Here is a 115,343-nt window from a genome sequence, read left to right on the forward strand (position 1 = left end):
GGAAACGTCAATATGGGCCACCGGGCAATTCTCCCACGCCCCGCACGCCGGAGTTTTTGTCCAGATATCGTGCCCAAACAGGCCTGGAGCCCGCGACAACTGGACAAAAACTCCGGGGTGGGAGGTATCAGCCGGCGGCGGTCAGGAATTTCTTCAGGAGCGGGCCGGAGGTGGTGGCGCCGAGGCCGCCGTCCTCGACAAACACGGCCACGGCAAGGTCCCCGTGCACGGCAATGATCCATGCGTGGGTCTTGGGCGGGTTGGCGTTGCCGAACTCGGCGGTTCCGGTCTTGGCACCAACGGGTTCGCCGGGGACTTCTGCCAGGAACCCGGCGTGGCCGGAGGTGACCACCGCACGCATCATGTCCGCGAGGGCCGCGGCTTCCGCCTTGGTGACCGGCGTCTGCGCGGTTTTCGCGGGTGCCTCCGCTGTGACGGTCGACGACGGGGCGGAACCTTCCGTTGTCGGCGCCGGGCTGGCCGACGATGCTGCCGGATCGGTCTCTTCCACCAGAACCGGGGACACCGGTGCGCCCTTTGCCACCGAACCCGCCATCACCGCTGCCGACAGCGGTGACATCAGTACCCTGCCCTGGCCGATCATGGCTGCCGCGTGTTCGGTGCCCTCGGCTTCACCGGGGACGGAGCCCAGGAATGCCTCGGCTCCCAGCTTCGGGGCCTCCACGGCTACCCCAAGGGAGGTGGCGGCCGACTCCAGCTGCGCCTGGGTGACCTTGTCCCGGGCGGCAATGAAGGCGGTGTTGCACGAGTGGGCGAATGCGTCACGCAGGGTCACGGATCCGAGGGAGTCCTTGGGGTAGCCCTCGGCATTCTTGAATTTCCTGCCGTCGACGGTGAGCGTGGGGGTGCATTCGACGGTGGAATCGGGGGTGAATCCGTTGCGGATCATGGCGAGGGAGTCCACCACCTTGAAGGTGGATCCCGGCGCGTACTGGCCGAGCATCGCGGTGTTGTAGCCGTTGCTTCCGGGTCCGGACGCGGCGGCGAGCACCGCTCCCGTGGACGGCCGGAGTGCCACGATGGCTGACGCCGGCTTGATGTCGGCAAGGGTGTCCTCGGCAAGCTGCTGCAGCTTCGTGTCGAGGGTGGTCTGCAGCGGTTTGCCGGGAACAGCCTGCACCTCAAAGACGGTGCGCCGCGGGTCGGTGGGTGCGGCCTGGATCTCTTCCCGGGTCAGGTCGGCGCGCTGCACGCGGACCACGGTGCCGTCCGTTCCGCGGAGCTGGGCATCGTACTGCTGCTGAAGTCCGCCGGTGCCGATGACGTCGCCGGCGGTCAGGGTGCCGTTGGACTTTTCAATCTGCTCCGCGCTGGCTTGGCCGACGGTGCCAAGGACAGCCCGGGCGAAATTCCGCGTCGGTGCCAGCGGCAGTTCGTCCGGGATGGCCCGGCCTCCCGGGATGGCTTCGATCTCGGCGTCGGTCACGGCACGGTCGCTGGTGTTGCGCAGGGTGATGGCGGGAACGAATGCCTCAGCCCCGGATGCCTCCACCTGCTGCACGTAGGCCGCGGGGTCCACGCCCACGAGCTTGGCGAGCCTGGTGGCGGAATCTGCGGCATCGGCGCCGTCCAGCTGCGGCTTGTCGATGCCCACGTTGACCACCGGGCGCAGCGTCACGAGCTTCTGGTTGCCGGCACCGAGAATGTCGGCCCGCGGGGACGACTGCGTGGCCTTGCTGAGGATCTCCCCTTCGGCCAGGTTCGGGACCAGCAGCCCGGGCGACCAGACGGTGAGCCACTTGTCGCCGGATTTCCGCAGGTCGGCCGAGACCGTGTATTTCCACTCGCCGGTGGATATCTTCCAGGTGTAGTTCAAGGGGATCCGGGCGGTGTCGCCCTCGAGGGTCAGCTCGCCCGCTTCGACGGAGGGCTTGGCCGGCGCCAGCGCCTTGAAGACCTGGTTGAGCTGGTCGTTGGCCACCGTCGAATCGCGCCCGTCGAAGGCCACCGGGCGGAGGTCCAGGCCGGCGACGGCGGAGGCCAGCTGCTTCGCTGCGGCTTCCGCGCCGCCGCGGCCGTCGTCGCAGGCCACCAGTGAGCCGCTGAGTATTAGACCGGCAAGGACAAGTGAAAGTTTTTTAGTGTTCCCCACCGCGTTATTATCCCCCGGCAGCGGCCCGGCGCCAGCCACGCCACAGCCGCGCCGCAGCGCTGTTCCGCTCCGGCACGGCAGGCAGGCATTAAAGGCCCGGTCCGCCCGCGGCGAAGCGGGCGCGGGCGGGCCGGCCGTGCTGACGGTTAAAAGCGGGCTAAAGGCCCAGTGCGGGGACGTCCAACCCAAATATGTCCTTGAGCGCATATTCGGCGGCGCGGAACCCAGACATGCCCGTGACGCCGGGTCCTGGCGGCGTCGAGGAGGAGCACAGGTAGACCCCGCGCGCGGGAGTGCGCCACGGAACGGGTGAGACGACCGGCCGCTGGATCAGCCCCCGGGGATCCAGAAGTCCGGCGCTGAAGTCCCCGCCGACGTAGTTCTCGTTGTAGGCGGCCAGCTCTGCCGCCGTTGTGACCTTGTGCCGCAGCACCAGGTCACGGAACCCCGGCGCGAAGCGTTCCAGCTGGTCCATGACGGCCTGGCCCATGTCCACGGTGGACCCCGCAGGCACATGGCAGTAGCTCCAGAGGATATGCCTGCCCTCCGGCGCGCGGCCGGGATCAACCACGGACGGCTGCGAAACCAGGACGTAGGGCCGCTCCGGGTGCCGGCCTCGGGACACGGCGTTCTCCGCCTCCGTCATCTCCGCCCGGGTGCCGCCCACGTGCACTGTTCCGGCCCCGGCCAGCCCGGCAGCGGTCCACGGCACGGGACCGGACAGGATGAAGTCCACCTTGCACGCGCCGTTGCCAAACCGGAAGGACTCCAGCGCGCGGCGGTAGGAGGCGGGCAGGCGGTCACCGGCAATCCGCGCGAGGGCGGGAGGCGCCACGTCCAGCAGCACTGCCTTCGCCGGCTCCAACTCGGCCAGCGACGTGACCCGGAATCCTGTCTGGAGCACGCCGCCGTGGGCCTCAATGTCGTTGGCCATCGCATCGGCGATCGCGGACGATCCGCCCACCGGAATGGGCCAGCCCCCGCTGTGCGCCAGGGCGTTCAGCAGGAGGCCCGCTCCCGCCCCTGACAGTGACGGCAGGCGCCCGACGACGTGGGCTGCCACGCCGCTCAGCAGCGCAGGTGCCCTGTCCTGCCGGAAGCGCAGGTTCCAAATCCGGGAACCCTGTTCGAAGGTCCGCAGTCCCAGGACGGCGGCGGCCAGCGGGTCGCCGGGAACGCGCAGCAGCTGGTCGGATGTGGTCTGCACAATGCCGTCGATGTGCCGCACCAAGGGAGCGAGAAGCCGGCGGTAGGCGCGGCCGTCCCGGCCCAGTTCGTCAGCGGTCCGGTCGAGCGACCGGTAGGCCAGCGCCGACCTCCCACGATCCAGCGGGGAGCCGAACTGCACTGGCGGAAGTTGCAGGTCCACCCGCCGCGACAGTTCGAACGCCCGAAAAAAGGGCGAGGCCAGCGCCATGGGATGCACTGCCGAGCAGATGTCGTGCCAGTGCCCTTCCTCGATGACCTGGGACGTCCGGGACCCGCCGCCGAGCTGGTCCGCGGCCTCGTATACGTGCACCTTAAGCCCCGCCCGCGCCATGACGACGGCGGCGGCGAGTCCGTTAGGGCCGGAGCCAACGACGGCGACGTCAGGCATCTCGGGCGGCCGTCCGCCACGGGAGCAGGGAAGCAGAGGGCCGGGGCAGATCAATCCGCAGCCTGTCCGGGGCGTTATCGAAGGGGCCGCCGTGGGGGTCGTCCATAGCGTGCCGCCGGATGGGATCGTAGTGGGAGTCCCAGACGTCCCAGGCGACCCGGAGCATGAGATAGGCAGTGGCGAGCATGTGGGCGGCGACGGCCAGGACGTAGTACGGCATGTCGATGTTGTGCTGTGAGACACCGCCGCTGGTCACTTGGCCAAGATACATCCAGATGGCCGCCCAGTGCAGCCCCTCGATGCCCTGCCAGATCAGGAAATCACGCCACTTCGGCCGGGCGAGGGCCAGCAGCGGCACGAGCCACAGGACAAACTGGGGCGAGTAGACCTTGTTGGTGAGGATGAAGGCCGCCACGATCAGGAAGGTCAGCTGCGCAATCCGCGGCCGCTGCGGGGCTGTCAGGGCAAGGACTGCAATGAGGACGCATGCAAGCAGGAACACGTTCAGGGCCAGCGTGTTGATGGCCTCCGGCGTGAGAAGCGTCCAGCGCACCCGCCCGGCAACCAGGTTGTAGGCAAACCAGGGCGAGCTGTAACCGGCCGGCCGGTCCTGCGTGAACTCGAAGAAGTACTTCCAGCCGGCCGGGTCCCGTGCGGCAATGGGCAGGTTGACGGCGAGCCAGGTTGCTGCGGCGGATGCTGCCGGGACTACGAAGGCACGGATCTTGCCTGTGCGCAGGGCCAGCAGGAAGATGGCGCCGAAGACCAGGACGGGGTAGAGCTTGGTGGCAGTCCCCAAACCGATCATGACGCCGGCCAAGACCAGCCGCTCCCGGGAGAGGAAATACATGCCAAGGGCCAGCATGGCCACGGCCCACATATCCCAGTTGATCACTCCGGCGAGGATGATGCCGGGCGCCAGGGCCACCATGGCTGCGTCCCAGGGCCGGCGCCGGGTCATGCGGGCCGTCGCCAGCACGGTGACGATCCAGACGGCGGCGATCAGGGTGGCGTTGACGTCGAAGTAGCCCAGGATCCTGGCGTCCGTGACTCCTTCGCCGGGCACCAGGCGGGCCGTGATGCCCGCAATCAGGCCCATGAGGACGGGATACTCGAAGAGGGCACCGGGGGTGAAGAACGGGAAGGCCCCGTCGCCCAGTCCCCGGTTGCGGAACAGCTCAGGGAAATCCGAATAGCAGGTCGCGTAAAACTGCGACGGCGTCTCCCAGCCGTTCACCCGGCAGTAGTCCTTGATGGCGATGGCAGCGAGGGCGGCGATCACGGTCAGGATGATCAGCACGCGTTCCACTGTGAAGAAGCCGGGCGCGACCAGCCCCGGTGCGGACCGCTGGCCCAGGGGCCCGCCGATGAGTTCGGTGAAGTTCCGCAGGAGCCGGTCGCTGCGGCTCGGCACCACCAGGCGCGCGAGCTTTCGATCGGGCGGCGGCTGTGTCTCCTGCATGGTCTCGAGCTTACCGGTGGGTCCCCTGCTTAAAAGGCGGGAGCCCGCGCGTAGCCGTGCGGGCTCCCTGCGGAGATGACTGACCGATGTGGCCCATCAGATCCTCCTGGTTAGTTCGAACGGGTGGATCCAAACCGCGAAGGGCCGGTGGTTCAGCGCAGGCTGCTCATCTGCTGATGCATGAGTGCGTAGACGTCCTCCCGTTTCCGGTCCAGCAGCCGGCCATCGAACTGCGGCTGGGCCGATGAGGAATCGAGCCCGGAAAGGCCGGCATCACCGCTGGAATCGCGGCCGGAAAGAAGCGCCTGGAGTTTGCGGAGCATGGTTTTCACCTCCTTTCAGGAAATGAGGAAAAGAATCCGGGCATGACAATTAAAGCCATTGGAGCATGCAAGGAAATGGCCGTAAAAGGACAAAGGAATGCCCGGTAAGGTAATGGAATCCGCAAAAGCGGCAATGGGTCCCGGTAGCGGCAGCGCGGCAACCCCAACAAGAAGCAGGGTTCCGAATTATGGGGAGTTGCGCAACCGCGTGGTTCCGCTACATCAGACCGCCGGCGTCAGACTTTCTGAGAAAGCGGCAGAATCATCTGCCGCTGTCCAGCCTGCCCTCCCGATAACTGCGGGAGAGTAGCTGGGGAGCCGGAATTAGACTCGGGCGAGTCCGAAAAGAGGGCGCGGGCCAGTAACGAAGGCCGGGAACGCGGTGATGGTCATCTTCCATCCGCTAGTCAAAGTAATCATTTTCCCAACCTCCTTTTCTGCTATGCCATTGCCGGCTGACTGGCCGGCCAACGTGCGCCATGACCCCGGCAGGCCGCTCTGGGGTCAGGAATAAAAGTACACCAGGAATGACGGGGCTGACTACTAATTCCAGCGAAATTCTGAAAATAAAGCCAAAAAGTGCTTTTACAGACCCCAGCGGACAATGGCAGGCGTCCTTTTGTCCCAGCCCAGGGTACACACTTTGGCTGTCCCCAGGATGAAGTGCCGGCCCTCTTCGGGTTCGAGCTCGAGCCAGCGGGCGGTAAGGATGCGGGAAAAGTGGCCGTGCGCCACGATCAGGACATTGTCCAGCCCGGACTCCAGGACCCGGGCCACGATCTTGTCTGCCCGGGCAGCCACATCATGAAGCTTCTCGCCGTTGGGAACACCGTGCGTCCAGATGAGGTAGTCGGGGTTGTCCTTGCGGATCAGGTCGGAGCTGATGCCCTCGTAGTCGCCGTAGTCCCATTCGACGGCCAGCGGTTCATGGACAGCATCGGGGAAACCGGCCAGTTCCGCGGTCCGCCGGGCACGGCGCAGCGGAGAGGTGAGGACCAGGTCGAAATCGACGGTGTCCAGGATCCTGCGCGCCTCGACTGCCTGCTGCTCGCCCTCCACCGTCAGGGGAAGGTCCGTCAGTCCGGTGTACTGGCCGCTCTTGGACCATTCGGTTTCGCCGTGCCGCAGGATCCAGAGCTGGGGGCGGGCGAGGTTGGCGGCGTTCACTTGGACTCCTCGGTTAGGGAAGATTCGACGTCGGCGGGAGAGGCAGGAGGAACAGGAGAGGTGTGAGAGTCGGGAGAAGAAGCAACTGACTCGGGCTGCTCAGCCCACCAGGCACGGAGCCGGGACTCGGCGTCGGCGGGATCGAGCGGGCCGTTCTCCATCCGTTCCTCCAGCAGGAACTTGTACGCCCTGCCCACTACGGGCCCGGGCTTCAGGTCCAGCAGGGCCATGATCTCGGCGCCGTTGAGGTCCGGCCGGACGGCGTCCAGGGATTCCTGTTCGCGGAGGGCAGCAATCCGGGCCTCGAGGTCATCGTAGGCGAAGGACAGCCGGTCGGCCTTGCGCTGGTTGCGTGTGGTGACGTCGGAGCGGGTCAGGCGGTGCAGGCGTTCCAGCAGGGGACCGGCGTCGGTGACGTAACGGCGCACTGCGGAATCGGTCCAGCCGGCGTCTCCGTAGCCGTAGAAGCGCATGTGCAGTTCCACGAGCCGGGCCACAGCCTTAATGGTGTCGTTGTCGAAGCGCAGGTTCTTCATCCGCTTCGTCGTCAGTTTGGCCCCCACCATGTCGTGGTGGCGGAAGCTGACCGCACCGCCCGGTTCGAACCGGCGCGTTGCCGGCTTGCCGACGTCGTGCATCAGCGCCGCAAACCGCAGGACAAAATCGGGGCCGGGGACGGCGCCGTCAGAGTCCGTCTCCAGGGCGGCCGCCTGCTCGAGGACCTGAAGGGAGTGCTGGTAGACGTCCTTGTGGCGGTGGTGCTCGTCGGATTCCAGCCTGAGCGCGGACACCTCGGGGAGCACGAACTCGGCGAGGCCGGTGTCCACCAGCAGGTCGATGCCCACGCGGGGGTGCCGCCCGCAGACGAGTTTGACCAACTCATCACGGACGCGTTCAGCGGAGATGATGCTGATCCGCTCGGCCATCCGGGTCATGGCAACCCTGACGTCGTCCCGCACAGCCACCCCCAGCTGGGAGGCGAACCTCGCTGCCCGCATCATCCGCAGCGGATCGTCGGAAAATGATGCCTCGGGAGCGCCCGGCGTAGCCAGCACGGAGGCGTGCAGGTCGCGGACCCCGCCGAAGGGATCCACCAGTTCCATCGAAGGCAGCCGCAGGGCCATGGCGTTGATGGTGAAGTCGCGGCGCAGCAGGTCGTCTGTGAGCGAGGACCCGAAGGCCACCACGGGCTTCCGGGACTCGGGGTCGTAGGCTTCGGCGCGGTAGGTGGTGATTTCGATCTGGAAGCCGGCCTTTCGCATGCCGATCGTTCCGAAGGCGCGGCCGATCTCCCAGAAGTTGTCCGCCCACTTCTTGATCAGCGCCACGGTCTGGTCCGGCGTCGCGTCCGTCGTGAAATCGAGGTCGGGGGAGGTGCGGCCCAGGAAGAGGTCCCGGACCGGGCCGCCGACGAGCGACAGCTCATGACCGGCATCCACGAACCGCTGTCCGAGCTCCAGGACCACCGGGTCCACCTGGAAGTCAACGGTGTGAAGATCAGTCTTTTGATGTGCGTGCGCCATAGTTACTTAAGCTTGTCAGAAAACCAAGCCCCACCGCACCAAATCCCGTCATTGTGCGACGGCCCCGGCCGAAGCCCGTCACATGCAGTCCACCTGCAAGCCATGTCCCGGTCATCACGTCGGGGCAAGAGTCGTTAGAGTGGACTGCATGGCCCATCCAGTACCGAGCGCTCCCGGCAGGAGGACGAACCCACCGTTGCCGTCGGCAATCGGTGCCCACGTCGCGCCCGCACCGCACTCGGCCCCGGCCTCGCTCCCCACCGTCGAGGAGGTCTCCGCCGGAGGCGTCGTGGTGGACACGTCCGACGACGAACTGAGGGTTGCGATTATTGCCCGCCTTAACAGGGGCGGACGGCTGGAGTGGTGCTTGCCCAAGGGACATCCGGAGGGCCGGGAGAACAATGAGGAAGCCGCGATCCGTGAGATTGCCGAGGAAACCGGCATCGACGGGAAGATCCTGGCTCCGCTGGGCAGCATCGATTACTGGTTTACCGTCAGCGGGCACCGCGTCCACAAGACAGTCCACCACTACCTGCTGCGGGCCACCGGCGGTGAACTCACCATCGAAAACGATCCTGACAAGGAAGCGGTTGATGTTGCCTGGGTTCCCATCCACGAGCTTGCCCGCAAGCTTTCGTTCCCGAATGAACGCCGCATCGCCGACCTGGCACGCGAAGTCCTTCCCGAGCACCTCTGACCGTCCGGCAATGGCTGCCGAATGCCCCCTTGCGTGCCGCAATATCAGCGCCCGGGTGAGACGATGAAGACGATGTCAGCAGCCAACCCGTCCTCCGACCAGCCCGCACAGCCGGGCGAAACACCACCCGGTGTGACGCCCGCCAGCGAGGCAGCCTCCAGCGCAGCGCAGCCCGGCGAGGCCCGTTCCAGCGCCATCATGGCAGCAGGAACCCTCGTTTCGCGTTTTCTGGGCTTCGGCAAGACCTGGATGCTGGGCGCCGCCCTCGGCCTGGGCTCCACCGTCACTGACACCTTCATCAACGCCAACAACCTGCCCAACCTGATCTTCCTTCTAGTGGCTGGCGGGGTGTTCAATGCCGTGCTGGTGCCGCAGATCATCAAAGCGAGCAAGGCCCCGGACAGGGGAGCGGACTACATCAGCAGGCTGCTCACGCTGGCCGTCCTGGTGCTGCTGTCCCTGACCCTGCTGGTCACGCTGTTTGCGCCGGCCGTTATTGAACTCACCACGCAGGGCTACTCGCCGCAGCAGAAGTCGCTGGCCGTTGCCTTCGCCTTCTGGTGCCTGCCGCAAATCTTCTTCTACGGCCTGTATGCCCTGCTCACCCAGGTCCTCAATGCCAACGGCGCATTTGGGCCTGCCATGTGGGCGCCCATCCTGAACAACATCGTGGCCATCGCGGGCCTCGGCATGTTCATCTGGATCTTTGGCGCCAACAGAGCCAATCCGCATTCGCTGGACAATTGGGGCGGGTCCCAGACGTTCTTTGTCGCCGGTTTCTCCACCATCGGCGTGGTTGCCCAGACCGCCATCCTGCTGATTCCCGTGTTCCGGCTGAAGCTGGGACTGCGGCCGCGGTTCGGCTGGCGCGGCGTGGGACTCGGCCACGCCGCAAGACTGAGCGTATGGACGCTCCTGACGGCCGCCGTCGGGCAGCTCGCCTTCCTGTACGTCATGCGCATCGCCACCATTCCCGGTACGGAGCGGCTTCGCCTGGAGAAGGCGGGTGACCACGGCGCCGCCGCCATGCTGCCCGGCAACGCGGTCCTCGAGGTGGCCAGCCAGCTGTACCTGCTGCCGCACTCGATCATCGCGCTCTCCCTGGCCACCGTGCTGTTCAACAGGATGACCAGGGCCTCCCAGGACGGGAACCGCGCAGAGCTCCGCGAGGCCCTGTCCCACGGGCTGCGGACCATGGCCGTGGCAACAGTTTTCGGAGCCCTGGCGCTGTTCGCCCTGGCAGGTCCGCTGGGCATGTTTTTCTCCGGCGGCCGCCCCACGGACGGCATCCTGCTGGCGCAGACCCTCACCATCCTGGCGCTCAGCACCCCGTTCATGAGCGCCAACTTCATGATGTCCCGGGTCTTTTACGCCAACGAGGACGCACGCACGCCGTTCTACATCCAGCTGGTGCTGGCCCTGGTGAATGTCGTGGCCGCGTTCTTCATCCAGTTCCTGCCGTTCGACCAGATCATTTTCGCCATCGCCGTTCTTTACACCGCGGGTAACATCCTCTCGGTGGTCGTCTCCGCCATCTTCCTGCGCCGCCTGCTGGGGCACCTGGACGGTCCCCGGATCGTCAGCTCGTACATCCGCATGGGCTACGCCGCCCTTGGCTCGGCCGTTGCCGGCGCAGGGGCATTGTGGCTCATGGGCAGCTACAGCCCGGTCGGCTTCGCCTGGAGCAGCCGGCCCGCCGCCCTGGTGACGATCGTCGTCGTCGGCCCGGTCATGCTGGCCGCGTACCTGCTGCTGCTGAAGCTGTTCCGGGTCACGGAACTGCGCGATCTGCTGCGCCCGCTGCTGGGGCGCCTGGGCCGCGGTTCCGCCGCACCGGCGGCTGCTCCGCCTGCCCCTGCAACCGCCGGGGCTCCGGCGGCCGATGCCTCCGCTGGCACTGCATCGCGGCGGCATCCGACGCCGGAACGCGCCACGGTCTCGTCGGACACCGGCCTGATTCCCCGGATTTCCGGCGAATTCGATTCTGCCTCCTTCCGTGCCGGGCCTGCGCCCCAGCCGGAACCGGAAAATTACCACGGCGCCACTTACCTTCCCGAGGAGGACGTCCCCGGGACAGCCCGGGGGAACGCCCTGCGCGGGGAGATCCCGATTCCTGGCCGCCGGACCTATCAGGGGACCCCCGGCCACAACCCGCATTTCCCGTCCCGGCGGCGGAGGAAAAAGTAGGCCGGACGGGAGTCGGCCCGCCCCGTCTTCCGCGGCCGTTGCACAGCATCGGCTAGGATCGAGGGGAACAAGGGTAGTTGCAGACCACGGGGTCCGCCGGTTCGCCGGAGGCCCTTTCTGGCGATGCACCGCCAGGGCCAGAAGCAATTCCCGGACAGGCTAGGAGGAACACGTGTCCCACCCGATCGATGTCGGATCAGTACTTGGCGGCCGCTACAAGGTTACGGCCACAGTGCTGAGTTCGCATGACCAGGATCTGGTGCTGGACGGTGTGGACCAGGTACTGAACCGCCCGGTCAGCATCCTGGTGGCAGGCCCGTACAACGCGGACCAGGTGGCCCAGAGCGCCCGCGAAGTGGCCACGGGGGAGCGTCCGGGGAACGTGCAGATCCTGGACCTCGGAGTCAGCGACGCTACGACGTACCTGATCACCAACCACACCTCTGCCGCTGACCTGCTGGACCTTGTGGTTGCCTCCAGTCCGCCCTACGTGGAGCCGTTCTTCACAGACACCCTGGGCAGCGAGATCTTCGGCCAGGCCCGCTCCCACGAACCCGAAGCCTACGACGAAGACGACGAGGTCGAAGCAGGGTACATCAACTACAACGACGGCCAGTCACGGCCGGGCGGGCAGTACCCCGCCACCGCCCCGGCGCCCGCCGCCAGCCGGTCCAGCCATGTTGCATCGGCTCCGCAGGGGCGCGGGCAGCAGGCTCCTGCACAGGCACCCACGGCGCCGGTGCGGAAGGCGCCTGTCGTGCCGCCGCTTCCTTCAGCCCGTCCCGCCGCAGGTGCGGCTGCCGGTGCCGCGGGTGCTGCCGCCGCGGGTGCGGCTGGGTCGCGTGGCAACGGGCAGGGCGTTCCGGAGAACACTGCGCCGCAGCCTGTCCAGTCGGACAGGGGTTACGAGCAGGACGCCGTACAGCACGACAACGTCGAGCAGGCACTTCTGCAGCGCGAGAACAACCGCTCCGGAAACGCTGCCCGGGGGGCAGCCGCTGCAGGTGCGGCAGCCGCCGGTGCTGCCGCCGCTTCCGGTGACGGCCACAACTCATCCAAGGTGTCGTTGTGGAACGAGAACGACTATGACTACGTCCCCGAAGACGACCACGACGACGAGGCCGGCAACGCGCACGAGCAGGACCGCCGTGCCGGCAATTTCCCTGCCGCCGGTCACACCGGCATCGCCCCCGCTACCGATTATTACGACGATGAAGACGACGAGCCGCAGAAGGAACCGCGTTCCATGCGCTGGCTTGTCGGTGGCCTTCTCGCGGCCGTCCTGATCGTCGGACTCATCTTCGCCGTGACCAACCTCGGCAGCCTCTTCAAGAGCGCACCGCAAACTGGAGCCGCCCCCGTAACCACGGCACCGCCGTCGGCCGCTACCCAGCCGAGTACCGGAACGCCGACCAAGAGCACCGCTCCGGCGGCAGGGCCTCCGGCAATCGAAGGGATCACCCGCCAGGGCAACTTTGATTTCGCTGCGACGTACGACGACGACCTCGTCAAGGCGTTCGATGGAAATGCGGCCAGCTACTGGTCGGACATGGAGTTTGCCACCGAGGACTGGGGTGGCCTTGCTCCCGAGGGTGTCCCGCTGGTGGTAAAGCTCAAGAGCCCATCCCAGGTCGCTTCGATCACTCTGAACCAGTTGGGTGCCTCGGGCGGAAGCATCACGGTCTACACTAACGACCGCCCGTCGCTGGACGGTGCCAAGCAGGTGGGAACCAACAGCTTCACTTCGCCTGACCTCACCATGCCGCTGGCCGAGCCGGTGACCGCCCAGTACGTCATCGTCTCGATCAAGAACCTGCCCAAGCTCGCAGCTCCGAAGACCCGCTTTGGCTACGGCCTGCGGCTCGCCGAGATCAAGGTCCAGTAGGGGGCGCTGCCGCCCAGCGGTCACGTTCCTCCTGGGCGTAACCGGCATGCCTTGGGATTGCCGGAGGCGGTACCCTTGTGGAGAGTCCCGTGGCGGTTCCGTGCAGGCACGGGCGTTCCCGCCTGCCTCCAAGCACGTTTGGAATATTCCACACTGCCAATCAGTTGTGCCATGTGGCCGGCCGGAAGGCTGGCGCATCGACAAAGGAAGAGGTTCACCGTTCAGTGAGCACCGCAGAAAACACCGCGTCAGAAGTACGTGATGTCATCATCGTCGGCTCCGGCCCCGCAGGCTACACGGCCGCCGTGTACACGGCCCGCGCCAACCTGAAGCCGCTGCTGCTGGCTGGCTCCGTTACTGCGGGCGGTGAGCTTATGAACACCACGGACGTGGAGAACTACCCCGGCTTCCCCGAGGGCATCATGGGTCCGGACCTGATGGAGAACTTCGAAAAGCAGGCTGCCCGCTTCGGCACCGAGATCCAGTTCGAGGACGTCACGGCCCTGGATCTCGACGGCGACATCAAGACGGTCACGATCGCAACGGGGGAGACCTTCCGCGCCCGCGCCATCATTCTTTCCACCGGATCGGCATACCGCGAACTCGGCCTGGCCAACGAAAAGCGGCTCTCCGGCCACGGCGTGAGCTGGTGTGCAACCTGTGACGGTTTCTTCTTCAAGGACCAGGACATCGCAGTGATCGGTGGCGGCGACTCTGCCATGGAGGAAGCACTCTTCCTCACCAAGTTCGCCAAGTCCGTGACCGTGGTGCACCGCCGCGACACGCTGAAGGCATCCAAGATCATGGGCGACCGCGCGCAGGCCCACGAGAAGATCAACTTCGTGTGGAACACCGCTGTCGAGGACGTCCTCGGTGGAGACAAGGTCACCGGCCTGAAGCTGAAGAACCTCGTCGACGGCACCGAGTCCGAACTCGCCGTGACCGGCGTCTTCGTGGCCATCGGCAACGACCCGCGCACCGAGCTCGTCAAGGACAGCCTTGAGATCACGGATGCGGGAACCATCGCCGTCGAAGGCCGCAGCTCCCGCACCAGCATCAAGGGCGTCTTCGCCGCCGGCGACGTCGTGGACCCGACCTACCGCCAGGCGATCACTGCATCCGGCTCCGGCTGTGTTGCAGCGATCGACGTCGAGCACTACCTGGCAGACCTTCACGCCTGACCGGCGCTGAAAAAATCATTCGAAGAGAGAGACAAGGGTTATGAGCAACGCAAAAGACGTAACTGACGCAAGCTTCAGCACTGACGTACTCGCCGCTGACAAGCCGGTAATCGTTGATTTCTGGGCCGAATGGTGCGGTCCGTGCCGGAAGCTGGGACCCATCCTGGATGAGATCTCGGTTGAATACGGCGAGAAGGTCAATGTCGTCAAGGTGAACGTCGATGACAACCCGGCCATCGCCGCGGAGTACGGCATCACCTCCATTCCGGCCGTCTACCTGTTCCAGGGCGGCGAAGTGAAGAGCACGGTCATCGGCGCCAAGCCGAAGCAGTTCTTCGAGAAGGAATTCGCGGACGTCCTCTCCTAGCCGTGTCAGGCCTGGACGGGAAACCTGACGGGAACCGCTGACGGTAGGCATTCAAGGTGGCCATCACTCCCAGGGGAGTGGTGGCCACCTTTTGTTCCCCAGTTGGATCCGCCCGCGGTGGGACACCAGCGAAGCAAGCGTCATCTCCGTCTTGGGATGCCGAGCCGCCCGGCGGCCAAACTGCTCCGGTGCTTCCAGTGGTCCGCGCGCGTCCGGCCCAAGTTCGGCACAGGTTCACCGCAGCCCGGCGGAGCCGAAACGCTCGTGCCGCATCGCTCAGGATTTCGGGTCTAATCTCAGCCGCAGTGCTGCTAATGGCGGCTGGCTGCGCGTGCGGATAGATTAGCTCTGTAAAAAACCGCCTTCGATTTTGTTCCGCGTTCCTATTCGCTGAGAATGGTTGAGACGACGCAGGATCGTGGCTCCGGCTTCCCTTGCCGGCACGCCCAGCAGAACCACCGTTGCTTCTGTCGTTGCCTCTTCAGGTCGTGCGTAGTCGATATGTCGCATGGCCGGCCGCCGGTTCCTCAAGTGGAGCATTCCCGGTGTGCCAGGTTTCACGTGAAACGAGCGACTCTGCAGGCCTACCTCGAGGGCAGCGGACCTCCATCAGGCAATAGGTGGCATCAAGGTATGCACTTGGGGCTGCTTAGATTCTTGGCTCGGCAAGGAACGAATCAGCAGCTGGCCAAGTCACCGCCCGATAGCGCAAGGTGAGTCGCGGTTGTACGTTCACGCCAGTCATCAGGAGTAGCCCACCTCCGTAACGAGCCGGGGTCGTGTGCGGGCATTTGGGCTCATCAGTCATGTGGGCGAGTAGTAGAAACGACTGCCCTCGCGGCAACTCGTCCGCACAGACCTGGTCGCCGGCATGAAGAACTATTCTCGTCACCAACTTGATTCACTCCCGGCGCCCGTTCCAGCAGTGTGACATGAATGCCAGACGATCAATGTGCCTTCCTCCGATCTTCCCGCAGCTTCCCGGTTGGCGGTGGAGGAAGGGAGCAGCAGGGGAAGTGGGTAAACGTATCCTCACTTTAAGCGCGAAATCCAGGCCTAGGAAGTAGGTGGAACCGGGCGTGTTTCACGTGAAACATGACCCGCGTGAAGCACATGATTGACGGCTTGATCGCTCATGACTTGCTTTCATCATCGGTCCAGCCATTGGGAAAGGGGTGGCTGAATGCAGGCGACTGCTTCTACTCGGTCAACCCTGCCGCGCCAGCCGTCCGCGCATCCTGGCCGGAGTGCAGCGACAGTACACAGCACGCCGTGTCAGGTTGTGAGCACCGTACCCCGGGACAGTGTCCTTCGTGCGTAGGGGCGTCCGGTTTCCGATCATAACCGCTTCTTGCCCGAGGGCTGGCAGACCGCACTGCCCCTGGCAGCCGTGCAGCAGTTCCCGATGGCGCGGCAACAATAGACCTGAAATTCGCTAGTCTCTGTTGTCAGGTTGCTAGAGTGATCTCACAAAAATCTCCATACAACCTTTTCAGTCGATTTTGGAGGTAACGGCCACCGATGCTCTGACGCCCGGACGAATCCCCAACACGCGCTAGTTGCCGGAGCTCGAAGAGCTCGTGGGGGACTAGTTCGCGGGAACATCCATTCGACCACCCGAACGCTGGCAAGGCATCGCTAAACCTACAACGAAGCACAAGCTCCAGCTCACTCAAATCCCGAGGCGGAGGGGGCGCGCCTGCGAAAGGAATGCAGACCGCCAAGAACGCACCCCTGCATCCGGTTGAACACTGCCTCAAAACCTAGTCCGCGTCATCCTTCCGCCGGTGACTCAGAAGCACGACGCGTGCGAAAAAATCTTTGCCCTGGTCAATTTGTACCATCAGTCGCCCTTCAGGCTTTCACTGGAGTTCGCAATGCTGCACGCCAGGTCAGAATGACTGTGAGCCCCTAGTCGTTCGCGAACTGCCTAGCCCACTGCGCGGCGCATTGCTCCCAGGACCGTCCCTGGCAGGCCGCCTTTGCTGCGTGGCAGCAGTCTGGGCCGCGCAGTACGAGTGTTGCACGCGCGGCACGACTTTTCAGCCTCTCGAGAGACATGAACAGTCGCGGCGGCGTTCACACGTTCCATCCGAGGTGCGTGTTTCACGTGAAACGGAGAAGCGGGCACTGTGGAGGCCGAGGCTGCAAGGCCACACAAGCGAGGGGACCCTACTCGGCAAGACCGTAGCCTAAGGACGCTGCTGACGCCCTTGACGTCTCCCCGTTCACGCAAGGCGATTTGCTCCTTTGCCAAGATCTACGTACAGACACGTTGCACATTCCAGGCAGCACCTAAAGGCGGCGTCTTGTTGCATGCAGCCACCGTGCCAGCCAAGGATGGCGACTAAGCGAGCGACCACGAGCCGCCGAGAATCCGCATCCGGCTCGATGCGAGTCAGTAGCACTGATCGTCACTGACTGAGAAAACCAACGGTCTGAGCTCGCACCACCGTTTCACGTGAAACCAAAGGACCGGGACGAACGACACGCCCCGATGCTTCACACGACAAGCACGCCATGGCTCGCCGTTTGGCGCACAGGTTCGCGCCCCGGCGCAGCACCCGCGGGGTGGGCCACAGAACACGGCCGATCGGGTCACCGATGATCAACGACTCGTCGCTGCTAGACAGGACACCACAACATGGTCGCAGGCTCTTCTTCCTAGTGAACCGTGCAAAGCGCTGCACAGCTCATGATGCCCGAACGCCCTACGTCGGCCGCAGTACGTGCGTGGGACGAGAGACTTGAGCGCCAAAGGCACCCCGAGGGTCTGTCCGTCCGCACACACTACCCCTACAGCCGGTCCAAGCCTCGCACTGGTGGGCTCGGCATGACTCACAGACGAAGGACACACTCAGCGCCATTGTTGCCACCCGCCGAAATGTGGAGGGGACAGACTGCCCGACGCTGCCTCCGTACCATGGCTCGAATGTGACTAGGGGGAGAACATTCCCTGCCACGCCCAGCAACATGCGACTGGCAAGCATTCGCCTGGAGATAGGCGTGGACGGGCCAAGTCAGATGCAGCGGCGTCCACATAGGCCGCAGCGTTGCCGAGCGTGCTCATCTCGTCGCCACAGCATCACCACATCGGCAACAACAACAGGCCGCATCGCACGCCGTAACTTGGCAACAGAAACAGCCTGCGGTCAAATTCACCATTGTGTCGGTAGGAAAAGCACATCTCGGCACAGGTGCCGGCCAGCTGCCGCATAGAAGCACCGGATTGTTGACCCGAGCCCTGCATCGCCTGCCGGGGTGATCACACATCAGTTACCGCCCCGACGTGACGGCAGCTCGATGCACTATTCGCAGTTCTCCACGCTGCCCTCTCTCAGGAGTATTACGTCCGTCACCCGGCCCAGGGGACAAGCGTACCGATGAGTCTGGGAGTCCCGTTGTTGAACCTGCCCTCGAACACCGCCGCTCATCCGGCCTAAACAACGGACGCGATCCATGGACACTTCATACTCCGAGTGGGCGAGCCAGCGCGGCTCCAGTTGAACGTGCGGGCCTACCCCCGTAGCTTGGTGGGATGCGCGCTCGACCGCATCGCTGCGGGATGGCCTGGGCTCGGATGAGAGCTGGGCCGGTATCGAAGAATGCCGCTCCGTTGCTCCCGGAACCGGCTAAAAGGTACGCGCCGGGCTCCGGCATCTGACAGCCCCTGAAGCAAAGCAGGGCCTCGTCATATGCCGATGTATCGAGACTCACAATGACATTATTCACAGTCTTATCCACAGTCGAATCCACAATGTTATCCACAGATACCTACGCGGTCCTGTGGATTGTGGCAGGCGGTCTGTGAGCAGGTTCACAGTTCGACGTGCACCGAACGTCGGCCTCCTAGAAGAAGCGCAGCACGTCACGGGGCTCCGTCCATCTCATTGTCCAGCGAGGTTCGGTGATAAGACTCGAGTCTTGAAACCAATTTCCTTCAATTTCGCGTCCGTAGAGCGGCATTGGCGGGTCATCGCGAGGGTGCCCGGGATCATGAGCGGCGTTTCACGTGAAACGCGCTAAGCAGTGACAGCGCTTGTGCACAACAAATAGACGAGGCGAACCCGGCCGACATATCAGGACGCTCCAGTCGCTGCTGCATATCCCCAGCCTTATCCACAAAGTTATCCACAGCTTTATCCACACAGTTATCACCAGTGGAAAGAGCCGGAAGAACCGGGGCACACAGGACGTTCACCGCCACCCGCACAGCTCCCAGCAGCGGAGTGGGTCCGAAACCTGCGCTTGGAAAATTCTCACGAGATACATCGAGGGTGTTGTCGCCTGGTGCCATGACAGGGCTAGCAGTCAGCTACGGCGGCCGCTGAATGGCTTGCACCGGCAGCTCCGTCGAATTCGGCATCGGCCTAGAGCAAGGACTGAGCTCAGCGAGAGCCTGGCAATTTCGTAACGGTGGGGGAGTCGACATGGGCGTGGCGTCAGGATTTTGCTCACGAGAGCGGATGTGGTCATGTCACCGCGGTGCGAGGGACGTTTCACGTGAAACGAGGCGTGCCCGATTGTGGGGAGCGGCGCACGTCGCTGTTCACACCAGACGCCGGCCCCGCAACAAGCCGGTCAGCAGGTCGATGCAGGAGTCCGTCTGCACGCGAGTTGCCTTTGAGCATCGACTGTCAGCCACCGGTGACACACATATCCAATGAGCGTGGGCGTGGAAGAGAGACATCGGAGGGACACCGGCCGTGCCAAGTGTGCTCAGCTTTCGACCAGGATGGACATCGCCCTGTTGCCACGGCGGGGGTACAAATAGTCGCTGCGGCATGGCAGGAACGGAGGCAACAACTAGCCTTGAGCAGCGCCGTCGCAGTCTCGTCAGAGCACTGGTCATGGCGACCGGCTCTAGCCCGAGCGCCTGTTAGGGACCACGTACACGGCACTGGCTGACGAAGACAGAACCCATCGCAGCAACCGCGCGAGCGGCCACAAACGCGTCCTGCCGGGACACGACCGCGTGCGCAGCGAGCTTCACCAAGGGATGTATGGGCTCCCAGCGGCTCCACTCGTCCACTGGTCGGATGCCATTCTTGGCGCTTCGCGGTTCGAATATTGCCCCTGCGCCCTTTCCCCACCCCGCGCTGCATCTCGTATCCACCGGTGAGCAACGCATGCGCATCATCGTGATCCTTTTGCGGGCGCCGGTACCTTGCAGACTGCAAGCGCACGTTGGCTCAGCTACAACACACTTGACGATCAAAATTTCGATTCCGCGCGGAGCAGTGGCGTCCGTGGGAGGAGACAAAAGCGTCAGTCCGCGTCAGTTGGCCGAGCGTACGACTACGGCCGCGCCTGGGCTGGTTTCACGTGAAACAGATACGTCCCAGACCCAGCGCTCTCGCTACCAGCACCGACTCACCAGGGCGCCAAAGGCAGGTAGGAAGATGTCTCACGTGAAACGGGAACCAGCACCTTTGACGTCCAGCCTCTGTTCGCGGCACCCGAACTACAGCGTGAGCGCATCCATGAGTGCCAGGGGGCAGCTGATCTTCTAAAAGCCAGACTTAGATGGTTTTCTAATACTCAGACCGAGACCTGCCAGATGTAGCGGATGCAGGCGGTGCAGCCGGGAGCCGTGCGCTAATGGCACTTCGCTGCAGCGGAAATGGAATTGCCGCGACCATGCAAGCTGTGGTGGACCAGGTGCGAGGAGGCGCTAAATTCAAGGCGATAGATGAGGAAGTAGAGCGTATCGGGCCCTGGTAGCCAGGGGGTCCGCGACATGTGCGGCCTAAACGTCAACATTTCGCCTGCTTTTGGTGTCCGTGGCTGATTCACAGACCGGGTGCGACCGCGGGGATGCACCGGATGGTTGCTGAAAACCTGACATCCGCTACAGCGGACAACCGGGGGATAACTCCGGTCGCGTTTCACGTGAAACACAGTGACTGGCATAGGGATAACTCCTCCCACCATGGCCGCCGCCGCCCACGCCCACCATCCGACGCGTCGCACCGCGCGCCACTATCTCAGGCGCAGCACCGCGCCAAACCTATGAAGCCCACTGCATGAGGATAGAACGCACAAGATTCCCTCATGGGGTTTTTTGTTTACGAGCGAACTCAACCCTCATGTAGCCCCTCGATAAACAGCTTAGCCCTTGCCATCGCGCGTTTACGCGATCTGGAGAGGCCTGGCGGGCCCCCATCGACATTGAAGAGCGTACCGCCTCCCCGTGCTCTAGCAGCCAGGAATGCGCAGCCAGACCCGTCTCAAAGGGAGTTCAGCGCGCCCTGGCAAGGAAAGCCGGGTTGGCAGCAGTCTTCCGCGTGGAGTTCCCACAGATCGCTCTGCAGCCCCATCGTCGAGCCGCCCAATTGGCCGCTGCAGAAGCGATGCAGGTGAGCAGCAATAGCGGCCGAGGCGCTACAAGGCCACTGCGAACGCCTGAGATTTCGTCTGAATCCAGCAGCTGGCAAGATGAATCCGCCGTCGCGTCCTTCCATGCTCATGGCACCGGTACCCCTCGGGACAGGTCATCTTATTCGACGAAACCATCCATCCGAACACCAGCACCACAAGGCAGCCACAACACGTACAACGAGTTGCACGTGCCAAGACGCGCAGCGGCTTTCATAGAGGCACTAAGGTCGCCAATACTCACCCGATCCGGTCCTGCACAACAGCCGGCCACCAGCCCGAGGGCCACAAGGCAATCGAAGGTGGCTGCGAGATCATTACTGGAGCGGCCGTGACCGACAACAAGCCGACAGCCGCCGTCCCCAGCATCCGCGTACAGGAACAGAAAAGGGCCCGTTCAGATGAACGGACCCCTATCTTCGAAGAAAGAACACTAGTTGTCGGACCCTGGTGCGAGGACGTCCATGATGCGGTTCAGGTCCTCGACGCTCGCGAACTCGATACTCACGCGTCCCTTGCGCGCTCCAAGCGAGATCTTCACGTTGGTGTCGAGCCTGTCCGAGAGCGAGGAAGCGAGGTAATCCAAGCGCTCGTGCCGTGCGCCCGGGCGGGGGATGTTGTTCTTGGCCGGCGTTGCGGTTTCACGGTGCAGCGTGACAGCTTCCTCGGTGGCGCGCACCGACATGCCTTCTGCCACAATCTTCTGGGCCAGGCGTTCCATGGAGGCCGCGTCAGGAAGCGAGAGAAGAGCCCGGGCGTGGCCGGCCGAAAGCACATTGGCTGCCACGCGGCGCTGAACCAGCGGAGGGAGCTTGAGCAACCGCAGGGTGTTCGAAACCTGTGGGCGCGAGCGTCCGATCCGGTCAGCAAGCTGCTCGTGCGTTGTGCCAAAGTCCTCCAGCAGCTGCTGGTACGCGGCGGCCTCTTCCAGCGGATTGAGCTGGCTGCGGTGCAGGTTCTCCAAAAGAGCATCACGAAGCAGGTCGTCATCCGTCGTGTCACGGACAATCGCCGGGATCGTGGGGAGTCCGGCGGCCTGGACTGCCCGCCACCGGCGTTCACCCATTACCAGCTCATATGGTTCTCCACCCGTTTCGGTTGAAGTACGCACCACAATTGGCTGAAGGACGCCTATTTCCCGAACTGAGTGAACAAGCTCCGCCATGTCGTCCTCATCGAAGACGGTGCGGGGCTGTTTGCGGTTGGGATGAATGTCGGTAACCGGAATTTCGGCGAAACGGACGCCCGGAACCTCCACGAGTTCGACGTCATAACCCCGGGCAGCAGCGGAGTCTGCTTCCTGCCCTCTGGCCACAGCCGGAGACGACGAATCTTCGTCACCCTGGGGCTCAGCCGCTGCGGGTGTCCCCGCGCCTTCGGACTTCTCAGCGTCCTTGGCACCCTTAGCGGCATCACCATTCTTGACGGCATCCGCACCCGAAGCGGCAGTCTTCGCCGTGGACTTGGCAGGAGAGGACTTCACTGCATCTGAAGAATCAGCTTCGGCCGACTCCGGAGCTTCAGCCGGTGCCGCAGCCTTCCGGCCGGAGCGGCGTGCCGGTGCCTCATCGAGAACAGACGTGTCCGGCTCGGCGGCCGTGACGGGTTCAGCCGTCTTCCGCGCCTCCGGGAAGAAGAGATCCACAGGGCGCGACGGAGCTGCTCCGTTCCCCGAAGCGCCTGCGGAAGCGGAACTTGGAATGAGTGCGCCAAGACCGCGACCGAGCCCGCGTCGCTTATCGCTCATGGATGATTCCCTCCATCGGAAGAGCCCGGCTATACCGGGCTCCGGCTGTTGCTGTGTTTGGAAAATTCTAACGCTCAGCGATTTCCGCTGCGGCTTCCAGGTAGGACAACGCGCCGCTGGATGATGGATCGTAGGTCATGACAGTCTGCTGGTAGCTCGGCGCCTCGGAGATCCGCACGGAGCGGGGAACAACCGCCCCCAGCACCTGGTCCGGGAAGTGCTGCCGGACTTCAGCGGCGACCTGCGCGGCCAGGTTGGTCCGGCCGTCGTACATGGTCAGCAGAATGGTGGAGACTTCCAGATCAGCATTCAAGTGCTTCTGGATCATCTCGATGTTCTTCAGCAGCTGGCTCAGGCCCTCGAGTGCGTAGTACTCACACTGGATGGGGATGAGCACCTCGCCTGCAGCGCAGAAGGCGTTCACCGTCAGCAGGCCAAGGCTTGGCGGGCAGTCGATGAAGATGTAGTCCAGCCGTTCCTCGCCCTTCTTCTGCCGGGCTTTGGCATAGACGTCGATGGCACGGCGGAGGCGCTGTTCCCGTGCCACGAGGGACACCAGTTCAATTTCCGCGCCGGCCAGGTGAATGGTGGCAGGAGCGCAAATGAGGTTGCTGATGTCCGGGCACGGAGCCACGACGTCTTCCAAGGGCAAGTCGTTGATCAGCACATCGTAGATGCTGTCGACGTCGGCATGGTGCTCAATGCCCAGAGCTGTGGACGCGTTTCCCTGCGGGTCGATGTCGATGACCAGGACGTTCAGGCCGGCGGCAGCAAGCGCCGCTGCGATGTTGACAGTGGTTGTGGTTTTACCCACCCCACCCTTTTGGTTTGAAACCGTGAAGATTCGCGTCTTCTCCGGTTTCGGCAGATTACGGCCGAGGAGCCGCTCACGCCGCCTGTTCTCGTGCGCGAGTTCCCGGGCGATGGGGCTCGAGTCGTCTAAGGTGTCCAGGACATTGCTCCGGGTGGCAGTTTCACGTGAAACCTTGGCGGCATTCGTGCCCGCAACCGGATTGAACTGATTTGCCGTTGTAGCGACCGGAGATACGCCAAAGGCACGCGCCGACCCCAGGGACACGAACGGGGGGATCCGCTGCGTGGAGGTTTCGCTACTGGTCACTGGGACACACTCACTCTCGTTCGGCTTTCACTGCCGTTCTCTAGCCTAACCGCTACACCCTAAGGACCCGCGGCACCTTGCGGGGCTAGGCGCTCTTTTGGGTCTTCTTAACTACGATCCGGACCACCGTGGTGGGTTCCTCGAGCAGGTCCTGGCCCACGGTGACCACCGAGGTCTCCACACCGCCAAGCTTCCGGATGGCCTTGGCCGCCTTCTCGATCTCCTCGGCGGCACTGCGGCCCTTGATAGCCACGACTTCACCCTCGCCGCCGAGCAGCGGGATGGTGAGGCCGGCAAGGTTGCTCAGGGCGGACACTGCCCGCGCGGTCACGACGTCGGCGGTGACCATCCCTACGGCAAGTTCGGCACGCGTGCGCATGACCGTGACGTTGCTCAAACCCAGATCGTCAACCACTTCCTGCAGCCAGATCACGCGGCGTTCCAGCGGTTCGATCAGCGTCAGTTCGAGATCGGGGCGGGCAATGGCCAGGCAGAGGCCCGGAAGGCCTGCGCCGCTTCCGACGTCGGCCACGTGGCTGCCCTGCGGAATCTCGCTTTCGATCACCGCACAGTTCAGGACGTGGCGTCCCCAGAGCCTCGGGATTTCCCGAGGACCGATGAGGCCGCGCTCGGTCCCGGACGTCGCCAGGTGTTCGACATACCGTTCCGCCAGGCCCAGGCGGTCGCCGAAGATCTTCTCCGCCGCCTGGCGCTCGGCAGCCGTAAATTCAACCATCAGTAAGTCAGCCAACGGCTCAGTCAGCGGAAACGACGATGTGCCGGCCTGCACCCTCGCCTTCGGATTCGCTGACAAATCCAAGGTCGGCAACGGCATCGTGGACGATCTTCCGCTCGTAGGCGCTCATGGGCTCCAGCGCGACGGCCTCACCGGTTTCCTTGACGGTGGCGACGGCGTCCTCGGCGATCTTCTGCAGGTGGCCGGCGCGTTCCTTGCGGTAGCCATTGATGTCGAGCACCAGGCGTGAACGGTTTTCCGTCGCGGAAAGAACCGAAAGCCGGGTCAGTTCCTGAAGGGCTTCGAGCACCTCGCCGTCGCGTCCCACGAGGCTTTCCAGCCCGGCGGACTCTTCCTCGGTCACGATCGAGATGTAGGTGCGTCCGTTCCGGACCTCAATGTCAATGTCGCCGTCGATGTCGGCAATGTCGAGCAGTTCCTCAAGGTAGTCGGCGGCTACGTCGCCCTCTTCTTCCAGGCGGCTTGCCGACGTGCCCTTGCCCGCGTTCACGGTACCGGCAACGGAGTCCTGGTCTTCGCTGGCCTCAGCGGAAAGTGCGTGTTCAGAGCTCTCAACAGACATTACTTCTTCTTCCTGTTCTTACGTTGTGGCTGAGTGCGCTGCGTCCGGGCCTGCGCAACCGCAGCGGCGGCAGCTGCTTCCGCTTCGGCGTCGGCCTTCTTGCCTCCCAGAATGGGCAGGGCCGGAAGGCCCTTGGCGGCACGGCGCTCGGCGAGGGCCTTGGCGGCGGGGGATCCCGGCGTCGGCATGCGGCGGATGACAAAGAACTGCTGGCCCATGGTCCACAGGTTAGTGGTGGTCCAGTAGATCAGGACACCGATGGGGAAGTTGATGCCGCCCACACCGAAGACGATGGGCAGGATGTACAGCATCATCTTCTGCTGGCGCATGAACGGGCTGGCCATGGCCTCTTCGGACATGTTCTTCGCCATGATCTGCTTCTGCGTGATGAACTGCGAGGCCGTCATGGCCAAGATCATGAGGATGGAAAGGATCCAGACCGCCACGACGTTGCCGCCAGGGGGCGTGCCGTGCAGCAGGGTGGCAGACAGCGGGGCACCGAAGATGGTGGACTTATCGAATTGCTGCACCTGGGCGGCGCTCATGGCACCAATGCCCTGGCCGCTGGCGCTTGCATTGGAAACGCCGGACAGCACCGTAAACAGCGCAAAGAAGAACGGCATCTGGATGAGCATGGGTAGGCAGGCCGAGAACGGGTTGGTGCCGTGCTTCTTGTACATAGCCATCTGCTCCTGCGCCATGGCCTGGCGGGAGAGCTGGTCGGTCTTGCCCTTGTACTTGTCCTGCAGCTTCTTCAGGTCAGGTTGCAGCAGCTGCATGCCGCGCTGTGCCTTGATCTGCTTGACGAAGACGGGAATCAGGGCGGCCCGGATCACCAGCACCAGACCGATGATGGACAGGGTCCAGGTCCAGCCGGACGCCTGAGGCAGCCCGATGGCAGTCAGGCCCTCATGGAAGCCCACCATGATGATGGACACAAGCCACTTGAACGGAAACATGATTGTTTCAAAGAAGTCCATACGATATCCCTATTCGTCAGGCCGCAGCGCGGCCTTCTCCATCAGTCTGAGCAGCCAGGTACTTGTCCGGGTTATTCAGCACAACAATTCTGGGGGTCTGGTTTTCAGGCCAATCCCGGTGGCCGGCGGGGACATGGTCCACGCCGCCGGCGTTCCACGGGTGGCAGCGTGCCAGGCGCCTGGCCGCGAGCCAGCTGCCCTTGACGGCGCCGTGGACGGTGACTGCCTCAAGCGCATAGGCCGAGCAGGAGGGAAAGAAGCGGCAGACCTGGCCATACAAGGGCGAAACCACCTTGCGGTAGGCCAGGAGCAGAAGAATGAGGATATTGCGGGGCAGGTTCCAGATGAAGCTGCCCGCGGCCGCTGCTGCGGACTTCGGGGAATGGACGACGGCGGCAGTCGGGTCAAGCACGCTGTGTCCCTTCCTGTGTTGTTGCGTCCTGTGGCGTTTCAGCTGGCCTTTTTCCGGTCGCCGCCGGAAGGCGGCCAGCCAGCCGCCGCATGGTGTTTTCCAAGGCGGCGTTGTAATCCGCCAGGAGTTCATCCCAGCTGGCTGTTGCCGAGGCGGGCAAAGCACGCACCACAATAGCGAATCCGGTGCCGTACTCGCGCAGCGAAACAGCGCCGGCTTCTCTAAGTCTCCTCTTAACGAGGTTCCTGGCAACAGCGTTCCCGACAGCTTTGGAAACGATGAAACCGATGCGGCTGGGTTCGTCGGCTCCAATAGTTGCCGTATATAACACTACGTTCCGGCGTCCATTGCGGACGCCGGAACGTACAGTTGTTGAAAAATCGGTTGAAGTCCTCAGGCGGTTCCGGGTGGCAAGCACCGCTAATCTCGCAGAAGGAAGAAGACCGACAAGTCAGTATTTAGGCCGACAGTTCGGTGCGACCCTTGCCACGGCGGGCGGCCAGAATGGCACGGCCGGCACGGGTGCGCATACGAAGGCGGAAGCCGTGCTTCTTGGCCCGACGGCGGTTATTCGGCTGAAAAGTCCGCTTGCTCACGTTAGTTACTCCAGTGGATCAAAGGTGCGCCCACCCGATCAGTAAGGGGAAGAACTGGCCGACGCTAAGTTTTGTATGTGTCTGCTTCCCCTGAATTTCCCGGAACACGCGGAGCGTCCGGAAGTCCAAAATGGGTTCAGAAAGCAGGCACAAAGGACTCCACAACGTTAGGGCAAAACGCCTCAGGGAGTCAAACCAGCAGGATACCCGGCGTGTTTCCCCAGCTGTGGCTAACGGGGTGCCTGACCTGTGGATGAAGCGGCTCACAACGGCCGTTTTCGAACCACAACGGTGTAATTATCCACAAGGCACTTCCCAGCTATCTTCTAGGCTTTTGATCACCTAGAGTGTCCCAGTAGCCGATTATCCACGGACTGTGCATAACCCTGTGGATTAAGCCGGGCCAGGACCCTGGTTCCGGGCTTGCGGCTGCATGTAATGCAGGCAGCAAGCTTTGAGGAACCAAATTTGATGACAGTAGACGAAGCCAACCACGCCAACACTGTCGGAAGTTCCTGGCGGCGCGTGGTGAATCTTCTCGAACAGGATGACCGCGTTTCGCCGCGGCAACGCGGCTTTGTCATCCTCGCGCAGGCCCAGGGCCTCATCGGTTCCACACTTCTCGTCGCGGTGCCAAACGAACTGACCCGGGAAGTGCTCCAGACCCAGGTCAAGGACGCTCTCGATGATGCGCTCCGCAACGTCTTCTCGGACGACATCCGCTGCGCCATCGACGTCGACACCGATCTGGTGCCGATCCACAAAGAGCCGGAACCCGCCGTCGAGCTTTCCCTCGTGAACGATCCGTCCGTTGAGCAGAAGCCGCAGCCCATGCTGCCGAGCACGTCGCACGAATTCGGCCGGCTCAATCCCAAGTACGTTTTCGACACCTTCGTGATCGGATCCTCCAACCGATTTGCCCATGCCGCCGCCGTCGCCGTGGCCGAGGCCCCTGCCAAGGCCTACAACCCGCTGTTCATCTACGGCGACTCGGGTCTGGGCAAGACGCACCTGCTGCACGCGATCGGCCACTACGCCCGGCGCCTCTACAGCGGAATTCGAGTCCGGTACGTCAACTCCGAGGAATTCACCAACGACTTCATCAACTCGATCCGTGACGACGAGGGCGCCAGCTTCAAGACGACCTACCGCAACGTCGACGTCCTCCTGATCGATGACATCCAGTTCCTGGCCGGCAAGGACCGGACGCTGGAGGAGTTCTTCCACACATTCAACTCGCTGCACAACAACAACAAGCAGGTGGTCATCACCTCCGACCAGCCACCCAAGCTGCTGGCAGGTTTCGAGGACCGGATGAAGTCCCGCTTCGAGTGGGGCCTGCTGACGGACATCCAGCCGCCCGAACTGGAAACCCGCATCGCCATCCTCCGGAAGAAGGCCCTCAGCGAAGGCCTTTCCGCCCCGGACGACGCCCTGGAGTACATCGCTTCGAAGATCGCAAGCAACATCCGTGAACTCGAAGGCGCCCTCATCCGCGTCACGGCATTCGCAAGCCTCAACCGCCAGCCGGTGGACGTGGCCCTCGCGGAGATGGTGCTCAAGGACCTCATCACCGACGACGGCGCCCAGGAAATCACGTCCAGCCAGATCCTGCAGCAGACGGCGGACTACTTCAAGCTCAGCATGGAGGAGCTCTGCAGCAAGTCCCGGACCCGGACGCTGGTGACCGCGCGCCAGATCGCCATGTACCTGTGCCGCGAGCTGACCGACATGTCGTTGCCCAAGATCGGCCAGGAGCTCGGCGGACGCGACCACACCACCGTGATCCACGCCGACCGCAAGATCCGTGAACTCATGGCCGAGCGTCGTGTGATCTACAACCAGGTCACCGAGCTCACCAACCGGATCAAGCAGCAGCAGCGGGACTCCTGATCCAAGATTCTTAACCTTATTAACAGGTGCGTGTGGATAACCCTGTGGACAGTTAAGGGGACAACCGCGGTTAATGGGCTTAAAACCCTTAAGGCGTCTGTGGATCACCGAACCAGGCCAAAATCTTGTCAACATCCACAGCCTGTTTAAAACCTGCTGAACCCACAGCCCATGAACAGGGCTTAACCGCGGATCCGAGCCGTGAAACCGGGTTATCCACAGTTTCCACAGCAGTTATTAACACTACTAATCCCAAAAAATTGAAGTCCCTCAAATAACAATCTCCTTCCCACGCCCCCACGCACCGGCCAAAGCACCGGCCACTCGGCCGCCGGCAGAGCCGGCAGCACTGGCGGGGATGGGGAAATCCTTGTAGTTCCGGCTAAGCTGTCTGCAGCGCTCCCATCCCTGGGTTTGTTTGCGGTCGGCCATGCACGGACCATGCAGGTTCAGGGAGATGGGGGCACCGGTCTTGTGGGCTCCCTGCGAGTTCCCGTTCAGAAAATGGCAGCAGCAATGAAAGGCGGCACCCTTCCGTGAAGTTCAGAGTCGAACGGGACGTCCTGGCAGAAGCCGTCACATGGACAGCCCGGTCGTTGTCTCCGCGGCCGCCCGTACCGGTGCTCTCCGGCCTCCTCCTCAAGGCCGAATCCGGAACCGTCAGCCTGTCCAGTTTTGATTACGAGACCTCGGCGCGGCTTGAAATTCCTGCCGACATCAGGGAAGAAGGAACCATCCTGGTCTCCGGCCGGCTCCTGGCGGACATCTGCCGCAGCTTGCCCTCCGCGCCGGTCGACATCGAAACCGACGGCAACAAGGTGACACTCACCTGCCGCCGAAGCAGCTTCCACCTGGCCACCATGCCCGAGGCTGAGTACCCGCCGCTGCCCGCGCTGCCCACCATCACCGGAACCGTGGCCGGCGACGCGTTCGCCCAGGCTGTGTCCCAGGTGATCATCGCCGCCAGCAAGGACGACACCCTTCCCATCCTCACCGGCGTGCGGATGGAGATCGAGGACGACCTCATCACCCTCCTGGCCACGGACCGTTACCGGCTCGCCATGCGGGAAGTTCCCTGGAAGCCCGTCACTCCGGGCATTTCCACCAGTGCCCTGGTCAAGGCCAAGACGCTGAACGAGGTTGCCAAGACCTTGGGCGGCAGCGGTGACATCAACCTGGCCATTGCCGACGACGACAGCCGGCTCATCGGCTTTGAAAGCGGCGGCCGCACCACCACGTCGCTGCTGGTCGACGGCGACTACCCTAAGATCCGCTCGCTCTTCCCGGATTCCACGCCCATCCACGCCACCGTCCAGACCCAGGAGCTGGTGGAGGCAGTCCGCCGCGTCTCACTCGTGGCAGAACGCAACACCCCGGTCCGGCTCGCGTTTACACAGGGCCAGCTGCACCTCGACGCCGGAACCGGCGAGGACGCCCAGGCATCCGAAGAGCTTGAGGCGCAGCTGTCGGGCGACGACATCACCGTTGCCTTCAACCCGCACTACCTGGTTGAGGGCCTCAGCGTAATTGAAACCAAGTTTGTGCGCTTCTCCTTCACCACGGCGCCGAAACCCGCCATGATCACCGCGCAGAACGACGTCGACGGCGAGGACCAGGACGACTACCGCTACCTCGTGATGCCCGTGCGCCTGCCCAACTAAGCCACCGCCATCCCTACACCATCCGCGCAGAAAAGAGTTCACACGGTGCATATCGGACTGATCGGCCTTGGAAAAATGGGTTTCAACATGCGCGAACGGCTGCGCAAGGGCGGGATTGAGGTCACTGGCTTCGACCGGAACCCCGAGGTCACCGATGTTGCCTCCACGGACGAACTCATCGCCGCCCTTCCGGTGCCACGCCTTATCTGGGTCATGGTTCCGGCCGGCGACATCACCGACGCTGTCATCACCGAACTCGGAGCCAAGCTGCAGCCCGGCGACATGGTGATTGATGGCGGCAACTCCCGCTTCACCGAGGACCAGAAGCACGCCGCCGCCCTCGCCGAAAAGGGAATCCGGTTCGCCGACTGCGGCGTCTCCGGCGGAGTCTGGGGCCTTCAGAACGGTTACGGGCTCATGGCCGGCGGCGCCGCCGAGGACATCGAACGTGCCCTTCCGGTCTTTGACGCGCTCCGTCCCGAAGGCGACCGCGCGGACAGCTTCGTCCATGTGGGCGGCGTCGGCGCAGGCCACTACGCCAAGATGGTGCACAACGGCATCGAGTACGGCCTGATGCAGGCCTACGCGGAAGGCTACGAACTCCTCGCCGCCAAGGAAATCGTTACCGATCTTCCCGGCACTTTCCGCGCCTGGCAGAAGGGGACCGTTGTCCGGTCCTGGCTTTTGGACCTCATGGTGAAGGCTTTGGATGAGGATCCGGGCCTTGCCTCGATCGACGACTACGTCGAGGACTCCGGCGAAGGCCGCTGGACCGTGGAGGAGGCCATCGCCAATGCGGTCCCCGCCCCCGCGATTACCGCTGCGCTGTTTGCCCGTTTCGCCTCCCGCGAGGACAACTCGCCGGCAATGAAGATGGTGTCCGCGCTGCGCCACCAGTTCGGCGGGCATGCCACCCGTCCGGCCAAGTAACTCCGTGTCCGGGTCCCGGCCGGTTTCCGGACCGACGGTTCCCGAGAATTTGAAGATCGCGTGTACCTAGAACACCTGTCCCTGACCGACTTCCGCAGTTATGCCCAGGTGGATCTCCGTTTCGATCCGGGGGTCACGGTCCTGGTCGGTTCCAACGGCATCGGCAAAACCAACCTGATGGAAGCCATCGGTTACCTGGCGACCCTCAGTTCGCACCGGGTCAGTGCTGATGGCCCTTTGCTCCGTTTCGGAACCGACCGCGCCCTGATCCGGGCAAAGCTGGTCCGGGGCGAGCAGTCCACCATCCTGGAGCTGGAGATCAACGGCGGCCGGGCCAACCGGGGACGCATCAACCGCAGCAACCCCGTCCGGGCGAGGGACTTGCTGGGCATCTGCCACACCGTCCTGTTCGCCCCGGAGGACCTGGCGCTCGTCAAGGGTGATCCGTCGAACCGCCGCCGCTTCCTGGACGAGCTCCTGGTAAGCCTGGTTCCCCGGCACGCCGCCACTCGCAGCGACTATGACCGCGTGCTGAAACAGCGTAATGCACTGCTCAAGTCGGGACGGGCCGGCAAGTTCACGGCCGGCCACGAGGCCACCCTCGATGTCTGGGACCAGCACATGGCACGCGCCGGAGCGGAGCTCCTCCATGCCCGGCTGGAACTTGTCGAGCGCCTGCGGCCGCACCTCAACAATGCCTACGCCCAGCTCACCGATGGCTCCAAGACGGCGGACGCGGTCTACCGCTCAACTCTGCAGAACATGATGGACGACGACGGCGAGCCCGCCAGCTCTTCGGCAGCACCATTGGGGCCGGGAACCCCGGCCGAGGATCTCAGGCTGCTGTCCGTGGATGAGCTCGCCGAACGCTACGTCCAGGCCTTCGCGGCGTCCCGCCGCAGGGAACTCGAACGGGGCATCTCACTGGTGGGTCCGCACCGCGACGAGCTGGAACTCGTGCTGGGGCAGGCCCCGGCCAAGGGCTACGCCTCGCACGGCGAAACGTGGTCCATGTGCCTGTCCCTGCGGCTGGCGTCCTACTACGTCATGCTCGACGACGCCCGCACCGGAGGCTCAGCGCCGATCCTCATCCTGGACGACGTTTTTGCCGAACTTGATGTCCAGCGGCGGCGTAAACTGGCCGCAATAGTAGCCGGCGCCGAGCAGGTGCTGGTGACCGCCGCCGTCGACGCCGATATTCCGGACGAGCTTACGGGCCGGCGGGTGAAGGTAGTCCCGGGAGGAATCGATGAACAGGGATAAGGACGGCGGCCTGCAGCCGGGCCGCGATCCCGATGAAATCGATGCGGCCCAAGCGGCCCTGAACAGGATGCGTGAGGCAGCGGCCGCACGCGGGGAGGTACGCCGGAAAGCGCCGCGGGCCGGCGGCAGCCAAAAACCACGCACCGGAGCCCAGGGAACGCGGGGCTTCAGCCAGTTCCACTCCACCGGACGCGATCCCCTGGGGCTGGGAAAAGTCGTAGGACGGCTCGTCGCCGAACGCGGCTGGACCTCCCCCGTAGCCGTGGGCTCGGTCATGGCCGAATGGCCGGCGCTTGTGGGACCGGAAATCTCCGCGCACTGCACGCCGGAAAGCTTTACCGACACCACGCTCCATGTCAGGTGCGACTCGACGGCCTGGGCGACGCAGCTCAGGCTGCTCAGCATGAGCCTGCTCGAAAAGTTCCGAACCGAACTCGGTGACGGCGTGGTTACCAGCATCCAGGTGCTGGGGCCGGCGGCGCCGAACTGGCGCAAGGGTGGGCGTACGGTCATGGGCCGCGGGCCCAGGGACACCTACGGATAACGGCCACAACTGCGGACTACCGGGACTGAATCCGCCGGGTGTGGCCCCTTCCGATTGCGCCTTCCGGGAACAAAGCTGGAACGGCGTGCAGGGCGCTCAAACCGCCGTCGGCCGTATAGGAGTCCAAAAAGGGGACTGCTGGAGCCTTGCAGGCGGGGCCAATGGCCAGCGAGAGGCACATCGGGCCGCGTCGGCGCCCCGCCAATGCAGGGTTCAACCATGTTTCACGATAGAATTCCTCTAGATAACTGGGCGCCGGTGAAACGTTGACTGAGTCCGTTTTCCCGCGCTCTTTCGGCGCGGGAACGGTTCCGCAGGCAATCACGCAGCTGGCGCTGGCAGTGACGTGCCTTTTGGCGGACGCCCTTTTTCCCGGCGGACGGCGGAGGCCGGCCATCATCGAACAAAGAGGAGTCGAAAGCGCCTGTGGCTAACGACAATGCAGATATCGAGGCAGTGGAGCCTGTAATGGAGGATGTCCGGACGTCCGGCTCCCCGGAAGAGGATGCCACACCGCGGGGCTACGGCGCCAGCGACATCACCGTTCTTGAGGGCCTCGAGGCCGTACGGAAACGGCCCGGCATGTACATCGGCTCCACCGGTCTGCGCGGCCTGCACCACCTTGTTTACGAGGTGGTGGACAACTCAGTGGATGAGGCCCTCGCAGGGTACTGCACGCACATCGAAGTTGTCCTGCAGGCAGACGGCGGCGTCAAGGTTTCCGATGACGGCCGCGGCATCCCGGTGGACATCCATCCCACCGAGGGCAAGCCCACGGTGGAGGTGGTCATGACCATCCTGCACGCCGGCGGTAAGTTCGGCGGTGGCGGCTACGCCGTGTCCGGTGGCCTCCACGGCGTGGGCATTTCCGTGGTCAACGCCCTCTCCACCCGCGTGAACACCGAGGTCCGCAGGCAGGGCCACGTCTGGCGCATGTCCTTTGCCGACGGCGGCAAGCCCCAAGGCGCCCTGGTTCAGGGCGAGGAAACCGACGAGACGGGGACCACCCAGACCTTCTACCCGGATCCGAGCATTTTCGAATCCACCGTGTTCGACTTTGAGACGCTCCGGGCGCGTTTCCAGCAGATGGCCTTCCTCAACAAGGGGCTGAAGATCACCCTGACGGACGAACGCCAGGCTGCGGCCGGCACGGACGAGGCCGGTGACCTGGACCTGGACGGCGTGCTGACCGAGGGCGAGGTCCTCGCAGAGCACCGTACCGTGGTGTACCAGTACAACGACGGTCTCCTTGACTACGTCAAGCACCTGAACTCGAGCAAGAAAGTGGATGTTGTCCACGAGGACGTCATCGCCTTCGAGACCGAGGACACCGAGCGGCACATCGCCGTCGAGATGGCAATGCAGTGGACCACGGCGTATTCCGAAAGCGTCCACACCTACGCCAACACCATCAACACCCACGAGGGTGGCACCCACGAAGAGGGGTTCCGCGCCGCGATGACCTCGCTCATCAACCGCTATGCGCGCGAGAAGGCCATCATCAAGGAAAAGGACGAGAACCTAACCGGCGACGACATCCGCGAAGGCCTGACGGCCGTCATCTCCGTGAAGCTGTCCGAGCCGCAGTTCGAGGGCCAGACCAAGACGAAGCTCGGCAACTCCGAGGTCAAGGGTTTCGTGCAGCGCGTGGTCACTGACCAGCTCGGCGACTGGCTGGAGCGCAACCCGGGCCCCGCCAAGGACGTCATCCGGAAAGCCATCTCGGCCGCGCAGGCTCGCATGGCCGCACGCAAGGCCCGTGACAACGCGCGCCGGAAGAGCCCGCTGGAGTCCTTCGGCATGCCGGGCAAGCTCTCCGACTGCTCCTCGAAGGATCCCTCCAAGTGCGAGGTATACCTGGTGGAGGGTGACTCGGCAGGCGGTTCCGCCAAGCGCGGGCGCAACCCCGAAACGCAGGCCATCCTGCCGCTCCGCGGCAAGATCCTGAACGTCGAGCGGGCACGCCTGGACAAGGCGCTGGGCAACAATGAGGTCCAGTCCATGATTACGGCGTTCGGCACGGGCATTGGCGAGGACTTCGACCTCAGCAAGCTGCGTTACCACAAGATCGTGCTGATGGCCGATGCCGACGTCGACGGCCAGCACATCACCACGCTGCTGATGACGCTGCTGTTCCGCTACATGCGACCCCTGATCGAGAACGGTTACGTCTACCTCGCGCAGCCGCCGCTGTACCGGATCAAATGGTCCAACGCACCGCACGACTACGTCTTCAGCGACCGTGAGCGCGACGCCGTCCTGGTTTCCGGCCAGGCAGCGGGCCGCCGCATTCCGAAAGAAAACGGCATCCAGCGGTACAAGGGTCTGGGCGAGATGGACTACACCGAACTCTGGGATACCACCATGGACCCGGACCGGCGCACGCTCCTGCAGGTGACCATGGAGGACGCAGCCGCCGCCGACCAGATTTTCGCCGTGCTGATGGGCGAGGACGTCGAGTCGCGCCGAAACTTCATCCAGCAAAACGCCAAGGACGTCAGGTTCCTCGATATCTAGCGGTTTCCGCTCATGATATTCCAGAACTGACATATACCTGAAACGGAAAATACAGACTATGAGTGACGAAACACCCGAGGTTCCGGCAGAGTCACCGGACGGCACGGAGCCGGTGCTGGAGGGCGACGTGCTGGTCGACCGCGTGGAGCAGGTGGACCTGCAGACGGAGATGCAGCGCTCCTACCTCGACTACGCGATGGCCGTTATCGTTGGCCGCGCGCTGCCGGATGTCCGTGACGGGCTCAAGCCTGTCCACCGCCGCGTGCTCTACGCGATGTTCGACGGCGGCTACCGCCCGGACCGGGCCTTCAACAAGTGCGCCCGTGTGGTGGGCGAGGTCATGGGCCAGTACCACCCGCACGGCGACACGGCGATTTACGATGCCCTCGTGCGCCTGATCCAGGACTGGACCATGCGGTACCCGCTGGCCCTGGGCCAGGGCAACTTCGGCTCACCCGGCAACGACGGCGCTGCTGCCCCGAGGTATACGGAAACCAAGATGGCACCGCTCGCCATGGAAATGGTCCGTGACATCGACGAGGAGACCGTCGACTTCCAGGACAACTATGACGGCAAGAACCAGGAACCCACGATTCTCCCGGCGCGGTTCCCCAACCTGCTGGTCAACGGGTCCTCAGGCATCGCCGTCGGCATGGCCACGAACATCCCGCCGCACAACCTCCGCGAGGTGGCGGACGGTGTCCAGTGGTACCTGGCCAACCCGACCGCCAGCCGCGAGCAGCTCCTCGAAGAACTGCTCAAGCGCATCAAGGGACCGGATTTCCCCACCGGCGCCACCATCCTGGGCCACAAGGGCATCGAGGACGCCTACCGCACCGGCCGCGGCTCCATCACCATGCGCGCCGTGGTGAACGTCGAGGAGCTGCAGGGACGGACCTGCCTGGTGGTCACCGAACTGCCCTACCAGGCGAACCCGGATAACCTGGCCATCAAGATCGCCGAACTGGTCAAGGACGGCAAGGTCCAGGGCATCGCCGACCTCCGCGACGAGACGTCAGGACGTACCGGCCAGCGCCTGGTCATCGTCCTGAAGCGCGACGCCGTCGCCAAGGTAGTGCTGAACAACCTCTACAAGCACACCCAGCTGCAGGAAAACTTCGGCGCGAACATGCTGGCGATCGTGGACGGAGTGCCGCGTACCCTCAGCCTCGACGCCTTCATCCGGCACTGGGTCACCCACCAGCTGGATGTCATCGCCCGGCGCACCCGCTACCGCCTGCGCAAGGCCGAGGAAGAAGCGCACATCCTGCGTGCGCTCCTCAAGGCATTGGACATGCTGGACGAGGTCATTGCCCTGATCCGCGCCTCGAGCACCACCGAGGCGGCACGGGATGGCCTGATGCAGCTGCTGGACATCGACGAGATCCAGGCCCGCGCCATCCTGGACATGCAGCTCCGCCGGCTGGCTGCCCTGGAACGCCAGAAGATCCAGGACCGCCACGCCGAGCTCGAAGCGATGATCGCCGAATACAACGCGATCCTCGCATCGGAGGAACGCCAGCGCTCGATCATCAGCGAGGAACTCGCCGAGATCGTGGCCAAGCACGGCGACGACCGCCGCACCCAGATCCTGATGGGCTACGACGGCGACATGTCCATGGAAGACCTCATTCCCGAAGAGGAAGTGGTGGTCACCATCACCCGCGGCGGCTACGTCAAGCGCACGCGGAGCGACAACTACCGGTCGCAGCAGCGCGGCGGCAAGGGCATCAAGGGCGCCCAGCTGCGCGGCGATGATGTGGTGGAACACTTCTTTGTCACCACTACCCATCACTGGCTGCTGTTCTTCACCAACTTCGGCCGGGTGTACCGGGCCAAGGCCTACGAGCTCGCCGAGGGCGGCCGCGACACCAAGGGTCAGCACGTGGCAAACCTGCTGGCCTTCCAGCCGGACGAGCACATCGCCCAGGTGCTGGACCTGAAGGACTACCAGCACGCGCCGTACCTGGTGCTGGCCACCAAGCGCGGCCTGGTCAAGAAAACCCGGCTGGAGGACTACGACACCAACCGGTCGGCCGGCGTCATCGCCATCAACCTCCGGGACGAGGACGAACTGGTCTCCGCTCAGCTGGTTTCCGAGACGGATGACCTCATGCTGGTATCCCGCAAGGGCCAGTCGATCCGCTTCACGGCCACCGACGACGCCCTGCGCCCCATGGGCCGCGCCACATCCGGTGTGACCGGCATGAAGTTCCGCGAGGACGACGAACTGCTCGCAATGAACGTGGTGGCAGAGGGATCCTACGTCTTCATCGTGACGGAAGGCGGCTACGCCAAGCGCACCGCCGTCGAGGAATACCGGCTGCAGGGGCGCGGCGGCCTGGGCATCAAGGTCGCCAAGCTCGCCGAGGAACGCGGGGATCTTGTGGGCGCCCTGGTGGTCCAGGAGGAAGACGAGGTCCTGGTGGTCATGGGCGGCGGCAAGGTGGTCCGGTCATCCGTGGCAGGCGTCCCCGCCAAGGGCCGCGACACAATGGGCGTCATTTTCGCGAAGCCGGACAAGAACGACCGAATCATTGAGGTTGCCCGAAACACCGAACGGGGCCTCGAAGCCGAAGTTGAAGCCAGCGCCGAGCGGGAGTCCGAAGCCGACCACACGGATGAACCGAGTGCGTCAGAAATCTTGGCTATCGCCGCTGATGACGTAACGTTGGCTGAAGATGCCGGACCAGACGAGGAATCCGCAGAGGCGGCTTCAGGACTGGCCGATGAAGCAGAAGAAACGTCCGGCGATGCTGAGGCGAACGAAGACAACACCGGAGGTAACGAGTGAGCAATTCCGACTCATTTCCCAAGCCGAGCAGTAATGGTCCCGGCGGGATGCGTCAGCCGGCATCCGCTCCCCGGGTGAACGCCCCGGTGCGTCCCCAGCAGAGCCCGGCCGCGCCGTCGGGCCTGCCCGGCCAGCGTCCTGCAGGTGCGGGTCAGCGCCCGGCGCCCGCAGGGCAGCCTCCGCAGGGCCAGCGGCCGGCCGCGCCGGCACAGCGCCCGGCAGCCCCCGGACAGCGGCCCCCGGCCGCGCAGGGTGCGCCGGGGCTGGTCAAGCCCGCTCCCAAGGCCAAGGTGCGCCGTGCCCGGCTCCTGGTCAGCAAGGTTGACCCCTGGTCCGTCCTGAAAATGGCATTCCTGCTGTCCGTCGCGCTCGGCATCGTCACGGTCGTGGCAGCCATCGTGCTGTGGACCGTGCTGGACCTGACCGGCATCTTTGACCAGGTGGACAGCCTGCTGGGAACGCTCGCCGGTTCCGAGGGCGGCGGGTTTGAACTGAAGAAGGTCGCCTCGCTCGGCCAGGTGGCATCGTTCGCGACGATCATCGCCGTTGTGAACGTGGTGCTGCTGACCGCCCTGTCCATGCTGTCAGCCGTGCTGTACAACATTTCGGCTACCCTTGTCGGCGGCATCGGCGTGACCCTGACGGACGACTGAAATCCCTGTATTTCCGCGGGAAACCCCGCTGGAAAGCCTCGATTTGAGATCGGGCCGGGATGTGCTGTAGAGTCTTGTCTCGGCCCGATGAGGCATCGGGGCGTATAGCTCAGGCGGTTAGAGCGCTTCGCTGATAACGAAGAGGTCCCAGGTTCAAGTCCTGGTACGCCCACGGAACCTGCACAGGTTCAAGTAGAGGTTTAGGCCGGATTCCACTGGAATCAGGCCGGAACGGGGTGCGTGTGAAGAAGTTGCTGGTTATTGCAGCTGCGGTCGCAGGCGCCCTCCTCTACAAGAAAAAAGTGCAGGAATCCGAAGCCCGGAAAACAGTCTGGAGCGAATCAACCGACAAGGTTGAATAGCCCGGAACCCGGTGCGGAGGCTGGTCAGACAGGCTCCGGAACTAGGGTATGATTGACGGGTTGCTTCTTATGGGGGCATGGCGCAATTGGTAGCGCACCTGCTTTGCAAGCAGGGGGTTCGGGGTTCGAGTCCCCGTGCCTCCACCATAAGGAAGGTCCCGGTCGGAAACGGCCGGGACCTTTTGCTTTGCCCGCACTTGCCCCGCCGGCACTTGCTGATGCCGGCAGTTGCTGTGAAGGCGGCCGCCGTTCCAGGGCATTCTTTCCGCCCCACTACTGTGGAAACGTGAATCTCTTCATTGCTGCCTTAGGTGTCCTGGGCGTGGCTTCGTCAGGACCGCTCATCGCAGCCACGCTCGGCGCCACCACCGTCACGGCCCTCGCCATAGCCTTCTGGCGCAATGCCATCGCGGCAGCCGTCATGGCCGCCCCCACCCTGATCCGTGAGCCGCGCCAGTTCGGCAGCATCTCGCGTTATGAGTTCCGCTGGTCGCTCGTAGCGGCCGTAGCCCTGGCCCTGCACTTCGCGTGCTTCATCACGTCCCTGCAGCTGACTTCCGTGGCTGCCGCCACGGCCCTCGTCTGCCTGCAGTCCGCCTGGATCGCCGTCATCCAGCTGTTCCGCGGCGTGCGGCACCGCTGGCAGGTCCTGCTGGGCCTGGGCATCTCCTTCGGCGGCGTAGTGGCCATCACAGGCTTCGACATGGGCACCTCCCCCGACGCCCTGCTGGGTGACCTCCTGGCCGTGGTTGGCGGATTCCTTGCGGGAATCTACACCCTGGCAGGAGGCCGGGCCCGCCAGAGCATGACCACCGGAACCTATACGGCCCTTTGCTACGGCATGTGTGCCGTCCTGGTAGCGGTACTGGCAATCTTCAGCCGCCAGCCCCTGACCGGGTTCGACGCCGGCGGCTGGCTGGGGATTCTGGCCATCACCGTGTGCGCCCAGCTCGTGGGACATACGGCATTCAACCATCTGCTGGCCACAATGAGCCCGCTGCTGGTGTCCATGATCATCCTGCTGGAAATACCCGGAGCAGCCCTGCTGGCCGCCGTATTCCTGAACGAGACACTGCCGGCAGGCACCTACGCCGGACTGGCGCTCATCCTTGTGGGCCTCGCCGTCGTGGTGGCCGGGCAGCGGAACGGCAGAAGCCGGCGGCGTAAGCCGCCCGAGGAACGCCCGCTGGCGGAGCTGGGCGCTGACTGACGAGGGCTACTGTTCCCGGCCGGTTACTGGCCGCCGCGGCGGACCGGCTGGCTGGTGTTGACGGTGTGGATGGCGCGCAGCAGCTTGGCCGGGAAATACACCGAGAAGAACACCACCATGGGAGCCTTCAGGGCCATCTTCTTCACGTTGTGGGCCTTGTACGTGCGGTCGAAACGCGTCACGTAATACCGGTAGTCGCGGGGCGAATCCTCCAGCCGGCGGGCCGACATTCCGGACACCATCTGCGGCCAGTACTGGACTTTGAGATCGTGGTCCGCCAAATGCAGGGACAGGTCGATGTCCTCGTGCATCTCGTCCTTTTCGTCCCGGCAGGTTTCGCTGCGGATGGTCTCCCACGCAGAGCGGCGGAGTGCCATGTTGGACCCGAACAGGAAGTGGTACTGGTGCTTGGCCAGCTTCAGCATCAGCTGGCGCATCTTGTCGTCCGCCTTGAGGCCGAAGCGCCGCATCGGCATATCGTAGTAGACCACAGGCCCGGTGGCGGCCGACGTGGACAGGTCCTCGAAGGCCTTCTGCACCTGCTCCACCCAGTCAGGTTCAACAACGGAATCGGCGTCGATCCGGCCCAGGATGTCCCCGGTGGCGTTGTCCAGGCCGAAATTGCGCGTGGGAATCAGTCCCTGTTCCCTGTCCTGGCGGAGCAGGACAATGGGGCTCTCCGGATATTCCTGCTGCATCTGCGTGACGATCGACGCCGTGCGGTCCTTGGACATGTTGTCCACCACGATGATCTCGTGCGCCGGAACCGACTGGTACACCGCCGCGATGAGGCACTGCCGGATGACACTTTCCTCGTTGTAGGCCGGGATAACAATCGATACGCGCAAGTCAGTGTCAGTCAAGGCATCCTCTGCGGATCTATCGGGTGACATCACCTCAAACTTAGCACCGATGCTTTCCATCCCGGCGGCACCGTGCCTGTCGGGCTGGGACGTTTGTGGAAACGTCCGCAAAAACGCCAAGAGGGGCCCCGCGGCTGCGGAACCCCTCCTGCTACTGCCTTGCGGGCGCTTGATTAAGCCTTCTTGTCGGCAACGGCGTCGGAATCCGCATCCTCGGCTACGTGCTTTGCCTTGTCGAGGCCTTCAGCCTTGTCCTCCTCCAAGGAGGCCAACTCTTCCAATGAAGTCGACGTGGTTGCTGCGGGAACCGGGGCCGGCGTCTCGGCGGCCGATCCAACACCGGTAGCGGACGCTGCCGGGGTGGTTGCAGCCGGCGCCGACGGTGCAGGCGTCACCGGGGCGGGGGTCTTCCAGGGGTCCTCGACGGGCTTTGAAGCCTTCCACGCTGCAACGCCGGCGGCAACGGCCGCGGTGATCACGCCGAAAATGAGGAGACCGCGCTTCTTCGGCTTCTGCGGTTCCACCACGAGCGCCTTACCCGTCGCTGCCCGGCTGGCCTCGTTGGCGGCTGACTTCAGGTGGCCGCCGGCCACGTGGGCCTGTTCCTGGATGGCGTGGATGATGCCGACGTCGCCGAGCTTCTGGGCCACGGCGTCCACGCGGGCCGGAGTGCTCTCGAGCGTCCGGTGGACGGCCTCGGAGGCGGTACCGATCTGGTCGGAAAGCCGGGGAAGGTATTCCACCACAACGCGGTCGCGGGCATTGGCAATAACCGGGGTGGCCCGGTCCAGTGCCTCGTGCAGCCGGGGCGGTGTTCCCTCCACGACGTCGTGGATCTTGGGGGCAAGCTGCGCCAGGCCATCCTGGAGCCGCGGCGTGACCGTGGCTACGCCGTCGGCAAGGTTGTGGGCCGCCACCTTGAGCCCCTCCTGGATCTTGGGGGAAGCGGTATCAATGCCGTGCTGCAGGCGCGGAACTGCCCAGTCCACTGCTGCTTCCACGCGGTCTTTGGCGTTCTCGACTGCAGAACTGACCGACAACTCCAGTTCACGGGCAATACGATCCGATTTCTTCACAACTACCTCCCGATTAATGTGACGGTTCTGTTGTTAGCCTACGGGTACGGATAGCCGGGCTGCTATCGTTCCGGCGGATTCACGGTGGATTTCACCGAGCGCGGAACTGTCTTTTCCGCCCGCGTCCGCGTTGACCCGCCGTGAAAGAATGGCCGTATGACTGCCTCAGCAACTGCAAAAGCAACCATCCACACCAGCCTCGGCGACATCGTCGTCAACCTTTTCGGCAACCATGCGCCCAAGACGGTTAAGAACTTCATCGGCCTGGCCACCGGCGAACAGGCCTGGACCCACCCCGAAACCGGCGAGGACAAGACGGGCACGCCGCTCTACAACGGCACCATCTTCCACCGCATCATCAAGGACTTCATGATCCAGGCCGGCGACCCGCTGGGCCGCGGCACCGGCGGACCGGGCTACCGCTTCGACGACGAGATCCACCCGGAACTGAGCTTCAGCGCTCCCTACAAGCTGGCCATGGCCAACGCCGGCATCCAGATGGGCAAGGGAACCAACGGTTCACAGTTCTTCATCACCACCATCCCCACCGACTGGCTGCAGGGCAAGCACAGCATCTTCGGTGAAGTTGCCGACGAAGAGTCCAAGAAGGTCGTGGACGCCATTGAAGCCGTCCGCACCGGCATGGGCGACCGCCCGGTTGAAGATGTGACCATCAACAGCATCGACATCGAGCAGCTCTAGCCACATGAGTTACGGAACCCCGGCGGCGGAGCCGTCAGCGAAGGTACCCGTGTGCCCCCGGCATCCGGACCGGCCCTCGTATGTCAGCTGCCAGCGTTGCGGGCGGCCGGCATGCCCCGAGTGCCAGCGCGCGGCCGCCGTCGGGTTCCAGTGCGTTGACTGCGTCAACGAGGCAAGGCGTACGACGCCGACGGCACGGACCGTTTACGGCGGTGCCATTGCGTCCGGCAAGCCTTTGGTGACGTACGCCATCATCGCCGTGTGTGCCCTGCTGTTTGTTCTGCAGTGGGTGCTTCCCGGAAACGCGGTGTTCCGCACCCTGGCCTACGCGTCGGTGTACGCAACGCCTGAGTACGGGGTGTTCCAGCCGTGGCGCATGCTCACCTCTGCCTTTCTGCACTCCCAGGGCTTCCTGCTCCACATCGTCCTGAACATGTACACGCTGTGGATTTTCGGCCAGGCGCTCGAACCGCTGCTGGGCCGGATCCGCTTCCTTGCTGTTTACCTGCTGTCCGCCATCGGCGGGTCGGTGGGATACCTGCTCATGACACCGATCCTCCCCGAGGGCGGCCCCGTGGGCCTGGTTGGTGCTTCCGGCGCGATTTTCGGGCTGTTTGGCGCCATGCTCGTGGTGCAGCGCCACCGCGGGGGCGAGACGAGGCAGCTCTGGGTACTTATCGCCATCAACGGCGTCATCGGCTTCATGGTTCCGCAGATCGCTTGGCAGGCACACCTGGGCGGCTTCATCACCGGCGCCCTGTGCGCAGCCGCCATCGCGTATGCCCCCCGCGGCCCGCGCCGCAGCCTCACGCAGTCCGGCGGACTGGCGCTTGTTCTGGCGCTGCTGGTCGCGGCTTCCTGGTACCGCGTGCTCGTGGCGTCCTGACGACACCCCCACCGCAACACCCCCGCTTTCCGAAGCGGGGGTATTTTTTGCCTTAGCAGCCGGCAGACCTGTACGCACGTCGCCCGTTGTGTTGCGCCCGACGCCGATCCGGTTCGCCACCGCTCCCGCGCCGGACTCACTACGGCGGGTTTTCCACAGAGGTTATCCACACTGTTAATAACTTACATAGTTGTAAGTCGCTGGCTATGCCCCGCGATCCCCGGCTCCTAGGCCATTTCCAAGCAAAATCCACGCGTCCGTCCACACCTGTGGATAACTCTTGCGGACGACGCTGTGGTTAAGTGGACAACTTCACCTAAATTTCCCCGTCTCCGGGTGTGCTGTGCATAAGCAGACACCTGCAGGCGCGCAAAGGCGTTTTGATGATGCCCTTTCAACAGACTTATTCACACTGTTAATAACCCACAGCGGTGTCGTTCTGCTGGGCACGTGCCCAGGAACGCCTAGATTCTCCCGCTTAGGCCCACGATGCCCACAAGTTTTCCCCAGTTGTGGATAACTTGTGGGTAGCCGCCTGTTGCTAAGTGGATAACCCTCCGTGTCCACACAGTCCCCATGTAGTCTCTGACTGACAGGCACGAGGTGAAGCCGTCCGGAACCCAAGGAGCAACGACGTGAGTACCCACAGGCACATCTTCCTGGACAAGCACCACCAGGCAGCCTGGCGGGCACTGAACGGGCTGGGGCTTAAGGCCAAGGAAGCGATGATTGAGTCGGGCCTGGACGCGAAACTCATCGAGCTGATCAATGTCCGCATATCCGCCGTTTTCCACAGCCATTTCCACAACTGTTAATAACTTAGGAGATGCAAGTTTCAGCCATCCGGCGGCGTCAGCCGGGCATGCAGTGCCTTTTCGCGGGGCCCGCAAGCATCGAAGTTATCAACAGTGTGGATATCTTTACCAACACGTGTGGACCGTTGGTGCGCGGAGGCAGAGTGCCCGGCAGCGGTTACGCCCAGACGCCTGAGGTTCCGCGGCGGTGGCTGTCCACAAGATGTGTGTCCACCATGCCGATGGCTTCCATCAGGGCGAACATGGTGGTGGGCCCGACGAAGGCGAAGCCCTTCTTCCTCAGCGCCTTGGAAAGGGCGATGGACTCAGGGGACGTGGTGGGCACGTCGGCGTAAGTGGTGGGGGCAGGGGTGGAGGTCGGCTGGAACTTCCAGACAAAATCAACGAGCCCGCCCTCCTCCCGCAGCGCGATAGTGGCCTGGGCGTTGGTGATCGCGGCACGGATCTTGAGGCGGTTGCGAACGATGCCGGGGTCCTGGAGGAGGCGCTCGACGTCGGCCTCGGTAAAGGCGGCCACGGTTTCGGGATGGAAATTGGCGAAGGCAGCACGGAAGGCAGGGCGTTTGCGCAGGATCGTTGCCCATGACAGGCCTGCCTGGAAGGCCTCGAGGCTGATGCGCTCGTAAAGGCCCTGCTCGTCCCTGACGGGCAGGCCCCATTCAGTGTCGTAATACTCGCGCAGAAGGGGGTCGGTGGAGGCCCACAGCGGACGGGCCAGGCCATCCTCGCCGATGATGATGCCTTCTGCGGTCATGGCCGTCGGCTCAGGAGCGCCAGCGCGTGGTCATCAGGAAGCCGACGATCGCAATGCCAAACCCGGCCAGGATGTTCCAGGACTCCCATGCCTGGACGGGCAGCTGGCCCTCGCTGATGTAGAAGGTGATGATCCAGAGCAGCCCGATGATCATCAGGCCGAACATGACCGGTTTGAACCAGACAGGGTTCGGCTTGTAGGCCTGGGTGGAAACGGGCTCGGCCGGGCGGGCAGGCTTCTTACGTGGCTTTGACTCGGGCACATGTCCTCCTTGGCGGCTGAATCAAGAGGAGGGACCGGGGCTTGATATCCTGCTGTGAGGGGATTGCCGGCGGTCTGCACACTCTTGGTCAGGTCTGAAGTCTTACTAGCAGCCAATTCTAGCTGTAGTTCAGTCCGCGCCGGTGCCCCGCAACCGCCTTGGAGGAGATCGAGTGGTAGTGCAGGAGAAGGTGACGGCCACCGCCAAGCCGGCAACCGGCGTCGTAATCCTGCGAAAGGCTGTCCAGATCTTCGGCGAGCTGCTCATCACCGCCGGCATAGTACTGCTCCTGTTTGTCGCGTGGCAGCTCTGGTGGACCAACGTGGAGTCCGACGCCAAGCAAAGCGCCGCGGTCAAGGACTTCGCCCGGGATCTGGGCGGACCCGTGACCCCCGCGCCCACCGCGGCTCCGACCGGCGGCGCGGCCGCTGCCGGGCCGAAGGACTACGGGGCGCCCGTTGTGGCAGAGGCTCCCGGGCACGGCGGCACCATCGGGATCGTCTACATCCCCCGGTTCGGCGAGAACTACACCCGGCCCATCGTCGAAGGCACCAGCGGCGACGTCCTGGACACCCTGGGCCTCGGCCACTACGGCAACACCGCCATGCCCGGGGCCGTGGGCAACTTCGCTGTGGCCGGTCACCGCCAGACGCACGGCGCCGTGCTGGACAATATCCACACCCTGGTGCCCGGGGACAAGATCTACGTCCAGACCCGGGACGGCTACTATGTCTACGTTTTCCGCAACAACCGCATCGTCATGCCCTCCGAAGCCGATGTCCTCCTGCCGGTGCCCAACCAGCCCGGAGTGCGCCCCACCGAAAGACTTCTCACCATGACGAGCTGCAATCCACGCTTCGGCTCCGAGGAACGGATCATCGCTTACTCGGTGCTGGACCACTGGCAGCCGGCCTCGGCGGGGCCGCCCGCCGAGATCGCAGCCCAAGTGGCACGAGCCCGAGGAGAAGGCTAGGCATGTACGGCTGGATATTCCGTCACCTCCCCGGTCCGCTCTGGCTCCGCGTCCTCACCTCGCTGGTGCTGGTCGCCGCCGCCCTGTTCCTGATGGTCGAGTTCCTTTTCCCCTGGATGTCCCAGTTCACCCAATTCACCGACTCAACGATTGGTGCACCAAGAAACCCATGAGCACAGCAAAGATTCTCGTCGTGGACAACTACGACAGCTTCGTCTACACCCTGGTGGGCTACCTCCAGGAGCTGGGCGCCGAGACAACAGTGGTCCGCAACGATGATGTGACGCTCGCCGAGGCGATCGAAATGGCGGAAGCGCGCGACGGCATACTCATCTCACCCGGCCCGGGCTCGCCGTCCGAAGCGGGCGTCTGCATCGAGCTGATCCGCTGGTGCGGCGAGAAGACAAAGCCGATGTTCGGCGTCTGCCTCGGGCACCAGGCGCTGGCCGAGGCCTACGGCGGAACGGTGACCCACGCTCCGGAACTCATGCACGGCAAAACTTCCCTGGTCCAGCACGAAGGGACCAGCGTTTTTACCGGTCTGCCCTCCCCCGTGACAGCCACGCGCTACCACTCCCTGGCCGCGGTGCGCGACAGCATTCCGGAGATCCTTGAGGTGACGGCGGAAACCGCCAGCGGCGTCATCATGGGGCTGCAGCACCGCACCGCGCCGCTGTGCGGTGTCCAGTTCCACCCGGAATCCGTGCTGACCGAGGGCGGCTACCAGATGCTGGGCAACTGGCTCGAGTCGCTGGGCATGAAGGGTGCGGCCGAACGGGCAGCCAAGCTCAGCCCCCTCATCCAGCACTAGCCTGACCGGCACCCGGCAAGCCCAGAGTAAAGAAACGGGCACCAGAGCAAAGAAAAGGACCAGATAGCTTGCTGTCTGGTCCTTTTGCATTTCTTTTTGCGTTCCGTCGGCGGACTTACTTGCCCTTGGTGGGGCTCGGCGTCGGGCTCGGCGTCGGGGTCGGGGTCGGGGTGGCTGTGGGTGTGGGCTCCGGAACGGGGGCCGGGGCCGTGGCCACCGTTACGGTGATGGCCTTGCCCTGTTCCACCAATGAGTTGAGCGGATCGCTCTGGCCGGTCACCTTGCCGGGCAGGACCTGCGAGTTTTCCATCTCACGGATGATGGGAACCAGGCCGAGTTGCTTGAGCGCTGCCTCGGCCTCGGCGCGTGTCATGCCACGAAGCTCCGGCATGGCCACCTTGCCCGTGGACACCAGGATCTCAACGGTGCTCCCCACCGCCACCTGCTGGCCCGGCGCCGGCTTGGTGGTGATCACCAGGCCGGCCGGAACGGTGGCGCTGTTGGCCATGGTGGTGGACGGAGCGCCCACCAGTCCCGCCTGCCGCAGGATGTCACGGGCTGCCGCCTCCGTCCGTCCCGGCAGCGTCTCCGGGATCTTGACGGCACTGGGGCCAGCGGAGATGTTTAGGACTACTTCCGAGTTCGGCTCCAGCGACGATCCTGCCGGCGGCGCGGTGCCAATGGCAGTGCCCTTGGCGACCGAGTCGTGCTGCACCCGCTTGATCTGCGGCCGCAGCTTGGCGTCGTAGAGCGTCTGCAGCGCCTCTGATTCGGAAAGCTTCTCCACCGAGGGAATGGCGACGCGCGCCGGCTCGGCCGGCGGCTGGTTGAGGAAGTTGTAGAACCACAGGCCGCCGCCGGCCAGCACCAGCAAAGTAAAGATCACGAACGTCGTGATCCAGGCCCGACGGCGGGACTTCTGTAGGCCTGATCGCTCCCGTTCGCGGGGAAGTCCGAGCGGAAGTTCATCGTGCTCGGCCGTCTCGTAAACCGCCGCGGCCTCGGCGGGCAGCACGGATTCATCATCGTCACGGTCCCGGGTGCGGCGCAGGCGGCCAGCGGGGGCATCGTCAAGGAAGCTGGCCCCGGTCATGGAAAACGCTTCCGTGGGTGGCGTGCGGTGCGGCTCAGGAATGTCATTCGGGTCCGTAGGCGCTTCGCTGGCCGACAATGCCGGGACGGCGATCCCGTTCCGGGCCGCCCGCAGCGCGCGGCGGAAGGCTGCAGCGTCCTGGAACCGGTCCGCCCGGTTCTTCTGCAGCGCCTTCTCCAGCACGCTGTCCAGTGCCTCGGAAACGGCCGGATTGAAATTGCTCGGCGGTTCGGGCCTCTCGCGGACGTGCTGGTAGGCCACGGATACGGGGCTTTCACCCACGAAGGGCGGGCGGCCGGTCAGTGTTTCATACAGCAGGCAGCCTGCCGAGTACAGGTCACTGCGGGCATCCACGGCCTCGCCCCGGGCCTGCTCCGGCGAGAGGTACTGGGCGGTGCCCACCACGGCCTGGGTCTGGGTCATCGTCGCAGAGGAATCGGCCACTGCGCGGGCTATGCCGAAGTCCATGACCTTGACCATGTCCGAGTTCTCGCAGTACATCACGTTGGCCGGTTTGATGTCCCGGTGCACGATTCCGGCCTTGTGGCTGTATTCCAGTGCAGACAGGACACCCAGGGTGTAGTCCACCGCCTGGTCAATGTTGATCTCACTGGCCCTGATCAGGTCCCGAAGGGTCTTGCCGGCCACGAACTCCATGACGATGTAGGGAACCCGGACCTGATCGTGCCCGTCGCCCGGCACGGTGTGCTCGCCGGTGTCGTAAATGGCCACGATCGACGGGTGGTTCAGTGCCGCGACGGCCTGGGCCTCGCGCTTGAACCTGGCCTGGAACTGGGGGTCCCGGGCCAGGTCGGGGCGGAGCAGTTTGATGGCAACCGTCCGGCCCAGCCGGGTGTCCAGGCCACGGTGCACATCAGCCATGCCCCCGCGGCCGATGAGTTCCCCGAGTTCATAGCGTCCGTTCAGGACGCGCTGACTGGTCACCGGGATGTTGTCCTCCCGGTGTGACGGAGTTCGTGGCGTGGTCACGGCTTATCTTCCAGTCGGCGAGCCGCTTGGAGTTGGCGTGGGTGACGGCGTGTCTGTTGGCGTGGGGATCAGCGCCTCGGACAGGTGGTAGGTCACGACCGACCCGGCGACGACCTCCCGCCCGCTTTCGGGCTCGGAGCGGACAAACGTTCCGGCGTCCTGACCGGGTTCGCCGGGCTCGTCGGCGCCCTTTTGCCAGCGCAGACCGGCCTTCTCGATGGCTGACTGGACTTCAGCCTCGGTGCTGCCCGTGCTGATGTCCGGGACACTGATCTGTTTCGGTCCCTTGGAGTAGGTGACCGTGATGGTGCGGCCCGCCTGCACCGGGCCTGTCGGGTTCAGGTCCGTAACCGTGCCGGGAGTGGCAGGGTCGAACACTTCCTTGCCATCCACCTGGAGGCCGAGCGCGATCAGCTCGGCGCGGACCTCGCTGTACTGCTTGCCGAGGTACGCGTCCGGAATCAGGTTGATGGCCTCGGGCGTGCTCGGAGTCGGTGTGGGGGTCGGCGTCGGCGTCTGCGACGTCGCCGTCGGCGTGGGCGTGGGAGTGGCGCTCGTGGTCACGCTGCGGCTGGGTGTGCTCGACGTGGTGGCGGCCGGGCTTTGGCCCGGGAACAGGAGGCCCGACTGGCTTAGGAGGATACCGGCGACGGCGAACAGCACCAGCAGGATCAGGGCGATCAACGGCCACGTCCACGGGCTGCGTTTCCGCTGCTCGGGTTCATCCGCGGGTTCCTCGTTGTACTGTTCCGGTTCCTGGTCCCAACTGCGCTCGGCCGCGAGGGCATCGGCACGTGACAGCGTGCTCCCCGCCCGCGTGGGGGCGGCGTCCGGGCCTCCGGCGGCTGCTGCCGCTGCCCCGCCGGCGGCGGCACCTGCGGCCGCCGCGCCAAGCACAGGCAGAGCGGAGGTGGCCGCCGTCGAGTTCTTCTCGGAGCCGATCACGCCGGTTGGTGCGGTGGCGATGTTCACCGGGGCCGTCATGGCATCGGTGCCGCCTTCGTACAGGAGCATGCCGGGGACTGCCGCGTGGGCTGCGGAGATGTCACCGTTGCGGATGGCCTCGGCCGCCTCAGCCAGCTTGATGGCGTTGGCCGGGCGGTTCTTCGGATCCTTGGCCAGCATGGACATCAGGAGCGCCCGGACCGGCTTGGGCAGGGACTCCGGCAGGGGCGGCGGCGCGTCGTTGACCTGGGCCAGGGCGATGGCGATCTGGGATTCGCCGGAGAACGGCCGGTGCCCGGTGAGGCACTCGTAGCCGATCACGCCGAGCGAGTAGATGTCCGAAGCGCCGGTGGCGGTCTGGCCGGTGGCCTGTTCGGGGGCGAGGTACTGGGCGGTGCCCATGACCTGGCCGGTCTGGGTCAGCGGCACCTGGTCCGCCAGGCGCGCGATGCCGAAGTCGGTGACCTTGACCCGCCCGTCCGGCATGATCAGCAGGTTGCCGGGCTTGACGTCACGGTGCACCAGGCCTTGGGCGTGGGCCACGGACAGCGCCCGCGCCGTTTGCGCCATGATGGACAGCGTACGGTCCGGTGAGAGCACCTGCTCGTGCTCGATGATGCTGCTGAGCGGCTGCCCGGGGACCAGCTCCATCACCAGGTAGGCGGAGCCTTCCTCCTCGCCGTAGTCGAAGACGTTGGCGATGCCCACGTGGTTGAGGAGGGCGGTGTGGCGGGCCTCAGCCCGGAACCGCTGGAGGAAGCCGGGGTCGCCCGTGTACTCCTCTTTGAGCACCTTGATGGCCACAATCCGGCCCAGGATCTGGTCCTTGGCCTTCCAGACTTCACCCATGCCGCCGATCGCAATACGCGTGGTCAACTGGAATCTGTCGCCGAGGGTGATTCCCGATGTAGGCCTCACTTATTCAACACCGCCTCAAAAATCTTCTTTGCGTTCGGACTGGTTAGCTGTGCTCCGGTGGTGATGTCCACGCCCTGGATGACAACGGTGACGGACACTTGCGGATCGTTAGCCGGGGCGAACCCCGTAAACCAAGAATTGTTCAGGCCGTTCCCAAGCTCAGCCGTGCCGGTCTTGCCGGCGACCTCGACACCGGGGACGCCAGCCCCCGAGGCGATGCCTTCGCTGACCACGCTGGTCATCCAGTCGGTGATCTGACCGGCGATCTCCGGCGTCGTCGACGTCCGTAAAGCCACCGGCTTTGGTTCGTCGATGACCCTGAGGTCCGGGGAGCGGACTGCCTTGATGAGGTTCGGAGCCATCTGCACGCCGCCGTTGGCAATGGCCGAGGTCATCAGTGCGATCTGGAGCGGCGTCGCCCGGACGTCGCGCTGGCCGATGGCCGACTGCGCCAGTCCCGCCGCATCAAGATCCGAGGGGAAAACGCTCTTCTGGTAGTCGAGCTTGAGCTGGTCTCCGAGCTCCTGGCCGAAGCCGAACTTGCTCGCCTGCTCGGCGATCGCTTTCTCACCGAGGTCGCGGGCGATGCTGGCGAAAGGCGTGTTGCAGGACTGCTGCAGCGCGAATGCGAAGCTGGCAGTGTTCCGCGTGTAGCAGTTGCCGCCGGCATAGTTGGGCAGCTGGTACTGGATGCCCGGGAAGCTCATCTGGGCCGGGTTGGGCAGCACGCTGTCGGCGTTGTACTTTCCCGAGCTCAGGGCCGCTGCCGTGTCCACCAGCTTGAACACGGAGCCCGGCGCCAGCAGGGCACCCGTGGGGCCACTGACCGACGGGTTGAGGTTGACGCCCGGGATCTTGATGGCCTCGTTGTAGGCAGCCTGCTCCTTGGCGACGTCCTGGCTGGCGATGAGGTTCGGATCATAGGACGGCTTGCTGACCATGGTCAGGATGTTGCCGGTCTTGGGATCCGTCACCACAATCGAGCCGCGCTGGCCGTCCGGGATGAGGTCGTACGCCAGCTTCTGGATCTGGGGGTCAATGGTCAGCTCAACGGATGCGCCCTTGGGCTGGTTCCCGAGGAAGAGCTGCCCGATCCGGTCCAGGAACAGCTGGTCCGAGCTTCCGGCCAGCTGCCCGTCCATGGCCTGTTCGAGGCCGGTGACCCCATAGCTCCGGGAGAAGTATCCGGTCAGTCCGGCATACAGCTCGGGCTGGTTGTACTTGCGCTGGAACTTGCAGGACTCATTGCCCGGCACGGATTCGGCGATGGCAGAGCCGCCCACCAGGATCGCACCGCGGTCGTTGCAGTAGTTCTGCAGGATGGCCCGCCTGTTCCAGGGGTTGGCCTTGAGCTCGTCCGCGCCTACCACCTGGACGTAGCTGATCGCACCGAAAATCAGGGCGAACATGGCGATCGCGGCGATCCACGAATGTCGAATGGCCTGGTTCACAGGTGTTTCACCGCCTCGGTGGGAGCGTCTGGGAGAGTCTGGGTGGCATTCCGGTCCTGCCGGCCTCCTGCGACCGGCTTCTGTGCCTCCGGTGTCCGGCCGGGCTGCATCGGCGAAGTGTCCACCGGGCCGCGGGCCGTGTGCGAGATCATCAGCAGCAGGCCCACGATGATCCAGTTGGCCAGCAGGGAGGAGCCACCGGCGGCCAGGAACGGCGTGGTGAGGCCGGTCAGCGGGATAAGGCGCGTGACGCCGCCGATCACCACGAAGCACTGCAGCGCCACCGCGAAGGACAGGCCGCAGGCCAGGAGTTTGCCGAAGGCGTCGCGGGTGCCGAGGGCCGCGCGGAAACCGCGGGTGAAGAGCAGGAGGTACATCATGACGATGGCGAAGAGGCCGATCAGGCCAAGTTCCTCGCCGAAGGAGGCGATGATCATGTCGCTGTTGGCGAACGGGACCAGGTTGGGCCGGCCCTGTCCGAGGCCGGTGCCCACGAGGCCGCCGCTGGCCATGCCGAACAGGCCTTCGACGATCTGGCCGCTGCCGCCGGGAGAACGCCCGAAGACTTCCTCGGTGAAGGCATTGAGCCAGCTGTCGATGCGCAGGGCAACGTGCGAGAAGACCTTGGACGCCACGAAGCCGCCGCCAAGGATCAGGGTGAGGCCGATGACCACCCAGCTGATGCGGCTGGTGGCGACGTAGATCATCACGATGAACAGGCCGAAGAACAACACGGAGGAACCGAGGTCGCGCTGGAAGATCAGCACGCCGATGCTCACGAGCCAGGCGGTGATCATGGGTCCCATGTCCTTGAAACGCGGGAACTGCATGGGGCCGATCTTGCGTCCGGCCAGCATAATGAGGTCGCGGTTCGAGGACAGATACCCGGCAAAGAATATGGCGAGGGTGATCTTGGCGACTTCACCTGGCTGGAACGTCATCGGACCAAGGCGGATCCAGACCCGGGCGCCGAGGATTTCACCAGCGGAGATGCCGGGGACCAGCGGCAGGATCAGGAGCAGAGCACTGACGGCCAAGGAAATGTAGGTGAAGCGGCGCAGGACACGGTGGTCCTTGAGGAACCAGATCACGGCGATGGCCACCGCCATGGCAATGACGGTCCACCGCAGCTGGTTGTTGCCTGTGTCGTCGCCCGGGGCATCAAGGCGGTGGATCATCGCCAGGCCGAGACCGTTGAGGGCAACCACCAAGGGAAGTATTACCGGATCGGCATACTTGGCGCGGAGCCGGAGGACCACATGGAACACAAGGGATGCAACGGCGAGCAGGCTGGACTGGAACCAAAAGTCGGTGTCCAGGGATGTCTGCTCGTCGATGCTGGTGAGTGCGTTGGCGCCGATGCTCACCGAAAGAGCGAGCACGAGCAACAGCAGTTCAACGTTGCGCCGGGGTTTGGGCATGGTGTCGGCGTGGCTCATTGGCCCCCCTCACAGGTTGCGGTTGGGGTGGGAACTGCCGAGGCTCCGGCTGTTGCGGTTGGCGAGGCCGTCGGTTTGTCGGTTGAGGTGGCCTTCGGGGACGCTGTGGCCGTCGGCTTCGGGGTGGCGGAGGCCTTGCCCGTGGCTGTCGCCTTGGCCGTGGTCGAGGCTGTTGCCGAGGGCGACGGGGTCAGGCACTCATCCGAAGGCGCGGTGCTGCCTGTGCGCTCGAGGTTCTTCACGATCCGCTGGGCATCGTAGAGGTCCCGCGCGGGGACCGTCTGGCGGACCCGCTGCTGGGAGAACTGGGGCAGCGAATCCATCTTGATGTCGGTGACCGCTTCCAGGGTGGAGAGCTGTATGGGCCCGAGGCGCTGGGATACGCCGTTGAAGATGGCTACCCGCTGGTCGAACTCGCCGATGTAGTAGCGCGTCTGGGTCCAGGCGTAACCAAGCCACAGGCCGACGGCGAGGACCAGCAGTGCCGCCCCCGCGATGCCAAGGGTAAGCCAGCGCCGCGGGCGCCTGGCCGGCGTATATTCGTCGGCTTCCTCGCGTGCCTGGTCCGACTTGTGCGTGAGGACCGTGGCCGCGCGGCGCGCGACGGTACGCCCGGCAATGGTGGGGATGGACCCGGTTTCGGCGGCAGCAACAGCTGCACCGACGAGGATGTGCGGCCGGGAGGAAAGCTCCTCGCGCAGCACCTCCGCGGAAAGATGTTCGCCTAAGTGCGGATCCGTGCTGGTGGCCGGTTCGTTGGACGGCTTGCCGGCACCCTCTCCTGCCGCCTCGGGCCCGGATGTCCGGTCAGGCAGGGAGCTGGCGGACGCGGGTACCGCCGCGGGAGGAGGTGTGCCGCCGGGTGTAGAACCAGCGGACCCCGAAGACGTTGGCGCGGCGCCCGCCCCGGTGCCCGGCGCAGCATCCGGTGCCCCGGCGGCAGGAGCAGCGGTAGCTTCAGCCGATGCAGCCTTCGTCCCGGTAATGGCGTCCGGTTGTCCGGCGTCAGGCACGATATCGACGGCGGCGGTGCTGACGTCGTCGGGCGTTTCCTCCACGATTTCCACCATGACAACGGTGACGTTGTCCGGCGCACCTGCTTCCAGGGTGAGGTCAACGAGTGTCTCGACGCATTCGCGCAGATCCGGCGTTTCCCGCACGGTGCGTTCCACAACGTGGCCGGCCACGTAGTTCAGACCGTCGGAGCAGAGCAGCCAGCGCTCCCCGGGCTGCACATCGATGGTGTCGAGGTCCAGCTCGGGGCTGGCGTCGACGTCACCGAGGACGCGCATCAGGACGTTCTTGTGCGGATGGGTTTCCGCTTCTTCGGGGCGCAGCCGGCCCTCGTCGATGAGGCGCTGGACGAACGTGTGGTCGATGCTTATCTGTTCGAACTCGCCGTCGCGCAGGCGGTAGGCGCGGGAGTCGCCGATGTGGGCGAAATGGAGTTTGCCCCCGGTCAACAGCAGGGCAGTCACGGTGGTGCCCATGCCCGCGAGCTTGGGATTGATGTGGACGAGTTCCGAGAGCAGAGAGTTGGCGGTCTGGATCTCGTCGGCCAGCACGGTGCCGGCGTCGTCATCGTAGTCGTCGGTGTCCAGGTGGATCATGTCCAGGACAGTGGCGGCAGAAGCAACATCGCCGCCGGCATGGCCGCCCATGCCGTCCGCCACGACGGCCAGGTGCCGGCCCACGTAGGCGGAGTCGTCATTCTTCGCGCGGATACGGCCGACGTCAGAGCGCGCCGCATAGCGCAGGATGAGGGGCCGAGGCGAGGCTGGCACCTCGCCCGCGGGCATGTCCGGAGCGGCCATGGCTACGGCCTCAATTCAATGACCGTCTTGCCGATTCTCACGGGTACACCAAGGTCCACGGGCAGGGCCCTGGTGAGCTGCTGGTCGGCCAGATAGGTGCCGTTGGTGGAGCCGAGGTCCTCGATGAACCAGCGGCTTCCCTGTGGAAAGAGCCGGGCGTGCCTGCCGGAAGCGTAGTCATCTTCAAGTACCAGCGTGGCCTCCTGCGCGCGGCCCAGCAGGATGGGGCTGGCGGCCAGGGGCACAGTACGGCCCTTGAGCGGGCCTTCGGTAACCACCAGTTGGCGGGCCTGCTGCCTGGCCGGCGCGGGAGCCGGTTCGGCGAGTTCTGGATTCTTCCGCACCTGCCGTGCCGTGGGAGCCCCGGTGGCGGCCTTGCGGCCGATCATGAGGTCGCGGCGCATGGCGGAAACGATGCTGAAGATGAGGACCCAGAGAAGAAGCAGGAACCCGAAGCGCAGGGCCGTGATGGTCAGTTCGCTCATGGGCGGCCGCCGTTGTTGGCGGGCAGGAGGCGGAAGATGATTTTGGTCCGTCCCATCGTAATGGTGGAGCCGTCGGTGAGCTCCATGCTGCCGGCCACTTTGTGTCCGTTGACGTAGCTGCCGTTGGTGGAGCCCAGGTCGACGGCGGTGGTGGTTCCGCCGTGGGTCTGGATTTCCAGATGCCGGCGCGAGACTCCGGTGTCGTCCACCAGGATGTCAGCCTCTGATGAACGGCCCAGAACGACTGAGGGCGCGTTAAGTGAATACCGCTGTCCGTCGATGTCCAGGACAGGCTGCAGGCGGACCGGCTGGCGGCTTGGTGCCGCCGGTACGTTTGCCCGCGGGGCGGCCGGCGCCGGACCGGAGGACTTTTCGGTCTTCGAGGTGATCTCGAAATCGCCTGCCCGGTGGGACTCGTCCCGGCGGAATGAGATACGGACCGGGCCCTGGAGGATGTACCCCTGGCTCCGGACGTGGTTGATGACGACGTCGCAGAGTTCCTCCGCCAGCGGTGTTCCCCATTCCTGGGCCCGCTGGAAGTCCTCGTCACTGAGGAGAACATCGAAGACGTTGGGCACCAGGGTGCGGCCGGCAGCGATGGTGATGGCCTTGTGATCCACTTCGCGGCGGAGGCGGCTCGCGATTTCCACGGGCTCAACCTGGGCCTTGGAGCCGGTGGAGAAGACGCCGCGGACGGCCTTTTCAATGCCGCGCTCGACCTTGTCCAGCAAACCCATGGTCTTCTCCTTTCCTTGCCGCTGAGGGACAGCACGTCCCGTGGAAGTCTTTCTGGCAACGCAGTCACAACAAAACATCGTGCCCGCCGGAAGCGGGCCCCTATGTATCCGATACTACTTGCCACGTCTGCGAAAGACCTTAATCCACAACGCGCCGGGAACCCGATTCGTTCACGTTCCGCCATCGAATGTGGGCGCGATCACAGGCTGGAATCTGCGCCCGGCCGCGGCCCCGGGGATTCCGGCAACCGTGTCCTGGCCTGGGAAGACCACGGGGCAAAGTGGCCGCGCTACCCCGATTAGGAATTTGCGGGGAATGTCCGTTATGCTTGATCTCGCTGCTTTTACGAGGCACGAAACCGGATTCCGGCAGGGGCTGAGTGGAAGAAGTTGCGCGCGAGTGGCGGAACGGCAGACGCGCTGGCTTCAGGTGCCAGTGTCCGAAAGGGCGTGGGGGTTCAAATCCCCCCTCGCGCACGCATCAGAACCCCGGGAAATCAATGATTTCCCGGGGTTCTTTCTTGTTCCGGCGCCTGTCACCTGGCGGCTATTGCCCGGCGGCCAGCGCGGCGTTGACGAGCTTGGCGAGCTCCGGGGCCGCACTTGCGCCAACAGTGCCGGCAGCTCCGGTTTTCACGACAGTGGCAGCCAGCGTGCCCTTAACTCCTGTAACCGTGAGTACGGCCTGCTTCTGGCCTGTGGGCAGGGTCTGGGTTTGCAGCGCGCCCACCGACTTGTCCGCCTCCACCGCAACCTCCACCGGCTTCATTGCACTCGTGATTTTCTGCCCCTTCAGTTCGAATGTGTAGCTTGAGCAGTCGCGGACCGCTGCCTCGCTCTTGTCGAACTGCGCCGTCATGACGGCGGGATCCTTGACCGCGAACACCGTCAGGATCGTTGCAGTTTTCGCTTCTGCCGCCAGGCTTGCTCCCGCGGCATAGGTGCTGCCTTCGGGAACCTGGGTGTTGTTGTCCGCCAGCACACCGCAGGCTTTCGGCGTGATGACGGCGTTCTTGAGCAGTTGGCGGGCGACGATGAGCCCCTGGTCCATCTGGGCGGCGGGAACCACGGTCAGGGGCCGTCCCTGCGCGTCCTTGAGTCCCGTGACGATCGCGGTCAGGACCTCATTGCTGTAGGCCTTCGCCGCCGATGTCGGTGCGGCGGACGCGGAGGATGGCTCCGTCGTCGTACTCGTTTCGGGTGAAGCGCCGGAAGGCGTTGAGGCGCTGGAAGCTGACGTGCTGCCGGATGGCTCTGCCGTGCTTGAGGGGGCGGGTCCGCCGCAGCCCGCGAGGAAAATTGCCGCTGCTGCGGCGAGGGAGATTGGCGCGATGCTTCGGTGCATGAGTGGATCCCCGTTCCCTGTGCCGGCTGACCCGCGTTTTCGCGGGGCTGTCCCGGAAACCGCCGGCCCGGGGAGCGGTGGCGAAAACGTTGGCCGTGCCGATGCCCCCGGCCGCACGGTTGCTCCGAGCGTACGACGGCAGGGCGGCCCACACCAGTGCCCAAGACAGACCAAATCGGGGCGGCTGCCGGAATCCCGACACCCGCCCCGATAGTCTGCCGCCCCGAAGTTCTCCAGGGCGCCGGCAGCTGTTGCCTGCAGATGGCCTACTTGGCCGTTGACGGCTCCATCCCCGTTGCGCCGGGTGCTGAGGCCTTCTCCGCAATGTCGGAGGCCTGCTTCCGCTCCTTGAGGAAGTACACCAAGATGGCTGCCACCGTTGACGCCGCCGCCAGGGCGAACAGGCCGGGCACCACGCTTCCGGTCTGCTCCTTGATGATGCCGAACCCGAAGGGTGCCACGAAGCCGCCGAGGTTGCCCAGGGAGTTGATGATGGCGATGGCGGGAGCCAGGACCAGCGGGTGCAGGGCCGACTGCGGGATGGTCCAGAACAGCGGTGATGCGCTCTTGAAGCCCATGGCCGCAACGGCCAGGAACACCAGGGCAAGGACGGGAGTGGCGACGGCGGCGGCGAGGGTTCCGACGGCGGCCACGAGGAGTGCGGCGACCAGCAGCGGGCGCTTGGACTTTGCCTTGTCCTGCCACTTTGCCGCGAAGTACATGGCGAAGACGGCGCAGACCCAGGGGATGGAGGAGAGGAAGCCGACGCTCAGGTCCGTGGTGCCGGGGATCTGCTTGACGATGGTCGGCAGCCAGAAGGTGTTCGCGTAGATGGAGAGCTGCACCGAGAAGTAGATGCCGCACAGCAGGAGAATCTGCGGGTTCAGGAGCATCTTCCAGCGGTTGACCTTGCCGCCGGCGGGCTTGGTATGCTGGGCGTCCTCCTGCTCGATTGTTGCGGTGAGAGCCGCCTTCTCGCCTTCTGTAAGCCATTTGGCATCTTTGATCTTTGCGTCGAGGAAGAAGAACACGGTGATGCCGACGACGACGGAGAGCGCGCCTTCGAAGCCGAAGAGCCACTGCCAGCCGCGCAGGCCCAGGACGTCGTGCAGGCTCAGGAGCAGGCCGGCGATGGGGCCGGACAGGGCGGCTGCCACCGATGATCCGGCGATGAACACAGCGGTCGCCTTGCCGCGCTGGCCAGCGGGAACCCAGCGGGCGAAGTAGAAGATCACGGCCGGGAAGAAGCCGGCTTCGGCGGCACCGAGCAGGAACCGCAGAACGTAGAACATCATCTCGTTCTGGACAAAGGCCATGAGGAAGGACACGATGCCCCAGCTGACCATAATCCGGGTCAGCCAGATCTTGGCGCCGTACTTTTCCATCATGACGTTGCTCGGAAGCTCGAAAATGGCGTAGGCGATGAAGAACAGCCCGGCGCCGAAGCCGTAGGCGGCGGCACCGATGCCGACGTCAGCCTGCAGATGGTCCTGGGCGTAGCCAATGTTGGACCGGTTCAGCTGGTTGCATACGAGCATGACCAGCATGATGGGCAGCACGCGCCGGAAAAACTTCTTCGTGGCCGAAGCCAGATCCGTGACAGCGGTGTCTACAGACTGCATGGGGGAATCCTCTTTGATAGAGCAGCAAGATCACGCCGGGGGGACTACGGGCAGGCCGTTGTGGTCCTCGCCACAGCACGTATCAACTGTAAGCAGTACGTTCATGCCCGTCCAACACAGATATTGCATGGCGTGATACCCGCAGGGCACTACTGCGGCATCCTTGCTGCTCACCCTCCTGATTCCGCCGGCATTCGGCCAGCCGGCTCGTTGAGAGGGGTCTCCGCTTAGCGGGGTCCGACGTCGGCCTTGACCGCCGTGACGGGACAGCCGGCTTCCAGGATGACCCGTTGGGCGGTACTGCCAAGGAAGAGCTTCCCCACGGGCGAGCGGCGGCGGACCCCGATCACAATCAGTTCGATGTCCTCCTCGTAGGAGGCGTCGATCATCAGGTCCGCCGCATCCGCGCCGTCGTTGTGGCGGAGTGAGGCGTCCACTCCGACGGCTGCCGCGGCGGCAATGGCGTCCCTGATGTCCGACTCTGATTCGGCCGACGTTTCGCCGGGCAGCGGGCCCATGATCTGCAGGCCGGTCTTTCGCAGTGCTGCCTCTCCGATAGCGGCGCTAAGGGCCGCCCGGCCTTCCTGGGTGGCGGCATATCCCACCGCCACGCTCATGCCTGCACCGCCGTCAGGACGGAACCGGTGGTGAGGTAGGAGCGCAGGTTGGCAAGGGTCAGTTCGGCCATGTCTGCCCTGGTCTCGTTGGTCCCGCTTCCCAGGTGGGGCAAGAGGACCACGTTGTCGAGGCCCAGGAGGTCTTCCGGTACCTTCGGCTCGTCCACGAAGACGTCCAGCCCCGCACCAGCCAGGCGTCCCGCAAGGAGCGCAGCCACGAGGGCGTCCTCATCCACCACGGAGCCCCGGGCGATGTTGATCAGATAGCCGTCAGGTCCCAGCGCATCGATGACCTCGGCATCCACCAGGCGTGCCGAGCCGGGTCCACCGGCAGCGGCAACGATCAGCACGTCGCAGCCCGCGGCGAGCTCCACGGGGGAGTCGGCATACCGGTAGGCGACGCCGGCCACCGCATGGCGGCTGTGGTAGCTGATGTCACAGTCGAATCCCTCCAGCCTGTGCGCGATGACCCGGCCGATCCGGCCGAGCCCGAGGATGCCGACTTTCCGGCCGCTGGCCTTGGTGGCAAGGGGGAAATTGCCCCGGCTGAGCCAGTCACCGCGGCGGACATAGCGGTCCGCGGCGCTGATTTTGCGGAGCACGTCCAGGTAAAGGGCGACGGCGGTATCCGCCACGCAGTCGTTGAGGACGTCGGGGGTGTTGCTGACGGTGATCCCCCGCTCGGCGGCCTGGGCAACGTCCGTGGTGTCATAGCCGACGCCGAAATTGATGACGGCGCGCAGGTTGGGCAGGGCGCGCATCAGGTCCGTTCCGACGCCGACTTTCCCGGAGGTCACGGCCACTTCGAAGGACGCGCCGTGCACCCGCAGGAATTCCTCCCGCTCGGTGCCGGTATCGGGGAGCCGGACGGCGTCGTAGTCCTTCCGGATGGACTCTTGGACGGCTGGCATGAGGGGCCCGACCTGCAGGACGGCGATGTTCTTCATAGCTGCACCCTAAGATTCCGATCCATACGGGTCCAACATGTAAATGGCATCAATCGATGCCCGGACTGTATCGGTCTCCCTTCTTCCGCGGAACCGCGCGGATTTCCCGGTGACGTGGCGGCCGTCACAGAGCGCCGACACCGGCCTGGCCGTGCTCCCGGTCCCGGGGGCGCCCCGCGAAATCCTTGTGGACCCCCTGGACCTCAATTAGCTTGAGTCCAGCGCGGCCCCAAAGCACCTGATCCTGCGGCCTATTTCCACACATGCAGGACCAGCCGCTGCCGCAACCACCCGATCCGGAGGAAATACAATGACGTCTTCTTCAAAACTCCCCTTTCCCGCCGCAGTGCTGAAATGGCCGGCCCTGGCCTCCGTCGCGGTGTTCGGCCTGAGCGGCTGCTCCGTGGCCAATTCCGACGCCGCCGCCTCCTCCTCGAACACAGTGCGCGTGGTCTTGGGACAGGAACCGCCCACCCTGGAAGCCTGCGAGTCGAACCTGACGTCCACCGGTGTTGTGGTGCGCTCCAACGTCACCGAGCCCCTGATCGAACGGAACCCCAAGACCGGCGAACTCGAACCGAAGCTCGCCACCGAATGGAAGGCCACCAGCGACACGGAATGGACGCTGAAGCTGCGTGAAGGCGTGAAGTTCCAGGACGGCACTCCCTTCAACGCTGAAGCGGCGGCCTTCACCATCGACAGGGCAGTTAACTCCAAGCTCGGCTGCAACGTGGAAGGCTACGTCTTTGGCGACGCCGACCTCAAAGTAAAGGCGGTGGATGCCAGCACCCTGACCGTCACGACACCCGAACCCGACCCCATCCTGCCGCTGCGCCTGTCATTCCTCGAGGTGGTCCCGACGTCGACCAGCACCACGGCGAAGGTCCGTGAACCGATCGGCACCGGCCCCTACAAGATCGAGCAGTGGGACGCAGGCCAGAAGATCACGCTCTCCACCTGGGACGGCTACTGGGGGGACAAGCCCGCCTACGCCAAGGCCGAGTACCAGTGGCGGTCCGAAAGCTCAGTACGGGCCGCCATGATCACCAGCGGCGAGGCCGACGTCGCCATGGGGCTCAGCCCGGACGACAACATCGGCGACCTCGGCGTCGACTACCCGAACAACGAGACGGTGGCCCTGCGCCTCGACGCCAACGCTGCGCCGCTCAATGACATCCGCGTCCGCCAGGCCATCAACTACGCCATCGACAAGGAGGGAATCGTCAACTCCCTCTACCAGGGCAAACACAAGGTGGCCGCGCAGCTGGTGCCCGAGGGCGTCGTGGGCCACAACGCAGCCCTGAAAGGCTGGCCGTTCGACCTGGACAAAGCCAAGTCCCTCGTTGCCGAAGCAAAGGCCGACGGCGTGGACACCACCAAGCAAATCTCGCTGGTGGTCCGCAGCGCCCAGTTCCCCAAGATCACCGAGCTGGGCCAGGTGCTTCAGGAGCAGCTCGGCCAGGCCGGCCTCAACGTCAAGCTCAAGATGCTCGAAACCAGCCAGCACCTGACCTACCAGGTCCGTCCTTTCCCCAAGGACGAAGGTGCAGTGGCCCTCATGACCCAGCACGGCAACCAGGCCGGCGATGCGGCCTTCACCGTGGACCAGTACATGCTGTCCAAGGGTGCCCAGAGCTACTTCGGCACCCCGGAGTTTGACGCCATGATCAAGAAGGCCGATGCGGCGTCCGGCGAAGAGCGGAAGAAGGACTTCGAGGAGATCTTCGCCTACCAGAACGACAAGGTTGTGCAGTTCGCCCACATTTCGCACCAGACGGGCATCATCGGCAAGGCCAAGACCGTGAACTACACGCCCAACTCGTCCAGCGGCGATGAGCTGCGTGTTTCGGAAATGACCCCGGCAAGCTAGCCCGGACTTCCGGGAGAGAAGGACAGCCATGCTGATCTACTTGAGGAAGCGGATTGTCTCCAGCGCACTGCCGCTCGTGGTGGTGATTGTGGGGGTATTCGCCCTGGCCAGGATGACGGGAAACCCGGCCAGCCTGTACCTGCCCCTGAACGCCACCCAGCAGATGCGCGACGATTTCACGGCAAGCAACGGCCTGGACCAGCCGCTGCTGGTGCAGATGGCCGACTACTTCGGCGGCGTGTTCCGGCTGGATTTCGGACAGTCCCTGCGCACCGGGCAGGACGCGGCCGCCATGGCGCTGCGTGCCTTCCCCGCCACCCTGCAGCTCGCGGCCACCACGATGGTGCTGGCTGTGCTGCTGGCACTCGTGGTGGGGTGCTGGGCCGCACTGAAGCCGAACGGCATCGCCGACCGGATCTCAAGTTTCGTCTCCATGGCCGCGGCTTCGATCCCGGATTTCTGGCTGGCAATCGTTGGCATCTGGGTCTTCGCCATCACCCTGGGCTGGCTGCCGACATCAGGTGTGTCGGGAGCCAGCGCCTGGGTGCTGCCCATCGCCACCCTACTGCTGCGGCCGTTCGGGGTGCTGGTCCAGATTGTCCGCGGCTCCATGGTGTCGGCGCTCTCCGAGCCCTACATCAAGCTGGCCCGCAGCCGCGGCGCCGGCGAGCTGCGGGTGGTCACGCACCACGCGCTGCGGAACGCCGCAGCTCCGGCCCTCACAGTGGCCGGCGACCTGACCGTGGGACTGGTCAACGGCGCCGTCGTGGTGGAAACCATCTTCGGCTGGCCCGGGATTGGCAAGCTCATGATCGATTCGATCCTGCAGCGCGACTTCGCGGTCCTGCAGGCAGCCGTCCTGCTCACCGCCGTCGCCATCTTCGCCCTGAACATCCTCATCGACATGGGGTACGCGCTGCTGGACGCGCGTGTCCGTCCCGTCACGGCAAAGGCCTAGGAGTAGCCATGCAGAGTTCACTCACCGAGGGGACGCCAGCAGAGCAGCTGCCGGCGGACGCCCACCAGCCCGCCGGAAGCAACAGTGTTAATAGGGAAAGCAGGCAGGACGGGAAGCTGAGCCTGTTCCGCCCCCTGCTCAGGGACCGGTTCGCCACCGTGTCGGCGCTGATCCTGGTTTTTGTTGGCCTCACTGCCATCCTCGGCCCCGCCCTCATGGGCGATCTGGCCACCAAGCAGAACCTGCTGTTCGCCAACAAGGCGCCGTTCACGCTTGCGCACGGCTGGGAATACTTCCTGGGCAGCGACTCCCTGGGCAGGAGCATGCTGGCCCGGCTGGTCGTCGCCAGCAGGACCACGTTGTCGGTCGCCGTTCCTGCCGTCGCGGTTGCCCTGGTCATCGGTTCGCTGTGGGGCGTTTGGGCCGGCTACCACCGCGGCTGGCGGGAGAACGTATCCATGCGCATCGCCGACGTGATCATGAGCTTCCCTTCCCTGCTGCTCGCCGTCGTCGTCCTTTACGTCTTCAGCCCTTCCGCCGCCAATATCGTCCTGATCCTTGCCCTGACCCGCATTCCGATCTACCTGCGCACTGCCCGGGCCGAGTCGGCGGAGCTCCAGAGCCGGACGTTCGTGGATGCTGCCCGCACGTTCGGGGCCAAGCCCAGCGCGATCATCGTCCGGCACGTCATCCCCGTGGTGCTGCCCACACTGCTTACGCTGGCCACCCTCGAGTTCTGCTACATGATGCTCGCCGAGTCCTCATTGAGCTTCCTGGGCATCGGCATCCAGCCGCCGGACGTCAGCTGGGGCCTCATGGTGTCCCAGGGCCGGCAGTACCTGCAGACCGCGTGGTGGCTGTCCATCTTCCCCGGCGTCGCCATCGTGGTCACCACCATCGCCGCCAACGTCCTTGCCGCGTGGCTGCGGATCGCCACCGATCCGGCCCAGCGCTGGCGTCTGGCGCTTCCCCGCAAGCGGCTGATCGCCCGCATTCCAGTGAAGGAGACCCAGCCGTGAAAACAGCTGCCGAACAAGCTCCCGTAAAACGCTCGCGTGCCGCAAAAGCAGCGGCCGTCAGCAGCGAGGCAAAAGCCCACGACGTCGTCCTGCAGGTCCGCGACCTCGCCGTGGACATCCGTACCCACCGCGGCACCGTGCGCGCCGTCAACAGCGTGGGCTTCGAAGCCCGTGCCGGGGAAACCCTGGCACTGCTCGGGGAATCGGGCTGCGGCAAGTCCATGACGGCGAAGGCACTGGCCGGGATCATGGATCCCGTCTGCGATCTGGCCGACGGCCAGATCGTCCTCAACGGCACCGACCTCGCCGCGCTCAGCGCCAAGGAGCGGCTCAAATTTGCCGGTCCCGGCCTGGGTATTGTCTTCCAAGACGCCCTGACCGCGCTGAACCCCGTATATACAGTAGGGACCCAGCTGGGCGAGGCCTTCCGCATCCACCGCGGCCTGAACGCCAGGCAGGCGCGGGAGGAGGCCATCGACCTGATGAAGCGCGTCGGCATCCCCGAGCCGGAATCACGGGTGAACTCCTATCCGCACCAGTTCTCCGGCGGCATGCGCCAGCGCATCCTCATCGCGATGGCCGTGGCCCTCGACCCCCGCCTGCTGATCGCCGATGAACCCACCACGGCCCTGGACGTCACCGTCCAGGCGCAGATCATGCAGCTGCTGCGGACGCTCCGCGAAGAGGGCCAGATGGCCGTCATCCTCATCACCCACGATCTCGCGGTTGTGGCGGAGGAAGCGGACACCGTGGCCGTCATGTATGCCGGCAACGTCGTGGAGAGCGGACCGGTGTCCGAGGTTTTCGCCGACCCCCGCCATCCCTATACCAAGGGGCTTCTGGAATCGGTGCCCGTCCACCTGGAGCGCGGCGCCCAGCTGAAGTCCATTCCGGGCAGCCCGCCCGAGCTTCACGACATCCCCACCGGCTGCGTCTACCAGTCGCGCTGCCCGCTGGTCCAGGACATCTGCCGGGCCCAGCGTCCCGCCCTCCGGGCGGTCAGCAGTCCGGTCAGCAGCCAGCCCAACAGTCCGGTCAACGACGCCGATGCCGACGGCGGCTCTGTCGCCGGCCTTGGCACCGCACCGGTCCCCGCCGGTGTCCGCGGCGGCGGCCCTTCCCTCGGTACGCCGCGGCCGCCCCGCACCGCCGCCTGCCACTTCAGCGAGGAGATCAACAATGCCTGAGCCGCTTCTGACCATAGACGGCCTGACCAAGACATTCCACGTGGCCAAGAGCGCCAGCGGCAACACCCGCCTGAAGGCGCTGGACGGCATCAGCCTGTCGGTCGGCCGCGGGGAAACCTTGGGTCTGGTCGGCGAGTCGGGCTGCGGCAAGTCCACCTTGGCGCGGACCCTGATGATGCTGGAAACGCCGGACGAAGGAACCGTGACGTTCGAAGGGACCAACCCGTTCGGGCTCCGCGGCAAGGAGTTGCTGGGTTGGCGGCGGCGGGTGCAGATGGTGTTCCAGGACCCGTTCGCCTCCCTGAATGCCCGCATGAACGCCGGCGACATCATTGCCGAGCCGTGGGCCACGCACCGGAGCCTCTATCCGACGTCGAGGGAACGGGAGGCCCGGGTGCGCGAGCTTCTCCACATGGTGGGGCTGCGTCCCTCCGATGCCCGCAAGTCGCCCCAGGAGTTCTCCGGCGGACAGCGCCAGCGCATTGGCATCGCCCGGGCGCTGGCGCTGAACCCGGATGTCATCATCCTCGATGAGCCGGTGTCTGCCTTGGACCTGTCCGTCCAGGCGCAGGTCCTGAACCTGCTTAACGAGCTCCAGAAGGAACTCGGCGTCTCTTACATCTTCATCTCGCACGACCTGACGGTCGTCCGGCACGTGGCAGACCGGGTGGCCGTGATGTACCTCGGCAGGATCATCGAAACGGGTGCCACCGAGGAGGTCTTCGATCACCCCAGGCACCCCTACACCGCCGCCCTGATGTCCGCCTCGCCGAAGCTGGACGTCAGCGGAACCAAGCGGGACAGGATTGTCCTCACAGGTGAGCTGCCGTCGCCGCTGGATCCGCCGTCGGGCTGCCGGTTCCGCACCCGGTGCTGGAAGGCACAGGACATCTGCGCCGAAGTATCGCCCGAACCGCAGGTGCTGGCGGCCCCGGACGGCACGCGGCATGTCGCAGAGTGCCACTTCCCGCTGGAAACCCTCCAGGGCGTCACCGGGGTCGCGGCCGCTGCCGTTGCGTCGTCCCGGTGACAGCTGACCGGTGACGGGCGCCGAGTACGCCCTCATCGGCGGGGTGATCTTCCTGGCCGCCTGCCTCCAGGCCTCCAGCGGCTTCGGCATGGGCATGCTGGCGGCGCCGGTCATCGCGATGGTGGAACCGGCGCTGCTGCCAGCCACGCTGATCCTCCTCGCCTTGCTGGTCACGGTGCTGGTGACCGTGCGCGAGCGGCAGCACCTGGACCTGCGCGGCACGGGTTGGGCGCTGGTCGGCCGGGTCCCCGGAAGCTTCCTCGGCGCCTGGCTGGTGGCAGTGCTGTCCCGCGAGGGCCTTGCCTGGGTGGTGGCGGCGGTGGTGCTTACCGGCCTGGTGCTGGCGGGTCGGGGATGGGCGCCGCGGCCCGTCCGGGCCAACCTGATTGCAGCGGGTGCGGCCTCCGGCATCATGGGCACAGCCACGTCCATCGGCGGCCCGCCCATGGCGCTGGTCTGGCAAGCACATGACGGTCCCCGGATGCGCGGCACCATGAGCGCGTTCTTCATGGCGGGTTCGACGATTTCAATAGCGATGCTGTGGGTTGCCGGTGCGGTCACGGCAGAGATGCTGGTCCTCGCGGCGTGGATGGTTCCGGCGGTGGTGGCCGGCTATGCCGCATCGCGTTTCGTTAACCGCTTCCTCAACCCGACGCGCCTGCGGAGCTTGGCCATGGGCGCGTCGGCGCTGGGAAGTGTGCTGCTCATTGTCCAGCTGGGCGTGCAGCTGGTCCTGTAGCCGCGGCTTAGCCGCAACCGGGGCGGGCCACCAGGTTCACCAGGTCCTCGCCGCGGGCGAGCCGGCCGATGTTGGCGGCAATGTCGGCAGCCCGGCGTTCAAACGTGATGCGCGCGTGCCCGGAGTGGTGCGGCGTGAGCACCGCGTTGTCCAGTTCGGTGAAAGGCAGCTCCGCGGGCGGGATCACGCCGTCCGCCGGCTGCCCCCACCACACATCGAGGCCCGCTCCGGCGATCCGGCGTTCCTTCAGGGCCGCATACAGTGCGGACTGGTCCACCACGGGGCCGCGCGCCACGTTGATCAGCAGTCCTGTGGCCTTCATGGCGGACAGCTCAGCCCCCCCGATCATCCCCTTCGTACCGGTATCCAGCGGCACCGTGACCACGACGACGTCGGATGCGGCCAGCAGCTCGTGGAGCTCTCCGTTCCCGCCCATCCAGTCGAGCCGGACGCCGTCCGGAATCGGAGCGGAGGGGTTCCGCCGGATCGCCCGGACCTTCATTCCCAGCGACCCGGCCACGCGGGCCACCTCGGCACCGATGGAACCCAGGCCCACCAGCCCCAGCGTCAGGTCGGCAAGGACGGGATGGAAGGGCACGTCGGCGTCGGTGGCGATGGTCCGCCAGTCTCCCTGGCGGAGTGCGCGCTCTGCAGCGGCAACGTGGCGCGACAGCATCAGCGTGACCATGAGGACATGCTCCGCGATAGGGCGGGCATGGTGAAAGGTGTTGGCCACCAGCGCCTGCGGGGCCAGCTGCGGAAACGGGATCTTGTCGTAGCCGGCGCCGGTGACGTGGACCAGGCGCACTACGGAGGCCGTCTCGGCCTCCGTAGTGCTGAGGGAGGAACAGACGACGACGTCGGCCCCGGCCAGGGCGTCTAACCGGCGTTCCGGGGTCCAAGCCGCCGCCATGTCCCAGTGGTGAGCGCCGCCGTCGGCCTTTAACTGGTCAGCAAAGCGGCTGATGATGGGGTCGGTGACCACAATCCTCAGGGGTTCCCGTCCGTCCGGCTGGCCCGGTGCTGCCTTTACCACCGCGGGCTCTGGAGCTCGTAGGTCGGGTGGAGGCGTTTCATGTAGCCGGTGTCATCCCTGCTCGTAAGCCCGCAGTCCAGGTACTGGCGGTGCAGGCGTTCCAGGGCGTCACGGTCTACCTCCACGCCAAGCCCCGGGCCGGTGGGGACCCGCACGGCACCATCCGTGAACGTGAACACATCGCTGGCGATAACGTCCTCGGACGGGTCTTTCCACGGCCAGTGGGTGTCGCACGCGTAGTCGAGGTTGGGGGTGGCTGCCGCGAGGTGGACCATGGCGGCAAGGCTGATGCCCAGATGGGAGTTGGAGTGCATGGACAGCCCCAGGCCGAAGGTCTCGGTGATGCCGGCGAGGAACTGGCTCCGGCGCAGGCCGCCCCAGAAATGGTGGTCAGAGAGGATGACGTCCACGGCTCCGGCGGCCACGGCGGGGGCCACGTCCGCGAAGCTGACCACGCACATGTTGGTTGCCAGCGGCATCGCCACCTCGCGGCGGACGGCAGCCATGCCTTCGATGCCCGGTGTCGGGTCCTCGAGGTACTCCAGGACCCCGTGCAGTTCCTTGCCCACGCGGATTGACGTCTCCACCGTCCACGCGCCGTTGGGGTCGATGCGGAGCGGCAAATCGGGGAACTCAGCACGGAGTGCCTGGATGGCCGCGATCTCTTCCTCGGGAGGGAAGACACCGGCCTTCAGCTTCAGCGCGCTGAAGCCATAGGTGTCCACCATGGTCCGGGCCTGCCTGACGATGCCCTCGGGGTCCAGGGCGGCACCCCAGCTGTCTTCAGCCTGGCCCGGGTGACCTGACCACTTGTAGAACAGGTAGCCGCTGAACTGCACGGATTCGCGGACGGCGCCGCCGAGGAGGTCGCTGACGGGCCGGCCCAGCAACTTGCCCTGGGTATCCAGGGCGGCGACGTCGAACGGGGACAGCACGCGGTCCGCGGTGCTCGAACCCGTAACCATTCCGCTCATGCCGTGGCCGCCCTGGATGGTGTCCTGCTCCAGTGCCTGGGCGATCCGGCTGCGCAGGGTGTTGATGTTGAACACGTCCGTCCCGGTCAGCACTGCGGCTGCCAGCTGGAGGCGCGCGAGGTGGGCGGCATCGCCGTAGGTTTCACCGAAACCCGAGGTGCCGGCGTCGGTCTGGACCTCGATGATGGCCCGCAGGGCGAACGGCTCATGGACGCCCACGGTGTTCAGGAGGGGCGGGTCCTTAAAGGCCACCGGGGTGATGGAGACGCCGGTGATCCTGGCCTGGTTGAGGTGCCGGGAGGGGTCGTATGCCTGGTTCACTGCGCTGTGCTCCTTGGATTGGCTGTGCCTTTTGGCCCTTGAGGGGTTGATAAAAGCTGCTTTGTTCACGACCATAAGGTGAGTCATCAATTCAAGTCCAAGCCAATTTCTGCACTCGACAATTCAGTAAGGGTATAGATGTTCTCGCTGCCTCAGTTAGAAGCGTTTGTGGCCGTTGCTGAAGAACTGCACTTCGGTGCTGCGGCGGAGAGGCTCAACATGACGCAGCCGCCGCTGAGTCGCCAGATCCAGATGCTCGAGAAGAAGCTGGGCGCCCAGCTCTTCGGCCGGACCAGCCGGAAGGTGGAGCTCACAGCAGCCGGGGCCACGCTGCTGCCGCGGGCGCGGCAGATCCTGGACATGTGCATCAAGACGGATCTGGACGTCCGGCGGGTCTCATCCGGCCAGGCAGGCACCATCACCGTCGGATACACCGCGATAGCTGGGCACAGTGCGCTTCCGCTGATGCTGCGCCAGGCAGCGGAGAACATGCCCCGCGTGTCCTTCGTGCTGCGGGAGCTTGTTTCAACGGACCAGATGGACGGGCTTGTGAAGGGGAGCGTCGACATCGGCCTGCTGCGCCCCATCGTTGCCCGCCCCGGCGTGGTGTCGCGGCCGCTGATGAAGGACCGTCTGGTGGTGGCGCTGCCAGAAGGCAGTTCCCTGTTGGGCACGATGGCACCGCGCAGCGGCGAACCGCTGCCGCTGGGATTCCTGGACAGGCTTCCGCTGCTCATGTACTCCACCAAGGAGGCCCGCTACTTCCACGACCTTGTGCTGCGCTTGTACGCCAGCGCCGGCGCGCACGCCAACATCACCCAGTACGCCAGCCAGGTTCCGGCGCTGTTGGCCTTCGTGCAGGCAGGGCTGGGGGTGACGCTGGTTCCCGCTTCGGCCATGGCCTTCGCGCCGGCGGGCGTGGAATTCCACGAGATCGACGGGCGGAACGGCGTGCAGGAGCTGAACCGGGTGGAACTGGAGCTCGCGTGGAACGAGGAGACGGCCAACCCCGCGGTGCTGAGGCTTCTGGGGCTTATTGAGTCGCCCGAATAGGCGGCTAGCGCGGGTGTGACCGGGGCGCCTATTCGCGCGCGGCCCGGAGCCTGCGCCGCGAGTTGGCGAGGTGATTGCGCATTGCCGCAGACGCTGCGGCTCCATCGCTGTCCGCGATGGCCGCAAAAATGGACCCGTGCTCATGGACCACCTGTTCGAAGTGGTCCCGTGCGTAATGCTCGACGCCGGTCATCAGTCGGGTGCGCGGCATTGCGATCATCGTCTGGCCCAGTGAGGCCAGGCAGTCCGTGTAGAAGGGGTTTCCTGAGGCGGCGGCGACGGCTTTGTGGAATTCAAAGTCGGCCTTCATGGCGTGTGCGGGGTGTTCGCCGCTGTCCGTGAACTCCCCCAGGGCCTGCCGCATGGCTTTCAGCTGCCGTTCTGTCCGGTTTGCGGCAGCCAGTGCCGCCGCTTCGGTTTCGACGCCGATTCGGAATTCCAGCAGATGCATTCTGTCCTCGGCGGTGACCACAGCCCTGGTGGGCTGGTCCGACGTCGCACTTCCCGTGGGCGGGGTCAGCGCAAAGCTGCCCCGCCCACGTTCTGTTTCCACGAGACCCTCTGCCTGGAGCCGCGTGAGCGCGGCCCGGACGACCGTCCGGCTGACGCCGAACTCGCCGATGAGGGTGTTTTCGCTCGGAAGCTTCTCACCGGGCTGGATGTCGCCGTCGATAATGCGGGTGCGAAGATCGGCGGCGAGGTCCGCGGTCAGGTTCCGGCTCATGGATTCAAGGTTACGCGCCGAATTCCGCCGTCTCGGTGGTCCACGCGCGGGCCTGGTCGCTGAGGCTGACGCCGAGGCCCGGACGGTCCGGAACGATCATGCGGCCGTCCTTGGTTTCGAGGCGTTCGTTGAACAGCGGGTCCAGCCAGTCGAAGTGTTCCACCCACGGTTCGCGCGGGTAGGCGGCGGCCAGGTGCAGGTGGATCTCCATGGCGAAGTGCGGGGCCAGGCCCAGGCCGCGTTCGTCTGCGAGGGCTGCCAGGCGGAGGAACTGGGTGATGCCGCCGACGCGCGGGGCGTCGGGCTGGATGATGTCGCAGCCGTTGGCGGCGATGAGGCCCTTGTGCTCGGCCACGGAGGCGAGCATTTCGCCGGTGGCGATGGGGGTATCCAGCACCTGGGCGAGGTGGGCGTGGCCCTCGAAGTCGTAGGCATCCAGCGGCTCTTCGATCCAGATGAGGTTGAATTCCTCGAGCTGGCGGCCCATGCGCAGTGCCGTCGCGCGGTCCCACTGCTGGTTGGCGTCGACCATGAGCGGTACGTCCCAGCCGATGTGTTCGCGGATGCCGGCCACGCGGCGCAGGTCCTCCTTGGCGTCCGGGAGTCCGACCTTGATCTTGATGCCGCCGATGCCTTCTTCGACGGACTGCGTGGCGCGGGCTTTCACCTCGTCGAGGGTGGCGTTCAGGAAGCCGCCGGAGGTGTTGTAGGTCTGGACGGAATCGCGGTAGGAGCCCAGGAGCTTGGCCAGGGGGAGCCCGGCGCGCTTGGCCTTGAGGTCGTAGAGGGCGATGTCGATGGCGGCAAGGGCCTGCGTGGCGACGCCGGAGCGGCCCACCGAAGCGCCGGCCCAGAGAAGCTTGGTGTAGAGCTTGCCGATGTCGTTGGGGTCCTCACCGATGATTCCTTCGGCAACTTCCTTGGCGTGTGCGTACTGGGCCGGCCCGCCGGCACGCTTGGAGTAGCTGAAACCGAGGCCGGTGTGGCCCTGTTCGGTGGTGATTTCGGCGAAGAGGAAAACGACCTCCGTCATGGGCTTCTGGCGGCCCGTGAACACCTTGGCATCGCTGATCGGCACAGCAAGCGGAAGGCGGGCGGTGGACAGTTTGACGTGCCGGATGAGATCGACGGTACTCATGGGTCTCCTTGGAAGTAGGGGCAACATCGCCCGTCAACCTAGGATACAAGTTTCCTACTTGTAGTACAAGTAGCTGGCTACGCTCATCTGGTTCTTTGATGTCAGCTTTGGCTCTTAGATGTGCACCGTTGGGTGCCAAGAAATGGGGATTCGGACCCTATTCGGACGCTTGTTTGGGGCCTTTCTGACGTCAGATTGGGGTGTACCCGATTGAGGCAGCTGAAGATTGCAGCAACCTGGTGAGGAATGGTTGGGGGACCCGCCATTCTCACCGGTTGGTTAGCTGGCGTAGGGGTCTGCGATGCCGATGTATTGAGTGGTGGTGTATTCGGCGATACCTTCGGAGCCGCCTTCACGTCCTAGGCCTGATTGCTTGACGCCGCCGAAGGGTGCTGCTGCGTTGGAGCTGACGCCGGCGTTGAAGCCGACCATGCCGAATTCAATCTGCTCGGCCACGCGGAGGAGCCGATTGAAGTCGCGGCTGTAGAGGTAGGACGCGAGGCCGTATTCGCTGGCATTGGCCAGCTTGATTGCGTCCTCCTCGCTTTCGAAGGTGGTGACGGGCGCGACGGGGCCGAAGATTTCTTGGCGGAGGATTTCGGCATCGTTGGGGACGTTATCGAGGACGGTGGGCTGGTAGAAGTAGCCGGGCCCCTCGACGGGGGCTCCGCCGGTGACGGCCACCGCTCCGCCGCTGACGGCTGCACTCACCAGGGCGTGGACGTCATCGCGGGCACCCCCGTCGATGAGCGGGCCGACCTGAGCGTTGGGTTCGGTGCCGCGCCCGGTGGTCAGGGCACCCATGGCGGCGGCGAACTTCCGGGTGAATTCCTGGGCGACGGATTTGTGGACGAGGAAGCGGTTGGCGGCGGTGCAGGCTTCACCCATGTTCCGCATCTTGGCGGCCATTGCTCCTTCGACCGCTTTGTTGAGGTCGGCGTCTTCGAAGACGATGAAGGGTGCGTTGCCGCCGAGCTCCATTGAGGTGCGCAGAACGTTCTGGGCGGCGTCGGCCATGAGGCGTTTGCCGACCGGAGTCGAGCCGGTGAAGGAAATTTTCCGCAGGCGGGGGTCAGCTAGCAGTGGGCGGGAAATTCCGGCGGCCTTGGATGTGGACACAACGTTGAGGACCCCGGCGGGCAGCCCGGCGTCGAGCATGGTCTGGGCGAAGTACTGCGCCGTGAGCGGGGTGAGGTTGGCGGGCTTGAGGACCATGGTGCAGCCCGCGGCTACAGCGGGCGCGACCTTGCGGGTGGCCATCGCCAGCGGGAAGTTCCAAGGGGTGATGAGCAGGCAGGGTCCGACGGGTTTGTGCTGGACGAGGATCTTGTTCTTTCCTTCGGGGGTGGTGAGGTAGCGGCCGTAGTCGCGGACGGTTTCCTCGGAGAACCAGCGCAGGAACTCAGCCCCGTAGGTCACCTCGCCGCGGGCTTCAGTCAACGGTTTGCCCATCTCCAAGGTCATCAGGAGCGCAAAATCCTCGGCCCGTTCGGTGACCAGGTCGAAGGCCCGGCGTAGAATCTCGGCCCGCACGCGCGGAGCGGTGCGGGCCCAGGACGCCTGGGTGGCGTCAGCCGCATCCAAGGCAGATACCGCGTCCTCGCTGGTCGCGCGCGGACGCGAGGGTGGCGAGCACCTCCCCGGTGGCCGGGTCGTGCACATCGAATGTGCCGCCGTCGGACGCTTCCCGCCACTGACCATTAATCAAAAGGCCGGTCGGCACCGCCGCGAGCAGGGCCGCCTCACGCTCCTGCAAGGGGGCGGGGAAATTTATAGCTGAAGTGGTCATGCTAGGTCTCCTGGGAGAAGGGTTGGGGTCGGTGGTTGGGCCTGCGAGGGAGTCAAGTTGCGGCAGGCCCCACCACCGGGTTCAGTAGCGGCTTGGAACGCCACCGGGTTCAGGCTGGGTGGTGTCAGCGCGGGTTACATGGCCGTGCATCACGGACCGCCATGCGGTATAGCCGGGAGGGCGCTGACTGAGTAGCCGCCTGCATGGGTATAAAGCGTCGGCAGGTCGATACCCCATTGTTCGAGCCAGAGTGCATCCCCTGTGTGCGTGATGTCTTCAACGTAACCGGTCCGAACGAAGACGCCCTTGTGGTGTATCTGGACTTTCTGTCCCGGAGTTCGTCCCAAGGGGGTTTTAAAGAGCCGTCCACGTCAAAACCTTTCTTGGGCTGGTTTTATTGCGGGGTGTTGATGATCGTGTAGATCTTGGTGATGGTCTCCTTCACGACCCACCGGCCCTTCCACCCGGGCTGCATGAGCACAGTGGTGCCGCGAGAGAGTTCAGTTACAATCCCGGCCTCGTCGATGAGCTGACCGGATCCACTGACGATGTGGATGTACTCCAGGTAGCCCGCGTGGTCGGTGACAAACTCGCCGGAGCTGACGCTCCACAGGCCAAGCTGGTGGGATGCTGCGTCTTCAATCACCAAGGTGCTGGCAGTAGGGGTTCCAGCGACGACGCGCTCTGCGGCGATGTCCACGGCCTCTGGCCAGTCAATGCCTGCGATGTTGATTTGCTCGGCGGTGGAAGTGCTCATGCCGCCATCTCCTTCTTGGTTTGCATGATCGACTGCGCAGCACGGTTTCCGCTGCGCAGGGCGCCCTCCATGAGGCCGGTGTACTCGAGATCAATGTATTCGCCAGCGAAGAAGAGCCTGCCGTGAGGTGCAGCCAGCGCCTGCGCATCTTCAACGGAGAAGCCAGGAGCGTGGGCCGTGTACGCGCCATGGGCGAGCGGGTCAAAAGGCCAGGCTGTCACGATCGCCTCGCCCGGGGCGATCGGAAGGTCAGAGCGGAGTTCGCGGACGCGGCGTTCCCATTCTTTGCCGTCCTTGTCGACTCCGAGGGTCTGCAGGTGGCCGAGTTCGCCACCGAAGCAGTTCAGTACAGGTGGTACTTCGCCGCCGAGGGCGTTTGCCGTCCAGGTCCAGAAGCGGTCTGAGACACTCATGACCGCGCTGGTCTCCGGGGCTTTTTCGAGGGCCAGGTGAAGCTTGGCAGCATTCCCCTGAACTACGCGGGACATCGCATCTCGCTTCCAGTCGGGCAAGTCGATGCCGATGGACGTTGAGTAGTTCAACACGCCGAACGGCAGCGCCACGACAGCGTAATCGTAGAACTCCGTTTGGCTTCCGGTATTTACGATGACTTTCTCATCCGCTTGGGCAATCGCTTCGACTTTTGTACCGAGACGGATTCTGCTGCCCAAGGCTGCGGCCATAGCGTTGGGAAGGCTCTGGTTGCCACCGCCGATGCGCCAGCTGGGTCCCGGTTCAAACGAGGCGACGTGGTCCAGGGTTTCCTCCGCAGTGACCTGGTCGATGCGGACTGCGGTGGATATTTCAATGCGGGATTCAAGCGCTTCGCGGGCTGGGCCGGTGGCGCCGATCGAATCGAGTACATCGGCGACCGAACGCGCCCCTTTTCCGCTGGCTGCCGCGTCGGCTGCTTTCTTGCCGAGGGCAGCCATGTCGTCGGTGGTGACCTCGGGAAGGTCTGCCGGCCTGCGGATGTAGTAGCTCATGCCCGTGTCGACTAGTTCCAGTCCGTACTGCGTGCAATAGTCGCGCAGGGCGGAGTAGCCGTTGAGAACGAATTCGGCACCCCGTTCGATAACATGGTCGCTGCCCTCGGCGGTTATTGTTTCGGACCAGACCCTTCCGCCAACCCTGGCACGGGCCTCGTAGACGGTGACGTCATGGCCGGCTTTCAGCAGTTGCGTGGCTGCAGCGAGGCCGGCCAGGCCGGCGCCTACGACAGCAATTCGTGGGGCAGTTGTCAACGGAGTGCTCCTTCTTTGGTCCGGATAAGTGCGGTTTCTGTCAGCGACCGGCCCTTGGTTTCGGGGGCCCATGCGGCGCATACGATGAATGCTGCGACGGTGACGAGGGCGAAAATGCCGAGGGTCCAGTTGATCCCGATGGTGACGATGCCGACGGGCACGAGGTAAGTGCCGGTGGCTGCTCCGATACGGCTGAAGCCAACTGCGACGCCGACTGCAGTTGCGCGGATTTCCGTGGGGAACAACTCGTTGGGGTAAATCCATTCGAGGATGCTTGGTCCGCCGGAAACAAATGCGTAGACGAGGAAACCTGTGATCACGAACCAGGCAGGGGCGCCGACCCAGATTGCTAGTGCTCCCAGAGAGAGGGCCATGAGGGCGAAAGGAACAAGGGTCATCGGTCGGCGGCCCCAGCTCTCAACGAGTTTCAGTGCGGGGATAATGCCGATTGCGAAGAGGGCTGCGATGAGCAGCTCACCGAGGGTTCCGGAGTTGGCCTCGCTGAGCCCTGCGGCGGCGAGCATGACTCCGCCGAATGTGTAAAGGGCGTATTGGGGGGTGATCTGGGCGAAGTAAAGCACGCCGCACATGAGGGTGCGTTTCCAGTACCCGCCCTTCACTAGCAGGGATAGGTCCCGCAATGTTGTTGAGCTTTTCTCTTCGGCCGGTATGGAGGCCAGGTCGACCTGCGATGCTGCTTCTGCACCGTATACCTGGGCGAGGACGCCCCGGGCTTCCTCGATGCGGCCCTTGCTGGCGAGCCAACGCGGCGACTCCGGGATTCCGCGGCGGAGAAGAACGACGATGATGCCCAAAACGGCGCCTGATGCGAGCATGATTCTCCAGTGATGTTCGCCCGTCACGTTGATGAGGATGAACCCGAAGAGGAACGCGGCCATAGCACCCAGTGACCATGCAAAGCCGGAGAGTCCGATCATGAAGCCACGGCGCTTCTTGGGCGTGAACTCCGTCAACAGGGATGTCGCAATTGGGTAGTCAGCGCCGATCGCGAGGCCGATGATGAACCGCAGAACGATGAGCTGCCACGCAGTTCCTACGAAGGCTGTCAGGGCGCAGCCGACGACCAAAACAGTGAGGTCGAGCGCGTACATCTTCTCCCGGCCGATCTTGTCGGTGAGGGCTCCGAAGACGGTTGCGCCAAAGAATATGCCGATGAGGCCGGAAGCGCCGATGAGGCCCAGCTCAACGGGGTTAGCTGGGATTTCGGCGAGGAAGCCGATCATCGCCACGCCGATGAGACTGATGATGTAACCGTCGAGGAAAGGGCCTCCACAGCACGCAATGAGGAGCTTTCGATGGAATCGTGTGACAGGTGCGTCGTCGATTACAGAGAATCCGCTCACAATCATCTCCTTTGATGTTTGGGGGTGGTGACCGTCATCACTTGACGCGATCATTTCCTCAACGATACGAATGACGGACCACGCCGTACATCATTAAAATTGCTAGAAATAGTTTACTTTTCATACGAAAGCGGAAAATGTGGAACCTACGATCACTATTGCCGACCTCGTAGCGGATCCAAGCCTGGATACCCGCCTCGTCAGTGGTGCCGGCGGGATCCACAGGTCTGTGCTGTGGGCACACTCCTGTGAGATGGCTGAACCTGCGCGCTGGCTCGGCCCTCATGAATTGCTGATGACGATCGGGTTGTGTATTCCATCTAAGAGCCAAGCTCAGCGCGAGTTCATAGCCAGCCTTGATGAAGCGGGCTTAGCCGGAATCACGGTGGGTGACGATGATCTTGCTCCCCGTTTGACCAAGGCAATGCTCGACGAATCCGAGGCGCGGGGCTTCCCAATTCTCTCCACCGGGCACAACACACCATTTGTGGCAATCGCGCGTACTGTTGCAGCTGCAAACGCAGATCGCCAAACTATGAACGTCCTCGTGCTGGCCAAGCTCTACCAGGTCGTAGGCGGCCAGAGCACGTCTGAGCGGCGGTCAGGAAAACCATTGCGCGACCTGTTTCGTGCTGATCTCCAAGTGATAGACGAAGCTACAGGCTGCGTCGTCATCGGCGACGGAGTCCTTGGCCGGAACGATTGGCGCAAGTACCCCTTACGAACGCACAGGGCCACACACCTAGCAGTCAGTGCCGAGGCCCAGCTGGACGCCTTCTCATTGGTGCACCTGACACAGGTTCTTGCCGTTGACGCCAACGCAATTCTCCAAGAGGCCCAGGAGCGGATCCGGGAACGTAGCTCGGCACTGGATTCTGCGTTGGCGGGCCGGCCAGACCAGCGCCTCATTTCATGGCTTGGTGATAAGGAAGGGCACGTTGTCTACCGTGCCATAGTTACCGACGGCGAAGTAGATCACCGGATCCCATTGGCAATCGCGTTGTCCGGGCTCAAGCTTCTATCTACGCGGAGCAACGAAAAGACGATTCTCATAACTCGCGCATCGGAGATCGCGGCCGTGAGGGAAATCCTGTACGAGCTGTCGATGGCTGCCGGAGTTTCTGCAGAACACCATGACGTTGCCGACTTGGCAGGCGCTATCGCAGAAGCATCATCCGAGCTCGCCCTCGCCAGTTCCTCCGGAGACTTGTGGCGCGAGTTCCATGGAGAACGCGTCTCACTGCTGGCGCGGTCACGAACGGAAACAGCACACATAGTCCAAACAGTCCTGGGGCCCATCTCATCGGACGAACCCAAGCATGTCCTGCTCCGAGAAACGCTGTTCGCCTTCCTGGACCACGACCTACGGTGGAAAGAAACCGCCGACACGCTCGGGACCCATCGCCAAACGCTTGTCTACAGGCTCAACCAGGTTGAACTGCTCACCGGCCGGAGCGTACGCAAAACAAGTGACGTATCGGAATTCTGGCTTGCTCGGGTCGCCTGGGACCAACTCAAGGGCCGCACCTAAACGGGCGATGCGTCGGGTAGTGGTGACGCCTCCCGCCGTCTTTCCGCATCGCCGATAATGGACCTTCCGCCAACCTGCCTGCGGACGGACAAGACATGTGTTTGCTGATCACGCGGTCGGCACTGGGCGACTTTGATCCGTCCACGGCTGGGATCAAATTGGGTTATCCACGGCTGGAGTAGGGAGCCGTTGGGGTAGCTCCCTGGCAGCAGTAGCTGTGGATAACCTATGAGAATTGTCCCCGGTTGTGGGCGTCGGCAGAGTGGTTCTTCTGGCATAGCGACTAATCGATTCCCACTGCTTCTGCAGTCCAGGCAAGGAGACATCTGTCAGATTGAGGTGTGCCCGAACCGGACGGACCTGCTTATGGACAAGCTCGTGGGGCTTTCCAACGAGCTCGGCCTGCTGAGCGAAGAGTACGCAACGGACGAAAGACGGATGGCCGGCAACTTTCCCCAAGCGTTCTCGCACTTGACCCTGGTTAGGGCGGCCGATGCTATGCATGGGGTCGACCGCCTTAGTCCGGCTGTCGACTCGCTGCAGTTCAGTGGTACGGCGTGGGATATTCCGCCCGGGCGTCCTTGGGTCTTATAGGCCGTGATATGCCACAGCTCCGACTCAGCCCGGTTTTCGGGCCTCCGTTCCGCCGGAGAGGATGTGCCGGGACGGCTCCCGGGAGCAGGCATGACTACCGTTGGTCCCGGCGCAGGGGGTGGTCCTGGGGAACCTCAACGAGCACTATGCGTACTCCGTCGGGGTCCGCAATCCACATCTCCACCAGTCCCCATGGTTCCTGCTGCGGCTCGCGGATCACCGGTACCCCGGCCGCCAGCATCCGCTCGTGCTCGAGTTGCACATCGCGGACCTGAATCCAGATTGCCAGGGCATTCCCGGGCCGGTCGGCCGACTGTCCGCTGACCTCGAGAAAACCGTTGCCCAGGAAGAACACCAGGCCCGGCGCACTGCGGGTCCCGAACTCCCGGTAGACCGCCAGGCCCAGCGTGTCCCGGTAAAACCGCTGGCTCCGCTCAAGTTCGGACGGGTGAAGCAGGATGCGGCTACCGAGGACTTCCATGGTCTCCATCCTGCACGCAAGCCATCCACTTCGCCCGCCGCGCCCCGCTAAGTTCCTGGTGTCCGGTTCTAGGATCCGCGGCTGCGGTAGCAGACGGGACTGCGGAAACCGCCCTCACGCTGTGATTCAACCACCAAACAAAAGTTAACAGTGGCGAGGTTGGGCTTGCGGGACACCGACATTAATCAACTTTCCCGGAAGTATTTGAGCGCCTTAGAGGAATTCGGCCCGGCCTTCCATCACGGAAGACGCCAGCGCATGCTCGCGGCGCGGGATCCGCCCGGCCGCTTTCGCCAGCCTACCGGCGATAACGGCATGCTTGAAGGCCTCGCCCATCAGCGCAGGGTTCTGCGCCCGGGTGACGGCGGTCGCCAGCAGCACGGCGTCACAGCCCAGTTCCATCGCCAGGGCAGCGTCCGAGGCGGTGCCGATGCCCGCGTCCAGCACCACAGGCACAGAGGCGCGGGACACGATCAGCTCGATGTTATGCGGGTTGAGGATTCCCAGGCCCGTCCCGATCGGAGCGCCCAGCGGCATCACGGCCGTGGCTCCCAGGTTCTCCAGACGCAGCGCCAGAACCGGATCGTCGTTGGTGTACGCCAAAACCTTAAAGCCCCGGTTGACCAGCTGCTCGGTGGCATCGACGAGTTCCACCGCGTCGGGCAGGAGCGTGTGCTCATCGGCGATGACTTCGAGTTTCACCCAGTCCGTCTCCAGCGCCTCACGGGCCAGCTCCGCCGTCATGACCGCATCCCGTGCGGTGAAGCAGCCGGCGGTATTCGGCAGGACCCGGATGTTGTTCTCCACGAGCAGCTGGAACAGCGAACCCGTTTCGGCGGGCGAATAGCGGCGCATGGCGACCGTGGTCAGTTCCGTGCCGGAGGCCAGGAGCGCCGCGCCGAGTCCGTCCAGGCTCGGTGCCCCGCCGGTGCCCATGATGAGCCGGGAGCCCAATTCCACGCCGTCGATAACCAGGCGGTCGGCGTCTGTTCCAGGCGCGACCGGACGTGCAGTTGTTTCGGTCATGATCCTCATCCTCCCTGGACTGCCGTGACGAGCTCGATGTCATCGCCCTCAACGAGAGCGGTGCTGTGCCACTGGCTGCGGGGCACCACCTCTGAATTGCGCGCTATTGCCACCCCTACGCGCTGGCCGTCGGCGGCCTGCCCGTTGGGGACAAGTTCCTGCCCGGTGATCTGGCTGACGAGCGTCGTCACGGAGGCTTCTGCCTCTATGGCGTGGGGTTTGCCGTTCAGTGTGATGTTCATGGTCATTCCTTGTCCTGGTCAGATATGACTGGGTTTGATGCGGCTGGCCCTGATTCAGCCGCGCGTCGGATTGGATCAGCGAAAGGGCTCATAGGACTAAGGCAGTGTCCGTGGCGCCCGCGGTCGGCCGTTGCAGTCCGAGGTGTCCGCGCAGCGTGTCCGCGGTGTAGCTGCTGCGGAAAAGGCCACGCCGCTGTAAAACCGGAATCACCCGGTCCACGAACTCGTCAAGCGAATCGGGCAGCAGCGGCGGCATAAGGTTGAACCCGTCCGCGGCACCAGAGCGAAACCACAGCTCGATCTGATCAGCGATCTGCTCCGGAGTTCCCAGCATCGTGCAGTGGCCGCCGCCGGCGGCCAGCCTTCCCAGCAGTTGCCGGACTGTTGGCTTCTCCGCCTCGATGATCCGCAGGATCGTTCTGTAGCGGCCCTGCGGTCCGCTGAACCCGTCAGCCGGCGGCAGCGATGGGACGGGCGCATCCAGCTCCCAGTGCGAGCAGTCCTGACCGATAAACGTGCCAAGCTGGGCCAGCGACTGGGCGGTCGGGAGCAGGGCGTCCACCTCAGCCTGCCGGCGGCGGGCCTCTGCCTTCGTGGTCCCCACGTAGGTGACCAGGCCGGGCATAATGGCCACCGTGTCAGGGTTTCGCCCCACGGCTGCGATGCGCCTTTTCATATCGGCGTAATAGTCCTGGGCCGAGGGCAGATCATAGGCGACGGCGTAGATCCCCTCGGCATACCGTGAAGCCAGGACGCGGCCCTGCTCGGAGGCGCCTGCCTGGAACAGCACAGGCCGGCCTTGGGGCGGCCGGGGCACTGTCAGCGGTCCCTCCACCCGGAAATGGTCACCGACATGGTGCAACGGCTGCAGTTTATCCGGATCACCGTAGGCGCCCGCCCGGTCCATCATCAGCGCATCATCGGCCCAGGAATCCCAGAGCCGTAGCGCCACCTCAATAAATTCCGCCGCCCTGGCATACCGTTCCCCATGAGCAGGCATCGCCTCCAACCCATGGTTGCGGGCTTCGGCGTCGAACATGGAAGTAACGACGTTCCAGCCGACGCGTCCGGCGCTGATGTGATCAAGGGACGCCAGCATCCGCGCAGCATGGAAGGGTGTGTAAAAAGTCGTCGAGACGGTGCTGACCAGCCCAATCCTGCTGGTGGCCCGGGCCATCGCCGCCAGCGCGGTCAGTGGTTCAAGGAACCACCGCGGTCCCTCGCCCGGATCGCCGACGGAGTGACCATCGGCGAAAAACACCGCATCGAAAAGACCCCGTTCGGCGCTTTGGGCCAACCGTTCGTAAAAGCCAATGTTCCCCAGCTGGTCCACCGGGGATCCCGGCCTGCGCCAGGCGGCCCCGTGGTGGCCGCAGCCGAAGAGGAAAGCATTGAAGTGAAGCTGCCGCTGGGATGCGGCCGGGTCCGGCATGGCGCTCCGCCCCTAGTTCATGACCAGGCCGCCGTCGACCACCAGATTTTGACCGGTGACGGAGCGGGCCCAGGGGGAGGCGAAGAACAGGATGGCGTCGGCAAATCCCGACGGGGTGGTGACCCGGCGCAGGGGTGTGGCCGCGGCGATGTAGTCGAAAACCTCCTCAGGCGTGGCGGCGCTGGCATCGGTAGTGCGCAGCAGCCCGCCGGAGACCATGTTCACCGAAACATTGTGCTGGCCCAGGTCGGCGGCCATCGTTCGGGTTAAAGCCAGCAGGGCCGCCTTCGCCGCGGTGTAATCGTGGTAGGGGACCACCGGGTTCTGGAACAGGTTGGTGCCGATGTTGATGATCCGGCCGAATCCGTGTTCCAGCATGCCAGGCAGTGCCTGCTGAATGGTGTTCAGCGCGCCGCGGACGCTGCCGGAGAACTGGGCTTCGAATTCCGGCCAGGTGATGCCGGCAGCGCCGGACCGGGCGTCGCCGTTGAAGGAGAAATCCGCCAGGGCGTTATTGACCACGGTGGTCACCGCCCCGCCGAAGTGGGCCTGGGCTTGGGCCAGCGTGGCTGCGACCTGATCGGCGTCGGTCACGTCAGCCTGCAGGGCAACAGCCTGGCCGGGGCCGTACTTTGCGGCCAGAGCTTCGCTCTCCTCTGCGCTGTTGCGGTAATTGATCACTACCCGGGAGCCCTGGTCCGCAAACGCCTGAACGATGCTGTGGCCGAGGCCGCGTCCGCCACCGGTGACGAGGACGATCTGTTCTGAGATTTGCATGGTTCTTCGCTTTCTTTCGGGGGGACGAAACGAATGGATGGCACTGCGCAGTTCTATGGCAGGTGCGGTTTCTCCGGGCATGCTTGTGCCGATGCCCGGCTAGGCGGCTAGGTCCTCAGGAACCCCACCGTGCGACAAAGTCTTCGGCGCTGTGCCTTGGATTATCCGCAGCGCATATGGCTGACACGACCGCTAACCCCGATGCCCCGGCGCGGCGCAGCGGGACGACATCACCGGGTTTAATGCCGCCTATGGCAACACACGGCAGGGGCGTAGCGGCCGCGGTTCGCCCGAAGCCCTCAATGCCCAACGGAGCCGGGTGGTCAGGCTTTGTGGAAGTCGGACGGATAACCCCCACCCCTAGGTAATCCACCGTCCCCGCGGGCAGGGCATGCAGGGTATCCAAATGTTCGCGGGTGTTTGCGGTCAGTCCGACGACGGCCCCGGCGCCCACCAGCGCCCGAACCCGTTCGACGGGAAGATCGCTCTGGCCCACATGAACTCCGTGCACGGCGGCCCCTGCCGCCCGCGCCGCCAAGAACACGTCGATCCGGTCATCCACCAAAACGGTAGCCGCGTGCCCCACAGCTTCAGCGGTACGGAGGACCAGCTCGTACAGGTCGGCGGTGCTCGCGCTTTTTTCACGGACCTGGACGATCCGCACCCCGCCTGCAACAGCCGCCCGGGCAGTCTCCACCACTCCCCTGGGACCGCATAGCTGCGGATCGGTCACCAAATAGATGCCCTCGATGCGCCCGGCCGTCCTGTCCCCGGCGGTCATGAGATATTCATTCGGGAGGAGATCATTTCATCGTTGATACCTGTCAGGGCGTCAAGGAACGCGACGGCGAAAGTGCCCGGGCCGGGGACGCCCTCAGCTGCCGTTTCCGCGGCCACCGTGTATACGGCAGTGGCAGCGGCGGTAGCGGCGAGCTTGTCATCGTTGACGGCGAGAAAGGCCGCGGTGACGGCTCCCAGCGCACAGCCTCCGCCGGTGACTTTGGTCAGATGCGGGTGGCCGTTGCTGATCCTGATGACATCAGTACCATCCGTGATGATGTCGGTTGGCCCCGAGACGGCCAGTATCGACTCGTACCGGCGGGCCAGGCTCTTGGCTGCGTCCAAGGCGGTTTCCGACCCATCCACGGCATCGACGCCGCGTCCGCCCTGCCCCACGCCGGCCAGCGCCAGGACCTCTGAAGCGTTGCCGCGGACCGCCGTCGGGCGGTGATCCAGCAGCTCGGCGGCCAGCGCCGTACGGACCGGCAAAACGCCGACGGCCACCGGATCAAGAACCCAGGGCGTCCCGGATTCGGACGCGCCGTGCACAGCCTTGCGCATGCCCGCCTGCTGTTCTTCGTGAGGGGTGCCCAGATTCACGAGCACTCCCGACGCGACCCGCGCGAACGGTCCTGCCTCGGCGGGGACATCAACCATCGCCGGTGCCGCGCCTAGGGCAAGCAGCACATTGGCGGTGAAATTCGTCACCACGGTATTGGTCAAGCACTGAATCAGTGGTGTTGTTCCCCGGACCCGTTCGAGCATGGTCCAGGCATGGTCAGGCGTCAGGCGAATAGTCATTCGCGACATCCCTTCGCTAGTACTAACTAGATCAGGTTCAACGGGTGTTCTCTCAGCCCTTATCAGCAGGGCACCCCGTGTCACTGAAGCAAACCCTACTCCTAACCGGGGGCTTGCCAAAGAAATGCCCCCCCGGTGTACAGTCAGGTTCGAACACGGGAGTCCGGTGAGCCGGGCTGAGAGGAAGCTTCTCAAGCTTCGACCGTTGAACCTGATCTGGATCATGCCAGCGCAGGGAGAGACAAGACTCTAATCCCGTGCCCTGTTTATTCCTCAGAAAGGGCGCGATAGTGCATCCCCAAACCTCGACCACCCCGGCCCCGACGACGCCTGCCCGAAAACGCGTCCCCTTCACGCTCAAAGACCTCGTGCTGTTGGTTGTTCTCGGTGTGGTTTTCGGCTTCCTCTACTGGGCTTTGGTCCAGGCCTGGACCGGGCTCTCCGTCCTGATGGGTCCCGCCGGAGACCTGGCATCCCATTTCCTGATCGGGGGCTGGCTGCTGGTCGCCCCGATCGCAATAGCCATCATCAGGCGCCCCTTCGCCGGGATCATTGCGGAAATGCTGGCTGCCGGAATCGAGATAATCTTTCTTGGCTCACCCGCTGGCCCGATGCTCTTCCTCGTTGCCGCCATCCAGGGTCTGGGCAGCGAGCTGCCCTTCGCGCTGACCCGCTACAAGTCCTTCAGCTGGAGGATCTACGCGCTTTCCGGGCTGATGGGCGCGGGACTGGTGTTCTTCTTCTCAGCGTTCCGTTTCGGCTGGTACGGCCAGGACCTGTTTGTCATCCGGCTGGCGATCCAGCTGGTCTCGGGGATTGTCCTCGGCGGGCTGCTCGCCCGCATGATCGTGCAGGCTGTCGTAAAGACCGGGGTTGTTGATAATTTCGCGATCGGCCGTGACCGGCTCATCAAGGTCTAAGGCAGTGAAAAGCCCCCGGGTGCCCGCAGTGGTGCTGGAGCACGTCTCCGTTGAATATCCGCACCGTACCGCTCCGGTGCTGCGCAATATCTCCCTGCGGCTCGCTGCAGGTGAACACGCCATCATTTTCGGGCCTTCCGGGGCAGGAAAATCAACGCTGCTGCAGCTGCTTACCGGCGTCATCCCGCACTCGGTGGTAGCGACTTTGACCGGGAACGTCACCGTCTGCGGCCGCCAAACGACGGAAACTGAAGTCGTAGAACTCTCACGCCAGGTCAGTGTCCTGAACCAGGATCCGGAATCGTCGATCTGCCTGCCGGATGTAGAGCAGGAGCTGGCACTGCCGCTGGAAAACCGCGGCGTCGCCCCGCATCTGATTCCTGCACGCATCAGCACCGCCCTGGATGCCGTCAGTGCCCATGCACTCAGGAGCCGCGGAACCGCACGGCTGTCCGGCGGGGAGGGGCAGCGAATCGCCTTGGCAGCAAGCCTAATCGTCGAGCCGGAATTGCTGCTGCTTGACGAGCCGACGTCCATGCTCGATGCCGAGGGTATAGCGTCGGTAAGGGAGGCCATTGCCGACGCGGTTGGCAGGTACGGTCCCGCAGTGGTGCTCGTGGAGCACCGGATCGACGAATTTGCGGGCCCTGCCGGCTTGAGCAGCCTGCCGGAACGAGCGATCGTGCTCAGCGCAGACGGGGACATCCTTGCCGACGGGCCAACGGAAGCCGTCCTGGCACAGGAAGCCCCTGAGCTGCTGGCCGCGGGCTGCTGGCTGCCCTTGGAATCAGAACTGCAGGCTGTATTCGGCGTGCCGGGCGGCCTGGGCTCTCCAGAAGTGCGCGCCGCCTTGCGGGCCCTGGCCGGACCGGAGGCGGCAGCCCTGGACGCCGCCGCGCCAGATGTCACCGCGCCGGAACCGGCGGTAAAACCGGAAACGCAGCCCGGCCGGGGCGAGGTGGTGCTGGCCGCCGAAGGGCTTTGGGTCAGCCGCACAGTACTCCCGGCGAGGCGCCGCGCCCGAAACCTGAGGCGGCATCCGTCCGCTTCAGTTCCGCCGGACGACAATGAAGTGCTGCTCCGAAACATCAACCTTCACCTGTATGCAGGGGAAATTGTCGCAGTGCTCGGCGCCAACGGGGTTGGGAAAACTTCCCTGATGCTCTCTCTGGCCGGACTGCTTGCTCCGGCTGCCGGAGCCGTAACGGGCCAGCGGCCGGGTATGGTCTTCCAGAACCCGGAACACCAGTTCGTATCCACCACGGTCTTGGGCGAGGTCGGCTATGGCGTGGACCCCGGGGCATCGATGGAGGAACTGCTCGCCGAGCACCGGCTGGCGCATCTGGCGGATCAGAACCCCTACCGGCTCTCCGGCGGCGAAAAGCGACGCCTCAGTGTGGCAGCGATGCTGGCGCACTCCCGGCCTGCACTCCTGGCCGATGAGCCAACGTTCGGCCTAGACCGCAGCGCCACCATCGCAGCAATTGGCGCTTTTCGTGCCGCGGCAGCCAAGGGCACGGCCATTGTCCTGTCCAGCCACGACCTGCGTACCGTCGCCACCCTGGCCCACCGGGCGGTGGTGATTGCCGGCGGCACCATCATCGCCGACGCCCCGGTGTTTGAGGTGCTCCGGGACCGGGAAGCGCTGGCGCGTGCGCGGATCACGTTGCCTCCGCTGATCGAATGGCTGCTGGACGCGGCCGGAGATGACAGTGCTATCCGCCGTGTCCTGGACGGGCTGGACGCGAAGGTCTCCGCATCGGAGCGCGAGAAGGTGCGGCTATGAGCGCCGGACGCGGGGTACCGGTGATCACCGACTCGCCGCTGAGCCGACGCAACCCTACCGTCAAACTCGCACTCCTGTTCGTGGCCTCAGCTGCCCTGCTCTTTGTCTTCGACCCGGTCACCCCTGCCCTCCTGTACTTGCTGGCGCTGGCAGCGGTGCTGCTGGCGGCACGGGTTCCCTGGCGCGTTCTGGCACTGGCGCACCTCCCCTTTATCGGATTCGCCTTCGGACTTCTGAGCGTCAATGCCCTCAGCCGCCCGGGGGAGGTGGTGTGGGAAGCCATCGGCCTGCGCGTCACCGTGGAGGGGCTGACCATCGGGGCATCCTTGGCGCTTCGGACCCTGGTGATCGGCGTGTTGTCCATAGGTTTTGCCACTACCACCGACGGAATCAGGCTGATGACGAGCCTGCAGCAGCATGCGCGGCTTAGCCCGCGGGTAACCTACGCAGTCCTGGCCGGCTACAGGATGCTGCAGGACCTGCCGCGTGAATGGCAGATCATTCGCCAGGCACACGCGGTCCGGGCACCGCTGCGTCCGGACGGACGGCTGCCATCCAGTGCCCGTGACTTTGGAAAAGCAGCCTTTTCACTCCTAGTGGTGTCTCTTCGGAAGGGCGAGCGGATGGCGCAATCCTTGGAATCCCGCGGACTCGGGCTTTCACCCCGGACAACCTGGCGGCCCGTGGCGCTGGGGCGGGGGGACTGGCTGATGGCCGCGGCCGTACTCGCGGTGCTGGTGCTGATTCCTGCGGCCTGTACCGCCCTGGGGTATCTGGAAGGATACAAGGCGCTCTTCAAATGACAGGAGGCGCGTGGGCGCAGGTGTCGTAGACGCTAGGCCGGGGCGGTTTCGCGAGCGATCCGTATGTGATAGCCGAACCAGTCTGGGATCCCCGGCAGCACACCGGGTCCTGGCGCGCGGTGTGGGCGTACTCGACGAAACGGGCAGCGCGGGACAACACGGCCCTCACACTGCAGGAAAACAAGGCCCGCGCGGTCATCGCAGGCGAGAAAACGCCCGAGCGCCACGGTTCATCAAACCAGCAACGGGAGCCGGTCACTCGGTGAGGCATCGCTGGCGCGGGCACGACGCCTGGTCGGGCTGAAAGGCTACGTCACCAACATCCCTATCGTCGTGATGCCCGCCGGCGAGGTGATCGGCAGCTACCACGACCCCTGGCATGTGGAGCAGTCCTTCCGGATGTCCAAGACCGACCTACGGGCCCGGCCCATCTTCCACCGCACCAAGGACGCGATCGAAGCCCACCTGACCATCGTGTTCACCGCGCTGGCACTCAACTGCGAAACACAGAACCGGACCGGGCTCGCGATCCGCAACTTGATCCGCCAACTACGGCCGCTGCGTTCAGCCACCATCGCTATCAACGGCACCGAGCAGACATTCCCACCCGCCATCCCCGCCGACAAACAAGCAATCCTCAACGCGATGGAAGAATGTCCCCATTGGGCAACGTTTGCGGCTTCCATTGTGTATCTTCGTCTTACGTCAACGGCCACACCCTGGTCGTGGACGGCGGCATTTCTTTGGCTTGATGGATTAGGCACGGCGAAGTCTGCTCACGCGCATGTACGCGAACCGCTGTCCAGCCACTGCTGCCTCCAAACCTTCGCCTGTGAGGTTGAGTTCTAGAGCCGTCCTAGGCGGGCTGCGAGCACCTGGGTCTCGATAATGCCACAGGCACTAATGTTTGGTGGCGGGACTACTCTGACCCCCATTATGCGCGTGCTGCTTTACCCTCAAGGTCCCTTCTACAGTTGCGAAAATCCGCAGATAGGGATCCCGCTCGCGAGGAGCCGAAACGGGGGAACCGGCCGGATAGTTCCCTGACGATCGCTAAGCAGTTAATTCGCGATAAGCACTTGAGGGGTCATCCGGAGAGGCATGAGTGAGGGACGTGACCGTCGCTTCTATCGCCGGTCTCGTCCCTCGAGTCACGTTTGGTTCAGGTGTTGCTAGACGCGTGCCTGGGCGGCCGGTTCCGGCGTTGCAGTCGGTACGTACTCGCGCGGTGACGTGAGCGTACCGATGGTGCTGAGAAGGCCGACGGCGCCGATATAGGCGATCAGGAGCCAAGGGGACCCGCCTGCCGTTGCGATCAGGAAACCCGCCAGCAGCGGAAGTGGTGCACCAAACGCCATGCCTGAGAACTGGAATCCGGTGGACATGCCCGAAAGGCGTACGTTCGGAGGGAAGAGGCCTGCGAAGAACGAGGCTTGCGCGCCGAAGGCAAGCCCGTGCACAAGGGGGAACAAGACTGCGATTCCCAGGATGAGTGCCGCGATATTGCCGGTGTCCGTCAAGGGGAATATCGCCGCAAAGACTACGATTCCTGCTGCGCAGGCGGTCAGGTAGATTCGCTTGGCCCCGAACCGGTCGGCCAGCAGGCCGCCGGCGAGGATGGCGAAGAAATCCACCACAGCGGCAAGGGCTACGACCGCTAGGACGGTGGTGCGTTCGAAGGATCCGTGCTTGGTGGCGTAGTCGAGGATGAAGGTTGTTGCGGTGAAGAAGGTGACGTTAACGATGGCTTGTCCCAGGAACACGGTTAGGACTGCGCGGGGATGGCGGCGGAGGGCCTCGAGCATCGGGAATCGGACGATTTCGCCGTTCTTGGCCGCTTCCTTGAAGTCCTCGCTCTCGGGCAAGCGGCGGCGAATGTATTGGCCAACGACGACAAACACGAGTGTGAGGAGGAAGGGGATTCGCCAGCCCCAAGCGAGGAGCTGATCTTCGGGAAGCATGTAGAAGAGGAGGGATACACCCGAGGAGAGAAACAGTCCCATCGGCACACCCATTTGTGGGAAGGCGCCGAACAGGCCGCGCTTGCCCTGAGGGGCGTTTTCAACGGCGGTTACGGTGGCGGCACCCCATTCGCCTCCGCAGGCCAGGCCTTGGAGGAATCTGAGGACGACAAGGCTGATGGGTGCCCAGACCCCGATTGCACCGGCGTCGGGGAGCAGTCCGATTGCTGTGGTGGCTGTGCCCATGAGGATGAGTGTGACCAGCATGATGTGCTTGCGGCCCAGCCTGTCCCCGAGGTGCGAGAAGATGATTCCACCTAATGGGCGGGCAAACCAGGCAGTAGCGAACGTAGCGAACGACAGCAGCGTGCCGGTGGCTGGGTCAACGCCGGGGAAAAAGATCCGGTTGAACACCAGGGCGGCAGCTATGCCGAAGACGTAGAAGTCATACCATTCGATGCCGGCGCCGACCATGGTGCCGAGAGCAGTTGCGCGATTCTTCTCGCGCTGGGTAAGGGTGGAGCTCACTGTTGTTCTCCTTTGAACCGTGGATCCGGGGAGGAAGGGGGAGCGGCCACTCCCTGTTGAAGTGGCCGCTCTTGAATTGGAAGATTGGCTTGTTTAGGGCCAGTTGGATTACGAGAAGAGCTGTTTGATCTCGCCCAGTCCGTCGATCGTGCTGACGAGCTCCTCGCCTGTACGCAGGTAGCGTTTGGGGTTTCTACCGAAACCGACGCCGTCAGGAGTTCCCGTGAAGATCAGATCCCCGGGAGTCAGCTCAACGACGGACGACAGGTGCTCCACCAGAGTCGGGATGTCGAAAATCAGGTTTGACGTTGATCCGTCCTGGAGCACTTCCTCGCCCGCAGTGCAGCGCATTTTCAACTGTCCCGGGTCCGCCACTTCGTCGGAGGTTGTCATCCAAGGCCCCACAGGGGCAAAGCCGGCGTAAGACTTTCCCAGTGAAAATTGTGGTGATGAGCTTGCAGCGAATTGCAGAGCGCGGTCTGACAGGTCCTGTCCCACCGCATAACCGGCGATGTGATCCAAGGCGTCTTCTTTGGAGATGTTGCGACCTCCGCGCCCAATGATGGCAACGAGTTCAATCTCCCAATCGACGCTATCGGAGGGCAGTTCAATTGCCCTTCGTGCCCCGGAGAGCGCTGAGGCGAACTTGGTAAAAACGGCCGGAACTTCGGGAGCTGCGATCGCGACCTCTTCAGCGTGGGCCTGGTAGTTCATGCCGATAGCGAAAATCTGCCGGGGGTCGGTGATCGGGCTTTCCAACGAATCCCATGAAACCGGGAAGGCATCAGAGTCGAGGTCCTGGTTATCAGCCCAGGACCTCAATTCGTTGAGGTGGGACAGTAGCTCTCGCGTGTTGCTTGGGAATTTGCCGTTCGACGATTTTTCAATGTCGATGCCTTGCAGGTCCTGGCCACTTTCGGTGATGAGGGTGGCACGGCCGTTGATGGATGCGATGCGCATTCAGAAGTCCTTTTATATGTAAACGGGGGATGCCGTGGATCAGGCGGTGGCCATGGAGTCCTGCAGGCAGCGAAGGTGATAGAGGACTGAGTCCTTGTTGATTTCGACCATGTCGTAGGTGATGACCTGGTCCTTTTCAACGTCGCATGTCAGCTTGGCATTGGTGAGCAGAGCGAGGGGAACGACGTTCTCCTGTTTGCACGTCTCGTAGTCGTCCACGAGGGAGTACACGGCGAAACCGCCGGCGCCGTCGATGGTCTCGCCCTTCTTGAGGTCCTGCTTGGCGGCTGCGAAGACTTCCGATACCAGTCCGTATTTGGGGAACACTGTGGGTTCGCCAAAATCGACGGCCTGAACAACAGAGAGAGGGATCTCGTTGGTAACCAGGTGGTAGGGGGTGTGCATGACGTAGTAGCCGTTGTCGCCGTATACGTCCAGGTAGTCGAGGTCCTCGCGGATCTGCTCATTGTCGGTGTGGATGACCATGAAGACGCCTGGGGTGACCGAGCGGAAAAAGTCGATGCTCCCGTCCTCGTTCTTGAGCGGCCGGGCGTAATCGATGACGCCGGTGCTGTTGAGTTCGCCGCCTTCTGCCTTGGGCCGGAAGAAGCGGCAGATTTCCTCGACACCGGCCACGGGGCCGTGCATGCCCCGGACGTCAGCGCGGAGCCCGGTGTAATTCGACACGGCTGCCATCTCGATCATGGTCTTGGTGGCGTCCCTGAATGTGACGAGGAAGTGGGGGTTGATCTTCAGGCGCTGTGCGTCCTCACGCACGCTGTCCGGGGTGGCGTAGCGGTCGTATTCGCCGATGCTCGAGGGGGACTTGCCGGTGGCAACGACCTTGAAGCCCAGAGACGTGTATCGGTCATAGAGCTCGCCGATCAGTCCCGGCTCATCTCCGGACGACACCGTGTACACGACCCCGCTCTGGTCGGCCATGGAGGTCAGGATTGGACCCACCACGACGTCTGTCTCTACGTTGAGCATCACGACGTGGATGTGGTTAAGGATTGCCTGCATGGCGACCTCGGCGCCGACCTCGGGCACTCCGGTAGACTCAACAATGACATCGACCCCGATCTCCAGCAGCAGGCGCCAGTCCTGGGTGACAATGCGCTGGCCCTCGCCAATGAGACGTTTGGCTTCGGCGGCCTCGTTGCAAACGCTGACGAGCTGGGCCTTCACCTCGGACTTCTCGAAGGCTTCGACCGCTCGGTCGGTATTGATGTCCGCGATGGCGGTAACCTCCATCCCGGCCATCTGTCCGATCTGGCAGATGGCGCCGGTGCCCATACGGCCTGAACCTACGAATCCCACACGGATTGGGTTACCCTGAGCGGCGCGGGCTTGGAGCTTGTTCTTCAAAAGTGCTGACATTGTCCTTTGATCTTTCTCTTGATGGTTCTCAGTTGATGGTCAGAGCGAGACGCCCCAGGACCCTCTGGATATTTGGAATCCGACGTTAGGACGCGGGGTCACTACAGGCGTGTAGCGTCCTCGGCCTAAGTCGTTGATCCTGGAGATGATTTCTGCGCCCGTAACCGAGGAATCGTGGTGATTCGCGGTGACGTCAAACCACTTCTCGGTGTCGGATGTGGTTCCGGTTCCGATCTGGAGCACCGGCAGCATTCGATGCGGCTGGACCGGGCGTCTGCCGGCAAGAACCAGGAGAGTTTCAGCGCCGGTGGCACCGAGCCCGGTAGAGACCTCGAGCCAGTCCGATGTGCTTGAGCTCATGACATGAAGTCCAGGTTCCACGACTGATCCCGCGTACGGAATCGTGGGTCGGACGCCGTCGATATTGAGTCTTTCCAGGAAGCCCGTCGCGGTCAGCAGCGGGTCGGTCTCGCTCACGACGACACTGGCTCCTTCAGCCAGCAACCGACCGATGACGTCAATTGCAACCTCGACGGCGTGTTGGGTCGGATCGGTCGCTGCAGCCAAGCCGATGATGCGGCCGGCCGGTTCCAGCTGTAGCTCGTTGCGACCGTCGTATCCGCGGATATGTTCGTGGACGAGAGCATCGACGATGCCAGACACTGCCGTGATTCCCCCAGAGTTTTGGATTCCTGCCCATCCAAAACTTGCCGGGTCAACGCCACGGCGACTCAAACTGTCCTTGAAGTAGTCGTTGTGCGTCTTCTCGCAGCCGTGCTCAAGGAAAATCGTGTGCGCGACGGCCGGATGCATCGCGTAGCCGAGCATCGTTCTGGTGTAGATCTCCTCGGCGTCTCCTCCGGAGACGCCGCAGCCCTCGGTATGAGGCAGGGCGACGACTTCCCATGAGTCCGATGATCCGGCTGCCGCGAGAGAGTCGTTCATGCTGGCGGCAATCTGTTCTGCCACCTGGCCTGAACACAAACTCGTAGGCAAGATCTCGATAGTCCTTCTGCGTTCGCTGCCAGGGCCGGATTCCATGACGGCACGCCCCTGATCTGCGCTTCGCTGCTGTGCCCGGAGCAGCGGTTCCCCTGAGCAGGGGGCGGAATGGCCAAGCGTGGCATCGGTGCTCCGGCCGCCATCCTGGCGCCAATCCCTCCAGATCTGCACCTGGGACTGTCCGGTGTGCTCTCCCTTGCTCTTTTCGCCGGAAGCGACGCGGCAGGTGAGCTCGAACAGCCGTTCCGCAGCGTCGTCCCGTCCCATGCCCTCAAGCAGCAATCCTGCATTGAAGTCCATGTCAGTCTCGAGCAAGGCGAAGCGCTCGTTCGTTGTCACGATCTTGATCGTTGGAACGAAGGGGAAGTTAGTGATCGACCCGTTCCCGGTGGTGAAGAGGATCAGATTGGCCCCCGCCGCGACCTGCCCCGCGATGCTTTCCAGGTCATTTCCAGGGCTGTCCATGAAGTAGTAGCCGTGCAGCCCCATGCGTTCGCCGTACCCGATCACATGCTCAAGCGCGGTGTTCGGGTCCTTTTTCCGTCCTGCGCCCAGTGATTTGAGCGTGATGTTGTATAGACCGCGGTAGAGGTTCCCTCCTGAGACATTTCCCTCAGCGGTCTGGCCATGGCGTTGGGCATAATCTTTGAAGGCATTGAGCTTGTCCAGAAATTGCTCAGCGACGTTCTGCTCCGCTACCTTGGCCAGCACATGTTCTTCGGCGCCGATGAGCTCATCGGTCTCGGCGAGATTTGCCGTTGCTCCTCCCCCCAGCAGCTTTTCTACCAACGTTCCGAGTAGCGGATTCGCCGTTACTCCGGAGAACGCATCGGAACCGCCGCACTGCAGTCCCACTTTCAATCCTTCAAGCGGCGCGGGCTCGCGCACGCACTTGGCGGCTCCGTCAAGGAGCGGCCGGATGAGTGCTGTTAGTGCTGAAACCGGGTCGTCGGAATCTGTGTCGCTGACAAAGTATCGAATCTTGCTTTCCAGATGGACGTCACCGAGCGACGTGAGCTGCTGGAGCAGTTCCGCGTTTGATACAGGCGAGTCCGGATCGTTGACGAAGACAGCGGCCGCGACATTGGGGTTTACGGCGAATCCCGCCAGTGTCCTGAGGAGCAGGCGCTTGTTATGCATGACGCCGGAATTGCCACCCTCGGTGTGCACGACGGGCGTTAGGGCATCAACGTTCTCCAGGCCGCGCACGTAGCCCTGAAGTTCGTCCGTGGCGGCGAGCACGAGGGATCTGGCGCGCGAAGTGACGCCGATGACCGCTACGTCATTTCTGGTACCCCATCCTCGGACGGGTCCGCGGCGGTACCCCATGAAACCCTGGCTGGAATCCTGCGTACGCTCGTTCGTAGCAAGGATCTGCCTCTGCGGCAGAGTCTGCTCCTTCGTGCTGTCCCGGTCGATGAAGTTTACGGTCAGGTCGGTGGGGTAGTCGTGGGGGTTTCTCATTGTCAGAACGTTTTTCATTCGCTCATTGCAGAGATAATCCCCGGGGTTGATCTCCACAGTTGCGTATCCGAAGGGATACCCCCAAGAAAGGAGGCCTTCGCCGGCGTTGATGCTCTTGACACACAGACGGTGGCCCTTGGGAATGACTGTTCTTGCGGTGAGCAGCTGACCGTCGATCTCGATGTGTTCACCGGCCTCGATTCGTTCGGTGGCGATGGCCGCGTTGTCTCCGGCCGCAGGAAGAAGGAACCTCGGCGTCCTGTTCTCCTGGCCGCTTGTGGGACCCGGTTCTGTTCGGGCACAGGCGTTCACACTCATGCTTCCTCCATGGGGATGTCATCGCCCGGCGCTGGGGTGAGGTTCAGACTTTGCTTCTGAGGCCGGATGGTCTTGCCACGGCTCGGGAACTGTTGAATCAATCGACAAATTGGCATAGTTGCTCCATCGTTGCGGCGCAGGATCGGAAAGAAGGTGTGTGCAGCTTGTCGTGGGCTGCATCACGCTTGTTACTGCTGGAATCTAAGACTGATTGCCATGGTTACTGCAGCGTTCATCAGACCAGGCGTGTAGTCGGCGTCGATGGCCGAAAGGACGCCCTTGGCCGTATGTGAATAATGACCGGCGAGCAATTCGGCCGCGGCAGCAGGGTTTCCGTTCACCAAGGCATCGAAGATGCTCTGGTGATCCACCATGCTTTGGTTCCAGTTGGTCTCCGATTCGCTGAGATAGATCCTGCGGTACCGCTCTGCATGGTCGAAGTTCTGAAGGATCGATTTGGAGAACCGGTCACCGACCCCGTCAACCAAGCTCATGTGAAATACGCGGTGATGATGGGCCCAGTCCGCATAGTCCTGATCGCTGATGGCACGCTGCATGCCCTCTAGGTGTTCGCGCGAACGATCGATGCGGCCTTGGTCAGCCTTCTGCACAGACGTGAAAATCGCGAGTGATTCCTGCTGGATACGCAGCGCATACAGTGCATCCAGATCCTCGGGCGATACGTTTGCGACTGTCACTTTCTTATTGACTTCGACGGTGGCAAGACCTTCATGCTCGAGCAGGCGGAGCGCCTCACGTAGCGGGGTCCGGCTCACCCCCAGATGCTTGGCCAGCTGAACCTGGCTGATGGTCGAATCAGCGGGAATGGCATTAGTGAGGATTGCTTCCCTAAGCTGCCGGTGCGCATATGAGACCAACTTCCGAGGTTCAGCAAGCTCATCGGTCTGGGCTTTTATAGATGTTTCAACCAATGGACGGGCCACCTCTCAATTGCCACCCGCAGTTCCGTGCAAGCGCCAAACTGTATACACTTTATCTACTCCCGAGTGTTGCACATCACCTTTGTGAGTGCAAGACCCGGTAGCGCTGTCCGCTGCAGGCAATAAAGGTACGAAAGTGTATGCACATTTCCGTGAGGTCTGGGCCCGATGGAGTGGAGTTGTGGCGGCCCTGCAGAAGGATCTGCGCACGTACGGATGGTGCATCTCTCGGACAGTCCTTCAAAGTGCAGTAGGGCGGCATACTATGCATGCCCCCTTTGGATCGGTCTTCCTGGCCCAACCTGATGCCGGTAGGTGGGTTGCGCTGCTGACGCAGAGCTCCTGCCCGCCTGTTGTATCGTCGCTTGGCGGCTTCCGTCCCTGGACGCGGGGAGTGACCGGAGAGCGTGGAGAAGGAGCGTGGAGCTCTCGTGCACTACTGGTTAGTGCAACTGCATCTCACAGTGTCGCCAAAGGCCAACAGATCGGGAACGGCCAGGAGGTCCCTGTAGTCGATTGGGAATTGGTGACATACACACGTCGGAGTTTTCCGCGGCGTTACCGTCCGTTCGGACCGGCTTCTAATGAATGCCATCAGAGAAAAGAAGATGTTCGTCATGACGTTCTTTCCTTTGAACTGCAGCTTGACCAGCCAGCTGTGGGTTGCAGGTATGGGTGATGCATTAGGCCCTCCCTACGTCGGTGGTCTGTCTCTGCTGGCGGACTTCGGTAGCCGGCATGGTCTGCCTAAACCAGGGGAAGTGCCTTCGCCCTTCCCCTGGCCGCTTCAGTTGAAGACGGGCTCTGTGGCTGCCCTGCGGGACGCGAAGGAGCTCAGCACGCCGGTCTTGGCCAGACCGCGGGTGGCGATCCAGGACAGCGCGCCGGCGATGATGGCGCCGGAGATGGCGGTGAAGATGATGTAAGCCAGCTTGTCCCCGGCGGCGTAGGCGATGTTCCAGCCCCACGGAGCGAACGAGTCGTTCAGGCCGCAGAACAGCCCGGCGCCGGCACCCGCCAGCAGCGAGACGGGCAGGTTGAACTTCTTGTACCGGAACGCGGCGAACACCAGCTCCGCACCCAGGCCCTGCAGCACGCCGGAGATCAGCACCGTGGTGCCGTACTGCGAACCCATGATCAGCTCGCCCGTGGCTGCCACCGTTTCGCAGAACAGCGCGGCACCGGGCTTGCGGATGATGAGCATGCCCAGCACCGCCGGGATCATCCAGCCGCCGGCGTACAGGCCGGTCAGCGGCGGGTAGACCGCGTTCAGCGGCGCGGAGATGAGGTTGGCGCCCTGGGACCAGGCCCAGAAAATCACACCACCGGCGACGGCGATCAGCGCCGCCACCACGATGTCGGCCACGCGCCAGGTGTTGCCGGACCTCTTAGGTGTTGCTGTTGTCATGATGGTCCTGCCGTTGTGGTGCGTATGGGGTGGGGATGGGCGCTTCGATGAGCTCTTTGAGCCGTTTGAGGAAGACTGCTCCCATGGACCCGTCCACTGCGCGGTGGTCGCATGTCAGAGTCAGCTCAGCGATGGGACGCCATTCGGCCTGACCATTAGCCATGACATAGCGCTGGCGTGTGGAGGCAACTGCGAGGATGGCTACTTGAGGGACATTGATGATGGCATCGAAGCGGTCGATACCGAGCATGCCAAGGTTTGAGATGGTGAAGGTCCCTGCGGAGATATCGGCCATCCCGAGCTTCCTGGCGCGGGCTTTTTCGACGATTTCACGTCGCCTATGGGCGATGTCGGGCAGGCTGAGGCTTGTCACTCCGTGGATGACGGGGACTGTCAGCCCGTGATCTGTTGCAACTGCGATGCCGATGTTGATGTCCTCGAAGGTGGTGACTCCTTCTTCGGAGTAGTGGGCGTTTAGCCCGGGATTCTCTTGCAAGGCGGTTGCCGCGGCGGAGATGAGCCGGTCGGTTACCGTTGACTGGGGTGAGACTGACTTCACCGTCAGTGCGTTGGTCATGTCGACTTCGACGGTGAGGTGAAACGCGGGTGCTTCCCACGCTGCGACCATTTGCTTCGCCGCCGCCCGCCGGATGCCCTTGAGGGGGACGGTGGTTCCCTGAAGAGTCTGGATTTCGTTCGTAGTCATGTGCTGATCTTTCGTGGTTCGGAACGTCGGTTAGATGTTGATGCTTTGGCCAGCCGCGCCATGGAGGGCTTCCTTGACTGCTTCGCTCAGGGTGGGGTGTGCGTGGACGTTGCGGGCCACTTGCGTGACGGTCAGGCCTTCCTGGCGGGCGAGGGTCAGTTCTGGCAGCAGCTCGGTCACGTCCGGCCCGATGAGGTGGGCGCCCAGCAGTTTTCCATCGCGGCCGTCGGTAAGTAGTTTTACGAAACCGCCCGGTTCGCCGACGGCGTGGGCCTTGGCGTTTGCCACGAACGGGAAGACTGTTTTCTTGACTTCGCTGCCCGCGGGAGAGGTCCCGTTTTCGGAGAATCCAAAGCTTGCGATTTGTGGGTTGGTGTAAGTGGCCCGGGGCATCATGAGGTAGTCGAGAGGATGAGTCGGTTCGCCGGCGAGAGCTTCTGCCGCGACCAGGGCCATCGCTTCAGCGGCGTGCGCGAGCATGAGCTTTGCTGTCACATCACCGATGGCGTAAATGTGCGGGACTTTGGTTCGCATCTGGTCATCGACGGCGATGGCTCCGCGGTCGGTAAGGGCTACGCCGGTGCTTTCCAGGCCGTAGCCGGTGACTCGTGGCGTGAATCCGGTTGCCTGGAGGAGTTTTTCGGCGCGGACAACCTCGACAGTACCGCCCTTGGTCAGCGTGACGGCGACCTCGTCGGGGTGCTCTTCAACGGCGGTGACCGCGGTGGCGGTACGTATGTTTATGCCGAGTTTCCGGTAGCGCTTGGTCAGTTCTTTTGACACGTCCGGGTCTTCGAGCGGAACGATTCGCTCGGCGAATTCGACCAGTGTCACCTGTACCCCGTAGCTGCTCATCACGTAGGCGAATTCAACGCCGATGGCACCGGCGCCGGCGATGACTATGCTTTTCGGCAGGGTGGATGAGAGGATCTGTTCCTTGTAGGTCACCACCCTGTCTGAGAGGGCGGTCCCGGGCAGCAAACGGGTTTCCGCGCCGACGGCGATGATGGCGTGGGCGAAGGTAATTTTTTGCCGCTCACCGTCTGCGAGTTCCAGCTCCATGCTGTTTGAGCCGGTGAAAGTTCCGCGTGCGTTGAACTCGGTGATGCCGTTCTTTTTCATGAGGTAGTGGATACCTTTGACGCGGCCGTCGGCGACTGACCTGCTGCGCTGGAAGGCGGCTTGGAAGTCGTAGGAGACCTCTCCTTCTACCTGTATGCCGTGTTCCTTGGCGTCATTTCTGAATGTCTGGACCAGCTGGGCGCTGTAGATCAGGGATTTGGAGGGCACGCATCCGATGTTCAGGCACACCCCTCCCCAGTACTGTTCTTCAACGATCGCGACCCGTTTGCCCAGCTGGGCGGCGCGGATCGCTGCCGTGTAGCCTCCTGGGCCGGCACCGACAACCAGGACATCGAACTGCTGCGGATTCATCTAAACCTCTTCATTTTTCTTTGGATGCTGTTCTTGAAATGCGGGCAGGGCCGCGTGTTCGTTTTGCCATTCGGCTCTTGCCCCTTGCTATTGGCCAGTTGGCGGCTGCTAACCCCTGATGTGGGCGAGCTCGTCGGGCAATTCACGGCCCTTTTTCGCCATGGCCTCGGCCCAGAGCCGTCCTGCCCGGTAGGAGGAGCGCACCAAGGGTCCGCTCATGACACCGAGAAAACCCATTTCCTCGGCTTCGGCCTTCAGGTCTACGAATTCCTGCGGTTTGACCCAGCGGGAGACGGGGTGGTGTTTCTGGCTGGGGCGCAGGTACTGGTTGATGGTGACGAGATCGCATCCGGCTTCGCGCAGGTCGCGCAGTGCCTCTGACACTTCCGCCCTCGTCTCGCCCATTCCAAGAATGAGGTTTGATTTGGTCACCATGCCCTTGTCGCTGCCCTGCCGGATGACATCGAGGGAGCGTTCATACCGGAATGCCGGGCGGATGGACTTGAATATCCTTGGCACGGTTTCGACGTTGTGGGCGAAGACCTCCGGCCGGGCGTCGATGACCAGCTGGATGAGGTCCTGGTGGCCGGTGAAGTCCGGGATCAGGATCTCGACGCCGGTTCCGGGGTTGAGGGCGTGGATCTGCCGGATGGTTTCAGCGTAGAGCCAGGCTCCTTCGTCGGGGAGGTCGTCGCGGGCGACTCCGGTGACGGTGGCGTACCGCAGTCCCATGGTGCGCACGGATTCGGCTACTTTGAGGGGTTCGGTCGGGTCCAGTGCTTCGGGCTTGCCGGTGTCGATCTGGCAGAAGTCGCATCTCCTGGTGCACTGTGCCCCGCCGATGAGGAAGGTTGCTTCTTTGTCTTCCCAGCATTCATAGATGTTGGGGCATCCGGCTTCTTCGCAGACCGTGTGGAGGCCTTCTTTTCGTACCAGGTTTTTCAGCCCGATGAACTCCGGCCCGGTTTTTACCTTGCTTCTGATCCATTCCGGTTTGCGTTCGACGGGTGTTTGGGAGTTGCGTGCTTCTACGCGCAGCATGCGCCGGCCCTCGGGTGCGATGGTCACGTTAGCGCTCCTAGCATGGTGGCTTCGAGTGGTCGCGGCCGACCGCGGGCGTCAGGGCTAGACATCGTTTGTCCGGGCGCCCGTGTCGGACTTGGCCGTTTGCGAGGTTTTTGCGTAGGCCCGGAGTACGGCGGTGGAAGTCTCCGGCCAGGCGACAGGAGCCCATTCCCCGAACTCGACGGTCGAAAGAGCCGTGCAGGCCAGACCGGCTTCCCGGTCCACCCACAGGAAGCTCCCCGCCATGCCGAAATGGCCAAAGGTCGCGGAGGAGTTCTCCGGGCTGGTCCAGTGTGGTGACTTATGTCCGCGTATTTCAGCTCCGGCGCCCCAGTCGTTCTCGGCGTGGTAGCCGAATCCGGGAAGAAACCCCGCCAGGCCCGGGTAAGCCAGCGAAGACAGCACATCGATCCTCGCCCGAGGAAACACCGACGGTTTCAGTAATTCCCAGGCCAGGCGTGCAGTATCTGCAATTGTGCCTTCGCCCCCTTTAGAGGGGGGACCGGTCAGTTTCGTCTCATGCATGCCCAAAGGCTCCAAGACCCGGATCCGCATCTCATCACGGAAGTCCTTTCCGGACTGGCTCGCGAGGTGGTTTGCGGCCAGGTCGATGCCGGTATTGGAGTAAATTCGCCGCGTCCCCGCCGGCGCCCGTACCTGCTCATCGGCAAAGCCCACCCCTGAGGCATGTGAGAGCAGGTGCAGGAGTGAGGACCCGGGCGGGCCGGCCTCGTCATCGAGTGAAACCACACCTTCATCCGCTGCCGAAAGCACGGTCAGGGCCGTGAGGAGTTTGGTGACCGAAGCCAGCGGGTACACCCGGCCCGCATCCCGGCAACCCAGGACGCCGTCCTCTCCCACGACGGCCAGAGACGGCTCACCGGGCCAGTTCTGCAGTTGTAACACGACCTCCGTGGCTAAGGCGGGGAACTCTGTGTCGTTTAGCGCCCTCATGGCACCCTTCCGAATTCATTGGTGGCAAATGTGAAAACCGGCCACGGGAGTTGCCGCGTCTTACGTTGACAGGCCTTCGTGATCTGGGTCATACTCTACCTATGAATCACATATGTGAGCAAGTGCACAATTGTGAGAATGAGGGATCCGAAGCATTGGCGCCGGTCGACATTCTCGTGATCGGCGGTGGTGTCAACGGCCTGGCAGTTGCCAGGGAAGCATCGTCCCGGGGATGGCTGACAGCGGTCGTCGACGCCGAAGATTTCGGGGCAGGAACCTCGGGAACGTCGAGCCGGCTGATCCACGGCGGCATCCGGTATCTGGAGAACCTGGAGTTTCATCTTGTGCGGGAGTCGCTGCGGGAGCGCGAACGGCTGCTGCAGACCGCACTGCACCTGGTGAGGCCCTTTCCCCTCCTGATTCCGTTTTACCGGCATAACCAGCGCTCGGGCTTCATGATGCGCCTGGGCATGTTCCTGTACGACGTGTTGTCCTTCGATAAGTCCACTCCGCTGCACAAATCACTGTCGAAGGCAGAGGTTGAAGTGCGGTACCCGGGGCTGGAATCAAATGACCTCTACGGAGCGGTCCTCTACTACGACGCCCAGGTCGCCAACGCAGAACGGCTCTGCGTTGAACAGGCTCTTGACGTCGCCCGTTTCGGCGGCCGGGTCCACAACCACCTGAAGGTAACGGGACTGAACGAGTCGGAAGGGGGCGTGATCGTTCAGCTCACCGACACCCTCACCGGCAAAAAGCTGGTTCAGCCGGCGAGGGTCGTGGTGAACGCGTCGGGACCGTGGGTGGATATGGTGCTGTCCGCTTCCGTGCACGAGAGCGCGCGGCTCATTGGCGGAACCAAGGGTTCACACATGACTGTCGGCCCCTTTCCCGGCGCCCCCACGACCGGGGTGCACTATGAGGCAGTCAGTGACGGCCGTGCAATCCTCGTGCTTCCATTACCCGACGGGAACTACCTCATCGGCTCCACGGACATCTTTTTCGAAGGTGATCCGGCCGAAGCCGTCATGACCGACGAGGAGATCGCCTATCTGCTCAAAGAAGTAAACACCTTGATACCGCAGGCCCGGCTCACGACCCGGTCCGTGCTGCACACAATATCGGGCGTCCGCCCGCTGCCTTACTCGCCCGACGCCACAACAGCTGCCCAGGTGAGCCGGAACCATCACGTCAGCGTCCACCCCACGATCAGGAACCTCTTCAGCATCAGCGGGGGAAAGCTGACCACTCACAGGGCGCTGGGGGAGATGGCCATGAACGTGGTGGAAAAGCACACGAAACCACGTTCCTCACGCGCACCCCGGCGCAGGATCCTTCCTTCGGGCCGATCCGGGACGAAGCACCTCAAATTGCCCGGGGCGCGCTGCGCGGACTGGGGGCAGTTCCAGAAGGACTTCCTGGAACACACCAGGCTGTCCGAGGGCACTGCACGGAGGCTGCTCGGACTCTACGGAGTCCGTGCCGCCAGGATCGAAGAACTTATCTGCGCAGATCCATCCCTTGGCACGCCGCTGCCGGACCATGAGAACGCGGTGGGCGCAGAAGTCGTGCTGGCGGTCCGTGAGGAGTTCGCCCGAACACTTACCGACATTGTCGCCCGCCGGATGCTGCTGTCCTGGTGTGACGATGCCGGGTTGCAGGCAATTGAAGCTGTCGCTGAAATCGCCGCCCGGGAACTGCAGTGGGACGACCAGCGCGTTCAGCAGGAGCTCGAGGCTTACCGCCAATGGATCCGCCACCGCAGACCGCGTGCCATGGAAGACCTCGCGACCATGCTGACCAACCTGGCCAAGTACCCATCACCTGTAACCATGCTGACCAACCTAGCCACCAACCCAACATCAACGAAGAAATCGGAGCAATAACTCATGTCACTCGTATCCCTTCCCGAACTGCTGGACCACGCTGGTAAGAACCGCTACGCAGTCGGATACTTCGAGTCCTGGGACATCTACAGCCTCGAAGCCACCATCGCCGCGGCCGAGGCAAGCCAGTCTCCGGTCATCATCGGAATCGGCGGCCTGTCCGCAAACCATGAATGGCTGCAGTCCGGCGGCATCGAGCTCTACGGGGCAGCCTGCCGCGCCCTTGCCGACAGGGCCAAAGTGCCGGTCGCCACGTTGTTCAACGAAGCCGACAGCTTCGCTGAAGCCGCAGGCGGGCTCGGCGCCGGCTTCAACTCGGTCATGATGCACACCCAGGGCTGGGACCAGGACAAGCTCATTGCGGACACCGCGGCGCTGGTCGCAGCCGCCCACGCCGTCAACGCCGCGGTCGAAGGCGAAATCGGCGCGCTGGCAGAAATCAAGGACGGTGTCCTTGACGCCGCAGGCGCCTCCTACACCACCCCGGAAGCTGCTGAACTTTTTGTCCGCGAAACCAAGGTGGACTGCCTCGCGGTGGCCGTAGGAAACGTCCACTTCGTCACCGGCGGCCACGTGCCCACGGTCCAGGTCGACCTCATCAAGGAAATCGGCAACACCGTCGATGTCCCCCTCGTTCTGCACGGCGGATCCGGCACCCCGGACGACCAGACCCGCCAGGCCGTCGAAGCAGGCATTACCAAGGTCAACGTCGGCACCAAGCTCAAGCACGTGTTCGGCCAGGCGCTCGTCGCCGAACTGAGCCGCCCGGTTGAGGACCCGAACATGGTCTTCGGTTCCCGGTTTGAAGGCGACGCCAACTCCCGCGCCGGAGTCGCGCTGCGCAAGGAAATCCAGCGGCTCATGGACGTCTTCGGCTCCACCGGTCAGGCCGGCCGCTAATGTCACAGCCCACAGACACCCTGCAAAAAGAAGTCCTGAGCGCGGAAGAGAGCCTGCATCTCCTTGAGGAGATGGTCCTCATCCGCCAATTCGAACAGACCGCGTACCTGCGCTACCTCCAGGGCGAAATCCCCGGAACACTGCACCAGTCACAGGGCCAGGAAGCCGTTGCCGTGGGCGTCTGCTCACTGCTGCGCACCGAAGACTGGATCACCTCCACGCACCGGCCCCACGGCCACGCCCTGGCGAAGGGCTTGGACCCGGCAGCCGGCATGGCAGAAATCTATGGCCGGGAGACCGGCTGCCTGGGCGGGCGCGGCGGATCGATGCACCTGGGCGACCCGGCCCTGGGCATCCTTCCCTCCATCGCCATCGTCGGCGGCGGCGTCACCATCGCCCCCGGTCTTGCACACGCCCTTAAGTACAAGGAAACGGACAACGTCGTCGTCTGTTTCTTTGGCGACGGAGCAGTCAACGAAGGCGCCTTCCACGAGGGCGTCAACTACGCTGCCGCGTTCAACCTCCCCGTGATCTTTGTCTGTGAAAACAACATGTACGGGGCCTCGACACCGTTCCACGAGACCACGCGGAACACCAACGTGGCCTCCAGGGGCGCCGCCTACGGCATTCCTTCCGAACAGGCCGACGGCATGGACATCCGGGCGGTCAGGGACGCAACCCAGCGTGCGCTCGAGACCGCGAGGAGCGGAAAGGGTCCGGTCCTGCTCGAGTTCCTCACCTACCGGTACGTGGGCCACAGCCGCGGCGACGCTCGGGGCTACCGGACCAAGGACGAAGAGGCCATCTGGGCAGCCAAGGATCCGATCAAGACCTTCGGGGCGGCCCTCGTGGAAGAGGGCATCGCCTCCGAGGACCAGGTGAAGGAAGCCACCGCCCGGGCGAAAAAGCGGATCGCAGAAGCGCTCAAGCACGCCCAGCAGGCGCCGTGGCCGGATCCTGTCACCGCGCTGGCTCCGAATATCATCTTCGGCAACCCGCCCCAGGACGTTGAAGGTGCCGGTCCGCTCGAGGAAAACCAGGACGAGGAACGGTACATCTCCATCGCCGATTCCATCAGGGAGACCCTGCACAGCGAACTCGGCACGGACCAGTCCCTGGTCCTGCTGGGCGAGGACGTGGGTGTCCCGGGCGGATTCGGCGGCGCGTTCGGTGTTTACCAGGGGCTGGCCGAGGAGTACGGCCGGCATCGCGTGATCGACACCCCGATCAGTGAGAAGGCCATCATCGGTGCCGCGATCGGCGCCGCGATCGGCGGGATGCGCACGGTGCCGGATCTGCAGTACGCGGACTTTGTCTTCGAGGCCATGGATGAGCTCGTCAATGAGGCCGCGAAGCAGCGCTACATGTCCAACGGAAAACTGACGATTCCGATGGTCCTGCGGTGCCCCGTCGGAGCATCACAGCGAGGGGCCCAGCACGCACAGTGCCCGGAGAGCTTCTTCATGCACGTGCCGGGGATCAAGGTCCTGTGCATCTCTGACCCGTACACGGCCAAGGGCGCCCTCACGGCCGCCATCCGGGACGAAGACCCTGTGCTGGTGTTCGAACACAAGCTGCTCTACGGGGCAAAGAAACGCCAGGAAGCCGGCTCCATCAACACCAGGGCCTACGTTCCGGAGGAGAACTTCGAACTGCCCGTCGGCCAGGCGCGCGTACGCCGCAGGGGCAAGGACGCGACCATCGTCGCGACCTTCACCGAACTGTACAAAGCCCTGGAACTTGCGGAGAAGCTGTCGGCCGAAGGCATCGAACTCGAGGTCATCGATCCCGTCTGGCTCTCCCCGTTCGACTGGACGACCGTGATGGACAGCGTCAAGCGCACGGGCCGGCTGGTCATCGCGCATGAAGCGCATCTGACCGGCGGTTGGGGAGCCGAAGTGAGCGCCCGGATCTCCGATGAGCTGTTTGCTGACCTCAAGGCACCTGTGCGCCGTGTGGCCAGCCGGGACATACCCATGCCGTTCTCACCGCCTCTGGAGGCCGCGGTCCTGCCGCTGGCGGAGCACATTGAGGCAGCGGTCCGGGACGTCCTGTCCGCGGACCACACCCGATCCGGAAAGGAGTAAGACCGTGGAAGCCATCGTCATGCCTGCCCTCGGGCAGACCAGTGAAGAAGCGTACATCCAGGAGTGGCTCGTCAAGGAGGGCGACGAAGTCGAAATGGGCCAGCCCCTGTTGAGCGTGGAAACAGACAAGGCCCAGCTTGAAGTCGAATGCGTGGCCGACGGCGTCCTGCTGAAGATCGTCTGCCCCGCGGACACCACCGTGAACGCGGGAACCGTCATCGCCTATATCGGTGAGCCCGGGGAATCCGTTCCCACCGAGTAGCACCCCGCAAGTACCGCGGTTCGCATCCCTGCTGATCTGGCAGGGATGCGAACCCCACTCACCCCCAGGAGACAGCCCCGTGGGTCAGCCCCAGGTTTTAGCCATCGACTGCGGAACCCAGTCTGTCCGCTGCCTCCTTTTCGACCCCGGGACCGGCGCATATGAGGTAGGGGCGTCGGAAAGGCTGACGCTGCTGGTCGAAGGGCCGCAGCAGATCGAGATCGATCCCCTTGAGCTCGTGGCCGCAACGGTTCGGGTACTGCGCGCAACCCTCGCCCGCTGCGAGGAAGTCCCACTGTGCATCGGGATCACGAACATGCGTGAGTCGGCCATCGCTTGGTCACGTCACACAGGTCTTCCCGTCCATAACGGGATCATGTGGATGTCCCAGCAAAGCCAGAACATTGTTGCCCGCTGGGATGAGGACGGGCTTGCGCCCCTGATCCGGGAACGAACAGGGTTAAGCAACCACACCTTCTTCTTCGGATCAAAAATAGCCTGGCTGCTCAGCGAAAGACCTGACCTGGCGGCTATGGCAAACACGGGCAAACTCGCCGTCGGAACCATCGATTCCTGGCTGCTGTATTCCCTCACGGGCGGAGCCGTGCACGCTACCGACGTCTCAAACGCCTCCCGCTACCAGCTCCTGAACCTTCACTCGCTTCACTGGGACGAGCAGCTGCCCGATGCGCTGGGCATCCCCCGGGCAGCCTTGCCCGACGTCCGGCCGACCGCCTCCCATTTTGGCCACACCGACCCGGAGATCACGGGCTTCCGCATACCAATCACCGGCATGATCGGAGACCAGCAGGCGTCGCTGCTCGGGCACGGCTGCGACCGCAAAGGAGAAGCCAAGGCAACGTTCGGCACCTCCTGCGTCGTCAGTGCAAACCTTGGCCAAAGCCCTTCAACCGCCGAGGGGCTCGTGACCTCGGTGGCCTGGTCCGCACACGGTGGCGGCGCGGTGTACGAGATGGAAGGCTCCGCCTTCCATTGCGGGTACACGATGTCCTGGCTGTCCAAGACGCTCTGCCTGCCTGCAACTGCCCACGCCGAGCTGGAACGGAGCGCTCTGCAAGCCAGCCGGCGGGTCTATCTGGTGCCCTCATTCACCGAACTCGGCGCGCCCCGGTGGCCGAAGGGATCCGGGGCGATTATCAGCGGTCTGCTGATGGACTCCGGTCCCGCAGACATTGTGCGGGCGGGAATCGAAAGCATGGCCTTCCAAGCCTTCGACCTTGTCAACGCAATCCCGGACCTGCTGAGCGGCAAACCGCTGTCCGTCGACGGGGGCGGTGCCGGCAACAACTATTTGTGCCAGCTGCTCGCTGACCTCACGTCAACAGCCATTGTCCGGCCGCCCAGCCGGGAATTGACGGCGCTGGGAGCCGCCCGCGTCGCCCTTAAAACGTTGGGGAGCGACCTCCCCACCGGCTCTGCGGTGTCAGGATCTCCGGACTACTTCCACCCCTCCGATCAACAGTCGTACGCCGCGGAGGGCTTTCTCCATTGGAAGGAGCTCATCGCCAGGAATCTCGGCTGACGGCTATGCAGCCTGGGTCCAGAACTGCGGCCGATACAATTAAAAACAGTTTCATTCGAGGCACACGGTGCCAGTAGGGAGCAGCATGGTAAGGCTAAGCGCTGAGAGGCTGGCGCACGCCGCGTTCCTGTACTACATCCAGGGTCTGTCCCAGATGGAGGTAGCCAAGCAGCTGGGCGTGACGCGCTCGAATGTTTCCCGCATGCTCACTGCCGCCAGGGAGCAATACATCGTCAAGTTTGAGATCGCTTACCCGCTGGACCGGGATCCGGCCATGGAGCAACGCCTCCTGACCAGATTCTCCAAAGACGGAGTCTCGGAAGTGGTCGTCGTGCCGGGACGCGACACCGGAGTCGGTGCCACCAGCCACGGACTGCTCGCTGTCGGCCAGGCCGGCGTCGGCTGGCTTGATAAGAACCTCAAGGACGGCCAGACTCTGGGCCTTTGTTGGGGCAGCACCGTGGAGGCAATGGTCGACAGCGCCCATTTCAACCGCCGTGTCGACGTCGAAGTCGTCCAGCTCGCAGGAGAACTCAGCATCGACTCCCGCTTCTCCGGCCACGACCTGGTGAGGAACCTTGCCGAAAAACTAGGCGGGCGGTACCGCTACTTCAACGCTCCGGCAACGACCCAGGACGCGGCAACTGCAGCAGCCCTCATGAAGACGGAACAGGTCGCAAACGCCCTCGCACTGGGAAGAACTTCGGATGTAGCCGTTCTGGGCATCGGCCAGTACGGCATGGACAGTTCCAACCTCTTCCTCCAGCGGGCCGGCGCATCGGACGACGAGATCCGTGAAGCGGTTGACCGCGGCGCCGTCGGGCAGATCTCCGGACGCTTCTACGACAACTCCGGAAAGCAGCTCGACCTCGCCATCAACCGGCGGATCATCTCACTGGACCTGGACGACCTTAGAGACATCGACACCGTAGTCGCTGTCGCCAGCGGACCCTTCAAAGCCGAAGCAGTCAGCGCCGCGATCAGGGGAGGACTCGTGAACGTCCTCATCGTTGACAGCACCCTCGGACAAGCCCTGGAAGCAGCCTAAACAGCCGGCACACCCTCCCACACCAGAGGTCCGGCCAAGGGCATACCTGCACGACTGCCCGCACCTTTAGGCGTTTACACTGCTGCCCGATCAAGGCACCCGCCCCTACCTGTGCCCCCGGCACTCTCCCTAAAGCCCGGAACCTTTCACCTACAGAAACATCGGTGGAGCCGACAGCAGGCTCCATCCTCATGTCCGAGCTGTCGCCACCACCCAGGATCTCAGACTGAACCTCCGGATCTGCGGCCTCCCTGGCGCGCACAGGCAGGCACCGCCGAGGCGATTCGCCCATTGAAAATCCGCACGATGCATTGCCTCCTGCACGCGGTCGGGGCCAGCTCCATTGACATATGTGACTCATGACACTAGCCTAGATCTCACATAAGTGATTCCATTCACAAATGTGATTTCGCTTTAGTCCCGATGAAACCCCAGCCCAAGGAGGGGCCGCGTTTCATGGCGACTGGATCCCGACAAACTTCTTATGAAACGTGAGTATCAACGATGAATCCACAGAACTTTGAAGACGGCACCAAGGCGCGGCTCCTTGCCCGCTTGAACCAGCAGACCGACGTCCGGCGCCGCCAGTTCCTCAAAGGCCTCGGCATGGGTGCGGTGGCTCTGGGAGCCGGCGGCGCCTTGGCTGGGTGCAGTGAGCCGCTGGGTTCGGGTGCCGGCGGCACCACGGCGGCAGGAGGGGCCGGGGGAGTCGCCCTCGCCTCAGTTCCCACGTTGACCAATGAGTACTTCACCATGTGGAAGGCCGGAGGCACTGAAGCAGCACAGGCCCTGGGTCTGACCTACCGGATGCAGAGCTATGAGGGCTCCGCCTCAGCGCAGATTGATCAGCTTCGCTCGGCCAAGGCGGCGGGGGCAACCCAGGTTGTGACCTTCCCGATCAACAATGATGCGGTGCGGCAGATGGGTGAGATCCTTGCCGGCCAGAACATCCACTTGGCGACCTCCTTCGCCGCGACGCCCTGGATGGTCCCGTCCGAACCCGGTTACAAGGACATGTACTCCACCCTGTTCACGCCGCGTGAAGTTCTGGGCCAGAAGGCGTTGAGTGAAGCGGTGTTCAAGGCTATCGGCGGCAAGGGAAACGTCGTGTACATTCAGGGCGCTCCGACGAACCGGACGTCCAACGCCCGGGAGAAGGGCTTCGACATGGCCGTCGCGAACTTCCCGGGGATCAACGTGCTGGCAAAGCAGGACGGCAAGGAAACCGGTCAGGACACCCGCCCCGTCGTCCAAACGATGCTTTCCCGCTTCAACAACATCGATGCCATCATCTGCCACAACTCCTCGGAGGCGCTGGGCGCGGTATCCGTCCTCGAGGAAAAGGGCAACGACCACATCAAGGTGGGCGGGACGGATGAACAGATCGCGATCCTGGACAAGCTGATCCAGGGACCGAACGTCGTGGCGGTGCAGTCCATTTTTGGAACGTGGTTGGGCGGGTACATGATCGTCCGCAACTATGACCTGGCGAACGGCGTCGAGCTGGATCCGGTCGAGCGGATGATCTTCCAGGACTCCCTGATCATCGATACGAAGGAATCCGCCCAGGAGTATAAGAAGATCGCCACGTCTCCGACGACAGGCTTCGACTGGAAAAAGATGTCCCGCCACCTGCACCCGGATGACTGGGACACGCAGGTAGCTCTGGCTCCGGTGGATCCGGTCAAGTTCTTCACGGAAGATCTCGACGCCCCTCAGCCCGCGGGGTTTAAGTTCCCCGACGCGCTGAAAGCCTCGCTCGACGCCGGGGGAGTGAAGAAGTTCACGGATCTGTACAAGCAGCACACACAGAACAACCCCTACGCCACAGCCGTCAAGCTCACCACCACGGGAGCTACAGTCTTCGGAACGAAGTTCTAATAATGGCGACGAACAACTCCTTGCTGGAGATCAGAGACCTCACCAAGGCATTCAAGGGAGTCAAGGCACTGGACTCGGTGTCCTTTGACCTTCGGCTTGGCGAAGTCGTCGGTCTCGCCGGGCACAACGGCGCCGGCAAATCCACACTGCTGAACATTCTGTCGGGCGTTTTCACAGCCGATTCCGGATCGATGTCCCTTGCAGGCGAGAACTACAGGCCGACGTCATATTCAGGGGCGACCGAAGCAGGTGTGTTCCGCATCTATCAAGAGCTGTCCGTCATCGACAACCTCACCGTCGCGGAAAACCTCACGCTGGGCACGGAGAAATACATCCGGAAATTTGGCCTGCTCACCCCGAAGCGTACGACGGCGACGGCGGCTGATTTCCTGGACGACGTCGGACTCGGAGACCTCGACGCCAAGAAGCGCGTCGAGCAGCTGACTATGGCCGAACGGCAGCTCGTCGAAATCGCCAAGGCGCTCTACATGGCAAGGCTGGCAAAGATCGAAAAGCCTGTCTTGCTGCTGGATGAACCGACCAGCGGCCTCACCCAGACCCAGGTCGACTTCCTCGAGGGCCATATCAACAAGCTCCGCAGCCAGATGGGGATCGTCCTCACAACCCACCGGGGCAGCGAGCTTCTGGAATGGAGCGACAGGGTGGTGGTTCTGCGCGACGGGCGGGTGGTCGGGGAACCGGATCCGCGCACGACATCAGCGGAGGAACTTGGCCAGCTCATGGTCGGCGAAGCGGAGGTCACCCGGCACGCCCGCAGGGATGCCCGCACCGAACAGGGAAAGCCGGTGCTGG

General features: G+C 63.9%; 96 protein-coding genes, 3 tRNA genes, 2 pseudogenes and 2 riboswitches (2 of these 103 cut by a window edge). Of the genes and pseudogenes, 46 read left to right on the forward strand and 55 right to left on the reverse strand.

Annotation, left to right across the window (positions count from 1 at the left end; genetic code table 11):
• From AC5RWD_RS02820 to AC5RWD_RS02850, 7 genes are all read right to left on the reverse strand, one after another.
• A protein-coding gene (locus AC5RWD_RS02820) for an ABC-F family ATP-binding cassette domain-containing protein (RefSeq protein ID WP_494018592.1) crosses the window boundary here: on the reverse strand, positions 1-21 show its 5' end (the start). 1,662 nt of this gene lie to the left of the window's left edge; only the first 21 of its 1,683 coding nucleotides appear in the window; the start codon lies at positions 19-21; its stop codon lies off the left edge, out of view.
• Between the two features lie 106 nt (positions 22-127).
• Positions 128-2,113 (reverse strand): penicillin-binding transpeptidase domain-containing protein, encoded by a 1,986-nt coding sequence (locus tag AC5RWD_RS02825; protein ID WP_494018593.1) that lies wholly within the window; start codon positions 2,111-2,113, stop codon positions 128-130.
• 157 nt (positions 2,114-2,270) lie between these two features.
• A complete protein-coding gene (locus tag AC5RWD_RS02830) occupies positions 2,271-3,710 on the reverse strand; it encodes a phytoene desaturase family protein (protein ID WP_494018594.1) in 1,440 nt (479 codons plus the stop codon).
• Entirely contained in the window at positions 3,703-5,172 is a 1,470-nt protein-coding gene (locus tag AC5RWD_RS02835; RefSeq protein WP_494018595.1) for a glycosyltransferase family 87 protein, read from the reverse strand. The genes AC5RWD_RS02830 and AC5RWD_RS02835 overlap by 8 nt, the downstream gene beginning before the upstream one ends.
• A gap of 152 nt (positions 5,173-5,324) precedes the next feature.
• Positions 5,325-5,495 carry a hypothetical protein gene (locus tag AC5RWD_RS02840; protein ID WP_494018596.1) on the reverse strand — a complete coding sequence of 57 codons (171 nt, stop codon included), beginning with the start codon at positions 5,493-5,495 and terminating at the stop codon, positions 5,325-5,327.
• A 585-nt stretch (positions 5,496-6,080) separates the two neighbouring features.
• Positions 6,081-6,662, reverse strand: a complete 582-nt coding sequence (locus tag AC5RWD_RS02845) for a histidine phosphatase family protein (RefSeq protein ID WP_003800182.1) — start codon at positions 6,660-6,662, stop codon at positions 6,081-6,083.
• Complete coding sequence (locus AC5RWD_RS02850) at positions 6,659-8,185, reverse strand: CCA tRNA nucleotidyltransferase (RefSeq protein ID WP_494018597.1); 1,527 nt, start codon at positions 8,183-8,185, stop codon at positions 6,659-6,661. The genes AC5RWD_RS02845 and AC5RWD_RS02850 overlap by 4 nt, the downstream gene beginning before the upstream one ends.
• A gap of 196 nt (positions 8,186-8,381) precedes the next feature.
• Between AC5RWD_RS02850 and AC5RWD_RS02855 the strand changes: the two genes are divergently transcribed.
• The 5 genes from AC5RWD_RS02855 (at position 8,382) to trxA (ending at position 14,502) form a co-directional block, all read left to right on the forward strand.
• On the forward strand, positions 8,382-8,882 hold the full coding sequence (locus AC5RWD_RS02855) for an NUDIX hydrolase (protein ID WP_494018728.1): 501 nt from the start codon (positions 8,382-8,384) through the stop codon (positions 8,880-8,882).
• A gap of 72 nt (positions 8,883-8,954) precedes the next feature.
• Positions 8,955-11,069 (forward strand): murein biosynthesis integral membrane protein MurJ, encoded by a 2,115-nt coding sequence (gene murJ / locus AC5RWD_RS02860; RefSeq protein ID WP_494018729.1) that lies wholly within the window; start codon positions 8,955-8,957, stop codon positions 11,067-11,069.
• A 172-nt stretch (positions 11,070-11,241) separates the two neighbouring features.
• A complete protein-coding gene (locus AC5RWD_RS02865; protein ID WP_494018598.1) occupies positions 11,242-12,954 on the forward strand; it encodes an ABC transporter substrate-binding protein in 1,713 nt (570 codons plus the stop codon).
• Positions 12,955-13,178: 224 nt separating this feature from the next.
• Positions 13,179-14,135 carry a thioredoxin-disulfide reductase gene (gene trxB, locus AC5RWD_RS02870; protein ID WP_494018599.1) on the forward strand — a complete coding sequence of 319 codons (957 nt, stop codon included), beginning with the start codon at positions 13,179-13,181 and terminating at the stop codon, positions 14,133-14,135.
• 40 nt (positions 14,136-14,175) lie between these two features.
• Positions 14,176-14,502 (forward strand): thioredoxin, encoded by a 327-nt coding sequence (gene trxA, locus AC5RWD_RS02875; protein ID WP_003800194.1) that lies wholly within the window; start codon positions 14,176-14,178, stop codon positions 14,500-14,502.
• A 6,811-nt stretch (positions 14,503-21,313) separates the two neighbouring features.
• On the opposite strand, the gene AC5RWD_RS02880 is transcribed toward trxA, so the two are convergent.
• The 8 genes from AC5RWD_RS02880 to rpmH form a co-directional block, all read right to left on the reverse strand.
• The gene (locus tag AC5RWD_RS02880) at positions 21,314-22,627 is read right to left on the reverse strand and encodes a ParB/RepB/Spo0J family partition protein (RefSeq protein WP_494018600.1); all 1,314 of its coding nucleotides are present in this window, start codon (positions 22,625-22,627) and stop codon (positions 21,314-21,316) included.
• A 67-nt stretch (positions 22,628-22,694) separates the two neighbouring features.
• Entirely contained in the window at positions 22,695-23,747 is a 1,053-nt protein-coding gene (locus AC5RWD_RS02885) for a ParA family protein (RefSeq protein ID WP_494018601.1), read from the reverse strand.
• An 85-nt stretch (positions 23,748-23,832) separates the two neighbouring features.
• Positions 23,833-24,483 carry a 16S rRNA (guanine(527)-N(7))-methyltransferase RsmG gene (gene rsmG, locus AC5RWD_RS02890; RefSeq protein ID WP_494018602.1) on the reverse strand — a complete coding sequence of 217 codons (651 nt, stop codon included), beginning with the start codon at positions 24,481-24,483 and terminating at the stop codon, positions 23,833-23,835.
• Between the two features lie 19 nt (positions 24,484-24,502).
• Positions 24,503-25,066 carry a Jag family protein gene (locus tag AC5RWD_RS02895; protein WP_494018603.1) on the reverse strand — a complete coding sequence of 188 codons (564 nt, stop codon included), beginning with the start codon at positions 25,064-25,066 and terminating at the stop codon, positions 24,503-24,505.
• On the reverse strand, positions 25,066-26,046 hold the full coding sequence (gene yidC, locus AC5RWD_RS02900; RefSeq protein ID WP_494018604.1) for a membrane protein insertase YidC: 981 nt from the start codon (positions 26,044-26,046) through the stop codon (positions 25,066-25,068). Before yidC ends, AC5RWD_RS02895 begins: the two co-directional genes overlap by 1 nt.
• 16 nt (positions 26,047-26,062) lie before the next feature.
• Positions 26,063-26,458, reverse strand: coding sequence for a membrane protein insertion efficiency factor YidD (gene yidD, locus AC5RWD_RS02905; RefSeq protein WP_494018605.1), 396 nt, complete (start codon positions 26,456-26,458; stop codon positions 26,063-26,065).
• Positions 26,451-26,876: a ribonuclease P protein component gene (gene rnpA, locus AC5RWD_RS02910; RefSeq protein WP_494018606.1), complete on the reverse strand. Its 426-nt coding sequence runs from the start codon at positions 26,874-26,876 to the stop codon at positions 26,451-26,453. Before rnpA ends, yidD begins: the two co-directional genes overlap by 8 nt.
• A 40-nt stretch (positions 26,877-26,916) precedes the next feature.
• Positions 26,917-27,054, reverse strand: coding sequence for a 50S ribosomal protein L34 (gene rpmH / locus AC5RWD_RS02915; protein WP_003800212.1), 138 nt, complete (start codon positions 27,052-27,054; stop codon positions 26,917-26,919).
• Positions 27,055-27,525: 471 nt separating this feature from the next.
• Between rpmH and dnaA the strand changes: the two genes are divergently transcribed.
• From dnaA to AC5RWD_RS02975, 12 genes are all read left to right on the forward strand, one after another.
• Positions 27,526-28,947, forward strand: coding sequence for a chromosomal replication initiator protein DnaA (gene dnaA / locus AC5RWD_RS02920; RefSeq protein WP_494018607.1), 1,422 nt, complete (start codon positions 27,526-27,528; stop codon positions 28,945-28,947).
• 536 nt (positions 28,948-29,483) lie between these two features.
• Positions 29,484-30,608, forward strand: coding sequence for a DNA polymerase III subunit beta (gene dnaN / locus AC5RWD_RS02925; protein ID WP_306920122.1), 1,125 nt, complete (start codon positions 29,484-29,486; stop codon positions 30,606-30,608).
• Positions 30,609-30,617: 9 nt separating this feature from the next.
• Positions 30,618-31,538, forward strand: a complete 921-nt coding sequence (gene gnd, locus AC5RWD_RS02930; protein ID WP_494018730.1) for a phosphogluconate dehydrogenase (NAD(+)-dependent, decarboxylating) — start codon at positions 30,618-30,620, stop codon at positions 31,536-31,538.
• A gap of 60 nt (positions 31,539-31,598) precedes the next feature.
• Complete coding sequence (recF, locus tag AC5RWD_RS02935; RefSeq protein ID WP_494018608.1) at positions 31,599-32,801, forward strand: DNA replication/repair protein RecF; 1,203 nt, start codon at positions 31,599-31,601, stop codon at positions 32,799-32,801.
• A complete protein-coding gene (locus AC5RWD_RS02940; protein ID WP_494018609.1) occupies positions 32,788-33,345 on the forward strand; it encodes a DciA family protein in 558 nt (185 codons plus the stop codon). The genes recF and AC5RWD_RS02940 overlap by 14 nt, the downstream gene beginning before the upstream one ends.
• 426 nt (positions 33,346-33,771) lie before the next feature.
• On the forward strand, positions 33,772-35,862 hold the full coding sequence (gene gyrB / locus AC5RWD_RS02945; protein ID WP_494018610.1) for a DNA topoisomerase (ATP-hydrolyzing) subunit B: 2,091 nt from the start codon (positions 33,772-33,774) through the stop codon (positions 35,860-35,862).
• Positions 35,863-35,920: 58 nt separating this feature from the next.
• Positions 35,921-38,656 (forward strand): DNA gyrase subunit A, encoded by a 2,736-nt coding sequence (gene gyrA / locus AC5RWD_RS02950; RefSeq protein ID WP_494018611.1) that lies wholly within the window; start codon positions 35,921-35,923, stop codon positions 38,654-38,656.
• Entirely contained in the window at positions 38,653-39,309 is a 657-nt protein-coding gene (locus tag AC5RWD_RS02955) for a DUF3566 domain-containing protein (protein ID WP_494018612.1), read from the forward strand. The genes gyrA and AC5RWD_RS02955 overlap by 4 nt, the downstream gene beginning before the upstream one ends.
• 98 nt (positions 39,310-39,407) lie before the next feature.
• Positions 39,408-39,481: transfer RNA gene (locus tag AC5RWD_RS02960), tRNA-Ile, on the forward strand.
• A 70-nt stretch (positions 39,482-39,551) separates the two neighbouring features.
• Positions 39,552-39,671, forward strand: a complete 120-nt coding sequence (locus tag AC5RWD_RS02965) for a DLW-39 family protein (RefSeq protein ID WP_223256960.1) — start codon at positions 39,552-39,554, stop codon at positions 39,669-39,671.
• A gap of 71 nt (positions 39,672-39,742) precedes the next feature.
• Positions 39,743-39,818 (forward strand) — tRNA-Ala (locus tag AC5RWD_RS02970).
• 139 nt (positions 39,819-39,957) lie between these two features.
• Positions 39,958-40,881, forward strand: a complete 924-nt coding sequence (locus AC5RWD_RS02975) for a DMT family transporter (protein WP_494018613.1) — start codon at positions 39,958-39,960, stop codon at positions 40,879-40,881.
• A gap of 23 nt (positions 40,882-40,904) precedes the next feature.
• On the opposite strand, the gene AC5RWD_RS02980 is transcribed toward AC5RWD_RS02975, so the two are convergent.
• Entirely contained in the window at positions 40,905-41,774 is an 870-nt protein-coding gene (locus AC5RWD_RS02980) for a glycosyltransferase family 2 protein (protein ID WP_494018614.1), read from the reverse strand.
• 143 nt (positions 41,775-41,917) lie between these two features.
• A complete protein-coding gene (locus AC5RWD_RS02985; RefSeq protein ID WP_494018615.1) occupies positions 41,918-42,820 on the reverse strand; it encodes a hypothetical protein in 903 nt (300 codons plus the stop codon).
• 156 nt (positions 42,821-42,976) lie between these two features.
• Between AC5RWD_RS02985 and AC5RWD_RS02990 the strand changes: the two genes are divergently transcribed.
• From AC5RWD_RS02990 to AC5RWD_RS03000, 3 genes are all read left to right on the forward strand, one after another.
• The gene (locus tag AC5RWD_RS02990; protein ID WP_494018616.1) at positions 42,977-43,522 is read left to right on the forward strand and encodes a peptidylprolyl isomerase; all 546 of its coding nucleotides are present in this window, start codon (positions 42,977-42,979) and stop codon (positions 43,520-43,522) included.
• A gap of 4 nt (positions 43,523-43,526) precedes the next feature.
• Positions 43,527-44,408 carry a rhomboid family intramembrane serine protease gene (locus tag AC5RWD_RS02995; RefSeq protein ID WP_494018617.1) on the forward strand — a complete coding sequence of 294 codons (882 nt, stop codon included), beginning with the start codon at positions 43,527-43,529 and terminating at the stop codon, positions 44,406-44,408.
• Positions 44,409-45,043: 635 nt separating this feature from the next.
• Positions 45,044-45,223, forward strand: coding sequence for a hypothetical protein (locus tag AC5RWD_RS03000; protein WP_494018618.1), 180 nt, complete (start codon positions 45,044-45,046; stop codon positions 45,221-45,223).
• Positions 45,224-45,380: 157 nt separating this feature from the next.
• Here AC5RWD_RS03000 and AC5RWD_RS03005 read toward each other — a convergent pair whose 3' ends face one another.
• Positions 45,381-45,977, reverse strand: a complete 597-nt coding sequence (locus tag AC5RWD_RS03005) for a DNA-3-methyladenine glycosylase I (protein WP_494018619.1) — start codon at positions 45,975-45,977, stop codon at positions 45,381-45,383.
• 10 nt (positions 45,978-45,987) lie between these two features.
• Positions 45,988-46,239 (reverse strand): cell division protein CrgA, encoded by a 252-nt coding sequence (locus AC5RWD_RS03010; RefSeq protein WP_003800246.1) that lies wholly within the window; start codon positions 46,237-46,239, stop codon positions 45,988-45,990.
• A 172-nt stretch (positions 46,240-46,411) separates the two neighbouring features.
• Here AC5RWD_RS03010 and AC5RWD_RS03015 point away from each other — a divergent pair, with 172 nt between their 5' ends.
• From AC5RWD_RS03015 to AC5RWD_RS03025, 3 genes are read left to right on the forward strand one after another with little or no spacing between them, the layout of a single operon-like run.
• The gene (locus tag AC5RWD_RS03015) at positions 46,412-47,212 is read left to right on the forward strand and encodes a class E sortase (RefSeq protein WP_494018620.1); all 801 of its coding nucleotides are present in this window, start codon (positions 46,412-46,414) and stop codon (positions 47,210-47,212) included.
• A 2-nt stretch (positions 47,213-47,214) separates the two neighbouring features.
• Positions 47,215-47,385: a hypothetical protein gene (locus AC5RWD_RS03020; protein ID WP_494018621.1), complete on the forward strand. Its 171-nt coding sequence runs from the start codon at positions 47,215-47,217 to the stop codon at positions 47,383-47,385.
• Positions 47,382-48,023, forward strand: a complete 642-nt coding sequence (locus AC5RWD_RS03025; RefSeq protein ID WP_494018622.1) for an aminodeoxychorismate/anthranilate synthase component II — start codon at positions 47,382-47,384, stop codon at positions 48,021-48,023. Before AC5RWD_RS03020 ends, AC5RWD_RS03025 begins: the two co-directional genes overlap by 4 nt.
• A 115-nt stretch (positions 48,024-48,138) precedes the next feature.
• Here AC5RWD_RS03025 and pknB read toward each other — a convergent pair whose 3' ends face one another.
• Genes pknB through AC5RWD_RS03060 form a run of 7 tightly spaced genes read right to left on the reverse strand, consistent with a single transcriptional unit; the run spans position 48,139 to position 57,895 of the window.
• The gene (gene pknB / locus AC5RWD_RS03030; RefSeq protein ID WP_494018623.1) at positions 48,139-50,106 is read right to left on the reverse strand and encodes a Stk1 family PASTA domain-containing Ser/Thr kinase; all 1,968 of its coding nucleotides are present in this window, start codon (positions 50,104-50,106) and stop codon (positions 48,139-48,141) included.
• A gap of 3 nt (positions 50,107-50,109) precedes the next feature.
• The gene (locus AC5RWD_RS03035) at positions 50,110-51,969 is read right to left on the reverse strand and encodes a protein kinase domain-containing protein (RefSeq protein WP_494018624.1); all 1,860 of its coding nucleotides are present in this window, start codon (positions 51,967-51,969) and stop codon (positions 50,110-50,112) included.
• Positions 51,966-53,420: a peptidoglycan D,D-transpeptidase FtsI family protein gene (locus AC5RWD_RS03040; RefSeq protein WP_494018625.1), complete on the reverse strand. Its 1,455-nt coding sequence runs from the start codon at positions 53,418-53,420 to the stop codon at positions 51,966-51,968. The genes AC5RWD_RS03035 and AC5RWD_RS03040 overlap by 4 nt, the downstream gene beginning before the upstream one ends.
• On the reverse strand, positions 53,417-54,859 hold the full coding sequence (locus AC5RWD_RS03045; protein WP_494018626.1) for an FtsW/RodA/SpoVE family cell cycle protein: 1,443 nt from the start codon (positions 54,857-54,859) through the stop codon (positions 53,417-53,419). The genes AC5RWD_RS03040 and AC5RWD_RS03045 overlap by 4 nt, the downstream gene beginning before the upstream one ends.
• Positions 54,856-56,673: a PP2C family protein-serine/threonine phosphatase gene (locus AC5RWD_RS03050; RefSeq protein ID WP_494018627.1), complete on the reverse strand. Its 1,818-nt coding sequence runs from the start codon at positions 56,671-56,673 to the stop codon at positions 54,856-54,858. The genes AC5RWD_RS03045 and AC5RWD_RS03050 overlap by 4 nt, the downstream gene beginning before the upstream one ends.
• Before the next feature lie 2 nt (positions 56,674-56,675).
• Positions 56,676-57,158 (reverse strand): FHA domain-containing protein FhaB/FipA, encoded by a 483-nt coding sequence (locus AC5RWD_RS03055; protein WP_087872353.1) that lies wholly within the window; start codon positions 57,156-57,158, stop codon positions 56,676-56,678.
• Entirely contained in the window at positions 57,155-57,895 is a 741-nt protein-coding gene (locus AC5RWD_RS03060; RefSeq protein WP_494018628.1) for an FHA domain-containing protein, read from the reverse strand. The genes AC5RWD_RS03055 and AC5RWD_RS03060 overlap by 4 nt, the downstream gene beginning before the upstream one ends.
• Positions 57,896-58,289: 394 nt before the next feature.
• Between AC5RWD_RS03060 and AC5RWD_RS03065 the strand changes: the two genes are divergently transcribed.
• Positions 58,290-58,372: transfer RNA gene (locus AC5RWD_RS03065), tRNA-Leu, on the forward strand.
• A 70-nt stretch (positions 58,373-58,442) separates the two neighbouring features.
• Here AC5RWD_RS03065 and AC5RWD_RS03070 read toward each other — a convergent pair.
• From AC5RWD_RS03070 to AC5RWD_RS03085, 4 genes are all read right to left on the reverse strand, one after another.
• Complete coding sequence (locus AC5RWD_RS03070; protein WP_494018629.1) at positions 58,443-59,240, reverse strand: hypothetical protein; 798 nt, start codon at positions 59,238-59,240, stop codon at positions 58,443-58,445.
• Between the two features lie 266 nt (positions 59,241-59,506).
• Positions 59,507-60,862 (reverse strand): MFS transporter, encoded by a 1,356-nt coding sequence (locus tag AC5RWD_RS03075; protein WP_494018630.1) that lies wholly within the window; start codon positions 60,860-60,862, stop codon positions 59,507-59,509.
• Between the two features lie 227 nt (positions 60,863-61,089).
• Entirely contained in the window at positions 61,090-61,479 is a 390-nt protein-coding gene (locus tag AC5RWD_RS03080; RefSeq protein WP_494018631.1) for a universal stress protein, read from the reverse strand.
• On the reverse strand, positions 61,476-62,426 hold the full coding sequence (locus AC5RWD_RS03085) for a 2-hydroxyacid dehydrogenase (protein ID WP_494018632.1): 951 nt from the start codon (positions 62,424-62,426) through the stop codon (positions 61,476-61,478). Before AC5RWD_RS03085 ends, AC5RWD_RS03080 begins: the two co-directional genes overlap by 4 nt.
• Before the next feature lie 43 nt (positions 62,427-62,469).
• Between AC5RWD_RS03085 and AC5RWD_RS03090 the strand changes: the two genes are divergently transcribed.
• From AC5RWD_RS03090 to AC5RWD_RS03120, 7 genes are all read left to right on the forward strand, one after another.
• Positions 62,470-62,637, forward strand: coding sequence for a hypothetical protein (locus AC5RWD_RS03090; RefSeq protein ID WP_494018633.1), 168 nt, complete (start codon positions 62,470-62,472; stop codon positions 62,635-62,637).
• A gap of 99 nt (positions 62,638-62,736) precedes the next feature.
• The gene (locus AC5RWD_RS03095; RefSeq protein WP_494018634.1) at positions 62,737-64,296 is read left to right on the forward strand and encodes an ABC transporter substrate-binding protein; all 1,560 of its coding nucleotides are present in this window, start codon (positions 62,737-62,739) and stop codon (positions 64,294-64,296) included.
• Between the two features lie 28 nt (positions 64,297-64,324).
• Positions 64,325-65,254 carry an ABC transporter permease gene (locus AC5RWD_RS03100; RefSeq protein ID WP_494018635.1) on the forward strand — a complete coding sequence of 310 codons (930 nt, stop codon included), beginning with the start codon at positions 64,325-64,327 and terminating at the stop codon, positions 65,252-65,254.
• An 8-nt stretch (positions 65,255-65,262) separates the two neighbouring features.
• On the forward strand, positions 65,263-66,273 hold the full coding sequence (locus AC5RWD_RS03105) for an ABC transporter permease (RefSeq protein ID WP_494018636.1): 1,011 nt from the start codon (positions 65,263-65,265) through the stop codon (positions 66,271-66,273).
• A complete protein-coding gene (locus AC5RWD_RS03110; RefSeq protein WP_494018637.1) occupies positions 66,270-67,460 on the forward strand; it encodes an ABC transporter ATP-binding protein in 1,191 nt (396 codons plus the stop codon). Before AC5RWD_RS03105 ends, AC5RWD_RS03110 begins: the two co-directional genes overlap by 4 nt.
• Entirely contained in the window at positions 67,453-68,490 is a 1,038-nt protein-coding gene (locus AC5RWD_RS03115; RefSeq protein WP_494018638.1) for an ABC transporter ATP-binding protein, read from the forward strand. Before AC5RWD_RS03110 ends, AC5RWD_RS03115 begins: the two co-directional genes overlap by 8 nt.
• Before the next feature lie 10 nt (positions 68,491-68,500).
• The gene (locus AC5RWD_RS03120) at positions 68,501-69,229 is read left to right on the forward strand and encodes a sulfite exporter TauE/SafE family protein (RefSeq protein ID WP_494018639.1); all 729 of its coding nucleotides are present in this window, start codon (positions 68,501-68,503) and stop codon (positions 69,227-69,229) included.
• A gap of 7 nt (positions 69,230-69,236) precedes the next feature.
• Here AC5RWD_RS03120 and AC5RWD_RS03125 read toward each other — a convergent pair whose 3' ends face one another.
• Positions 69,237-70,265: a 2-hydroxyacid dehydrogenase gene (locus AC5RWD_RS03125; protein WP_494018640.1), complete on the reverse strand. Its 1,029-nt coding sequence runs from the start codon at positions 70,263-70,265 to the stop codon at positions 69,237-69,239.
• Positions 70,259-71,560, reverse strand: a complete 1,302-nt coding sequence (locus AC5RWD_RS03130) for a glucarate dehydratase family protein (protein WP_494018641.1) — start codon at positions 71,558-71,560, stop codon at positions 70,259-70,261. Before AC5RWD_RS03130 ends, AC5RWD_RS03125 begins: the two co-directional genes overlap by 7 nt.
• Before the next feature lie 138 nt (positions 71,561-71,698).
• Here AC5RWD_RS03130 and AC5RWD_RS03135 point away from each other — a divergent pair, with 138 nt between their 5' ends.
• Positions 71,699-72,613 carry a LysR family transcriptional regulator gene (locus AC5RWD_RS03135; protein WP_494018642.1) on the forward strand — a complete coding sequence of 305 codons (915 nt, stop codon included), beginning with the start codon at positions 71,699-71,701 and terminating at the stop codon, positions 72,611-72,613.
• A gap of 28 nt (positions 72,614-72,641) precedes the next feature.
• Here the strand turns inward: AC5RWD_RS03135 and AC5RWD_RS03140 are convergent, their stop codons facing one another.
• The 6 genes and pseudogenes from AC5RWD_RS03140 to AC5RWD_RS03165 form a co-directional block, all read right to left on the reverse strand.
• The gene (locus tag AC5RWD_RS03140) at positions 72,642-73,337 is read right to left on the reverse strand and encodes a FadR/GntR family transcriptional regulator (protein ID WP_494018643.1); all 696 of its coding nucleotides are present in this window, start codon (positions 73,335-73,337) and stop codon (positions 72,642-72,644) included.
• A gap of 10 nt (positions 73,338-73,347) precedes the next feature.
• On the reverse strand, positions 73,348-74,475 hold the full coding sequence (locus AC5RWD_RS03145; RefSeq protein WP_494018644.1) for an L-talarate/galactarate dehydratase: 1,128 nt from the start codon (positions 74,473-74,475) through the stop codon (positions 73,348-73,350).
• A gap of 279 nt (positions 74,476-74,754) precedes the next feature.
• Positions 74,755-76,264: pseudogene (locus AC5RWD_RS03150) on the reverse strand (NAD-dependent succinate-semialdehyde dehydrogenase).
• A gap of 394 nt (positions 76,265-76,658) precedes the next feature.
• Positions 76,659-77,021, reverse strand: coding sequence for a cupin domain-containing protein (locus tag AC5RWD_RS03155; protein WP_494018645.1), 363 nt, complete (start codon positions 77,019-77,021; stop codon positions 76,659-76,661).
• Positions 77,018-78,265, reverse strand: a complete 1,248-nt coding sequence (locus AC5RWD_RS03160; RefSeq protein WP_494018646.1) for a flavin monoamine oxidase family protein — start codon at positions 78,263-78,265, stop codon at positions 77,018-77,020. The genes AC5RWD_RS03155 and AC5RWD_RS03160 overlap by 4 nt, the downstream gene beginning before the upstream one ends.
• Positions 78,262-79,629, reverse strand: a complete 1,368-nt coding sequence (locus tag AC5RWD_RS03165) for an MFS transporter (RefSeq protein WP_494018647.1) — start codon at positions 79,627-79,629, stop codon at positions 78,262-78,264. Before AC5RWD_RS03165 ends, AC5RWD_RS03160 begins: the two co-directional genes overlap by 4 nt.
• Before the next feature lie 139 nt (positions 79,630-79,768).
• On the opposite strand from AC5RWD_RS03165, the gene AC5RWD_RS03170 reads away from it, so the two are divergent.
• Together AC5RWD_RS03170 and AC5RWD_RS03175 are read left to right on the forward strand one after the other, a co-directional pair.
• The gene (locus AC5RWD_RS03170; protein WP_494018648.1) at positions 79,769-81,160 is read left to right on the forward strand and encodes a PucR family transcriptional regulator; all 1,392 of its coding nucleotides are present in this window, start codon (positions 79,769-79,771) and stop codon (positions 81,158-81,160) included.
• 363 nt (positions 81,161-81,523) lie between these two features.
• Positions 81,524-81,754, forward strand: a pseudogene (locus AC5RWD_RS03175) (glycoside hydrolase family 15 protein); the annotation flags it as partial.
• Between the two features lie 94 nt (positions 81,755-81,848).
• Here AC5RWD_RS03175 and AC5RWD_RS03180 read toward each other — a convergent pair.
• From AC5RWD_RS03180 to thiM, 7 genes are all read right to left on the reverse strand, one after another.
• The gene (locus AC5RWD_RS03180) at positions 81,849-82,235 is read right to left on the reverse strand and encodes a VOC family protein (protein WP_494018649.1); all 387 of its coding nucleotides are present in this window, start codon (positions 82,233-82,235) and stop codon (positions 81,849-81,851) included.
• A gap of 213 nt (positions 82,236-82,448) precedes the next feature.
• A complete protein-coding gene (locus tag AC5RWD_RS03185) occupies positions 82,449-83,261 on the reverse strand; it encodes a thiazole synthase (protein ID WP_494018650.1) in 813 nt (270 codons plus the stop codon).
• Between the two features lie 5 nt (positions 83,262-83,266).
• The gene (gene thiS, locus AC5RWD_RS03190; protein ID WP_494018651.1) at positions 83,267-83,503 is read right to left on the reverse strand and encodes a sulfur carrier protein ThiS; all 237 of its coding nucleotides are present in this window, start codon (positions 83,501-83,503) and stop codon (positions 83,267-83,269) included.
• Positions 83,504-83,591: 88 nt separating this feature from the next.
• Entirely contained in the window at positions 83,592-84,935 is a 1,344-nt protein-coding gene (locus AC5RWD_RS03195; RefSeq protein ID WP_494018652.1) for an LLM class flavin-dependent oxidoreductase, read from the reverse strand.
• A gap of 12 nt (positions 84,936-84,947) precedes the next feature.
• Complete coding sequence (locus AC5RWD_RS03200) at positions 84,948-85,712, reverse strand: 3-oxoacyl-ACP reductase (RefSeq protein WP_494018653.1); 765 nt, start codon at positions 85,710-85,712, stop codon at positions 84,948-84,950.
• A gap of 115 nt (positions 85,713-85,827) precedes the next feature.
• On the reverse strand, positions 85,828-86,493 hold the full coding sequence (gene thiE / locus AC5RWD_RS03205; protein WP_494018654.1) for a thiamine phosphate synthase: 666 nt from the start codon (positions 86,491-86,493) through the stop codon (positions 85,828-85,830).
• A complete protein-coding gene (thiM, locus tag AC5RWD_RS03210; RefSeq protein WP_494018655.1) occupies positions 86,490-87,293 on the reverse strand; it encodes a hydroxyethylthiazole kinase in 804 nt (267 codons plus the stop codon). The genes thiE and thiM overlap by 4 nt, the downstream gene beginning before the upstream one ends.
• Positions 87,285-87,381, reverse strand: a riboswitch (TPP riboswitch). (Overlaps the previous gene by 9 nt.)
• 57 nt (positions 87,382-87,438) lie before the next feature.
• Positions 87,439-87,548, forward strand: a riboswitch (TPP riboswitch).
• 35 nt (positions 87,549-87,583) lie between these two features.
• On the opposite strand from thiM, the gene AC5RWD_RS03215 reads away from it, so the two are divergent.
• The 4 genes from AC5RWD_RS03215 to AC5RWD_RS03230 all read left to right on the forward strand — a co-directional run bounded on the left by AC5RWD_RS03215 (position 87,584) and on the right by AC5RWD_RS03230 (position 91,651).
• Positions 87,584-88,213 (forward strand): ECF transporter S component, encoded by a 630-nt coding sequence (locus AC5RWD_RS03215; protein WP_494018656.1) that lies wholly within the window; start codon positions 87,584-87,586, stop codon positions 88,211-88,213.
• A 4-nt stretch (positions 88,214-88,217) separates the two neighbouring features.
• Positions 88,218-89,999, forward strand: coding sequence for an ABC transporter ATP-binding protein (locus AC5RWD_RS03220; RefSeq protein WP_494018657.1), 1,782 nt, complete (start codon positions 88,218-88,220; stop codon positions 89,997-89,999).
• Positions 89,996-90,802, forward strand: coding sequence for an energy-coupling factor transporter transmembrane component T family protein (locus tag AC5RWD_RS03225; protein ID WP_494018658.1), 807 nt, complete (start codon positions 89,996-89,998; stop codon positions 90,800-90,802). The genes AC5RWD_RS03220 and AC5RWD_RS03225 overlap by 4 nt, the downstream gene beginning before the upstream one ends.
• Before the next feature lie 87 nt (positions 90,803-90,889).
• A complete protein-coding gene (locus tag AC5RWD_RS03230) occupies positions 90,890-91,651 on the forward strand; it encodes an IS1634 family transposase (protein WP_494018731.1) in 762 nt (253 codons plus the stop codon).
• 323 nt (positions 91,652-91,974) lie between these two features.
• Here the strand turns inward: AC5RWD_RS03230 and AC5RWD_RS03235 are convergent, their stop codons facing one another.
• The 10 genes from AC5RWD_RS03235 to AC5RWD_RS03280 form a co-directional block, all read right to left on the reverse strand.
• Positions 91,975-93,291 carry an MFS transporter gene (locus AC5RWD_RS03235; RefSeq protein WP_494018659.1) on the reverse strand — a complete coding sequence of 439 codons (1,317 nt, stop codon included), beginning with the start codon at positions 93,289-93,291 and terminating at the stop codon, positions 91,975-91,977.
• A gap of 108 nt (positions 93,292-93,399) precedes the next feature.
• Positions 93,400-94,251: a fumarylacetoacetate hydrolase family protein gene (locus AC5RWD_RS03240; protein ID WP_494018660.1), complete on the reverse strand. Its 852-nt coding sequence runs from the start codon at positions 94,249-94,251 to the stop codon at positions 93,400-93,402.
• Positions 94,252-94,290: 39 nt separating this feature from the next.
• Positions 94,291-95,547 (reverse strand): NAD(P)H-dependent oxidoreductase, encoded by a 1,257-nt coding sequence (locus AC5RWD_RS03245; protein WP_494018661.1) that lies wholly within the window; start codon positions 95,545-95,547, stop codon positions 94,291-94,293.
• A gap of 123 nt (positions 95,548-95,670) precedes the next feature.
• Positions 95,671-98,415 (reverse strand): UxaA family hydrolase, encoded by a 2,745-nt coding sequence (locus AC5RWD_RS03250; protein ID WP_494018662.1) that lies wholly within the window; start codon positions 98,413-98,415, stop codon positions 95,671-95,673.
• A 188-nt stretch (positions 98,416-98,603) separates the two neighbouring features.
• Positions 98,604-99,347, reverse strand: coding sequence for a GntR family transcriptional regulator (locus tag AC5RWD_RS03255; RefSeq protein WP_494018663.1), 744 nt, complete (start codon positions 99,345-99,347; stop codon positions 98,604-98,606).
• Positions 99,348-100,143: 796 nt separating this feature from the next.
• A complete protein-coding gene (locus AC5RWD_RS03260; RefSeq protein WP_494018664.1) occupies positions 100,144-100,764 on the reverse strand; it encodes an ECF transporter S component in 621 nt (206 codons plus the stop codon).
• Positions 100,745-101,470 (reverse strand): dihydrolipoamide acetyltransferase family protein, encoded by a 726-nt coding sequence (locus tag AC5RWD_RS03265; RefSeq protein ID WP_494018665.1) that lies wholly within the window; start codon positions 101,468-101,470, stop codon positions 100,745-100,747. The genes AC5RWD_RS03260 and AC5RWD_RS03265 overlap by 20 nt, the downstream gene beginning before the upstream one ends.
• A gap of 30 nt (positions 101,471-101,500) precedes the next feature.
• Positions 101,501-102,904: a dihydrolipoyl dehydrogenase gene (gene lpdA / locus AC5RWD_RS03270; RefSeq protein WP_494018666.1), complete on the reverse strand. Its 1,404-nt coding sequence runs from the start codon at positions 102,902-102,904 to the stop codon at positions 101,501-101,503.
• Positions 102,905-103,012: 108 nt separating this feature from the next.
• A complete protein-coding gene (lipA, locus tag AC5RWD_RS03275; RefSeq protein ID WP_494018667.1) occupies positions 103,013-103,972 on the reverse strand; it encodes a lipoyl synthase in 960 nt (319 codons plus the stop codon).
• 57 nt (positions 103,973-104,029) lie between these two features.
• Positions 104,030-104,875, reverse strand: coding sequence for a serine hydrolase domain-containing protein (locus AC5RWD_RS03280; protein WP_494018668.1), 846 nt, complete (start codon positions 104,873-104,875; stop codon positions 104,030-104,032).
• A 203-nt stretch (positions 104,876-105,078) separates the two neighbouring features.
• Here AC5RWD_RS03280 and AC5RWD_RS03285 point away from each other — a divergent pair, with 203 nt between their 5' ends.
• From AC5RWD_RS03285 to AC5RWD_RS03320, 8 genes are all read left to right on the forward strand, one after another.
• Positions 105,079-106,809: a glycerol-3-phosphate dehydrogenase/oxidase gene (locus AC5RWD_RS03285; RefSeq protein WP_494018669.1), complete on the forward strand. Its 1,731-nt coding sequence runs from the start codon at positions 105,079-105,081 to the stop codon at positions 106,807-106,809.
• Between the two features lie 3 nt (positions 106,810-106,812).
• Entirely contained in the window at positions 106,813-107,709 is an 897-nt protein-coding gene (locus AC5RWD_RS03290) for a class II fructose-bisphosphate aldolase (protein WP_494018670.1), read from the forward strand.
• The gene (locus AC5RWD_RS03295) at positions 107,709-109,796 is read left to right on the forward strand and encodes an alpha-ketoacid dehydrogenase subunit alpha/beta (RefSeq protein ID WP_494018671.1); all 2,088 of its coding nucleotides are present in this window, start codon (positions 107,709-107,711) and stop codon (positions 109,794-109,796) included. Before AC5RWD_RS03290 ends, AC5RWD_RS03295 begins: the two co-directional genes overlap by 1 nt.
• Before the next feature lie 4 nt (positions 109,797-109,800).
• A complete protein-coding gene (locus AC5RWD_RS03300) occupies positions 109,801-110,058 on the forward strand; it encodes a biotin/lipoyl-containing protein (RefSeq protein WP_494018672.1) in 258 nt (85 codons plus the stop codon).
• Positions 110,059-110,137: 79 nt separating this feature from the next.
• A complete protein-coding gene (locus tag AC5RWD_RS03305; RefSeq protein WP_494018673.1) occupies positions 110,138-111,601 on the forward strand; it encodes an FGGY family carbohydrate kinase in 1,464 nt (487 codons plus the stop codon).
• 85 nt (positions 111,602-111,686) lie between these two features.
• Positions 111,687-112,649 carry a sugar-binding transcriptional regulator gene (locus AC5RWD_RS03310; RefSeq protein ID WP_494018674.1) on the forward strand — a complete coding sequence of 321 codons (963 nt, stop codon included), beginning with the start codon at positions 111,687-111,689 and terminating at the stop codon, positions 112,647-112,649.
• Between the two features lie 504 nt (positions 112,650-113,153).
• A complete protein-coding gene (locus AC5RWD_RS03315) occupies positions 113,154-114,530 on the forward strand; it encodes a sugar ABC transporter substrate-binding protein (protein ID WP_494018675.1) in 1,377 nt (458 codons plus the stop codon).
• Positions 114,531-114,532: 2 nt separating this feature from the next.
• Positions 114,533-115,343, forward strand: partial view of a sugar ABC transporter ATP-binding protein gene (locus tag AC5RWD_RS03320; RefSeq protein WP_494018676.1) — the 5' portion only. It continues 710 nt past the right edge of the window; the window shows 811 of its 1,521 coding nt (coding positions 1-811); it begins with the start codon at positions 114,533-114,535; its stop codon lies off the right edge, out of view.

The sequence above is a fragment of the Arthrobacter sp. CMU6 genome (genome assembly GCF_059090205.1).

Bases quoted from the DNA above. Each gene is read 5' to 3' on its own strand.
- AC5RWD_RS02830 (WP_494018594.1), bottom strand. From the start codon at position 3,710: ATGCCTGACGTCGCCGTCGTTGGCTCCGGCCCTAACGGACTCGCCGCC.
- AC5RWD_RS02835 (WP_494018595.1), bottom strand. From the start codon at position 5,172: ATGCAGGAGACACAGCCGCCGCCCGATCGAAAGCTCGCGCGCCTGGTG.
- AC5RWD_RS02840 (WP_494018596.1), bottom strand. From the start codon at position 5,495: ATGCTCCGCAAACTCCAGGCGCTTCTTTCCGGCCGCGATTCCAGCGGT.
- AC5RWD_RS02850 (WP_494018597.1), bottom strand. From the start codon at position 8,185: ATGGCGCACGCACATCAAAAGACTGATCTTCACACCGTTGACTTCCAG.
- murJ (WP_494018729.1), top strand. From the start codon at position 8,955: ATGTCAGCAGCCAACCCGTCCTCCGACCAGCCCGCACAGCCGGGCGAA.
- trxA (WP_003800194.1), top strand. From the start codon at position 14,176: ATGAGCAACGCAAAAGACGTAACTGACGCAAGCTTCAGCACTGACGTA.
- AC5RWD_RS02880 (WP_494018600.1), bottom strand. From the start codon at position 22,627: ATGAGCGATAAGCGACGCGGGCTCGGTCGCGGTCTTGGCGCACTCATT.
- rsmG (WP_494018602.1), bottom strand. From the start codon at position 24,483: ATGGTTGAATTTACGGCTGCCGAGCGCCAGGCGGCGGAGAAGATCTTC.
- AC5RWD_RS02895 (WP_494018603.1), bottom strand. From the start codon at position 25,066: ATGTCTGTTGAGAGCTCTGAACACGCACTTTCCGCTGAGGCCAGCGAA.
- yidC (WP_494018604.1), bottom strand. From the start codon at position 26,046: ATGGACTTCTTTGAAACAATCATGTTTCCGTTCAAGTGGCTTGTGTCC.
- dnaA (WP_494018607.1), top strand. From the start codon at position 27,526: ATGACAGTAGACGAAGCCAACCACGCCAACACTGTCGGAAGTTCCTGG.
- AC5RWD_RS02940 (WP_494018609.1), top strand. From the start codon at position 32,788: ATGAACAGGGATAAGGACGGCGGCCTGCAGCCGGGCCGCGATCCCGAT.
- gyrA (WP_494018611.1), top strand. From the start codon at position 35,921: ATGAGTGACGAAACACCCGAGGTTCCGGCAGAGTCACCGGACGGCACG.
- AC5RWD_RS02980 (WP_494018614.1), bottom strand. From the start codon at position 41,774: ATGTCACCCGATAGATCCGCAGAGGATGCCTTGACTGACACTGACTTG.
- AC5RWD_RS02990 (WP_494018616.1), top strand. From the start codon at position 42,977: ATGACTGCCTCAGCAACTGCAAAAGCAACCATCCACACCAGCCTCGGC.
- AC5RWD_RS02995 (WP_494018617.1), top strand. From the start codon at position 43,527: ATGAGTTACGGAACCCCGGCGGCGGAGCCGTCAGCGAAGGTACCCGTG.
- AC5RWD_RS03005 (WP_494018619.1), bottom strand. From the start codon at position 45,977: ATGACCGCAGAAGGCATCATCATCGGCGAGGATGGCCTGGCCCGTCCG.
- AC5RWD_RS03020 (WP_494018621.1), top strand. From the start codon at position 47,215: ATGTACGGCTGGATATTCCGTCACCTCCCCGGTCCGCTCTGGCTCCGC.
- AC5RWD_RS03025 (WP_494018622.1), top strand. From the start codon at position 47,382: ATGAGCACAGCAAAGATTCTCGTCGTGGACAACTACGACAGCTTCGTC.
- AC5RWD_RS03045 (WP_494018626.1), bottom strand. From the start codon at position 54,859: ATGAGCCACGCCGACACCATGCCCAAACCCCGGCGCAACGTTGAACTG.
- AC5RWD_RS03050 (WP_494018627.1), bottom strand. From the start codon at position 56,673: ATGGCCGCTCCGGACATGCCCGCGGGCGAGGTGCCAGCCTCGCCTCGG.
- AC5RWD_RS03055 (WP_087872353.1), bottom strand. From the start codon at position 57,158: ATGAGCGAACTGACCATCACGGCCCTGCGCTTCGGGTTCCTGCTTCTT.
- AC5RWD_RS03060 (WP_494018628.1), bottom strand. From the start codon at position 57,895: ATGGGTTTGCTGGACAAGGTCGAGCGCGGCATTGAAAAGGCCGTCCGC.
- AC5RWD_RS03070 (WP_494018629.1), bottom strand. From the start codon at position 59,240: ATGCACCGAAGCATCGCGCCAATCTCCCTCGCCGCAGCAGCGGCAATT.
- AC5RWD_RS03075 (WP_494018630.1), bottom strand. From the start codon at position 60,862: ATGCAGTCTGTAGACACCGCTGTCACGGATCTGGCTTCGGCCACGAAG.
- AC5RWD_RS03080 (WP_494018631.1), bottom strand. From the start codon at position 61,479: ATGAGCGTGGCGGTGGGATATGCCGCCACCCAGGAAGGCCGGGCGGCC.
- AC5RWD_RS03085 (WP_494018632.1), bottom strand. From the start codon at position 62,426: ATGAAGAACATCGCCGTCCTGCAGGTCGGGCCCCTCATGCCAGCCGTC.
- AC5RWD_RS03090 (WP_494018633.1), top strand. From the start codon at position 62,470: ATGGCATCAATCGATGCCCGGACTGTATCGGTCTCCCTTCTTCCGCGG.
- AC5RWD_RS03095 (WP_494018634.1), top strand. From the start codon at position 62,737: ATGACGTCTTCTTCAAAACTCCCCTTTCCCGCCGCAGTGCTGAAATGG.
- AC5RWD_RS03100 (WP_494018635.1), top strand. From the start codon at position 64,325: ATGCTGATCTACTTGAGGAAGCGGATTGTCTCCAGCGCACTGCCGCTC.
- AC5RWD_RS03105 (WP_494018636.1), top strand. From the start codon at position 65,263: ATGCAGAGTTCACTCACCGAGGGGACGCCAGCAGAGCAGCTGCCGGCG.
- AC5RWD_RS03115 (WP_494018638.1), top strand. From the start codon at position 67,453: ATGCCTGAGCCGCTTCTGACCATAGACGGCCTGACCAAGACATTCCAC.
- AC5RWD_RS03135 (WP_494018642.1), top strand. From the start codon at position 71,699: ATGTTCTCGCTGCCTCAGTTAGAAGCGTTTGTGGCCGTTGCTGAAGAA.
- AC5RWD_RS03140 (WP_494018643.1), bottom strand. From the start codon at position 73,337: ATGAGCCGGAACCTGACCGCGGACCTCGCCGCCGATCTTCGCACCCGC.
- AC5RWD_RS03145 (WP_494018644.1), bottom strand. From the start codon at position 74,475: ATGAGTACCGTCGATCTCATCCGGCACGTCAAACTGTCCACCGCCCGC.
- AC5RWD_RS03155 (WP_494018645.1), bottom strand. From the start codon at position 77,021: ATGAGCACTTCCACCGCCGAGCAAATCAACATCGCAGGCATTGACTGG.
- AC5RWD_RS03180 (WP_494018649.1), bottom strand. From the start codon at position 82,235: ATGGAAGTCCTCGGTAGCCGCATCCTGCTTCACCCGTCCGAACTTGAG.
- AC5RWD_RS03185 (WP_494018650.1), bottom strand. From the start codon at position 83,261: ATGACCGAAACAACTGCACGTCCGGTCGCGCCTGGAACAGACGCCGAC.
- thiS (WP_494018651.1), bottom strand. From the start codon at position 83,503: ATGAACATCACACTGAACGGCAAACCCCACGCCATAGAGGCAGAAGCC.
- AC5RWD_RS03195 (WP_494018652.1), bottom strand. From the start codon at position 84,935: ATGCCGGACCCGGCCGCATCCCAGCGGCAGCTTCACTTCAATGCTTTC.
- AC5RWD_RS03200 (WP_494018653.1), bottom strand. From the start codon at position 85,712: ATGCAAATCTCAGAACAGATCGTCCTCGTCACCGGTGGCGGACGCGGC.
- thiE (WP_494018654.1), bottom strand. From the start codon at position 86,493: ATGACCGCCGGGGACAGGACGGCCGGGCGCATCGAGGGCATCTATTTG.
- thiM (WP_494018655.1), bottom strand. From the start codon at position 87,293: ATGACTATTCGCCTGACGCCTGACCATGCCTGGACCATGCTCGAACGG.
- AC5RWD_RS03225 (WP_494018658.1), top strand. From the start codon at position 89,996: ATGAGCGCCGGACGCGGGGTACCGGTGATCACCGACTCGCCGCTGAGC.
- AC5RWD_RS03240 (WP_494018660.1), bottom strand. From the start codon at position 94,251: ATGCGCATCGCATCCATCAACGGCCGTGCCACCCTCATCACCGAAAGT.
- AC5RWD_RS03245 (WP_494018661.1), bottom strand. From the start codon at position 95,547: ATGGGCACCGGCGCCATCTGCCAGATCGGACAGATGGCCGGGATGGAG.
- AC5RWD_RS03250 (WP_494018662.1), bottom strand. From the start codon at position 98,415: ATGAGTGTGAACGCCTGTGCCCGAACAGAACCGGGTCCCACAAGCGGC.
- AC5RWD_RS03260 (WP_494018664.1), bottom strand. From the start codon at position 100,764: ATGACAACAGCAACACCTAAGAGGTCCGGCAACACCTGGCGCGTGGCC.
- AC5RWD_RS03265 (WP_494018665.1), bottom strand. From the start codon at position 101,470: ATGACTACGAACGAAATCCAGACTCTTCAGGGAACCACCGTCCCCCTC.
- lpdA (WP_494018666.1), bottom strand. From the start codon at position 102,904: ATGAATCCGCAGCAGTTCGATGTCCTGGTTGTCGGTGCCGGCCCAGGA.
- AC5RWD_RS03290 (WP_494018670.1), top strand. From the start codon at position 106,813: ATGTCACTCGTATCCCTTCCCGAACTGCTGGACCACGCTGGTAAGAAC.
- AC5RWD_RS03295 (WP_494018671.1), top strand. From the start codon at position 107,709: ATGTCACAGCCCACAGACACCCTGCAAAAAGAAGTCCTGAGCGCGGAA.
- AC5RWD_RS03310 (WP_494018674.1), top strand. From the start codon at position 111,687: ATGGTAAGGCTAAGCGCTGAGAGGCTGGCGCACGCCGCGTTCCTGTAC.
- AC5RWD_RS03315 (WP_494018675.1), top strand. From the start codon at position 113,154: ATGAATCCACAGAACTTTGAAGACGGCACCAAGGCGCGGCTCCTTGCC.